100 protein-coding genes, 2 pseudogenes and 1 other annotated feature are annotated in these 95,874 nt (G+C 55.1%); of the genes and pseudogenes, 58 read left to right on the top strand and 44 right to left on the bottom strand.

The genetic code is table 11. From position 1 onward, the window contains the following. Positions 1–123: 123 nt before the first annotated feature. Together LDK53_RS09225 and LDK53_RS09230 are read left to right on the top strand one after the other, a co-directional pair. Complete coding sequence (locus LDK53_RS09225; RefSeq protein WP_225285694.1) at positions 124–471, top strand: DUF1304 domain-containing protein; 348 nt, start codon at positions 124–126, stop codon at positions 469–471. A gap of 74 nt (positions 472–545) precedes the next feature. Next, the gene (locus LDK53_RS09230; protein WP_155031005.1) at positions 546–791 is read left to right on the top strand and encodes a DUF2543 family protein; all 246 of its coding nucleotides are present in this window, start codon (positions 546–548) and stop codon (positions 789–791) included. 70 nt (positions 792–861) lie between these two features. On the opposite strand, the gene LDK53_RS09235 is transcribed toward LDK53_RS09230, so the two are convergent. Then, complete coding sequence (locus tag LDK53_RS09235) at positions 862–2,370, bottom strand: cyclic diguanylate phosphodiesterase (protein ID WP_225285696.1); 1,509 nt, start codon at positions 2,368–2,370, stop codon at positions 862–864. A 236-nt stretch (positions 2,371–2,606) separates the two neighbouring features. On the opposite strand from LDK53_RS09235, the gene LDK53_RS09240 reads away from it, so the two are divergent. The 3 genes from LDK53_RS09240 to LDK53_RS09250 all read left to right on the top strand — a co-directional run bounded on the left by LDK53_RS09240 (position 2,607) and on the right by LDK53_RS09250 (position 5,861). After that, positions 2,607–3,677 carry an EAL domain-containing protein gene (locus LDK53_RS09240; protein ID WP_225285707.1) on the top strand — a complete coding sequence of 357 codons (1,071 nt, stop codon included), beginning with the start codon at positions 2,607–2,609 and terminating at the stop codon, positions 3,675–3,677. Positions 3,678–3,855: 178 nt separating this feature from the next. Beyond that, entirely contained in the window at positions 3,856–5,328 is a 1,473-nt protein-coding gene (locus tag LDK53_RS09245) for a diguanylate cyclase (RefSeq protein WP_412174824.1), read from the top strand. 284 nt (positions 5,329–5,612) lie between these two features. Then, positions 5,613–5,861 (top strand): GlsB/YeaQ/YmgE family stress response membrane protein, encoded by a 249-nt coding sequence (locus tag LDK53_RS09250; RefSeq protein WP_008500746.1) that lies wholly within the window; start codon positions 5,613–5,615, stop codon positions 5,859–5,861. Positions 5,862–5,990: 129 nt separating this feature from the next. Here LDK53_RS09250 and LDK53_RS09255 read toward each other — a convergent pair whose 3' ends face one another. After that, a complete protein-coding gene (locus tag LDK53_RS09255) occupies positions 5,991–6,089 on the bottom strand; it encodes a YoaK family small membrane protein (RefSeq protein WP_049003319.1) in 99 nt (32 codons plus the stop codon). A 45-nt stretch (positions 6,090–6,134) separates the two neighbouring features. Beyond that, positions 6,135–7,163, bottom strand: a complete 1,029-nt coding sequence (locus LDK53_RS09260; RefSeq protein ID WP_225286140.1) for a sensor domain-containing diguanylate cyclase — start codon at positions 7,161–7,163, stop codon at positions 6,135–6,137. Positions 7,164–7,471: 308 nt separating this feature from the next. On the opposite strand from LDK53_RS09260, the gene LDK53_RS09265 reads away from it, so the two are divergent. Together LDK53_RS09265 and LDK53_RS09270 are read left to right on the top strand one after the other, a co-directional pair. Beyond that, on the top strand, positions 7,472–7,726 hold the full coding sequence (locus LDK53_RS09265; protein ID WP_047958296.1) for a DUF333 domain-containing protein: 255 nt from the start codon (positions 7,472–7,474) through the stop codon (positions 7,724–7,726). 80 nt (positions 7,727–7,806) lie between these two features. Further along, positions 7,807–8,112 carry a hypothetical protein gene (locus LDK53_RS09270; protein WP_225285711.1) on the top strand — a complete coding sequence of 102 codons (306 nt, stop codon included), beginning with the start codon at positions 7,807–7,809 and terminating at the stop codon, positions 8,110–8,112. Here LDK53_RS09270 and LDK53_RS09275 read toward each other — a convergent pair whose 3' ends face one another. After that, positions 8,113–8,457, bottom strand: a complete 345-nt coding sequence (locus LDK53_RS09275; protein WP_225285713.1) for a DUF488 domain-containing protein — start codon at positions 8,455–8,457, stop codon at positions 8,113–8,115. It abuts the gene before it with no gap. Positions 8,458–8,558: 101 nt separating this feature from the next. On the opposite strand from LDK53_RS09275, the gene LDK53_RS09280 reads away from it, so the two are divergent. After that, a complete protein-coding gene (locus LDK53_RS09280; RefSeq protein WP_225285716.1) occupies positions 8,559–9,266 on the top strand; it encodes a CTP synthase in 708 nt (235 codons plus the stop codon). Between the two features lie 31 nt (positions 9,267–9,297). Here LDK53_RS09280 and LDK53_RS09285 read toward each other — a convergent pair whose 3' ends face one another. Then, positions 9,298–10,485: a CynX/NimT family MFS transporter gene (locus LDK53_RS09285; protein ID WP_225285719.1), complete on the bottom strand. Its 1,188-nt coding sequence runs from the start codon at positions 10,483–10,485 to the stop codon at positions 9,298–9,300. Positions 10,486–10,584: 99 nt separating this feature from the next. Here LDK53_RS09285 and LDK53_RS09290 point away from each other — a divergent pair, with 99 nt between their 5' ends. Further along, on the top strand, positions 10,585–11,376 hold the full coding sequence (locus LDK53_RS09290; RefSeq protein ID WP_025758201.1) for an AraC family transcriptional regulator: 792 nt from the start codon (positions 10,585–10,587) through the stop codon (positions 11,374–11,376). Here the strand turns inward: LDK53_RS09290 and LDK53_RS09295 are convergent. Next, complete coding sequence (locus LDK53_RS09295) at positions 11,360–11,806, bottom strand: DUF441 domain-containing protein (RefSeq protein WP_008500737.1); 447 nt, start codon at positions 11,804–11,806, stop codon at positions 11,360–11,362. The genes LDK53_RS09290 and LDK53_RS09295 overlap by 17 nt on opposite strands. 144 nt (positions 11,807–11,950) lie before the next feature. On the opposite strand from LDK53_RS09295, the gene yoaI reads away from it, so the two are divergent. After that, entirely contained in the window at positions 11,951–12,055 is a 105-nt protein-coding gene (gene yoaI / locus LDK53_RS09300) for a small membrane protein YoaI (RefSeq protein ID WP_010430055.1), read from the top strand. 21 nt (positions 12,056–12,076) lie between these two features. Here the strand turns inward: yoaI and LDK53_RS09305 are convergent, their stop codons facing one another. Both LDK53_RS09305 and LDK53_RS09310 read right to left on the bottom strand, forming a co-directional pair. Then, positions 12,077–12,577 (bottom strand): YbaK/prolyl-tRNA synthetase associated domain-containing protein, encoded by a 501-nt coding sequence (locus LDK53_RS09305; protein ID WP_025758202.1) that lies wholly within the window; start codon positions 12,575–12,577, stop codon positions 12,077–12,079. A 205-nt stretch (positions 12,578–12,782) separates the two neighbouring features. Continuing rightward, positions 12,783–13,703: a tyrosine-type recombinase/integrase gene (locus tag LDK53_RS09310; protein WP_225285758.1), complete on the bottom strand. Its 921-nt coding sequence runs from the start codon at positions 13,701–13,703 to the stop codon at positions 12,783–12,785. A 47-nt stretch (positions 13,704–13,750) separates the two neighbouring features. Between LDK53_RS09310 and LDK53_RS09315 the strand changes: the two are divergent. From LDK53_RS09315 to LDK53_RS09340, 5 genes and pseudogenes are all read left to right on the top strand, one after another. Continuing rightward, positions 13,751–14,725, top strand: a pseudogene (locus LDK53_RS09315) (phage portal protein); the annotation flags it as partial. 187 nt (positions 14,726–14,912) lie between these two features. Then, positions 14,913–17,268, top strand: a pseudogene (locus LDK53_RS22995) (head maturation protease, ClpP-related); the annotation flags it as partial. A 356-nt stretch (positions 17,269–17,624) separates the two neighbouring features. Further along, positions 17,625–18,263: a hypothetical protein gene (locus LDK53_RS09330; protein ID WP_225285779.1), complete on the top strand. Its 639-nt coding sequence runs from the start codon at positions 17,625–17,627 to the stop codon at positions 18,261–18,263. A gap of 139 nt (positions 18,264–18,402) precedes the next feature. Beyond that, positions 18,403–18,636, top strand: coding sequence for a cor protein (locus LDK53_RS09335; protein ID WP_225285781.1), 234 nt, complete (start codon positions 18,403–18,405; stop codon positions 18,634–18,636). A gap of 90 nt (positions 18,637–18,726) precedes the next feature. Continuing rightward, positions 18,727–19,953, top strand: a complete 1,227-nt coding sequence (locus tag LDK53_RS09340; protein ID WP_225285783.1) for a phage tail protein — start codon at positions 18,727–18,729, stop codon at positions 19,951–19,953. A gap of 108 nt (positions 19,954–20,061) precedes the next feature. Here the strand turns inward: LDK53_RS09340 and LDK53_RS09345 are convergent, their stop codons facing one another. After that, positions 20,062–21,156 carry an acyltransferase family protein gene (locus LDK53_RS09345; protein WP_225285785.1) on the bottom strand — a complete coding sequence of 365 codons (1,095 nt, stop codon included), beginning with the start codon at positions 21,154–21,156 and terminating at the stop codon, positions 20,062–20,064. A gap of 419 nt (positions 21,157–21,575) precedes the next feature. Here LDK53_RS09345 and LDK53_RS09350 point away from each other — a divergent pair, with 419 nt between their 5' ends. Next, complete coding sequence (locus LDK53_RS09350) at positions 21,576–21,815, top strand: hypothetical protein (protein WP_225286143.1); 240 nt, start codon at positions 21,576–21,578, stop codon at positions 21,813–21,815. Beyond that, the gene (locus tag LDK53_RS09355) at positions 21,815–22,138 is read left to right on the top strand and encodes a hypothetical protein (protein WP_225285787.1); all 324 of its coding nucleotides are present in this window, start codon (positions 21,815–21,817) and stop codon (positions 22,136–22,138) included. Before LDK53_RS09350 ends, LDK53_RS09355 begins: the two co-directional genes overlap by 1 nt. Positions 22,139–22,395: 257 nt before the next feature. Here LDK53_RS09355 and LDK53_RS09360 read toward each other — a convergent pair whose 3' ends face one another. Then, a complete protein-coding gene (locus LDK53_RS09360) occupies positions 22,396–23,679 on the bottom strand; it encodes a YeaH/YhbH family protein (RefSeq protein WP_025759340.1) in 1,284 nt (427 codons plus the stop codon). A gap of 74 nt (positions 23,680–23,753) precedes the next feature. Further along, positions 23,754–25,688, bottom strand: coding sequence for a protein kinase YeaG (yeaG, locus tag LDK53_RS09365; protein ID WP_225285798.1), 1,935 nt, complete (start codon positions 25,686–25,688; stop codon positions 23,754–23,756). Between the two features lie 431 nt (positions 25,689–26,119). Between yeaG and LDK53_RS09370 the strand changes: the two genes are divergently transcribed. Next, a complete protein-coding gene (locus LDK53_RS09370) occupies positions 26,120–26,866 on the top strand; it encodes a MipA/OmpV family protein (RefSeq protein WP_225285809.1) in 747 nt (248 codons plus the stop codon). 85 nt (positions 26,867–26,951) lie between these two features. Here LDK53_RS09370 and LDK53_RS09375 read toward each other — a convergent pair whose 3' ends face one another. Both LDK53_RS09375 and gapA read right to left on the bottom strand, forming a co-directional pair. Further along, positions 26,952–27,836: a D-hexose-6-phosphate mutarotase gene (locus LDK53_RS09375; RefSeq protein ID WP_045285250.1), complete on the bottom strand. Its 885-nt coding sequence runs from the start codon at positions 27,834–27,836 to the stop codon at positions 26,952–26,954. A 72-nt stretch (positions 27,837–27,908) separates the two neighbouring features. Further along, positions 27,909–28,904 carry a glyceraldehyde-3-phosphate dehydrogenase gene (gene gapA, locus LDK53_RS09380; RefSeq protein ID WP_014831506.1) on the bottom strand — a complete coding sequence of 332 codons (996 nt, stop codon included), beginning with the start codon at positions 28,902–28,904 and terminating at the stop codon, positions 27,909–27,911. A gap of 341 nt (positions 28,905–29,245) precedes the next feature. Here gapA and msrB point away from each other — a divergent pair, with 341 nt between their 5' ends. After that, complete coding sequence (msrB, locus tag LDK53_RS09385; RefSeq protein ID WP_025759332.1) at positions 29,246–29,659, top strand: peptide-methionine (R)-S-oxide reductase MsrB; 414 nt, start codon at positions 29,246–29,248, stop codon at positions 29,657–29,659. A 41-nt stretch (positions 29,660–29,700) separates the two neighbouring features. Beyond that, positions 29,701–29,973: a YeaC family protein gene (locus LDK53_RS09390; protein WP_025759331.1), complete on the top strand. Its 273-nt coding sequence runs from the start codon at positions 29,701–29,703 to the stop codon at positions 29,971–29,973. 51 nt (positions 29,974–30,024) lie between these two features. Here LDK53_RS09390 and LDK53_RS09395 read toward each other — a convergent pair whose 3' ends face one another. The 4 genes from LDK53_RS09395 to sppA all read right to left on the bottom strand — a co-directional run bounded on the left by LDK53_RS09395 (position 30,025) and on the right by sppA (position 35,038). Further along, a complete protein-coding gene (locus LDK53_RS09395) occupies positions 30,025–31,278 on the bottom strand; it encodes a glycoside hydrolase family 18 protein (protein WP_225285811.1) in 1,254 nt (417 codons plus the stop codon). 172 nt (positions 31,279–31,450) lie between these two features. Then, entirely contained in the window at positions 31,451–32,092 is a 642-nt protein-coding gene (gene pncA / locus LDK53_RS09400; protein WP_025757381.1) for a bifunctional nicotinamidase/pyrazinamidase, read from the bottom strand. Between the two features lie 9 nt (positions 32,093–32,101). After that, a complete protein-coding gene (ansA, locus tag LDK53_RS09405) occupies positions 32,102–33,118 on the bottom strand; it encodes an asparaginase (RefSeq protein WP_008500705.1) in 1,017 nt (338 codons plus the stop codon). A 63-nt stretch (positions 33,119–33,181) separates the two neighbouring features. Beyond that, positions 33,182–35,038 (bottom strand): signal peptide peptidase SppA, encoded by a 1,857-nt coding sequence (sppA, locus tag LDK53_RS09410; RefSeq protein WP_225285820.1) that lies wholly within the window; start codon positions 35,036–35,038, stop codon positions 33,182–33,184. A 167-nt stretch (positions 35,039–35,205) separates the two neighbouring features. On the opposite strand from sppA, the gene LDK53_RS09415 reads away from it, so the two are divergent. From LDK53_RS09415 to LDK53_RS09425, 3 genes are all read left to right on the top strand, one after another. Further along, complete coding sequence (locus LDK53_RS09415) at positions 35,206–35,757, top strand: NAD(P)H nitroreductase (RefSeq protein ID WP_045285253.1); 552 nt, start codon at positions 35,206–35,208, stop codon at positions 35,755–35,757. A 116-nt stretch (positions 35,758–35,873) separates the two neighbouring features. After that, entirely contained in the window at positions 35,874–36,917 is a 1,044-nt protein-coding gene (gene selD, locus LDK53_RS09420; RefSeq protein WP_023616289.1) for a selenide, water dikinase SelD, read from the top strand. A 4-nt stretch (positions 36,918–36,921) separates the two neighbouring features. Then, entirely contained in the window at positions 36,922–38,835 is a 1,914-nt protein-coding gene (locus LDK53_RS09425; protein ID WP_025757378.1) for a DNA topoisomerase III, read from the top strand. A 114-nt stretch (positions 38,836–38,949) separates the two neighbouring features. On the opposite strand, the gene gdhA is transcribed toward LDK53_RS09425, so the two are convergent. Further along, on the bottom strand, positions 38,950–40,293 hold the full coding sequence (gdhA, locus tag LDK53_RS09430) for an NADP-specific glutamate dehydrogenase (protein WP_225285822.1): 1,344 nt from the start codon (positions 40,291–40,293) through the stop codon (positions 38,950–38,952). A 228-nt stretch (positions 40,294–40,521) separates the two neighbouring features. Here gdhA and LDK53_RS09435 point away from each other — a divergent pair, with 228 nt between their 5' ends. Continuing rightward, positions 40,522–40,794, top strand: coding sequence for a YnjH family protein (locus LDK53_RS09435; RefSeq protein WP_025757376.1), 273 nt, complete (start codon positions 40,522–40,524; stop codon positions 40,792–40,794). On the opposite strand, the gene LDK53_RS09440 is transcribed toward LDK53_RS09435, so the two are convergent. Next, a complete protein-coding gene (locus tag LDK53_RS09440) occupies positions 40,754–41,170 on the bottom strand; it encodes a pyrimidine (deoxy)nucleoside triphosphate diphosphatase (protein WP_025757375.1) in 417 nt (138 codons plus the stop codon). The two genes, LDK53_RS09435 and LDK53_RS09440, sit on opposite strands and share 41 nt — an antisense overlap. Before the next feature lie 75 nt (positions 41,171–41,245). Here LDK53_RS09440 and LDK53_RS09445 point away from each other — a divergent pair, with 75 nt between their 5' ends. Together LDK53_RS09445 and LDK53_RS09450 are read left to right on the top strand one after the other, a co-directional pair. After that, positions 41,246–41,815: a carboxymuconolactone decarboxylase family protein gene (locus LDK53_RS09445; protein ID WP_225285825.1), complete on the top strand. Its 570-nt coding sequence runs from the start codon at positions 41,246–41,248 to the stop codon at positions 41,813–41,815. Further along, positions 41,808–42,425: a CDP-alcohol phosphatidyltransferase family protein gene (locus tag LDK53_RS09450; protein WP_094918947.1), complete on the top strand. Its 618-nt coding sequence runs from the start codon at positions 41,808–41,810 to the stop codon at positions 42,423–42,425. The genes LDK53_RS09445 and LDK53_RS09450 overlap by 8 nt, the downstream gene beginning before the upstream one ends. Here LDK53_RS09450 and LDK53_RS09455 read toward each other — a convergent pair. The 6 genes from LDK53_RS09455 to xthA all read right to left on the bottom strand — a co-directional run bounded on the left by LDK53_RS09455 (position 42,422) and on the right by xthA (position 48,597). After that, positions 42,422–43,729 carry a rhodanese-like domain-containing protein gene (locus tag LDK53_RS09455; protein WP_225285827.1) on the bottom strand — a complete coding sequence of 436 codons (1,308 nt, stop codon included), beginning with the start codon at positions 43,727–43,729 and terminating at the stop codon, positions 42,422–42,424. The genes LDK53_RS09450 and LDK53_RS09455 overlap by 4 nt on opposite strands. Before the next feature lie 73 nt (positions 43,730–43,802). Next, positions 43,803–44,423, bottom strand: a complete 621-nt coding sequence (locus LDK53_RS09460; protein ID WP_225285837.1) for an ATP-binding cassette domain-containing protein — start codon at positions 44,421–44,423, stop codon at positions 43,803–43,805. Then, a complete protein-coding gene (locus LDK53_RS09465) occupies positions 44,423–45,952 on the bottom strand; it encodes a thiamine ABC transporter permease (protein WP_225285839.1) in 1,530 nt (509 codons plus the stop codon). Before LDK53_RS09465 ends, LDK53_RS09460 begins: the two co-directional genes overlap by 1 nt. Further along, positions 45,925–47,085, bottom strand: coding sequence for an ABC transporter substrate-binding protein (locus LDK53_RS09470; protein ID WP_412174825.1), 1,161 nt, complete (start codon positions 47,083–47,085; stop codon positions 45,925–45,927). The genes LDK53_RS09465 and LDK53_RS09470 overlap by 28 nt, the downstream gene beginning before the upstream one ends. Before the next feature lie 15 nt (positions 47,086–47,100). Further along, entirely contained in the window at positions 47,101–47,784 is a 684-nt protein-coding gene (locus LDK53_RS09475) for a TVP38/TMEM64 family protein (protein ID WP_225285878.1), read from the bottom strand. A 6-nt stretch (positions 47,785–47,790) separates the two neighbouring features. Further along, positions 47,791–48,597, bottom strand: coding sequence for an exodeoxyribonuclease III (gene xthA, locus LDK53_RS09480; RefSeq protein ID WP_045285263.1), 807 nt, complete (start codon positions 48,595–48,597; stop codon positions 47,791–47,793). Between the two features lie 433 nt (positions 48,598–49,030). Here xthA and LDK53_RS09485 point away from each other — a divergent pair, with 433 nt between their 5' ends. From LDK53_RS09485 to ves, 7 genes are all read left to right on the top strand, one after another. Further along, complete coding sequence (locus LDK53_RS09485; protein WP_225285891.1) at positions 49,031–50,251, top strand: aspartate aminotransferase family protein; 1,221 nt, start codon at positions 49,031–49,033, stop codon at positions 50,249–50,251. Then, positions 50,248–51,282 carry an arginine N-succinyltransferase gene (gene astA, locus LDK53_RS09490; protein WP_025757366.1) on the top strand — a complete coding sequence of 345 codons (1,035 nt, stop codon included), beginning with the start codon at positions 50,248–50,250 and terminating at the stop codon, positions 51,280–51,282. Before LDK53_RS09485 ends, astA begins: the two co-directional genes overlap by 4 nt. Next, on the top strand, positions 51,279–52,766 hold the full coding sequence (gene astD / locus LDK53_RS09495) for a succinylglutamate-semialdehyde dehydrogenase (protein WP_059385754.1): 1,488 nt from the start codon (positions 51,279–51,281) through the stop codon (positions 52,764–52,766). The genes astA and astD overlap by 4 nt, the downstream gene beginning before the upstream one ends. Beyond that, a complete protein-coding gene (gene astB / locus LDK53_RS09500) occupies positions 52,753–54,078 on the top strand; it encodes an N-succinylarginine dihydrolase (protein WP_104556287.1) in 1,326 nt (441 codons plus the stop codon). Before astD ends, astB begins: the two co-directional genes overlap by 14 nt. A 9-nt stretch (positions 54,079–54,087) precedes the next feature. Next, entirely contained in the window at positions 54,088–55,053 is a 966-nt protein-coding gene (gene astE, locus LDK53_RS09505; protein WP_225285902.1) for a succinylglutamate desuccinylase, read from the top strand. Positions 55,054–55,385: 332 nt separating this feature from the next. Continuing rightward, on the top strand, positions 55,386–55,877 hold the full coding sequence (spy, locus tag LDK53_RS09510) for an ATP-independent periplasmic protein-refolding chaperone Spy (RefSeq protein WP_208282931.1): 492 nt from the start codon (positions 55,386–55,388) through the stop codon (positions 55,875–55,877). A gap of 297 nt (positions 55,878–56,174) precedes the next feature. After that, the gene (gene ves, locus LDK53_RS09515) at positions 56,175–56,732 is read left to right on the top strand and encodes an environmental stress-induced protein Ves (protein WP_225285920.1); all 558 of its coding nucleotides are present in this window, start codon (positions 56,175–56,177) and stop codon (positions 56,730–56,732) included. Here ves and cho read toward each other — a convergent pair. Together cho and nadE are read right to left on the bottom strand one after the other, a co-directional pair. Beyond that, positions 56,710–57,588 carry an excinuclease Cho gene (gene cho / locus LDK53_RS09520; protein ID WP_059385758.1) on the bottom strand — a complete coding sequence of 293 codons (879 nt, stop codon included), beginning with the start codon at positions 57,586–57,588 and terminating at the stop codon, positions 56,710–56,712. The genes ves and cho overlap by 23 nt on opposite strands. Before the next feature lie 114 nt (positions 57,589–57,702). Beyond that, positions 57,703–58,530: an ammonia-dependent NAD(+) synthetase gene (gene nadE / locus LDK53_RS09525; protein ID WP_025757359.1), complete on the bottom strand. Its 828-nt coding sequence runs from the start codon at positions 58,528–58,530 to the stop codon at positions 57,703–57,705. Positions 58,531–58,751: 221 nt separating this feature from the next. On the opposite strand from nadE, the gene osmE reads away from it, so the two are divergent. The 7 genes from osmE (at position 58,752) to chbG (ending at position 64,602) form a co-directional block, all read left to right on the top strand. Further along, a complete protein-coding gene (osmE, locus tag LDK53_RS09530) occupies positions 58,752–59,096 on the top strand; it encodes an osmotically-inducible lipoprotein OsmE (protein ID WP_003857836.1) in 345 nt (114 codons plus the stop codon). Between the two features lie 281 nt (positions 59,097–59,377). After that, positions 59,378–59,695, top strand: a complete 318-nt coding sequence (gene chbB, locus LDK53_RS09535; protein WP_008500676.1) for a PTS N,N'-diacetylchitobiose transporter subunit IIB — start codon at positions 59,378–59,380, stop codon at positions 59,693–59,695. Between the two features lie 79 nt (positions 59,696–59,774). After that, complete coding sequence (gene chbC / locus LDK53_RS09540; RefSeq protein WP_025757358.1) at positions 59,775–61,133, top strand: PTS N,N'-diacetylchitobiose transporter subunit IIC; 1,359 nt, start codon at positions 59,775–59,777, stop codon at positions 61,131–61,133. A gap of 47 nt (positions 61,134–61,180) precedes the next feature. After that, positions 61,181–61,528 carry a PTS N,N'-diacetylchitobiose transporter subunit IIA gene (chbA, locus tag LDK53_RS09545; RefSeq protein ID WP_047958323.1) on the top strand — a complete coding sequence of 116 codons (348 nt, stop codon included), beginning with the start codon at positions 61,181–61,183 and terminating at the stop codon, positions 61,526–61,528. 29 nt (positions 61,529–61,557) lie between these two features. After that, positions 61,558–62,376 (top strand): transcriptional regulator ChbR, encoded by an 819-nt coding sequence (chbR, locus tag LDK53_RS09550; RefSeq protein WP_025757356.1) that lies wholly within the window; start codon positions 61,558–61,560, stop codon positions 62,374–62,376. Positions 62,377–62,485: 109 nt separating this feature from the next. Continuing rightward, on the top strand, positions 62,486–63,841 hold the full coding sequence (locus tag LDK53_RS09555; protein ID WP_225285932.1) for a 6-phospho-beta-glucosidase: 1,356 nt from the start codon (positions 62,486–62,488) through the stop codon (positions 63,839–63,841). Positions 63,842–63,852: 11 nt separating this feature from the next. Continuing rightward, positions 63,853–64,602 carry a chitin disaccharide deacetylase gene (gene chbG, locus LDK53_RS09560; protein ID WP_225285947.1) on the top strand — a complete coding sequence of 250 codons (750 nt, stop codon included), beginning with the start codon at positions 63,853–63,855 and terminating at the stop codon, positions 64,600–64,602. An 88-nt stretch (positions 64,603–64,690) separates the two neighbouring features. Here the strand turns inward: chbG and katE are convergent, their stop codons facing one another. Next, positions 64,691–66,940, bottom strand: a complete 2,250-nt coding sequence (gene katE / locus LDK53_RS09565; RefSeq protein ID WP_225285968.1) for a catalase HPII — start codon at positions 66,938–66,940, stop codon at positions 64,691–64,693. Positions 66,941–67,143: 203 nt separating this feature from the next. On the opposite strand from katE, the gene cedA reads away from it, so the two are divergent. After that, on the top strand, positions 67,144–67,383 hold the full coding sequence (cedA, locus tag LDK53_RS09570; RefSeq protein WP_025757352.1) for a cell division activator CedA: 240 nt from the start codon (positions 67,144–67,146) through the stop codon (positions 67,381–67,383). Between the two features lie 48 nt (positions 67,384–67,431). Here cedA and tcyP read toward each other — a convergent pair whose 3' ends face one another. The 3 genes from tcyP to hxpB form a co-directional block, all read right to left on the bottom strand. Continuing rightward, positions 67,432–68,823, bottom strand: a complete 1,392-nt coding sequence (tcyP, locus tag LDK53_RS09575) for a cystine/sulfocysteine:cation symporter (RefSeq protein ID WP_126801664.1) — start codon at positions 68,821–68,823, stop codon at positions 67,432–67,434. Positions 68,824–68,950: 127 nt separating this feature from the next. Further along, on the bottom strand, positions 68,951–69,541 hold the full coding sequence (locus LDK53_RS09580; RefSeq protein ID WP_225285981.1) for a metal-dependent hydrolase: 591 nt from the start codon (positions 69,539–69,541) through the stop codon (positions 68,951–68,953). A 101-nt stretch (positions 69,542–69,642) separates the two neighbouring features. After that, positions 69,643–70,314, bottom strand: a complete 672-nt coding sequence (gene hxpB, locus LDK53_RS09585) for a hexitol phosphatase HxpB (protein WP_225285992.1) — start codon at positions 70,312–70,314, stop codon at positions 69,643–69,645. A 148-nt stretch (positions 70,315–70,462) separates the two neighbouring features. On the opposite strand from hxpB, the gene LDK53_RS09590 reads away from it, so the two are divergent. Further along, positions 70,463–70,999: a YniB family protein gene (locus tag LDK53_RS09590; RefSeq protein WP_025757348.1), complete on the top strand. Its 537-nt coding sequence runs from the start codon at positions 70,463–70,465 to the stop codon at positions 70,997–70,999. 36 nt (positions 71,000–71,035) lie between these two features. Here LDK53_RS09590 and LDK53_RS09595 read toward each other — a convergent pair whose 3' ends face one another. The 3 genes from LDK53_RS09595 to pfkB all read right to left on the bottom strand — a co-directional run bounded on the left by LDK53_RS09595 (position 71,036) and on the right by pfkB (position 73,331). Then, entirely contained in the window at positions 71,036–71,896 is an 861-nt protein-coding gene (locus LDK53_RS09595; RefSeq protein ID WP_225285994.1) for a fructosamine kinase family protein, read from the bottom strand. 105 nt (positions 71,897–72,001) lie between these two features. Beyond that, the gene (gene ghoS / locus LDK53_RS09600) at positions 72,002–72,292 is read right to left on the bottom strand and encodes a type V toxin-antitoxin system endoribonuclease antitoxin GhoS (RefSeq protein ID WP_225286007.1); all 291 of its coding nucleotides are present in this window, start codon (positions 72,290–72,292) and stop codon (positions 72,002–72,004) included. A 106-nt stretch (positions 72,293–72,398) separates the two neighbouring features. Continuing rightward, positions 72,399–73,331, bottom strand: coding sequence for a 6-phosphofructokinase II (pfkB, locus tag LDK53_RS09605; RefSeq protein WP_225286154.1), 933 nt, complete (start codon positions 73,329–73,331; stop codon positions 72,399–72,401). Between the two features lie 295 nt (positions 73,332–73,626). On the opposite strand from pfkB, the gene LDK53_RS09610 reads away from it, so the two are divergent. Next, entirely contained in the window at positions 73,627–74,385 is a 759-nt protein-coding gene (locus LDK53_RS09610; RefSeq protein ID WP_025757344.1) for a YdiY family protein, read from the top strand. Positions 74,386–74,455: 70 nt separating this feature from the next. Here LDK53_RS09610 and yniD read toward each other — a convergent pair whose 3' ends face one another. Both yniD and yncL read right to left on the bottom strand, forming a co-directional pair. Further along, positions 74,456–74,563, bottom strand: coding sequence for a small membrane protein YniD (yniD, locus tag LDK53_RS09615; RefSeq protein WP_008500658.1), 108 nt, complete (start codon positions 74,561–74,563; stop codon positions 74,456–74,458). 98 nt (positions 74,564–74,661) lie between these two features. After that, positions 74,662–74,754, bottom strand: coding sequence for a stress response membrane protein YncL (gene yncL, locus LDK53_RS09620; RefSeq protein WP_021241082.1), 93 nt, complete (start codon positions 74,752–74,754; stop codon positions 74,662–74,664). 322 nt (positions 74,755–75,076) lie between these two features. Here yncL and thrS point away from each other — a divergent pair, with 322 nt between their 5' ends. The 14 genes from thrS to selO all read left to right on the top strand — a co-directional run bounded on the left by thrS (position 75,077) and on the right by selO (position 87,700). Further along, the gene (gene thrS, locus LDK53_RS09625; protein ID WP_025757343.1) at positions 75,077–77,005 is read left to right on the top strand and encodes a threonine--tRNA ligase; all 1,929 of its coding nucleotides are present in this window, start codon (positions 75,077–75,079) and stop codon (positions 77,003–77,005) included. 3 nt (positions 77,006–77,008) lie between these two features. Then, positions 77,009–77,551 carry a translation initiation factor IF-3 gene (infC, locus tag LDK53_RS09630; RefSeq protein ID WP_023616141.1) on the top strand — a complete coding sequence of 181 codons (543 nt, stop codon included), beginning with the start codon at positions 77,009–77,011 and terminating at the stop codon, positions 77,549–77,551. A gap of 96 nt (positions 77,552–77,647) precedes the next feature. Beyond that, the gene (gene rpmI, locus LDK53_RS09635; protein WP_001124225.1) at positions 77,648–77,845 is read left to right on the top strand and encodes a 50S ribosomal protein L35; all 198 of its coding nucleotides are present in this window, start codon (positions 77,648–77,650) and stop codon (positions 77,843–77,845) included. Positions 77,846–77,894: 49 nt separating this feature from the next. Beyond that, positions 77,895–78,251, top strand: a complete 357-nt coding sequence (gene rplT / locus LDK53_RS09640) for a 50S ribosomal protein L20 (RefSeq protein WP_000124850.1) — start codon at positions 77,895–77,897, stop codon at positions 78,249–78,251. 117 nt (positions 78,252–78,368) lie between these two features. Next, positions 78,369–78,492: a sequence feature (Phe leader region), on the top strand. Beyond that, positions 78,374–78,418 carry a pheST operon leader peptide PheM gene (pheM, locus tag LDK53_RS09645; protein WP_001386830.1) on the top strand — a complete coding sequence of 15 codons (45 nt, stop codon included), beginning with the start codon at positions 78,374–78,376 and terminating at the stop codon, positions 78,416–78,418. It overlaps the preceding feature by 45 nt. Before the next feature lie 40 nt (positions 78,493–78,532). Then, complete coding sequence (gene pheS, locus LDK53_RS09650; protein ID WP_003857809.1) at positions 78,533–79,516, top strand: phenylalanine--tRNA ligase subunit alpha; 984 nt, start codon at positions 78,533–78,535, stop codon at positions 79,514–79,516. Between the two features lie 15 nt (positions 79,517–79,531). After that, positions 79,532–81,919: a phenylalanine--tRNA ligase subunit beta gene (gene pheT, locus LDK53_RS09655; RefSeq protein WP_225286018.1), complete on the top strand. Its 2,388-nt coding sequence runs from the start codon at positions 79,532–79,534 to the stop codon at positions 81,917–81,919. Between the two features lie 4 nt (positions 81,920–81,923). Then, on the top strand, positions 81,924–82,223 hold the full coding sequence (gene ihfA, locus LDK53_RS09660; RefSeq protein WP_003857805.1) for an integration host factor subunit alpha: 300 nt from the start codon (positions 81,924–81,926) through the stop codon (positions 82,221–82,223). Positions 82,224–82,326: 103 nt separating this feature from the next. Further along, positions 82,327–83,307: a vitamin B12 ABC transporter permease BtuC gene (gene btuC, locus LDK53_RS09665; protein WP_225286176.1), complete on the top strand. Its 981-nt coding sequence runs from the start codon at positions 82,327–82,329 to the stop codon at positions 83,305–83,307. 35 nt (positions 83,308–83,342) lie between these two features. Then, complete coding sequence (locus LDK53_RS09670) at positions 83,343–83,894, top strand: glutathione peroxidase (RefSeq protein WP_025757339.1); 552 nt, start codon at positions 83,343–83,345, stop codon at positions 83,892–83,894. Continuing rightward, positions 83,894–84,649: a vitamin B12 ABC transporter ATP-binding protein BtuD gene (gene btuD, locus LDK53_RS09675; protein WP_155031032.1), complete on the top strand. Its 756-nt coding sequence runs from the start codon at positions 83,894–83,896 to the stop codon at positions 84,647–84,649. Before LDK53_RS09670 ends, btuD begins: the two co-directional genes overlap by 1 nt. A 73-nt stretch (positions 84,650–84,722) precedes the next feature. Then, the gene (locus tag LDK53_RS09680) at positions 84,723–85,187 is read left to right on the top strand and encodes a C40 family peptidase (RefSeq protein WP_225286031.1); all 465 of its coding nucleotides are present in this window, start codon (positions 84,723–84,725) and stop codon (positions 85,185–85,187) included. 292 nt (positions 85,188–85,479) lie between these two features. Continuing rightward, positions 85,480–86,196, top strand: coding sequence for an EAL domain-containing protein (locus tag LDK53_RS09685; protein WP_047958335.1), 717 nt, complete (start codon positions 85,480–85,482; stop codon positions 86,194–86,196). A 61-nt stretch (positions 86,197–86,257) separates the two neighbouring features. Then, positions 86,258–87,700, top strand: coding sequence for a protein adenylyltransferase SelO (gene selO / locus LDK53_RS09690; protein ID WP_225286052.1), 1,443 nt, complete (start codon positions 86,258–86,260; stop codon positions 87,698–87,700). A gap of 38 nt (positions 87,701–87,738) precedes the next feature. Here selO and LDK53_RS09695 read toward each other — a convergent pair whose 3' ends face one another. From LDK53_RS09695 to LDK53_RS09715, 5 genes are read right to left on the bottom strand one after another with little or no spacing between them, the layout of a single operon-like run. Beyond that, a complete protein-coding gene (locus LDK53_RS09695; protein WP_225286062.1) occupies positions 87,739–88,509 on the bottom strand; it encodes a 3-hydroxybutyrate dehydrogenase in 771 nt (256 codons plus the stop codon). Between the two features lie 10 nt (positions 88,510–88,519). After that, positions 88,520–89,911, bottom strand: coding sequence for a GntP family permease (locus LDK53_RS09700; RefSeq protein WP_025757333.1), 1,392 nt, complete (start codon positions 89,909–89,911; stop codon positions 88,520–88,522). 44 nt (positions 89,912–89,955) lie between these two features. Continuing rightward, positions 89,956–91,137, bottom strand: coding sequence for an acetyl-CoA C-acetyltransferase (locus tag LDK53_RS09705; RefSeq protein ID WP_225286075.1), 1,182 nt, complete (start codon positions 91,135–91,137; stop codon positions 89,956–89,958). 9 nt (positions 91,138–91,146) lie between these two features. Next, entirely contained in the window at positions 91,147–91,803 is a 657-nt protein-coding gene (locus tag LDK53_RS09710; protein WP_095440830.1) for a CoA transferase subunit B, read from the bottom strand. A 2-nt stretch (positions 91,804–91,805) separates the two neighbouring features. Next, the gene (locus LDK53_RS09715) at positions 91,806–92,513 is read right to left on the bottom strand and encodes a CoA transferase subunit A (RefSeq protein ID WP_025757330.1); all 708 of its coding nucleotides are present in this window, start codon (positions 92,511–92,513) and stop codon (positions 91,806–91,808) included. A 140-nt stretch (positions 92,514–92,653) separates the two neighbouring features. Between LDK53_RS09715 and LDK53_RS09720 the strand changes: the two genes are divergently transcribed. Further along, positions 92,654–93,577: a LysR family transcriptional regulator gene (locus tag LDK53_RS09720; RefSeq protein WP_225286102.1), complete on the top strand. Its 924-nt coding sequence runs from the start codon at positions 92,654–92,656 to the stop codon at positions 93,575–93,577. On the opposite strand, the gene LDK53_RS09725 is transcribed toward LDK53_RS09720, so the two are convergent. The 3 genes from LDK53_RS09725 to LDK53_RS09735 form a co-directional block, all read right to left on the bottom strand. Continuing rightward, positions 93,544–94,323, bottom strand: a complete 780-nt coding sequence (locus tag LDK53_RS09725; RefSeq protein ID WP_225286112.1) for a heme ABC transporter ATP-binding protein — start codon at positions 94,321–94,323, stop codon at positions 93,544–93,546. The genes LDK53_RS09720 and LDK53_RS09725 overlap by 34 nt on opposite strands. Further along, positions 94,316–95,308 (bottom strand): FecCD family ABC transporter permease, encoded by a 993-nt coding sequence (locus LDK53_RS09730; protein ID WP_225286118.1) that lies wholly within the window; start codon positions 95,306–95,308, stop codon positions 94,316–94,318. The genes LDK53_RS09725 and LDK53_RS09730 overlap by 8 nt, the downstream gene beginning before the upstream one ends. After that, positions 95,308–95,874 (bottom strand): heme/hemin ABC transporter substrate-binding protein (locus tag LDK53_RS09735; protein WP_225286129.1); only part of this gene is annotated, 567 nt, incomplete at its 5' end. The genes LDK53_RS09735 and LDK53_RS09730, both read right to left, overlap by 1 nt.

Raw genomic sequence — 95,874 nt, forward strand, 5'->3', positions numbered from 1 at the left:
GCTGAAATGTTCAGAGTTTGGCGACGCGATTATCGCGAACATGTAATCCAGATTCTGGGTTAACCTGTAACGGGAGCCTGAGGGTTCCCGTTTTTTTTGCCTCTGCCTGTGGGAGACAACACGATGTTAGCCACCGTCCTTATCACGGTTGTTGCGTTAATTCATCTCTATATTCTGGTGCTGGAGATGTTTCTTTGGAATACCAAAACCGGTCATAAGGCCTTTAATCTGCGTCCCGACTTTGCGCGCGACACCCGCGTGCTGGCCGCAAATCAGGGGCTGTACAACGGTTTTCTGGCGGCGGGGTTGCTCTGGAGCCTCTGGCTTGGCGAAAAAGGTATTCCGGTGGCGATCTTCTTCCTGGTCTGCGTGTTGATTGCCGGACTATTCGGCGCAGTCACCGCCAGCCGAAAAATTCTCTATGTGCAGGCCATGCCCGCGCTCGCAGCGCTGCTTGCGATACTCCTCTGAAGCAAGGCTTTGGTTGCGGGAAGGCGTCCGATATACTGATGCCTTTACCCTTACTGGTTAGAGACGAGACTGTTATGAACAACACTATCCCACTGAAATATTATGACATTGCCGAGGAATACGCGACGGAAGCGGCAGAGCAGGTCGCAGAGTCTGAGCATGATGCGCTGGCACATTATTTTCAGCTGCTGCTCACCCGTTTAGCGAATAATGAGGAGATCAGCGAGGACGCTCAGCAAGAGATGGCCGCAGAGGCCGGGATCCGCGCTACCCGCATTGATGATATTGCGAATTTCCTCAATCAATGGGGAAATGAATAACCTGTCTCAAACACCTTTATGCTGATGCTTTGCCTGACCGCTCGGCATCACGCTATCGGACCACAGTCATTTATTCCGCAGAACATGCGACGCCGGTGAGTCGCTTTGCCAACTCACTGCGGGTGAGTGATTTAGAAAAGTACCATCCCTGGATCAGCGCATCGGGATATCTGTCGGCAATGAAGCGATACTGTATTTCATTTTCCACCCCTTCAAATACCAGGGTTTTATTCAGTTTTGCCAGCGCGTCGCTAAAGATCACAAATATATTTTGCTTATAATGCTCGCTGATGCCATCAACCAGCGACTTATCGATTTTGATCTCATCATATTCGAGCAGCGACAGTCTGGCGAGGTTGGAGTTTTGCACGCCAAAATCATCGATTGATATTTTAACGCCGAGCGCTTTAAGCTCCTGACAAAATCCCTCGAGAATATCGGCGCTGGAAACGGCTTTTTCAGAGAGCTCAATCTTTACCAGGGAGAGGGGAAGGTGATTGGCCAAACAGACTCGCTGCAAAACGTGAATAAACTGGCCGTCTTCAATTTCCTTGCGTCCAACATTAAGTGAGACAATCAGCTGATGTTTATTCGCCAGCGGAGCGATTTCAGAGAGCGATTTTTTGATAATGTTACAATAATATTTTTTATAGAGACCAATCTTCTTAATTAATGGAATGAAAAGCTCCGGGGAGACATCCCCTTGTTTTTGATCGCGCCATCTCGACAGTACTTCTACGCCCACTATTTTTTGATCGTGAATGCGAATAATCGGCTGATAGTTAACGCTGATGGTGTTCGTTAACACGGCTTTAATCAGCGTGCGTTCCAGCGAAAAACGATCTTCATAGAGACGGAAGATAAAGAGCGTTATCGCGACCCAGATAAAATATAAAATGACAGCCAGAAGCGCAAAGATAAACGGGGGTAACGAGGCCAGCCCTGCGTCGTGATGCGTCACAATGACACACAGGTCCCAGAAGGCGCTGCACCGGGTAAGGGTCAGGGTAAACAACGTCGAATGTAGCCAGCTCTGCTGGGTTAACTCAGGGGCGGTGGTAAAAAACGTTCTGCCGAGGTCTTTGGTGGTGGCGCTCAGCGAATAGCTTGCTGTAACCGGGGTGAATTTATCGTAAGCATAGCGGGAGGTGAAAATAATAATATTGTTATAAATTGCCGCATTGCCCGTGAAAAAATCTTTTCTGGAAAACTGCGCCAGCAGAAAGCCTCTCGGCGTTTTATGCAGTTCTGTGGGAAGCGCAACGGGCGTGGCAAGTTTTCCCCAAAACGCGGTACAGACTATTTTTCCATTTTCAATAAAACCGATATCACCGAAATAGAGGCTATCCAGCTTTATTTGTCTGTAGCTATCAAGACTGGATTTATCGCACCCTTGTGTCGTAATACTTTTCAGGGCCAGCGCTACGCTTTGGGAGAGATCTTCTGAATAACGCAAGAGGGTATGGGATATTTCACGCTGTTTGCTCTTCTGTTGACCCACGATAACAGCATTGACCGCATAAAGAGAGAGGAGGACCAGAAGCGTTGAAACGATAGCAACGGCAATCATTTTTTTCATTTTCCAGCGATCCTGTCCACTCCCTGATTGCTCAAATATTAACACAGCCAGGGCAAGGCACAAGCCCGACAGTCGCAGCCTGTGAGCGCTATCAGGCGGATGAACTCATACGAAAGCATCAGTTTTTTAAGATAAATCTCAGCTAAGCTTTTTTTATTGCTATTAAGGTACGCCAGGTTTGCCACAGACTTTTCTTCAGAACTTCCATGCTTGTTTTTTCTAGTAAGGAAAACATCGTGCGCAACGTAACGATCGCTATTGTCAGTACTCTTTTTCTCTTTCTGAGCGGTATTGTGATCGTTAACGGGCAGTTGGCGAAACAGAATAATATTCATACCGCGACAGCCGTCAGTGCGACTCAGGTCTGTACCCGTAGCGGACAACGGGAGTCAGGGACAGAGGCCGCATTAAAACCGCGTCAGCGTGTCGTCATGATCCTGCAGCAGGGATGGCGTCTGATATTGCTCATTCTCGCGCTGTCCGTGACGGTGGGCATTTTAATCCACCGCTACAAGGGAAAAAGCACCTCCATTGAAGACGATCTGCGTAAGGCCATTTTGCAGGGGGAGATTGTTCCCTATTATCAGCCCATCGTAAATGGTGATACCGGCGGATTGTACGGTGTGGAAGTCCTGGCCCGATGGAAACATCCGAAATCAGGCTTTATCCCGCCGGATGTCTTTATCCCGATTGCTGAACGTAGCGGTTTGATTATCCCGCTGACCAAAGGGTTAATGGCGAAAGTGGTTACTCAGCTTAAGCCGCTGTTGTCGAAACTGCCGGACGGCTTTCATATTGGGGTGAACATCAGCGCCAGGCACATCGATGCTCCTTCTTTCATCGGCGATTGCCGCGTGTTCGGCAAAGGGTTTCAGGGGAAAGAAGTCAAACTGGTGCTCGAGGTAACCGAGCGTGAGCCGCTGGTCGATAATCCTCACCTGGTGGAAAACCTCAATCTGCTGCATAAGGCCGGTTTTGTCATTGCCCTGGATGATTTTGGTACGGGCTATTCCGGGCTGTCGTGCCTTAATGCGCTTGCTATTGATTACATTAAAATTGATAAGAGTTTTGTGAACCGGGTGTCAGAAGAGAAGGACTCCACGATCCTGCTGGACTGTGTTATTGATCTCGCGAAAAAACTCTCATTGCGTATTGTGGCAGAAGGTGTAGAAACGAAGGAGCAACTGGAGTATCTCAACCGTAATGAGATTACCCTGTTACAGGGATATTATTTTGGTAAACCCGTCTCCTATATAGACTTTATTAAAATCATTTTATCTAAGCCCAGGGAGGCCGTAAGTCTGTAAAAACCTCGCCCTTTGCAGCGGGCCAGGAATAAGGCGGTCGCCAGGCGGTGAAAAAAGAAATAAAGACGAGCTTCTGTTGTATGCTTAAGTGCAATTCATTTTCCTCTTATCCTGAGCTTTGTTACAGTGACAAGAGTTGTCAGCCAGGGACGTCAGGCGTGATAAGGTGGAATAGCTCGTGCATGTGAAAAATACTTTTTACACAACAACCATTACCGTCATCATTGTCTCCTTGATCATCTCGTTGTCGCTTGCCGTCCAAATTGCCACGTCCAGACAGCAGTCAATCCAGCAAATTAATACCAGCGTCGCTAACCTGAGCCATACCCTTGATGTCTACACTGAGGGGATCATGCGCCAGAGTGAAATGTTAATTACTACCGTTTCCGACATGATCGAAATTTATGGCATGACCGCACAACAGGCGATCAATATTCAGCGGATGATAAACGATCAGGATAATCTTCTTACCCAGATTAATAATGTGGTTGTTTACAATGCCCAGGGCGATATCTTTACCGCATTGCACGAAAGTTTTACCGGGCCGCGTAAAGGCTCGGACAGAAAATTTTTTATCTACCATAAGGAAAATAAAAATCAGCAGATTTTTATTGGTGAGCCGGTGGTAAGCAGAACCAATGGTAAATGGGTGATCACCATCAGTCGGCGCCTTGAAACCCCCTCCGGGGCTTTTAACGGTGTCGTGGTGGTCACGCTGGGTATCGAGAATTTTCTCGCGCTGTACGGACAGATTAATATCGGTCACTCGGGGGTGATTGGCTTAACGACACAATCTGGTGTGCTACTGGTCCGTTATCCTTTTAAAAATACCTATATCGGCACCATTGTTTCTGACTCACCCCTCTTCAGGAAATACCTCAAGGTACAAAATACAGGGATAGCCAGCTCCATCTCGCGGTTTGATAAAATCGAGCGCATTTATGCCTATGAGAAAAACAAACGCTACGGGCTGGTCACCACCGTGGCCGTCAGCATTGATGAAGCTCTCTCTGCCTGGCGCAAACAGGCCATTCAGCTGGCGGTACTGATTTTCGTTTTCGCGGCGATACTCATCGTTGCGTCATGGTTCCTCTATTCCGACTTGTCCCGAAAAGCGCGGGATAACAAAGCGCTAAAAATTATCGCCTCTGAGGATGCGCTGACCGGGCTGTACAACCGCCGCATCTTTGATGAAAGGATCCTCTCGGAAATCGCGCGGTGTGCTGCCCATGACGCGCCGATATCGATGCTCCTTGTGGATGTGGATTACTTTAAAAAATACAACGATAACTACGGTCATCCGGAAGGGGACCGGTGCCTGGCATTGCTGGGTAACAGTCTTCGTGAGAGCCTGACCCGTGATAACCAGACTGTGGCGCGATATGGCGGAGAGGAGTTCGCTCTGATATTACCTGATACGGATATTCAGGAGGCGCTTCGTCTGGCGCAGACCATTATTCGCAATGTCTATTCCCTGCAAATCGATCATGCTTTTAGCCCCTTCAGGCGGGTTACGGTCAGCGTCGGGATTTCCACTGCGCGCGCCGTCGACATCGCAGGCAGCCAGCAGAACCTGATTATTGCCGCTGACCAGGCACTCTACCAGGCAAAACGCGCCGGACGTAATCGTTATGCGTTTGTTGGGCTATGAGCAAAAAAAAAGCCCACTCAGGAGTGGGCAAGAAATACTGGAAGCAATGTGAGCAATGTCGTACTGAATACCTGAGTATTTCTCTCAACTATTCAGTGTTGAGAAAGATAATCTTTCTCAACAAAAGATGCAACCCTACATTTCATGTGGCGCGATCTGGCCGCTGGCTAATCGTTACGCACTCTCTCGTTGTGATGCTTATCACGAATTTCCTTTCTCAGATCCTGTGCTATTCTTTTTTGTGTCGTTGATTTAATGACAAAAACCATACAGAGAGGAACGTTATGGGAATTTTATCCTGGATTATCTTTGGGCTTATTGCGGGTATTCTGGCGAAGTGGATCATGCCGGGCAAAGATGGCGGTGGGTTTATCGTCACCGTAATACTGGGTATTGTCGGCGCGGTAGTCGGCGGCTGGATCAGTACGTTGTTCGGGTTTGGCAAGGTCGATGGCTTTAACTTCGGTAGTTTCGCCGTCGCGGTGATTGGTGCACTGGTTGTTCTGTTTATCTACAGAAAGATCAAAAGCTAAGCCCTGTAAGCGTTAAAAAAGGCTGCCAGATGGCGGCCTTTTTACGTTGCGGGTTTACCACCAGCCAAGCTGCGGGCCGGCGAACGCCGCGAGGGCAACGATCAGCATAATGACGGTTGTTTTGCGCATTTATGCCCCTGGAGCCGCATAACCGCCGACAAAAAACCATGTTAAAAAGACCACCGCCGTTATAAAAATAACGACCGGGAAGAGGATCCCTATTCTCATACCATCACCTGTTTCGGTTTCTATAACGCCGTAGAGTGTACGGGGTTAATCCATAGTGAGAAAGCGTGTTTTGCTTTTTCCTTTCTTATCCTGATACATCGCGACGTCCGCGGCACGTAACGCGCTGTCCGGATCGGTTGCGCCTGGGTCAACTTCGATAACGCCGAGGCTGGCTCCCGGATAGATAATGTGAACACTGCCCAGCCAGTATTCACCGGCAATACAGGCGCTGAGACGCGTTTTGAGCAGGGTGACCTGCGTGATATCGCCTTCACTGTGGGGCTGGCACAGCGACGCCACCAGAAACTCATCACCACCCAGCCGGCCAATGATGTCGTCCTGCTGCTTTCCTTCCGTCAGACGCTTGCCCACTTCAACCAGGAACTGGTCACCGGCTTCGTGTCCATAACGGTCGTTAATCAGTTTGAAATCATCCAGATCGATAAACGCGATGATGGCGTTACGCTTCAGGTGCCGGGCCAGCGAGAACAGGGTGGTCAGATCCTCAAACAGGGCACGACGGTTGGGTAAACCGGTCAGGGCATCGGTATAAGAGTGCGCAATGAGGGCCGCGTTGGCTTCGCGAAGCTGAGTGACCAGCGACTCCTTCTGGATGTACTGGCCAATCAAACCCGCGAATAATCTCAGCACCTGCTCACCGCGCTCGCTGAGGGGTTTCTTCGCCGTGCTGGTGGCGCAGAGCGTTCCGTACAATGAACCATCGGCAAGATGGACGGGAATGCTCATATAGGTAGTAATGCCAAGCGCTTTTGCCGCTTCACATTCAGGCCAGCGTTCGGGGACGTCGTTACTGAACAGGGTATCGCTATCCAGCGCGCGCTTGCACAGCGTTTCATCCCAGGGAACGCTCAACCCTTCGGGGATCGTCATCTGCTTGCTGTTGCGGGCGTAGAGGATATGCTGCAGCCGGGCCTGGATATCAACTTTAGTGAGGTAAGTTGACTCCATGTCGGTCACGATCTCCAGCATCTCCAGTAACTGACGAACGAGGCTTTCAAGGGATTGTTCAGTGGCGAGGGTTTCTGAAACACGGGCAAGGATAATATCCGACATGACGTAGAATGACTCCCAGGCAGAAGACGTCTGCATCTGCATGTTATGCTGAATTTTTAGGCTTCAGCCATAGTAAAACATGAATATAAAAAATTTAATATATGCGCGGGTTGGGGGAGAGGGCGAAAAAAGCCCCGGCGTTGAGGACCGGGGCAAAGACATCTTGATTACGGAATGATGTTCTCTGGTCATATCGAGAACATTCCGCACTATAGGCTGGAAAAGTGCAGTTAAAATGGAGAAATCATGGAGAACGCGGCGCTGGCCCGTTACCCTTAGCCTGTCATGATGTCAAAAGGATCAATAAGATGAGATTTCTGCTTCTGGCCCTTGCGCTACCGCTGGCGGCCTGCACCACAAAAACTCCCCCACCGGATGCGCCTCAGCCACCGCATGCTATCGGGATGGCTAACCCGGCTTCCGTCTACTGTCTGGAAAAAGGGGGGGAACAGATCCCGATCCAGAGCCCACAGGGCGTGCGCACGGAGTGCAAATTACCCGATGGTAAAGTGATCGATGAATGGGACCTCTACCGTCGCGATCACCCGCAGCCCGCCAGGTGACAGCGGGCCCGGGATTGCGATACACTTCTCTTTAGGATTATTCTTAGCCAGTTTCTGGCCATCGTTATCGTGAGAGAAGTATGTTTCAGCTTAAACCGGGCAGCATGGCGTTGATCGTGGGTGCCCGCACGGTGTCAGGCCGTCGTAATATTGGTAAATCTGTTGAGTTATTTGGCCTTTGCCAGCCCGGCCTGCGCTTCGTTAACCCGGTTAACGGTGTGATGACACAATTACCCGCCACGGCAGATCGCGCACTTTGGCTGGTGACGGGTGATATCTACGCCTTTGACAATCAGCATGGCTTTGCGTTTGTTCGCGCCGAACATCTGATGCCGCTCAACCCGGATGAAGCACCGCAGATTCTCGGTGAACTCACCGTCAGCTGATTACAGATGGCGCAGCCAGTCAGCTAAGACCTGTGCGTGATTTTGTTCCGTGTTTTTGGCAGCAAACAGCAGCGTGACGGCCTGCTTTTTGGCCCGCACCGCCAGACGCATGCCGTCGTCCACATGCTGCGCCAGCTCTTCCCTATAGGCCTGACTGAAGGCCGCGAAATCAAGAGTTTCGCTGTGAAAGGCCTTGCGTAATTCATTCGACGGCGCGAGCGCTTTACACCATTCATCATAGGCGAGGTCCGTTTTTTTAACCCCGCGTGGCCACAGTCGGTCCACCAGCACCCGGTAGCCGTCCTCCGGGCTAGCCTGTTCGTATACCCGTTTGCATTGAATCATGATCCCACCCTCCTAATTTAATGTATTGTGATAACTGCAAAAGATCGGTAGTCTGAGGTTCCTTATGTTATCTGATAATTCTCTGGCATAAGGAACCTTTCATGGAACACCTCCCGGTTAAAACGACGCTGCGCATTGCGCTGGTTGGCGACTACAATCCCGCTGTTATTGCGCATCAGGCGATCCCGTTGGCCATTGACGATGCCGCTGCCGTCCTTGACCTCACCGCCGATTACGACTGGCTTGCCTCCACGGAGCTCACCAGCCCGGAAGATCTGGTGGGCTACGATGCCATCTGGCTGGTTCCTGCAAGCCCCTATAAAAACACGGAAGCTGCTTTTATCGCCGCGCGCTACGCCCGTGAAAACGGCATTCCGTTCCTGGGCACCTGCGGTGGGTTCCAGCATGCGTTGATCGAGTATGCCCGTAATGTATTGGGCTGGAGCGATGCGGCACACGCTGAGACGGATACCGAAGGCACTATGGTGATTGCGCCGCTCACCTGCTCGCTGGTGGAAAAAACCGATGCCATTGAACTGCGTAATAATACGCTGATTGCGAAAGCGTACGGCAAGCCGGAAATTGAAGAGGGATATCACTGTAATTATGGCGTGTCGCCGGCGTTTGCCCAGGCGCTGGAGAGCGGTGATATGCATGTCACAGGCTGGGACGATCAGGGAGAAATTCGTGCCGCGGAACTGGTTACCCACCCGTTCTTTGTGATCACCTTATTCCAGCATGAGCGGGCTGCGCTGGAAGGCCGTCCGGTGGTGCTGGTACAGGCGATGCTGCGCGCGGCCCGCGGATAAAAAAGGCAGACCCGAGGGTCTGCCACCCTGTTTAACGGGGCGCGATCTCCCGGTCTCGCCCGGCCAGCATGCCGCAGACGGCCATGATCACAGCGGCCAGCGCGCAGCCCAGAAGCGGGAGACGCCAGTCTCCCGTGGTATCATGAATTTTCCCCATTACCGGCGGGCCGCAGGCCGCGAGCAGATAACCAATCGACTGTGCCATGCCGGACAGCGCCGCCGCCTGATGCGCAGAGCTGGCGCGCAGACCGATGAACGTCAGACCGAGGATCATCGTTGCCCCCGTACCAAAGCCAAACACCAGCGTCCACATTACCGCCAGCTCAGGCATAAACCACAGGCCCGCCGCACTCACCGCGCACATCAGCGCCACCACGCCGGCGATGCCCCGCTGATCCTTCAGACGGTGGAGGATCAGCGGAACGGCAAGACCCGGTACCGCCGTGGCCAGCTGTAAAAGTCCATGCACCGAGCCGGCCTGCGCTTCGCTGTAGCCGTGGCTGAGCAGTATCGCCGGCAGCCAGCCGATGATGACGTAGTAAATCAGCGAGTTGAACCCCAAAAAGAGCGTCACCTGCCAGGCGAGAGCCGAGCGCCAGATGGCGCGGTTATGCAGCGCGCCAGCGCCCGTGACCGTCGCGGCGTGTTCCTGACGCCACTGCGGCAGCCACAGCAGCAGCGCGAGCAGTGGAAATACCATCAGCATCAGCAGCGCGCCATGCCAGCCCGCCGCCCCCTGCGCCAGGGGAACAATCAGTGCCGAGCCGAACGCCGCCGACACGCCCATCGTCAGGGAATAGGCACCGGTGAGTTTCGCCACCTGGCCGGGAAAGTCACGTTTAATTAACCCGGGTAACAGTACATTGCCGAGCGCAATGCCGCAGCCTATCACCGCCGTTCCAGCGAAAAGCGCAGCGGCGGAGGGCAGGGAGCGCACGGCAATCCCGGCGCAAATCAACAGCAGGGCGATAAACAGGCTGCGCTCCATGCCGATGCGCCGGGCCACACCGGCTGCAAGCGGCGAGACCAGAGCGAAGGCCAGCAGCGGCAGGGTGGTCAGCAGACCGGTTTGCGCCGTGCTTAAGCCATAATCAAGACGAATAGTATCGAGCAGCGGGGCTGCCCCGGTAAAGGTGACGCGAAGCGTCGTGGCAATCATCAGGATGCCTGCGATCAGCAGCACGCCGTGTTTTCCTGAGGTGCGAAGTGCAGTAGTCATTTTGTTCTCATACGTTCAAGCGAGTGCACACCATACCGATTTTCGCGGCGGTTGAAATCAGGCTAAAATGACAGTTTATCGCTAAAATCGGACAACCTGATGATTGGTCTGGGACTGGACGGCTACGATCCTGATAGCCAGCACGATGCGGCCGTCGCATTTCGCATTCGCGTGGTGGCAGAGGAACAATATATTCCGCTTCATCACCACCGCAAGGGACAGCTAATTCTGGCACTTGGCGGGGCGATCACCTGCGAAGTGGAAAATGCCATGCTGATGGTGCCGCCTCAGTATGCCGTCTGGATCCCCGGCCAGATGCCACACAGCAACAGAGCCACGCCGGGGGCACAACTCTGCTTTCTGTTCATTGAACCGGGGACCGCGCGGTTGCCCGACCGCTGCTGCACCCTGAAAATCTCTCCGCTGGTACGGGAATTGATTTTATCGCTGGCAGAAAAATCACGTGAACAGCTGCACCTTGCGGCCACCTCGCGGCTGGTGAATGTCCTGTTTGATGAGCTGCCGCTCCAGCGCCAGGAGCATCTGCAACTGCCCGTCTCACCCCATCCCAAAATCCGGCTGATGAGCGAGAAGATGGCGGAAGAGCCGGCGGCCTGGCAGACGCTGGCGCAGTGGGCAAGCCACTTTGCCATGAGCGAACGCAACCTGGCACGGCTGGTGGTGAAGGAGACCGGCTTGAGCTTTCGCCGCTGGCGTCACCAGCTGCAGTTGATTGTGGCGTTACAACATTTGATTAGCGGCAAATCAGTGCAGCAGGTGGCTCAGTCACTGGGCTATGACTCGACCACCGCGTTTATCACCATGTTTAAAAAGGGGCTGGGTCAGACGCCGGCGCGTTATATGGCCAGCCTGACTACGACTTCCCGATAAACAGCGAGACAAGACCCGCCGCAATCAGCGGGCCCACCGGAACGCCGCGAAAGAGCGCCACACCCAGCACGGTGCCCACCAGCAGGCCCGCTACCAGCGAGGGCTGGCTGCTCATCAGCGTGACGCCGCGTCCCCCCAGCCACGAAACAAAAATCCCCACCGCGATCGCCACCAGCGATTTCCAGTTGACGAACGAGTGCAGCAGCGTTGAGGCGGGAAGGGTACCGCTGGCGATGGGCGCCATCACCCCAATGGTTAAAATGATGATCCCGATGGTCAGCCCTTGTTTTTCTATCCACGGGAAAAAGGTATTGAGCGGCGTTACGCGCACAATGATAAGCACCAGAATCGAGATGGCGACGGTAGTGTTATGGCTGATAAAGCCGAGCGCGGCGAGCGCCAGCAGAATGAGCAGAGTCGGGTCAAACATAGGGGAATCCTTGCCAGAAAAATGATCCTGCTTACTGTACGCGGAAAAACGGTGGACAGGTTTAAAAAGATTTTTATCGCTGTCATAACCTTGTCATTTACGCGGATTAAAACGAAGGGAGATATCGCAAAAGGGGTCGCCATCATGAACGATCACATGTTTGTCGAAACGCTGATTATCTCCTCATCGTTTTTCGCCATCGCCGTTATTCTGGTCGCTTCCGTGCTGTTTCTGGAAAGAAAAGGCTGACAGGAGCGCCAGCCAGCGCGGTCAGGCTCTGTGGAACGTCACCAGTTCTGGACGGGCGATGCGCAGGTAATCCTGGGTGTCCATAATCACGGATTTCTCCAGCAGACCGGCGTTAAACGCGATTTCGTCAACGCGCTCGAACAGCAGCGGGTCGGCTACCAGCGCCAGATCAGGATGGAAGCTAAAGGGCGGGATGGCACCAAACACGCAGGCGGTGAGAGCATCGACCTCGGCCGGGCTGGCGAGAGAGGCTTTCAGCCCACCAAAATGGCTGGCAAGCTGGCTCAGGTCGGCTTGCAGATCGGCGGCCAGGATCGCCAGAACGTGTTTTTTTACGCCGTTTCCCTTCACTTTGCACACCAGCGCTTTTGCCCCCTGGCGCAGTTCGGTCCCGCGAATTTCACTTACCGCTTCGCATTTTCCGACCGCCTCATGCTCCATGACGCGAAACCGTGCGCCCTGCTCGGTGAGTAAAGTAATCAGTTGCTGATGGGTTCCTGCCCCAATAACGTCGTCAGTCATAACGCTTTCCCGGTGAAAATCCAGTAGGTAGCTTTCTACATTAGCACGGGATGTACGGGGTCGAAAGAAAACAGCCAGCGGGTTCGCTGGCTGCTGAATTATGCGTTGCTGGTGGCGGACTGCTTATGGAGCAATTCGCTAAAATCTAACTCACTGAATTTAATTCATAAAACTCTTTCCCCAAAACATCCCCAAAACTCCCTGTTTAAATCACAACTTTTTTCCATTCCAGACCACGATCATCTCCAGACATTACGCTCATTGCTTCGGTTTTATGCCCTAAAAGAGTTTTGACATTTATATCCTGAGCTTTGTAGGTTCTTGATGAAAGCGAGCGCTGTTCATGAAACGGAGAGAGGGCAGTGCAATCCTTAGGCCAGGTAATATTTGCTTTATCTCTTGCCTCCTTAAAATATCTTGATATTGTTTTTTCGGGAACGTGAGATCCCGCTTTACCGTAAGCGTGATGCTTAACATGGTGGATCAGATAAGGGCTCACTACTCTATCGCGACACTTACTAATAACATCAGCCAGAGTCAACCCGATTGTATCGCACCTTAAATTTAAAGGGATAGCTAACTTCATCCCGGTTTTATTTTGGGTAACATGAAGGTGATTATCCCAAATGTCACTAAACTTCATCTCGACTATGTCACCTATCCTTTGCCCGGTTACTAAAGCCAAAAGCATAGAATTTTGAGCGCAAGGCGGCAAAGAGCCTGCGCTTTCAAAAATCAACTTCCATTGTTCAATGCTAAGTCTGCTTCGTTTCACTTTGGCTATTGGATTTTTTACAGCCAACGCTGGGTTGTAGCCAGGATCAACCTCGCCAGCATGCTGCGCCTCTTTGAACACCTCGTTTAGTACACTTCTTATCAGTTGGCCCATTCTGTGCTTTCCCTCTGCCTTATATTCATCAATAATTTTTGCAATGAGTCTTGTATCAACATCCTTCAGGCGAAGGTTTGGCACTCTGTCTGCGAGAATCTGAGAACATAATCGTCTGGATTTTACAGTAGGTTTTTTTATCTCACCGTCACGAAACCTTTCCATCTGAATTTCGATGTATTTTTTAATCCACTCAGAAACACGTATACCTTGATCCTTTTTCCCTGAGCTCTTCATTGCCATATCAATCAGAGCATAAGACTGCTGTGTTTCTTGTTCTGCGGTTAGCCAGTATTTGTCTTCGCGGGAATGCCTTCATTGAGAAGAAATTCATCGCAAACCGCCTGGTTTCGCGGGTGCCTTTGCTGCCGCAGAACATGGTGGTTAAACGTCTCACTACTGGGGTGCTGGAATACAAATACACTGAAAACGGTAACGAGCGCGTCATTCCCGTCAAAAATATCATGCACATTCGCGGATTCGGGCTGGACGGAGTTTGTGGGATGATGCCAACTATGGCGGGCGTTGATGTATTTGGCGCTGCTATATCGGTGGATGAAGCGGCCGCAAAAATTTTCGAGAATGGCCTTCAAAGCACCGGATTTTTGTCCTCTGAAAATGCACTGACGAAGGAGCAGCGCGATCGACTGCGCCAGAACCTTCAGTCATTTATTGGTTCAAAAAATGCCGGAAAGCTGATGGTTCTGGAAAATAAATTAACTTACCAGAACGTTACAATGAACCCGGAGGCTGCGCAGCTTCTTGAAAGCCGTTCATTCAGCATTGAGGAAATCTGCCGCTGGTTCCGCGTTCCGCCCTATATGCTTGGGCATACGACAAAGCAGAGCAGCAGGGCTTCGAGTCTTGAGGGTATGAACCTTCTTTTCCTGACGCACACCCTGCGACCCCTGCTGGTGAACATCGAACAGGAAATAGGACGGTGCCTGCTGGACAGCGATGATGAGGTGTTCGCGGAGTTCTCTGTAGAAGGACTGCTGCGCGCCGACAGCGCGGGCCGTGCTGCGTACTATACCAGCGCGCTCCAGAATGGGGGGATGTCCCGTAATGACGTGCGCCGTCTTGAAAATATGCCACTGATTGAAGGGGGTGACATTTACACCGTTCAGCTCAACCTGACGTAACTGAAAAATCTCGAAAGCAGCAATCCTGCTGTTCAGGCTCTGGCCCTGAGAAAACTGCATAACCACGTATTCCCCGATATTTCCTTTGAACAATCTCCGCTGAAACAGGCCGCTTAGGAGCACTTTCCTGATGAGCAAAAAACAACTTCCGGCAGCACCGGCGGGTCGCCCCTGCGCGCGGGTCACCTGTGAAACTTTACCCTTCGCCCTAGATCGCTGGGATGGCGGGATCAAAGCGGCGGCCACCGACGACAACAGTATTTCTGTTTTTGATGTGATCGGGCAGGACTACTGGGGTGAAGGCGTAACAGCCAAACGTATCGCCGGTGCGCTACGGGCGATGAATGGCGCCGACGTCACGGTCAATATCAACTCCCCTGGCGGTGACATGTTTGAAGGCCTGGCAATCTACAACCTTCTGCGTGAATACGAAGGCCGTGTGACGGTGAAGGTGCTCGGAATTGCCGCCAGCGCCGCCTCAGTCATTGCGATGGCCGGGGATGAGATTCAGATCGGTCGTGGTGCCTTCCTGATGATCCACAATTGCTGGGTCTACGCGATGGGTAACGATGATGGCACTTTCACCATTACCGGTGCATGGCACGATCCGGATAAATATGCCCGAATCGATACCGGAGCCATTATTGACCAGCGGCCGGTGAGCGTGATTCCGCCGGGCAATCAGTCACCGCCAGACAACATCGTAATCAGCTCGTTTTCAGTGGTGCAGCAGAACATCAGCGTGGAAACCATGCGCGTGAGCTGGGACCAGGCGCAGAACGCTATCGCCTATGAAGCGCAATGGCACCGCAACGACGGGAACTGGGTTAACGTGCCGCGCAGCTCCACCACGTCATTCGACGTGCCGGGGATATATGCCGGGCGCTACCTGGTACGTGTACGCGCCATCAATGCCGCAGAAATTTCTTCCGGGTGGGGCTATTCGGAAGAGAAAACGCTGACGGGTAAAGTGGGCAATCCGCCGAAACCGGTCGGCTTCATCGCTTCCGATAATATGGTATTCGGTATCGAGCTGAGCTGGGGATTCCCGGCGAACACCGACGACACGCTGAAGACGGAAATTCAGTACAGCCTGACCGGTACCGAAGACGATGCTGCTGGCCGATGTGCCTTATCCGCAGCGCAAGTATCAGCAGATGGGCCTTAAGGCTGGGCAAATTTTCTGGTATCGCGCGCAACAGGTGGACCGCAGCGGAAACGAATCAGGATATACAGACTTTGTGCGCGGGCAGGCCAGCATCGATGTATCCGATATCACCGATGCAATCCTGGAGGACATGAAAAGCTCCGATACGTTCAAAGACCTGATCGAGAACGCGGTGGACAGCAGCGGAAAACTGGCAGAACTGGCTGATGCAATCAAAGGGAACGCAGACGGCCATGCTGCTGCGGTTGGCTCGAACAAGCAGACTGCTGAAGCAATCATCGGCAACGCGCTGGCTATTGCCGATGTTGTCGTGCGCCAGACAGCCCAACAGGGCGCTAACTCTGCGACATTCGAACAGCTCCGGGAGGTGATCGCTACTGTGACGGAGGCACGCGTCACGGATGTTACCCGTCTTGAGGCAAAAACAGCACGGAACGAGGCGGGAATTACCGAGGTAAGGCAGGCTCTGTCAGATGAAGCGCAGGCAAGGGCTACTGCTGTTGACCAGCTCACTGCGAGTACTAAGGTCATCTCCGATAAAGCTGATTCGGCTTCGGGTAAAGCTGACGCTGCCTCGGGTAAGGCAGATGCAGCTGAACAAGCCAGCTCGAAAAATACTGCTGATATAACCACGTTGCGACAGGTTGTCACCGACACGACTTCATCAATGGCATCCCGCCTGGAGGAGCTGGGAGCAAGAACCGATACTGCCAGCGGCGGCATCCAGAATAACGCTATCGCGCTAATAACGAGTACGCTGGCGCAGGTTGATCTGCGGGTGAGACTCAGCGCGCAGTACGGTGACAGCAAGGCCGGCATCGATCGTATTGATAACGTCATAGCAAGCGACAGGGAGGCAACAGCACGTTCGCTGCTGAGCTTGCAGGCTGACGTGAACGGCAATAAAGCATCCATCAACAGCCTGAACCAGACGTTCTCCGATTACCAGCAGGCCACAGCCACGCAGATAAACGGCATCACGGCGACCATCAACGGGCACACTTCAGCGATCACCACCAACGCGCAGGCCATTGCGAACGTCAATGGCGACCTGAAGGCGATGTACAGCATCAAGGTCGGGTTATCCAGCAATGGTCAGTATTACGCGGCAGGGATGGGGATCGGTGTAGAGAATACGCCGTCCGGCATGCAGTCGCAGGTCATCTTCCTGGCTGACCGCTTTGCCGTCACTCGCCAGGCCGGAGCCACGGTGACCTTACCGTTCGTTATCCAGAACGGGCAGGTAATGATCAGGGATACGGTAATAGGTGATGCCACTATCACCCGAGCGAAACTGGCTGAAACAATCAGCTCGGTTAATTACGTTCAGAACCAGGCTGGCCTGTCCATAAACTTTAGAACGGGCACGCTTGAGAACTATGGTTCAACCGCGGGGGAAGGGGCCATGAAGCAGACTAATCAAACGATCAGCGTCAAGGATGCCAATAACGTGTTGAGGGTGCAGATCGGGAGAATCACGGGAACATGGTAACGGGAGGCCTCTTACGGGGCCTCTTTTTTTCAGGAGGACTGGATGGCGGAATATGGTGTTCAGACATGGGACGCCTCAGGCAATGTAAACAACTATGGCGTTAAGCCTGTCAGCGTTTGTGCTATCTCCAGCTGGCCCAAAACCAGAAAACAGGCTCTTACTCCGTAGCGCTTCCACCGGGTTGCAGGCTGACCTATTTTCAGAGTATGAACGGTGATCATTTTGGTACGAGTCGGAGGAAGATCACCATTTCGGGGGGAACCGCAACAGTGTCAGCAGTAGGCGATACCGACTACTCAGCAGGGACTGAGCCTGCGGCCGCGGCTTATCTCATTTTCCAGATCGAGAGGGCATAAATGGCGGAGTATGGCGTTTTACTGACGACCACGAGCGGGGAAGTATGGGTGACCGCGAACAGCTCGCTAATCGCACTACAGGCGCGAAAGACAGCGGCACTTCAGGGAACATCGGGGTTCAATACCAAAGTGACGCACACATTCCCCGCAGGTCAGCCTGTTGTAGCCTTCGTTCATTGCACGGTTGAGGTCGAAATCACCCAGACGATAAGGGGGAACACCATCACGATTGATTTTCTCAGACCATATGCAACCGGCACAGCGTACGTTTATTTTTTCTCTATTTTCCCGCAGACAAAGCCAGACTACGGGCTGGCCGTGTGGGATGCTTCAGGGACGCTGATTTTAACAAACGAAACGCGCACGCTGAGCGATGTTGTCACCCTCGGTACCGCCGGGGTGGATGCCAGCTCAGGATACAACATCAATACAACTCTGGCAGGGAAATGGGCCTGCAAGCCTGCCATGCTGGGGCTAATTACCGGGGTTATATCGGCTGGCGGTCAACCGCAGCCCTACTCGGCAATATACAAGAGCATGGCAAGACTTGAGGGAAGCAATACGCGGATATTCGCCAGGCCGCAGACAACCCCGGCGGCAACCTTCAGAACGTTATGTATTCGAATCTTAGGAACGTGATTATGGCCATCAACTGCGCTAACTCCGATTGATCGTTTTGAGCGATCAATTTCGAATAATTGATCTACCAAATCAATTATATCCCGTTGATTCGTATTGTCATTGTGTAGCCTCATGAATGCCCTGGGATATAACCACTATGAAAAATATGATTCTTTGGCTGGCGGTAGCGGTATTGCTATCCGCTTGCGCTGGAGTTATTGAGAAGCAGCAACCCGTATGCACCGGAACAGCGCTGGTCGGCGGACAGGAAAGCAGCGTTCAGATCTACGGAGTCCGTAAACAAAACAATCAGACGCAGTACCGTGCCGGTTATCCCTTTAACTGGTCATGGGTGAGCGCCAACACGTTCACCAGCACCACCTGCCAATAACTCATTCTGTCTCAAAACAAACCCCGCTCCGGCGGGGTTTTTTATTGTCTGGAAAAAATATGCTTTATAACACTGGCACCATCGCCATCAATGGAAATACCCTTACAGGTACCGGCACAAACTTCACTGCTGCTGGTTCTCTTATTCGTAACGGCTGTACCGTTATTTATTGCAATGACCAGCCCTGTGCAGGTATTTCAGATTACCTCCGTCGGCAGCGCAACAAGTCTCACCGTAACGCCAGCGGCCATCCCTGCCATTCCAGCCGGAACCCGGTTTGCCATTCTTCTGAGTGACAGCCTCAGCGTTGACGGCCTGGCGCAGGATATCGCTGAAACCTTTACGATTTACCAGCGCTACATGAGCGGGTTCGCTGATGTAATGAACGGGACATCTGATGTCACCATCACTATCAACGGCACTGCCGTTACCGTGCCGGGTCAAAAATCTATGGCGAAGAAAGGGGCTAACAGCGACATTACTAGCCTTTCTGGGCTGAAAACAGCTCTCAGCATTGAGCAGGGAGGGACCGGGGCAAAGAATGCCGCTGACGCTCGCACAAACCTCGGTTTGGGAAATAGCGCCACTAAGGATGTCGGAACGGCTTCCGGAAAAGTGATGCAGGTAGGGGCTTTTGGGCTAGGTGATGTAGGCGCTTCTATAGGCTGGGGCACCGCTATTACGTCGTCCTTTAGGGTGTCTAATGATGACGGACCCAGTCCTGGAACCGTTTTCATGGGGGTTAATTGCGCTCATACAACAGCTGCGTATTGCATTCAGATAGTAGCTAGAGAAGGTTATGGACTGAACTGGAGATGTAGGGAAAATAGTGTTTTCGCTCCCTGGGCAAGGGTTTTTGACACAAGAAATACTACAAAGGCAAGCGATGGTACGTTGAAAGCTGCATCTCCTGTAGCACGAATTGTCCAGTCGAAAGAACTAAATCAGAGAACTGATATTGCTGAAGAGCGTTTCTCATGGTGTGGCTGCGGAAAAGCTAATGAGGAGGCTGAGGAAGTTCAAATCAGCCGCCTTGATGTTGGAGTCTATGTGCTGACTGGTTCGTCAGGTCTGGCATCTGAGGGATGGCAGCTGCTGCTGCCAATGGATCCTGGCGGCATGGGAGAATTAGGTGTAGTTGAAGCGGAGCAAACTGAAAGCGGTGGCCTGACTATACGCTTGTTTAAACGGAAATACATGCTGAGCGATGACGGCGAGATCATCAAAATGAAAGGGGAACCGATGGACGTGCCGGTTAGCAGTTGGATCGATGTTCGTCGTGATATGACAAAAAAAGTTTCGGAAAATAAAATTTGAAGAAGCATTTCTCTTGAAAAATACGATTAATATCGATTTATAAGCTGATATCACAACCAGCATTATTTCTTGCTGGCTGTGGTTTACTAATTAATCAGACATAGCTATTCATGTTAAAGCATTAAACCGAGGCCGATACGAGAGAAGTTTCCTGCAAAGTTTTGTTGACGGTTTTTCGATTACATTGTAAGCCAAGTAAGATATAATTAAAGAGGAAGAAACAAGAATAAACATTTTGCTAAACCCGTGTGACAATGAATAAAACTCGCCCCCATAATTATTCAGGATGCTTAATACTATAAGATGACTCAAATACAAAGAGTATGATATATCACCTAGAAACGCGAGGGGTTTATTTTCAGATACGCCAATTTTCATTTCATATAATATTGCGAATGTGATGGCAGGGAGGATGAATAAAACAGAGTTTGTTATTCCATGCCAGGAATTAAACCCAGTTAAAAAACAATATATAAAGAAAGATATCCCGCTATAAAAAAGTATCCTTATTGCCCACTCGCTGAAGTGCAATGATACAAAGCGCAGGATAGGAATCGCTTCATAAATAGCTATTCCTGCTATAAACGTTAACATCATAGGTGATGTAAGGATGTTTAAATAAAGCAATATTTCAAACTTACTTTGAGATATTGGATTTAACGATATTGTGCCGCTTTCTAACAACTGAGGAATGAAAACTAATGCAGCAATCATACCTGAACATATAAGTCCCCTGTATTTATGTGATATAATCATTGATAGCATATATATTAGATAGAAAGATATCTCATAAAACAAACTCCATGCGACTGTTAAGTAAGAGTAGCCAAAGAATGGTCCACCTTTTGAGTAATCAAGTGGTAAAATCAGAATTGCGTTGATTATATCTGTCATGGATGCTGGGGATGTTTTATAAGCTACGCATATGCTGAATGCTACAAATAAAATATAAGCCGGGTAAATTCTGAAAAATCTTTTTAGCACAAACTCTTTTGCTGGTGTTTTATTTTTTGTTGAAAGGCAAATAATAAATCCGCTTATAATAAAGAACGCATCAACTCCTATCTCTCCCCATCTAAATAGTATGTTACCTAAATCTTTTTGAGCATAAACATCATTTAACACGCCGCGAAAATGGAACAATACTACCATTAGGGCTGATATACCTCTAATATAATGTATGGATAAAATATTTTTTTTCATTATATAGGCTCTGATATTAACTGGAGATGGAATATTTTTTACAATAGTAACATTTTAAGAGGACATATGAAAGCTAATGCACGAAAATTTCAATGCTAAATCATGAGGTTAGAAAGATTATCTGACTCAAGTGTAAGAGATGAGTCAATTTAATGTTAGTTATAGGGGCAAAAAGGGAATGAGACAGCTATATATGATATATCATATTGCGCGCATCAGAACATTTCTTGTATCAATCTTGGTTAAAATATGTTCATTCAGCTTTATGGGTAGATGATTTACAACAGCGATAAACCGATTTGAAATAGGAACTTAGAAGCAAAGTGGCGAACTGCTAAACATTCCCTGCTGCTGAGGTATCTTACGCGTAAACATAAATGAAAGTACTGTATATAAACTCAGCTTTTTGTGAGGTAATGATGCCACGCACAGCAGACATAAATGCCGCATTTATAGCGGCTATTGAGCTTAACCCAAAAGGTTATCGCTATCTGAGGACAGATAGTTTCATTCAGTACTTGAGGGGCTTTAACTGGCACTTTACCAGGGCCGATGCAAATTCGTGGATAGAGCGGAACCAGCCTGGCTTCGCCGACAAGACGACAGACGGCAGCGACAACCGTTATTGGTTCCTGCGCAACATGGGGAGAGTTCTATAATGGGATTTCCTTCACCAGCAACAGACTACGTAGAGCGCCGACTAACTCCAGCAATTCTGTGCAATATGGGTGCTGATAGCAGGGTGCTTGAAACGGATGTGGGGTTTACGGTCATAGAGCCAGCAACGAAAAAAACACCTGGAGATGTATTGTTAATTCTGTGTGACGGCCACTCACAATTTGCAAAACTCATGGGCAAGGCGCTCATTACGGATGATGGTGAAGCGATTGAGGGAGCTGCGCTTCAAGAAATAGAAGTGCTGGGTAGGGTGACGTTCTTCATGAATCGTGCATTAGATGATGATTGCCCGCAATATAGATAAAGTTCCCCATGCGTCACTGAAAAATAACCAGCCATATGCGGCTGGTTTTTTGTGTGGCTTTGGTCGGTACGAGAGGACTTGAACCTCCATCGCCATAACGGCCAGCCTAAGGTCAAAAGAAGTTTTGCGTAATCCTTTCTTAAAAATCACATTCCCCAAAATAAAATTTAAGTGAATGAAAAACATGGTAAAAGTTAAGAATGAAAATGCAATAAAATCAGCCAGAAAAACATAGTTAACTGGCTGATTAATAACATCTAATTGGAGGTTGTAGAGCTTTGCTTGTGGAACAGCTCCCTGAACACGGGATAAATATCATCCTGGTCACGGATGTGCTGCATGGCAAAATTATCAAACATCGACTGCAGATGTTCATACTCCCGCCACAGGGTCTGGTGTGCGCGACGGGTGATTTCGATATAGCTGTAGTAACGCACCACCGGCAGAATCTTTTTCGCCAGAATTTCGTGACACAGCGGTGAGTCATCTGCCCAGTTATCGCCGTCCGACGCCTGCGCGGCATAGATGTTCCACTGCGCCGGGTCGTAACGCTCTTTCACCACTTCATCCATCAGCTTCAGCGCGCTCGAGACGATGGTGCCCCCGGTCTCCTGAGAGTAGAAGAACTCGTGTTCATCCACCTCTTTGGCCTGGGTATGGTGGCGAATATAGACCACTTCCACGTTCTTATACGTTCGGCTCAGGAAGAGATAGAGCAGAATATAAAAACGCTTCGCCATGTCTTTGGTGGCCTGGTCCATGGAACCGGAAACGTCCATCAGACAGAACATCACCGCCTGGCTGGAGGGTTCCGGACGCTTTTCGTAGTTCTTGTAGCGCAGGTCGAAGGTGTCGATAAACGGTACCCGGTCGATCTTCGCTCTCAGCTCGGCAATCTCTTTACGCAGGCGTTCTTCTTCCAGCAGTTGCGCCGGCTCGCTGTTTTCAACCACCTTCAGGCTGCTCTCCAGTTCGCGCAGCTCACGACGTTTTCCTGCCGTCATGGCCGTGCGTCGCGCCAGCGAGTTCTGCAGCGAACGCACGACGCTGATATTGGCGGGCACGCCGTTGGCGGTATAACCCGCGCGATGGGTTTTGTATTCATTGAGCTGACGGTGCTGATTCTTTTTCAGATTCGGCAGCGCCAGGTCTTCGAACAGCAGGTCGAGATATTCATCTTTTGAGATCTGGAAGACAAATTCGTCCTGACCTTCACCGTCCTGGCTGGCCTGTCCCTGACCGCTTCCTGAACCACCGCCGCCGCCCTGAGGACGCTCAATTCTGTCGTTCTGAACGAAGTGGTCATTACCTGGGTGTACGCGATGGCGCAGACCGCCTCGCCCCTGATGAAACATCGGTTCGCTGATGTCATCGGTGGGGATGGAGACAGACTCGCCGCTGTCGACGTCGGTCACCGAGCGTTTGTTGATGGCCTCGGAGATAGACTGTTTAATTTGCGCTTTATAACGACGCAAGAAGCGCTGGCGGTTCACCGTGCTCTTGTTTTTGCCGTTAAGACGCCGGTCAATAAACCAGGTCATATACCTCCCGTACTGCATTTGCCAACTTGCATTTTGTAGGCCCGGCAGGCGTTAAACGCCACCGGGCACTTGTTTTAAGACGATTTACGCACGCGCAGGTACCATTCGCAGAGCAGGCGAACCTGTTTGCGGGTGTAGCCTTTCTCCATCATACGGTCGACAAAATCGTCGTGCTTTTTCTGTTCATCGGTTGAGGTTTTGGTGTTAAACGAGATCACCGGCAACAGCTCTTCGGTATTAGAGAACATTTTCTTCTCAATGACCGTGCGCAGCTTCTCGTAGCTGGTCCAGTTCGGATTGCGGCCGTTGTTGTGCGCTCTGGCGCGCAGGACAAAGTTCACAATCTCGTTACGGAAGTCTTTCGGGTTGCTGATCCCGGCCGGCTTCTCGATTTTTTCCAGCTCCGCGTTCAGGGATTCACGGTCAAACAGCTGGCCGGTATCCGGGTCGCGGTACTCCTGATCCTGGATCCAGAAGTCAGCGTAGGTGACATAACGGTCGAAAATGTTCTGCCCGTATTCTGAATAGGACTCCAGGTAGGCCGTCTGGATCTCTTTGCCAATGAACTCGGCGTATTTTGGAATAAGGTAACCTTTCAGGAACTCCAGGTAGCGTTCAGCCTGCTCCTGTGGGAACTGCTCGCGTTCGATTTGCTGCTCCAGCACGTAGAACAGATGAACCGGGTTAGCCGCCACTTCCGCATGGTCGAAGTTAAAGACGCGGGAGAGGATCTTAAACGCAAAACGCGTGGACAGACCGTTCATCCCTTCATCAACCCCGGCGTAATCGCGGTATTCCTGATAGGACTTCGCTTTCGGGTCGGTATCTTTCAGGCTTTCACCGTCATACACGCGCATTTTTGAGTAGATGCTGGAGTTTTCCGGCTCTTTCAGACGCGACAGAATGGAGAAGCGTGACAGCGTTTCCAGGGTGCCGGGTGCGCACGGGGCATGCGCCAGCTCACTGTGGTTAAGCAATTTCTCGTAAATTTTGATCTCTTCGGAGATCCGCAGGCAATAAGGCACTTTGACGATGTAAACGCGGTCAAGGAACGCCTCATTGTTTTTGTTATTACGGAAAGTCACCCATTCAGATTCGTTCGAGTGGGCGAGAATGATCCCGTTAAACGGCAGGGCGGAGATACCTTCCGTCCCGTTGTAGTTCCCTTCCTGGGTCGCCGTCAGCAGGGGGTGCAGCACTTTGATCGGTGCTTTAAACATCTCGACGAACTCCATAATCCCCTGGTTTGCTCGGCACAGCGCGCCGGAGTAACCGTAGGCATCCGGGTCATTCTGCGCGAAGTTTTCCAGCTTACGGATGTCGACTTTACCCACCAGAGCGGAGATGTCCTGGTTGTTCTCATCCCCCGGTTCTGTTTTCGCGATGGCAATCTGTTCCAGGATAGACGGCCAGACTTTCACCACGCGGAATTTGGTGATGTCGCCGCCAAACTCGTGCAGGCGTTTCGCCGCCCACGGCGACATGATGGTGCCGAGATAGCGACGCGGGATGCCATACTCTTTGTCCAGAATTTGCGCATCTTCCTGCGGGTTAAACAGGCACAGCGGATGGTCGTTGACCGGGCTGCGCTCGCCGTTCGCGCTCAGCACACAGATAGGCACGCGCTGCATCAGCGACTTCAGGCGTTCTGCCAGCGAGGACTTACCGCCCCCCACCGGGCCGAGTAAATAGAGGATCTGTTTCTTCTCTTCCAGGCCCTGAGCAGCATGCTTCAGGTAAGAGACGATTTGTTCAATGGCATCTTCCATACCATAGAACTCTTCAAACGCCGGGTAGCGGGCGACCACCCGATTCGAAAAGAGACGGGAAAGCCGGGGTTCCAGGGCAGTATCAACCATGTTTGGCTCACCAATAGCCATCAATAGCCGTTCTGCCGCATTGGCATAAGCACTGCGATCTTGCCGACAGATGGTAAGAAACTCCTGCAGTGTGAACTCTTCGTCCTTGGCAGCTTCATAACGCTGGCGATAGTGATCGAATATATTCATGGCATGCCGTCCTTTCGTTTTTTAGCACAGGATAAGAGCCGTTCGTATGAGTAGTGGAGGCTCCCGGAAGAGGATCTCTCGCACCTCACTGCCAGAGCAGCAACCTGTGTGCCAGGTCGGACGCTAAGCACCGCGGGGTGTTCAGGAAAACTCTTCTTAAATTAAAGCGTAGATGGCATTTGCAAAACTTGCATGCCGATAAAATCTAATTTCAATGACATATCAATAACTCATCCAAAAATTTCCACTGTGGTGATAAGGCAAATGCCCCTTTTTCATACAGTGGTCATATAAATGAAAGCGGGTTGTCATCTGAAAAGTTAAAAATAATGGGTTAATCAGACTGATTAGCAGGCAAAAAATTTTGGGATGTACGGGAATGGCGGTTACACTTCACCCGCTGATTATTTGACTACAGGAAAGAATGGATTGTGACCAAACTCAAACTTCTGGCATTGGGCATCCTTGCCGCGACCGCAGTAAGTACCGCACAGGCGGAAAGTCAGTGGACGGTTGGCGCGGGCGTTGGCGTCATTAACAGCCCGTACAAACAGTATGACCGTGATCTTTATCCCGTTCCCGTTGTCACCTATGAAGGCGATAACGTCTGGTTCCATGGGCTCGGCGGTGGCTACTATCTGTGGAACGATACGGCCGATAAGCTCTCCATTATGGCTTACTACGACCCAACGCACTTCAAGCCGGGCGACAGCGACAGCCACGCGCTTCGTCAGCTCGACAAGCGTAAAGGCACCCTGATGGCTGGGCTTTCCTATGTGCATAACACCCAGTACGGTTTCCTGCGTACTGCCCTCGCGGGCGATACGCTGGATAACAGCAACGGCTTTATCTGGGATCTGGCGTGGTTATACCGCTACACCAACGGTGCGCTGACCCTGACGCCAGGTATCGGTGTGCAGTACAACAGCGAGAACTACAACGACTACTATTACGGCGTCTCTAAAAATGAGTCCCGTCGCAGTGGTCTGAAAAGCTACAGCGCTAATGATGGCTGGAATCCCTACCTGGAGCTGACCGCTAGCTATAACTTCCTCGGGGACTGGAGCGTATACGGTACTGGCCGTTACGAACGTCTGAGCGATGAGGTGAAAGACAGCCCGATGGTCGACAAGTCCTGGGCAGGCATTTTCTCAGTCGGTGTGACCTACAAGTTCTGATTGCACTGCTAACGTGCAGTTCGTGCATTAAAACGGGGCGCTTGCGCCCCGTTTGCTTTTATATGGTGCAGAGAAGCGGAATCCCCTAGCGCTTCACAATCTTAATTGTCTGTCCTAAGCGAGAGGGTTTTTCATCGCTCGCTTTCTGCGGCGTGCTCACGCAAGCGGTTTCCACACAGACAAACGTTTTATACCCCTCATCCGTCATGTCGGCCATGCTGACAGAAAGCGCCGGGCCCGGGTTCCAGCCCACCACGTCGCTGTGATGATGATGAACCACTTCGATGCCACGGTTCAGGGCGCCGTCGTGGATCACGCTGCAGGCTTCCGGATGCAGATAGACGCGGTCGGTACGGTCAGGGAAAGTCTGTACCCCGTCGCTCAGTTTACCTTCTTTCGCGTTGTCGACTTTGTCGATATACGTATCGCCAAGGCCGCTCACCTTCACCGCGCCGATGTCACCCACGTGGAAGTAGGTATGCAGGGCAGAGGTGGTTTCGAACTCACCGTGGGCTTCCAGTTCAATTTCACAGGTCTTACCCAGCTTAAAGCGGGCGTACAGGGTGAAATCATGCGGCCAGAGGGCACGCGTTTGATCATTCGCCTGAAGTTCAAAGGTCAGCACAGCGCCGTTGTCATCTTCATTATGCGCTTTCAGGGTCCACTGCTGGTTACGGGCAAAACCGTGGGAAGGCAGACCCGGCTGTGCGGAAGGGCCAAACCATGGCCAGCAGATCGGTACGCCACCGCGGATGGCTGCCCCTTTTTTAAAAGAGGTCGCATCGCTCAGCCATAAAGCTTCGGCTTCACCTTCCGGTTTCCAGGAGAGCAGATGAGCGCCGTTCAGTGCCACGGAGGCTTTAACGCGCGGATGGTCAACGACGATGACATCGGCACCGTCAATCTGACGGCGGGAAAGCACAGGGGTAAGCTGTTCGACTACCGGAAGTGCAAAAATTTTATTAATCATTAAGCAATCCTCTGTCTTGGCAATAAAAAAGGCGACCGAAGTCGCCTTTTTGGATCAAACACTCATCTCAACTTATTTGGAGATGTGAGCGATCAGGTCCAGTACTTTGTTAGAGTAGCCGGTTTCGTTGTCGTACCAGGATACCAGTTTAACGAAGTTGTCGTTCAGTGCGATACCTGCTTTAGCATCGAACACGGAAGTGCACACTTCGCCGTTGAAATCGGTAGATACAACGTCGTCTTCGGTGTAACCCAGAACGCCTTTCATTGCGCCTTCGGAAGCAGCTTTGATTGCTTTCTTAATTTCTTCATAAGAAGCAGCTTTTTCCAGACGAACGGTCAGGTCAACAACGGATACGTTAGGAGTTGGAACGCGGAACGCCATACCAGTCAGTTTGCCGTTCAGTTCTGGCAGTACTTTACCTACTGCTTTAGCAGCACCGGTAGAGGATGGGATGATGTTCTGAGCCGCGCCACGGCCGCCGCGCCAGTCTTTGTGAGACGGGCCGTCAACGGTTTTCTGAGTAGCGGTGGTTGCGTGAACGGTAGTCATCAGACCTTCGATGATGCCGAAGTTGTCGTTGATAACTTTAGCCAGCGGTGCCAGGCAGTTGGTGGTGCAGGATGCGTTAGAAACGATGTCCTGGCCAGCGTAAGTCTCGAAGTTTGCACCACGAACGAACATTGGGGTGTTGTCTTTGGAAGGACCGGTCAGAACAACTTTTTTCGCACCCGCAGTGATGTGTTTACGTGCAGTTTCGTCGGTCAGGAAGATACCGGTAGCTTCAGCTACAACGTCAACACCGATTTCGTTCCATTTCAGGTTAGCTGGGTCTTTCTCAGCAGTAACGCGGATGGTTTTGCCGTTAACAACCAGGTGGCCGTCTTTCACTTCAACGGTGCCGTCGAAACGACCGTGAGTTGAGTCGTACTTCAGCATGTACGCCATGTATTCAGCGTCCAGGAGATCGTTGATACCAACGATTTCGATGTCAGAACGTTTCTGAGCAGCACGGAAAACAATACGGCCGATACGGCCAAAACCGTTGATACCTACTTTGATAGTCATATATTCCACCAGCTATTTGTTAGTGAATAAAAGGTTGCCTGTAAAATTACAAAAACCTTACGCAGCGTCAAGCGGAATCGTGTCAATCATTGCGACAAATCAATCCTGTGACTAACGTTTGTGCGACTGACTCGCCTCACTTTCCCTTTGAGCTTGCAACCACATGGGGGCTGCGCCCGGGATTTTAAAGTCCTCTCAGGATAAAAATGTGAACATGATCACAATTGCCTGACCGCCTTTTCGCGACACATAAGTTTAGATCAAAAGTGCACGCAAGGGTGTTAATGTTTTGTTAGAATCCGGGTTAAAAGATGTCTGTTTCTACAGCGAGATGTAAGCCTATGTCGAACCAACGTAACCCTGACGATTTGAAAAAAAACCTCACAGAAATGCAGTTTTACGTGACGCAGAATCACGGCACGGAGCCGCCGTTCACCGGACGTTTACTGCATAACAAACGCGATGGCGTTTACCACTGTCTGGTCTGTGATGCGCCGTTGTTCAATTCCCAGACGAAATACGATTCTGGCTGCGGCTGGCCGAGCTTTTACGAGCCGGTGAGCGACGAGGCAATCCGCTACCTGACTGACTCGTCCCATGGCATGGTGCGCACGGAAATACGTTGCGGCAACTGTGATGCACACCTGGGTCACGTCTTCCCGGATGGACCACAGCCAACGGGCGAGCGTTTCTGCGTCAATTCAGCCTCCCTGAGCTTCAGCGACGATGAAAACGGCGACCAGATCAAAGGTTGAAAAAACGATTCAGCAAATTATTCCTGCTAAAGGGAGCGATTGTGAATATTGAAGAGATGATTAGCGGCATGACGCCGGAGATTTATCAGCGTCTGGTCACCGCCGTTGAGCTCGGAAAATGGCCTGACGGCGTCGCGCTGACGCCGGAGCAAAAAGAGAACAGCCTGCAACTGGTCATGCTGTGGCAGGCGCGCAATAACACCGACGCGCAGCACATGACCATCGACACCAACGGCCAGATGGTGATGAAGAGCAAGCGTGAGCTGAAAGAAGAGTTCGGCATCACGCCGAAGCCGATTGCCACTTTCAAATAATGATCTCAATGTAGGCCGGGTAAGCGTTAGCGCCACCCGGCACAATGCAGCTTAGTGCGGGATCCCCAGCGACGCCGCCAGCTGCTTCGCTAACTGGTTTTCGTCATCCGCGCCATACTCCCAGAACATCGCCCCGGCGAGGCCTTTCGCTTTGATATAGTCCGCTTTGATGGCAACGGAACGTGGGTTCTCATACGAAATCGCAAACAGCGCGTTGCCATCGGCACCCTTCACCGAGAGCCACGGCACTTTCGCCTGGTCGTCCCAGTGCTCTGTAAAGCGCTTCTGCGGATCGTTCAACAGCTTTTTCACGATATCGTTGTACTTCACGTAGGTATCTTTGGTCAGGTCATAGCCGAGTGACCTGAACAACCCGATCTCCTGTGGCCCGAAGTAGGGCTGGGTAACTGGATTTTTTTGTGCGTCGGGTTTGCTCCAGTCAATGCCCGGCTCCACGGCGCGTTTCGGCACGCGGCCATAGAAACCGATCCCAAGGTTCATCTGCTGCGGCTTCAGCCCGGCGGCCAGATAATTGTTCACCACAAAATCGACGCTGTATTTATCTGCAGCGGCCACCGTCGGCCACGTGCTGGAGTCATACAAATTGGCGTTGAAATATTGCGTTCCGTACGCCATGTCGTAGGTCATCAGGTTGATGTAGTCGAGCAGGGGAGCGATGGCGGTGATATCCACCCAGCTTTTCGGACTTTCCGCGTTGGCGCCCACCGCAATGGTTACCAGCTTTTTGTCTCCGAAGGCAGCGCGCATCTCTTTTAGCAGGGCGGTGAAGTTATCCCGGTCGGCGGGCTGGCTTGCAACCAGACCCCATGCGCCATTCACCGGGTACTCCCAGTCGAGATCGATCCCGTCCAGACCGTACTTGTCGACAATCTCCTGCGCGGAGCGGATAAACACCGCGCGACTCTCTTTGGTTGCCGCTGCGCCAGAGAAACCGCGTGCGCCCCAGCCGCCGACGGAGAGCAGGACCTTAAGGTTCGGGTTTTGTTTGCGCAGGGTCGGGATGAATGCGAGGTCGGAGGCGACTTTGGGTGATAACCAGATCTGGTGCAGCCTGGTCGAGTCTTTCAGCGCGGCGTTGGTTTCGTCTTTTTCGTCGTTATAGATCAGACCAAATGAGTAGTTGAGATGCGTAATCTGGCGGACGTCTAATTTGTTGATGTCGCCACCCGGTCCGGCAGTGACGTCACCTCCGCCGTTAAAGTAGCCTACGGACATCAGGTTACTGGCAGAAGCAACGGAAGCGCACAGCAGGGGCAAAGCTGCCAGCAAAGGCATACGTTTCATACAAGTTCCTCTTTGACATAATAAAATTAACCACGCCACGGAAAAGGCGTGGCGAAAAAACAACCTGATGAGAATAGCATTGCCGCTTCGCTGAGGATGCGAGGGAGTTCACTTTATGGGAGATCGGAGAGGGGTTGCCGGGTAAGGCGAAGCCGCCACCCGGCATAAAAGACTACGCCTGCGTTTCCAGCCAGTCTTCGAGCGTATACAGCGTCGCACCTTCCGCGGCCATGTCCATAAACGCCTGGGCACTGTCCTGCGGCTGAATATTCACCCCACGGCAACCATCGGTGATGACGCTGACGGTATAGCCTAACTGGAGCGCGTCCAGCACGGTAAACTTCACGCAGTAATCGGTTGCCAGCCCCAGCACAATCAACTCCGTGATTTCATGGTGACGTAACCACGCGTCCAGCGCCGTTTTCTGGCGATGCCCGTTATCAAAAAACGCGCTGTAGCTGTCGATAGCCGGGTTTTCCCCTTTATGGAACACCGCATCGATGGCTTTCTGTTTCAGGAGCGGATGCAGCTCCGCGCCTTGTGTCTGCTGTACGCAGTGATCCGGCCAGAAGGTTTGTGGCAACCCGTCGAGTTCTCCCTGAGTGAATGGCTCGACGTGATGCTGGCTGGCAAAGCTGCCGTGATTCGCCGGGTGCCAGTCCTGGCTTGCGACAACGGCTTCACCGCGGGCTTTGCACCAGTCAATCAGCGTGTTGGCCACGTCAACGGTGCTGTCACCTTCGGCGACGGCCAGCGCACCGCCCGCGCAGAAATCATTTTGCAAATCGACCAGTAGCAGGGCGCGTTGCTTCATGAGACCTCCTTATTCGTCAGGCGTCAGTTCGCCGCGCAGGTTTTGCATCATCGCGCTGCGAATGGACTGAATATCCAGATCCTGGCTCAGTAAATAGTGAAGTTTAGTCAGCGTTGCCTCAACGGTCATGTCGAAGCCGCTGATCACCCCCGCATGCGCCAGCGCGTTGCCGGTGGCATAGCCGCCCATATTGACTTTACCGGACATGCACTGCGTCAGGTTCACCACTACAATTCCGCGCTCGCTGGCCTCCTGAAGCTCTTTCAGGAATTCGCCGTTCTGCGGCGCATTGCCCACGCCATAGGAGCGCAGAATCAGCGCTTTCACCGGCTGACGCAGGAAGTTACGCACCACGTCCGCAGAGATCCCCGGGTAGATGGTGACCACGCCAATCGGTTGCGGCGTGATCGGATGCACAATCAGCTCGCCTGCGGTGTTTGGCGCAGGCGGGGTTCCCAGACGACGAATATGAATACCGGCTTCCAGCAGCGGCTGAAGGTTGGGTGAAGCGAATGCGTCAAACCCGTCGGCATGGGCTTTGGTGGTGCGGTTGCCGCGATACAGGCGGTTGTTAAAGAACAACGACACTTCGTTAATTGGGTAATTCGCCGCTACGTACAGGGAGTTCAGCAGGTTGATCTGACCGTCGGAGCGCAGCTCCGCAAGCGGAATTTGCGAGCCTGTCACGATAACCGGCTTGCTCAGATTCTCCAGCATGAAGGAGAGCGCCGAGGCGGTAAAAGCCATGGTGTCGGTACCGTGGAGGATCACGAAACCGTCATACTGGTCGTAATGGGCTTTGATGTCATCCGCGATGTGCTGCCAGTCTTCTGGCGTCATATCGGAGGAGTCCATCAGCGGCTCATACTCGTGGATAGTGAAGTCAGGCATTTCCGGACGGTGGAATTCTGGCATCAGCGCAAGCTGACGCTGAAGGTGACCGGAGACGGGGATATAGCCGTTTTCAGAGCGTTGCATACCGATGGTACCGCCAGTGTAGGCTACATAAATCGATTTCTTCTGCATGGTAGTGAGTTCTTGTTCTTCAAAAGAAAAAAATCCCCTCTTCGCGAGAAGAGGGGACGGTTTTTAACGGACGTTCGCGCAGGTCAGGCAAAACGCGTAACGACTTTGTGGATCATTAAAGGCCGCGAGCTTATCGCTTTCCGCTTTCATCGCTTTTGCCGCCGTGGCGACGGGCGCAGGCAGATAGGCCTGCAGCGCCTCCGGCAGCATGGCGCGCACGGAGCCGGACATGCTGTCCATGACCATATCGAAGAACGACGGCTCGTCCTGATAGTATTCAACATGCCACTGTTTCAGCTTCGCCAGTTCAGCGGCCTTCTTCACCGCGTCATCGAAGTCGCCCAGGCTGTCGACCAGACCGTTGCTCTTCGCATCCTGGCCGGTCCAGACGTGGCCCTGGGCAATCTGGTCGATCTGCTCAGGCGTCTTTTTACGCGAATCCGCCACCAGGGTGATAAAGCGTTTATAGCCGTTCTCAATGCTGAGCTGCATCATCTCAGAGACTTCCGGCGGCAGAGATTTTGTCACAGACACATCCGCCAGCGGGGAGGTCGCCACGCCGTCGGTATGCACGCCCAGAGAATCCAGGCTGTTTTCCACGGTGTTGATCACCCCGAAGATGCCAATTGATCCGGTCAATGTGCTTGGGTTAGCCACGATGTAGTTAGCGGGAGTGGAGATCCAGTACCCCCCGGAGGCGGCCATTCCGCCCATTGAGACGACGACCGGCTTGCCGGCGGCACGCGCGGCAGCCAGTTCAGCGCGGATCACCTCGGAGGCGCTGACGCTGCCGCCAGGGCTGTTCACCCGTAGCACAATCGCTTTCACTTTCGGATCCAGGCGCGCATCGCGGATTTGTGATGCCGTGGTATCACCGCCCACGTTCCCCGGCGTCTCCTCACCGTCCATGATGGCACCGTTGGCAAAGACCACCGCGACGCTGTCACCGTTCTCATCCGGTTTTTTCGCCGAGTAATCGTACATGCTGATGGCGCTGTAATTTTTGTCCTCTTTGCTCCAGCCAAACTGTTTGCTCAGGGATTTTTCAATCTCGGCGCTGGTGCCCAGGGCATCAACCAGTTTGTTGTCGAGCGCATATTTCGCGGTATCACCGTCCACTTTACGCAGACCGTCCAGCACGCCCTGTGCGCCAGGGAACACCTGTTCCGGCGTAATCTGGCGGTTAGCGGCAACGGTGCCCAGATAGTTCTGCCACAGTTCGCCAATCCAGCGGCTGTCCGCTTCACGGGCGGCAGGGGACATATCATCGCGGATGAACGGCTCAACGGCAGATTTATAAGTCCCGACGCGGAAGACGTGGGTGGTGACCTTCAGCTTGTCGAGCAGCGATTTGTAATACAGCCCGTTGGTGGCAAAACCGTGCAGATCGACCGTGCCCTGCGGGGAGAGCCAGATCTTATTGGCAAAGCTCGCCAGATAATATTGCCCCTGGCTGTAGCTGTCGCCCACGGCAATCACCGGCTTGCCGCTGTCGCGGAATTCGCGCAGCGCTTTACCGATGTACTGCATGGAAGGCTGATCGCCGCCGGCAAAATCTTTCAGATCCAGCACGATCCCGGTGATGTTTCGGTCGTCTTTGGCCTGACGAATGGTATCGACAATATCAAACAGGGAATTTTCCTGCAGACGGTCTGATGTCGCGCCAAACAGCTGGCGGCTGATTACCCCCAGACGGCTGCTGGCGGACGGTTTATCAACAATAACGCCGGTGATATCGAGTAACAGCGCCCCGCGAGTCGAATGCTGCGCCTGATTCGCGTTACTGATGTGCATCCAGATGCCCGCGCAAACCAGAACCAGGAAAATGAAGAAGATGTTCATCACCAGGTTGCGGACGAAGTTGAGCAGTCGCCACGTCCATTTAAAGAAACCGGCAAAGATTCGCCAAAGGGTTCGCATGTATTCTCCCTAACCAGAAAATGACTGTTTCCGTCGCCACTGGACGGTAATGTTGGGTTATCGTAATGACCCAACCGCCACTTGTCAGCAGGAATCGCCTGCCAGGCTGTAACAAAATCTGCCGTCGTGTTAATTTTGTGAGTAAATTTCAAGAAAGGAGTTAACCAATGGATGCACTCGAACTGCTTGTTAACCGCCGTAGCGCTTCACGTCTGGCCGAACCGGCCCCGGCGGGCGAACAGCTGGAGAACATTCTGCGTGCCGGTATGCGTGCGCCCGATCATGGCACTCTGCAGCCGTGGCACTTCTTTGTGATTGAAGGCGAAGGCCGCGATCGTTTCAGCCAACTGCTGGAGCAGGGCGCGGTGGCCGCAGGGCAGGATGAGAAAGGTATCGACAAGGCGCGTAATGCTCCGTTCCGCGCCCCGATGATCATCGCTGTCGTGGCAAAATGCCAGGCTGATCATAAGGTGCCGGTCTGGGAACAGGAAATGTCTGCCGGCTGCGCCGTGATGGCGATGCAAATGGCCGCTGTCGCGCAAGGCTTCAACGGCATCTGGCGCACCGGTCCGCTGACCGAAAGCCCGGCGGTCCGTGACGGTTTTGGCTGCGGCGAGCATGACAAAATTGTCGGTTTCCTCTATCTCGGTACCCCGCAGCTCAAAGCCTCCAGCACTATCAGCGTGCCGGACACCACGCCTTTCGTCAGCCGTTTCTGATAACGCACGCTAAACTGTCTGGATTCTGAGCATCTGCCGCAGAATTCAGACAGTCATACTTACCTCTTTATGGAATGAGCGCTACCATAGCGCGATTGAGATGACAGGAGACGTCCATGAGCGAGCAAACCATTCGTTTAACGCAGTACAGCCACGGAGCCGGTTGCGGTTGTAAAATTTCCCCGAAAGTGCTGGAGACCATCCTGCACAGCGAACAGGCGAAGTTTGTCGACCCGAACCTGCTTGTCGGCAACGAAACGCGTGACGATGCAGCGGTTTATGACCTGGGTAACGGCACCAGCATTATCAGCACCACCGACTTCTTTATGCCGATCGTCGACAACCCGTTCGACTTCGGGCGTATTGCGGCCACCAACGCAATCAGCGATATCTTCGCCATGGGCGGCAAACCGATTATGGCGATCGCTATTCTGGGCTGGCCGATCAACACCATCCCGCCAGAAGTTGCCCGCGAGGTGATAGATGGCGGGCGTTTCGCCTGTCAGCAGGCGGGGATTGCGCTGGCCGGTGGTCACTCGATTGATGCGCCGGAGCCTATCTTCGGGCTGGCCGTCACCGGTGTGGTGCCGACCGAGCGCGTGAAGCGTAACAGCACCGCGCAGGCGGGCTGCAAGCTGTTCCTCACCAAGCCGCTGGGCATTGGCGTGCTGACTACTGCCGAGAAAAAATCCCTGCTGAAACCAGAGCACCAGGGGCTGGCGACAGAAGTCATGTGCCAGATGAACCTCGCGGGTGCCGCTTTCGCCAATATTGACGGCGTGAAGGCGATGACCGACGTGACCGGTTTTGGTCTGCTGGGACACCTCTCCGAAGTGTGTCAGGGGGCGGGCGTGCAGGCGCAGGTCTGGTATCAGGACGTGCCGAAACTGCCAGGCGTGGAAGAGTACATTGCTCAGGGCGCAGTCCCGGGCGGTACCCAGCGCAACTTCGCCAGCTACGGTCATCTGATGGGAGAAATGCCTGAAGAATGGCGCAACCTGCTGTGCGATCCGCAAACTTCCGGCGGTCTGCTGCTGGCGGTTACGCCGGAGTCCGAAGCCGAAGTTCAGGCGACGGCAGCCGAGTTTGGCATTACCCTGACGGCGATCGGCGAGCTGGTGACCGCACGCGGTGGCCGACCGATGATTGAGATTCGTTAATTCGATGCGGTTGTTTATTGCCGAAAAGCCGAGTCTGGCACGAGCCATCGCCGATGTGCTGCCTAAACCGCATCGCAAAGGCGACGGCTTTATTGAATGCGGTAACGGGCAGGTGGTCACCTGGTGTATTGGTCACCTGCTTGAGCAGGCGCAGCCGGATGTCTATGACAGCCGCTACGCCCGCTGGAATCTGAATGATTTGCCCATCGTGCCCGAAAAATGGCGCCTGCAGCCCCGACCTTCGGTCACCAAACAGCTCAACGTGATCAAGCGCTTCCTGCATGAAGCGGCTGAGATCGTGCACGCGGGTGACCCGGACAGGGAAGGGCAACTGCTGGTGGATGAAGTGCTGGACTACCTGGAGCTGGCACCGGAAAAGCGCCAGCAGGTACAACGCTGCCTGATTAACGACCTCAACCCGCAGGCCGTTGAGCGTGCGATCTCGCGTCTGCGCGCCAACAGCGAGTTTATCCCGCTGTGCGTCTCCGCGCTGGCCCGCGCGCGTGCGGACTGGCTGTACGGCATCAACATGACCCGCGCCTACACCATCCTTGGGCGTAACGCTGGCTATCAGGGCGTGCTCTCCGTGGGCCGCGTGCAGACGCCGGTGCTGGGGCTGGTGGTGCGTCGCGACGAAGAGATTGAGAATTTCGTCGCCAAAGATTTCTTTGAAGTGAAAGCGCATATCGTCACCCCGAAAGAGGAGCGCTTTACCGCTGTCTGGCAGCCGAGCGATGCCTGCGAATCGTATCAGGATGAAGAGGGGCGTTTGCTGCATCGTCCGCTGGCGGAGCATGTGGTTAACCGCATCACCGGGCAACCGGCCATCGTGACCAGCTATAACGATAAACGGGAATCAGAACCCGCTCCGCTGCCGTTTTCACTTTCTGCCCTGCAGATTGAGGCCGCGAAGCGCTTTGGACTTAGCGCGCAGAACGTGCTGGACATCTGCCAGAAGCTGTATGAAACCCACAAGCTCATCACCTATCCGCGTTCGGACAGCCGTTACCTCCCGGAAGAGCATTTTGCCGGACGCCACGCGGTGATGAACGCCATTAGCGTCCACGCGCCGGATCTGCTGCCGCAGCCAGCGGTGAACCCGGACACTCACAACCGCTGCTGGGATGATAAGAAGGTGGATGCCCACCACGCGATTATCCCGACGGCCCGCGCCAGCAGCGTTAACCTGACGGATAACGAAGCGAAGGTCTATAACCTGATCGCCCGTCAGTACCTGATGCAGTTCTGCCCGGATGCGGTGTTCCGCAAATGCGTTATCGAACTGGACATTGCCAAAGGCAAGTTTGTCGCCAAAGCGCGCTTCCTCGCGGAAGCGGGCTGGCGCACCCTGCTTGGCAGTAAAGAGCGCGACGAAGAGAACGACGGCACGCCGCTGCCGGTGGTGGCTAAAGACGACGAGCTGCTGTGCGAGAAAGGGGAAGTGGTTGAGCGCCAGACGCAGCCGCCGCGCCATTTCACCGATGCGACGCTGCTGTCGGCGATGACCGGGATCGCCCGGTTTGTGCAGGATAAAGATCTGAAGAAGATCCTGCGCGCCACCGACGGTCTGGGCACCGAAGCGACCCGTGCCGGAATCATCGAGCTGCTGTTTAAACGCGGTTTCCTGGAGAAAAAAGGACGCTATATCCATTCGACTGAGCCGGGACGCGCCCTGATTCATTCCCTGCCGGAGCTGGCCGCAAGGCCGGACATGACCGCGCACTGGGAATCGGTGCTGACGCAGATCAGCGAAAAGCAGTGTCGTTATCAGGACTTTATGCAGCCGCTGGTGGGGACGCTTTATCAGCTGATCGATCAGGCGCGCAGCACGCCGGTGAAGCGGTTCAGAGGAATGGTGGCACCGGGGAGCGGTGCGAAGAAACCGTTTAAAAAGAAAAAGAGCGCGCCAGCCTCTTAAACCGTAGGCCGGGTAAGGCGTAGCCGCCACCCGGCGAAAACAGTTCTGCGGCCTGAAAAAAGCCCGGTGGCGCTAACGCTTACCGGGCCTACAGGTTGAAAACGCAGCGATTGCTTAAATCACACCCTGCCCAATCATCGCATCCGCCACCTTGACGAACCCGGCGATATTCGCGCCGCGCACGTAGTTGGTTTGCGACGCCTCTCCGCCGTATTCCACGCAGGCGTGGTGAATATCCAGCATGATATGGTGCAGACGCGCATCCACTTTCTCCGCTTTCCAGCCGAGACGCGCGGCGTTTTGCGCCATCTCCAGACCGGAGGTCGCCACGCCGCCTGCGTTGGCGGCTTTGCCCGGCGCAAACAGCACGCCCGCTTCCAGGAACAGATCGGTCGCCTCGATGGTGGTTGGCATATTGGCCCCTTCGGCCACCGCCTTCACGCCATTGCTAATTAATGTCCGCGCGGCGTCCACATCCAGTTCGTTCTGCGTGGCGCACGGCAGGGCGATATCCACCGGCACGCTCCACGGCTGTTTGCCTTCCAGCCAGGTCAGGCCAAACTCTGCGGCATAGTCGGCGAGACGGCCATCGCGGCTGGCTTTGATTGCGCACAGGCGTGCCAGCTTTTCCGCCGTAAAACCGGCTTCATCCACCACCGTGCCTCGGGAGTCTGATGCCGTCACCACGCGGGCGCCAAACTGCATCGCTTTTTCGATAGCATACTGCGCCACGTTACCGGAGCCGGACACCGCCACGCGCATCCCTTCAAAGCCCAGGCCGTGGCGCTTGAGCATCGCCTCAGTGAAATAGACCAGGCCGTAGCCCGTGGCCTCCGGGCGGATCAGGCTGCCGCCGAAGGACAACCCTTTGCCGGTGAAGACGCAGGCGCTGTTGTTAGAGAGCTTTTTCATCATCCCTGCCATAAAGCCCACTTCGCGGGCTCCGACGCCGATATCTCCCGCTGGCACGTCGGTATCCGGGCCAAGGTGGCGGTAGAGTTCGGTCATCAGCGCCTGACAGAAACGCATCACTTCGCCTTCGCTTTTGCCTTTGGGATCGAAATCACTTCCGCCTTTACCGCCACCCATCGGCAGGGTGGTCAGCGCATTTTTAAAGGTTTGCTCGAAGCCGAGGAATTTGAGAATCGACAGGTTAACGGAGGGGTGGAAACGCATCCCGCCCTTAAACGGCCCGATGGCGGAGTTAAACTGCACGCGCCACGCGCGGTTAACCTGAACCTGATTACGATCGTCCACCCAGGTCACGCGAAACTGGATAACGCGCTCTGGTTCAACCAGGCGCTCAAGCAGAGACAGCTGACGATAACGTGGATTTTCTTCAAGGAAGGGCCACAGGGTGGTCATCACTTCACGAACGGCCTGGGCGAACTCGCTTTGATGCGGGTCGCGCTGCTGAACATGGGCAAGGAAACTTTCCAGAGAGCGTGTCTGATCCATAGATATAAGAACCTCTTATAGTTATTTGTGTCTATTGCTTATGCAATTTGTGTTGTTTTTTTGACTATACCACCCGCACCGCTTTGTGAAGCAAGCAGAAATTCATGCCGAAAGGGAAATTAATGACCCGGGCCGGGTCATAACAAAAAGCGATGGTGAGATAAATTAAAGGTTCCGCGTGGATTAACCGTTATAGTCTTTATCAGGACACGACAGGAAGATAAGTCTATGAACCGTTATGTATTCACCGCGTTATGTTTGATGTTCTCGGCCGGCGCGCAGGCTGACCGTATTCGCCCGGATGTGGAAGTGAATGTCCCGCCTGAGGTCTTTAGTTCCAGCGGCCAGAGAGCGCAGCCCTGTAACCAGTGCTGCATCTATCAGGATCAGAACTATTCCGAAGGGGCGGTGGTGAAGGCGGACGGCGTGCTGCTGCAGTGCCAGCGCGATGAGCGCGCCATCAGCACGAACCCGCTGGTCTGGCGTCGCGTAAAACAATAAACGCTTCCAGCAGCGGAATATCGGCCGGGGCTAAGGGGTAGCTGAACGCCTCTTCTGGCGTACACCACACCAGCGCGCTGTGGTAGTGCGCCGTGAGCTCGCCGCTAAAAGCGGGCACGTGCCAGGCATGCAGGTGGATCAACCGCTGCGAGACCTCCCGCTGGTGGCTGGCGACATACTGGCCCGGAAGGGCCACAATACCGAGTTCTTCCTGCAGTTCGCGGATAAGCGCCTCCGGTTGTGTTTCGCCAGCTTCCACCTTTCCGCCGGCGAATTCCCACATCCCTGGTTGGTCAGCGTGAGCAGGGCGCTGTGCCAGTAAAATGTTGCCGTTTTTTTCGATGATGGCCGCAACGACATCGACTGTTTTTAGCATGGGCGTCAATACTTAATAACGAAAAACACCATATTATCGTGCCCTTTGTCAGAGTCCAGCCATCAGGAGAATCCGGTGAAAGAGACGTACACCTGGGTCGACCCCATCCCAACCCTTCCGGCGAGTTTAAAACCGATTGCCGCCATGCAGAAAAAACATTTTGGCGCCGTGCTAAACCCCACGCGCTGGTGGGGACGTATGCCGCGTCTTTTCTGGCTGGTGGCGCTGTTTGTCGGTTTTCTGGAGCGTCGTCACGCGCGCCTGACGCCCGTGCTGCGCTCGCTGCTCATGACGCGGGTATCGCAACTTTGCCACTGCGCTTTCTGTATCGATGCCAATAGCCTGCGGCTGGCCGAACGCTGTGGGGCGCTGGATAAAGTTCAGGCCGTGAGCAACTGGCAAGACTCCGCGCTGTTCACGAGCCAGGAGCGTGCGGCGCTGGCCTACGCCGAGGCGGTGACCGCCACGCCGCCTCGGGCGGATGAGGCCATCCGAACGGCGCTGAAACATTACTTCACGGACGACGCGATTACCGAGATGACGGCGCTCATTGCGTTTCAGAATCTCTCTGCCCGCTTCAATGCCGCCCTGGATATTCCGGCTCAGGGCCTGTGTGCCACGTTTAACGAGACGCCTCATGCTTGATCGCCACCTGCACCCGCGGATAAAACCGACACTGAATCGACTGGTGTCCGTACTGGATAAGCCGGGCATCACCCCCGACGGATTAACCCTGACCGGGTTTGCCATCGGCGTGCTGGCGCTGCCGTTTCTGGCCCTTGGCTGGTACCCGGCGGCGCTGGTCGCTATTGCTCTCAACCGCCTGCTGGATGGTCTGGACGGCGCGCTGGCGCGTCGGAGAGGGCTGACGGACGCAGGGGGATTTCTCGATATCGCGCTCGATTTTCTGTTCTACGCCCTGGTGCCGTTTGGTTTTGCGCTGGCGGCACCCGCTGAGAATGCGCTGCCTGCCGCCTGGCTGCTTTTTGCGTTTATCGGCACCGGCAGCACTTTTCTGGCGTTTGCGGCGCTGGCCGCGAAGCACGACATTGACAACCCCGGCTATGCGCATAAGTCGTTTTATTACCTCGGCGGGTTAACGGAAGGGACAGAGACCATCGCGCTGTTTGTGCTGTGCTGCCTGTTTCCGGCGCACTTTGCGTTGTTGGCGTGGGTATTTGGCGCGCTGTGCTGGCTGACCACCACAACGCGCATCTGGAGCGGGTACGTGACGCTTAAATCACGTCACGCTTAGCGGGCGCTGTCGGGCCCGCGCTCGCCGGTGGAGACCGGGTTCTGCGGGTGACTGCTCCATTCGTACCAGCCGCCGTCATAGACCGCGGCTTTCTTCCAGCCCATCGCCCGGGCGTACATGAAGGCTTCAGACGCTCGCCAGCCTGTGCCGCAGTAAAACGCGACCTGTTGTTCCGGCAGAATGTTCCAGCGTTTCCACATGGCGGCAATATCGTCAGCTGTGCGCATGGTGCCATCCGGGTTATGAAAATCTTCCATGTGGGTGGCATCGCTGCCGGCGTGGCCCCAGCGGGCACCGGCAATGTCACCTTTGGGCTTGATGTAGCTGTAGCCGCTGGTTTCGCCGATGAACTCCGGCCACGAACGAATGCTGACCAGGGAGGCATCCTGACGGTGCAGCATCCCGCGTGCCTGCGCCATATCAACCATCAGCTGCGGCTGACCGGGGATCGGCGCGCCAAAATCAGGGGCCGGCGTCACCTTCGCTGGCGTACCGCGCTCAACCGGAAGGTTGGCATCTGACCACGCCTTCCAGCCGCCATCGAGAAGGCGCACATCTTTCACCCCCGCATAGAGCATAATCTGCGCCACGCGCGCGGCGGCGTAGACGTCACGGCCATACAAAATGACGGTGGTGTCGTGACGGATCCCGTGCTTCGCCAGCATCGCTTTCAGCTTATCGTCGGAGACTTTATTCCATAGGGGCTCGCTCTCCACTTCGTTGGTGTCGATATAGCCCGCGCCGGGAATGTGATTCAGCAGATAAAACTTCGGCACGCCCCAGGCGGCCTCAATCACTTTCCAGTCACCCTCCGGTGCGGCAACCACTGGTTTACCCTGCTGAAGCTGATGGATCCACTGCGGGTAGACGAGCTGTTCGAAATGGGGCAGGCGCTGAAGGCGCTCGGGCGTCTGCAGGGCATCGCTGAGCAGCGAAACAGAATGGAATCCAGCTTTCTCCAGACGGGCTCTCACCGCCTGGTTATCGCGCGCGTCCCCGTACAGCGCGATAGTCGTCGTGGGGGTAAGCTGATGCTGTTTGGCCCACAGCGCAATCTCCTCGTCGCTCATCGCGTCCAGCCAGGCGGCTGACAGATTAAGTGCGGAGGGTTCATGCCCGGAGGGACCGCTGAGCGTTTGCGGCCAGCCGTTATAGAAGGCGCTGGCGCGGGTGTCGACAGGCGTGCCGTGCTGTGCCTGAAGCTGGGACAGAGTCATCGCGTTGGGCATATCAGCGGCCAGAGAGGAAAAAGAGGCGAGGCCGCAGAGCAGGGCCAGCGCGGTCAGTTGAGAAACACGTTTCATCGAATAACCTGACGTCAGTAAAAGAGGGGGGCATTGTCGTCTCTCCCGTCATGGAAAACATTGCGTTAGCACATTATTGCCAGCGAGAAATCTCAATCAGCTCGCCGCCGGGCGGAATATCGTCCTCATCGTGGGTGACCAGCACCACCGGAATATCGCGTGCGCGAATGGCGTCAAATACCCATTGCCGAAATGAGGCCCGTAGCGTTTTATCGAGGCGGCTGAACGGTTCATCCAGCAGCAGCGCCTGCGGCTCCGCGAGCAGGGCCCGCAACAGGCTGACCCGGGCGCGCTCCCCGCCGGAGAGGGTTGCCGGATCGCTGGCGTAACGGCCGCCCAGACCGGCGGAGTCCAGCGCCTGCTCGACCGCTTCCCGACGCGCGCCTCCGACGATCCGCTCAGGCAACGCCAGCAGCAGATTTTGCCCGACGCTGAATGTCTCGAACAATAGCGCGTCCTGAAAGAGAATACCCAGCCCGCGGGATTCCACGGGAAGGGCGTCGCAGCGACGCGCGTCGAGCCACAGTTCGCCACGCGCCTGAAAATCGTCTGACAACGCGCCGACCATCCAGGCAAAGAGGGTCGATTTTCCGCTGCCGGAGGGACCCATCAGGGTGACTATCTCCCCGCGGGGCACGCAAAAATTGACCTCACGGAACAGCGGTTCGATGGTGAGATTTTTTACCTGCAACATTAACGTAATCCCTGGCGGTAGTGGCCCACGAACCGGGATAGCAGGGCGGCAAGACCAAACACGGCCCCCGTAACCAGCAGTAACCCCAGCGCCCGGTTTGCCAGAACCGGAATGCTGCCCCCGCTGCTGAGCGCGACGGTTTCGGTGGTCAGCGTGGCGAAACGCCCTGCGCCCAGCCACAGCGTTGGCATGTACTGCGCCATGCTGACGGAAAAACCGGTGGCAAAGGCCAGCAGCGCAGGGCGTATCAGCAGCGGACATTTCAGCAGGCAGAAGATTTTTGTCCGTCGCCAGCCCAGCGTTCTGGCGGTAAGGATAAGCCGGGGATCGATCCGGCGCCAGGCAGGTTGCAGCACCAGCAGCATCCACGGTAACACCCACAGCAGATGGCTCCAGAGCACGGCGGCATACTGCCCGTCGAGCCCCAGCTGCAACGCAATCGTATACTGGCCGGTGACGAGCGGCAGCGCCGGAAGGGCAAGCGGAGACCATACCCACACTGTGCCGCGCTGCGGTCCCCATTCCAGCCAGAGCGCGCTGACGACCAGACCGAGCAGGCTCGACAGCAGGCCGAAGGAGAGGCTGTTCCCCACAGGGCCCACGTCGTCCCGCTGCGCCAGCATCAGCAGCACCGCAGCGCACAGGACGCCGCATGCGGGCAGAAACCCGCTTACTGCACGTTCAGGCAGAATGCGCTGAGATCGGCGGCGCGTCCCGGTGAGGTCGGCAACCGTGCGGCGCCATGCCTTCCAGAAGCCGTACCCCAGGGCGGCCAGCGCAGCCAGCAGCAAAAGCAGAACCAGACACAGCAGCATCCCTTTCACCTGCTGCCCGGCATCGCCCTGGCTCAGCCACTGCCAGGCCAGCACGGCCAGGGTAGGCGGATTTCCGGGGCCGAGAACGATCGCCACATCCACAACCGACAGCGACCACGCCAGTACCGCCAGCATCACCGCGCCGAGGAGAGGGGCGATCGCCGGGAGGATCAGCCAGTTAAGTATCTGAAACCGCCCGTACCCGAAGGTTCGCAGGACGATCTTCTGCTGTGCCAGCCGTTTTTCCGGCAGTACGGCGTAAATTGCCCACAGCACAAACGCGCTCTCTTTTACGGCGAGCGTCAGCCCCAGCCCAACGCCATAGCGGTCAAAGGGAGCCGTACAGACGGTACAGAGCTGATAGAACAGCCCGCCCTCGGCAAACAGCAGTAACGCGCTGGTGGCAAACGCCACGTGCGGGATCGCCAGCAGCCACGGCAGGCGCGTGGTGAGACGTCGCCAGCGTTTGCCGGGCCAGAAAAGACTGACGAAAATCAGGGCAATCAGCAACGCGCCCAGCGTGGCGATGAGCGTTGAGACCAGCGTGGCGAGGGCCGCCTGTGGAAGCTGCGGGTCGTCCAGCAGCCTCTGCCAGTTTGCCGCAGAAAACGCCGGGGCTAACAGCATGGCGCCAGCGGGCAGGATCGGCAGATAGATAACCGCCATCGCCAGCCAGACCAGCCCGCTTAGCGGGTGCCGTAACGACGCAGCCATTCCTGCTCCAGCGCGTTCACCCAGCCGGACTGCGGCTCTGCAAGCACCTTCGGTAGCCCCTGAGGCGTATAGGCCTGCAAGCGCGTTGCTTCATTGTCAGGCAGCGCCCTGGCATCCAGCACGCTTGGGTCGCCCCAGACGGCGGGGTCAGCTTTGCGGATCTGCGCCTGCGGCGAGAGCAGGAAATTGGCGACCACCTTCGCGCCTGCGCTGGCGCGGGCGTTGGCCGGAATCGCCACAAAATGGACGTTACCGATCGTTCCGCCGTGGAAACCAAAGCTGTAGCTGTCGGCGGGCAGTTCGCCGCGGGCGACTTTTTGCTGCGCATGGGCCGGGTTAAATGTCAGCGACAGGTTCAGACTGCCGCTGGCAAGCAGGGCATCCATCCGGGCAGGTGAGGGCGGGAAATCTTTTCCTTCGCGCCACAGCAGGGGATGGAGTGTGTCGAGATAATCCCACAGCGGCGCGGTCACCTGGGCAAAGGTATCATCGGGCGCTTTTTGCAGCGCCTGTGGACGAGCGGTGAGCGCCAGCAGCAGCTGCTCAAGGAATGCCGTGCCGGTAAAATCGGGTGGGCGAGGGTAGCTCATCTTACCCGGATGCTGCTGTGCGTAAGCCAGCAGCGCCTGCGGATCCGCCGGTGGCGCTGGCATGCTGCCTTTGCGGGCGATAAAGGTCAGCTGTGCGCCGCCCCACGGCGATTCCGCCCCGTCGGTGGGCACCGCAAAGTCTTCGGTAACGGGTTTGCGGGTATCGACATAGCGCCAGTTCGGCAGCGTCTGTGCCCATCCGCTCAGCAGCAGGTTAGCCTCTTTTAACGTGCGGAAATTTTCACCGTTGACCCACAACAGATCGACGGAGCCGTTGCTCTTACGCCCTGCTGCGGCTTCCGTCTGAATGCGTTTTACCGCGTCGGCAGCGTCCGCCAGCGGGACGATCTTAAGGGTAATGGCATAGTGCGTTTGTATCTCACCGCTGACCCACTCCAGATAGCGGTTGACCGCCGGGTCGCCGCCCCAGGCGTTAAACCAGACGGTCTGGCCTTTGGCCTGTTGTTGGGTTGCCTGCCAGCTGTCGGCAGCACAGAGGGGGGCTGCCAGCAGCAGGCCGGTCAGAAACGCGCAAAAACGCACACGGCGCATAATGCCTCACTTTTTAGACAAGGGGGTGTAACGGGAAAAGAGCTGGCGCGTGACCAGCGGTAATAACCCCAGTAGTGTAAAGGCGAATACCATGCCCGGCGACAAAATATCGCGAAGCGATGCCACTTTTCCCAGTTCGCGCCCGGCGTTCAGAAAGACAACCGTCGCGGGCAGCATCGCCACCTGGCTCACCCACCAGTAGCGGAATACCCCCATGCGGGTCAGCCCCATCAGCAAATTCACCAGAAAAAACGGAAACAGCGGCATCAGGCGCAGGGCAAAAAGATAGCCCGCACCGTCATGCGTCATGCCAGCGTTAACCGTTTTCATCTGCTGAGCAAATCGCTGTTGGACCCACTCACGCAGCAGATAACGGCTGGCGAGCATCGCAAGCGTCGCCCCGAGCGTCGAGGCAAATGAGACCAGCACGATGCCTTCTCCCAGGGGAAACAGCGTCCCACCCAGCAGGGTCAGTATCGCTGCACCCGGTATCGACAGGGCGGAAACCAGCACATAGAGCGCAAAAAAGATCATGGCGCTCTGCAGCGGCGCGTGGTCGACGTGGGCGAGTAACGCCTGCTGATGCGTTTTAATCTCTTCCAGAGAGAGTGTACCCGGCGGAAGCAGAACAAACGTCAGAATAAATGCGCCCAGAAGGGCGCACAGGAGAAGGATTTTTCGACTGTTCACGCGTCATTACAGCTTGAAGGTCGCCCACACTGGCGCATGATCGGACGGCTTTTCCATGCTGCGGATATCGTAGTCGATCCCGGTTTCGATGCAGCGTTCTGCCAGCGGTGCACTGGCCAGCAGAAGATCGATGCGCAGGCCACGGTTGTCGTCAAAGCCTTTTGAGCGATAGTCGAACCAGGAGAAGCGGTCCTGCGTTTCCGGGTTGGCATTGCGGAAGGTATCCACCAGGCCCCAGCCCAGCAGGCGCTCCATCCACTCACGCTCTTCCGGCAGGAAAGAGCATTTGCCGGTACGCAACCAGCGCTTGCGGTTCTCTTCGCCAATACCGATATCGAGATCCGTCGGGCTGATATTCATGTCGCCCATGATCAGCACCGGATTCTCTTTTTTGAGTTCGGTTGTCAGGAAGTCCTGCAGATCCTGATAAAACTTCGCTTTGGCCGGGAATTTTGTCTCGTGGTCACGGCTCTCACCCTGCGGGAAATAGCCGTTAATGACCGTGATATTGCCGAGTGCAGAAGGCACTTCCGCCATGATGATGCGGCGCTGGGCTTCTTCACCGTCACCGGGGAAGCCGCGGCGTACGGAAACCGGCGGCGCTTTGGTCAGCAGCGCGACGCCATAGTGACCTTTCTGACCGTGGTAAAAGACGTTATAACCGAGTTTCGCCACCTCTTCGAGAGGGAACATGTCGTCGTGGACCTTGGTCTCCTGCAGGCCGATCACATCCGGCTGATGTTGCTCAACGATAGCTTCAAGCTGATGAGGGCGGGCACGCAGGCCGTTGATATTAAAAGAGACAAATTTCATAGTCGCTGCCAGTGCAAGGTGAATAGTGCAAGGATGGTAGCAGAATTTGCGTCAACTGTTACCGGCTTCGACCAATAACTGCGACAGATAATGCCGGTGGTGCAATATTTGCACCATTCTGACGCGCATCGCCCTCAAACAGGGCGTAAATGGCCGATAAATTTCGCGAGCGATCACAATTCCAGAATTATATTTGGCTTGTGCATACTCTTTCTGATTTTCATGCGGCAAAGCGCCGCTTGTCGTAAAAATATTCACTTTTTATGCATTAACAGTGAATAACTCCATATTGTAACTCATTGATATTCTGTTCATCCAACCCGTTTATGCATTTTTATCGCTGGCTGGCACGAAGGCTGCAATCTACATTCACAGTGCAAACACTCAATTATTTAACATTCAAATAACCTTTTATTTACCGGATGAGGTCGCTATGTCTCTGTCAATTACGCGTGAAAATTTCGATGAATGGATGATGCCGGTTTACGCTCCGGCGGCTTTTATTCCGGTTCGTGGGGAAGGCTCGCGCCTGTGGGATCAGCAGGGTAAAGAGTATATCGACTTTGCGGGTGGGATTGCGGTGAACGCGCTGGGCCATGCGCACCCGGCGCTGCGTCAGGCGCTGAATGACCAGGCGGCGAAGTTCTGGCATACCGGCAACGGCTTTACCAACGAGCCCGCGCTGCGCCTGGCGAAAAAGCTGATCGACGCGACGTTTGCCGAAAAAGTCTTTTTCTGTAACTCAGGGGCGGAAGCCAACGAAGCGGCGCTGAAGCTGGCTCGCAAATATGCCCACGACAAGTTTGGTGCCCACAAGAGCGGTATCGTGGCGTTTAAAAATGCCTTCCACGGGCGCACGCTCTTTACCGTCAGCGCGGGCGGCCAGCCTGCTTACTCGCAGGATTTCGCACCGCTGCCGCCGGATATCCGTCACGGTATTTATAACGATCTGCAGTCCGCCAGCGAACTGATCAACGACACCACCTGTGCGGTAATTGTCGAGCCGATGCAGGGTGAGGGCGGCGTTCTTCCGGCACAAAAAGCGTTCCTGCAGGGGCTGCGTGAGCTGTGCGATCGTCACAATGCGGTACTGATTTTCGATGAAGTGCAGACCGGCGTGGGCCGTACCGGTGAGCTGTATGCCTATATGCACTACGGCGTTACGCCTGACGTGATTTCTACTGCCAAAGCGCTGGGCGGCGGCTTCCCGATTGGGGCGATGCTGACCACCGATAAATTCGCCAGCGTGATGACCGTGGGCACCCATGGCACCACTTACGGCGGCAACCCGCTGGCCACCGCCGTCGCCGGGCAGGTTCTCGACATTATTAATACCCCAGAGGTGTTGAAAGGCGTTAAGCAGCGTCACGACTGGTTTGTTGAGCGTCTGAATGCCATCAACAGCAAAACGGGGCTGTTTAAAGAAATTCGCGGTCTGGGGCTGTTAATTGGCTGTGAGCTCACCGCTGAGTTTGCCGGAAAAGCTAAACTTATTTCACAGGAAGCGGCAAAAATGGGCGTGATGGTCCTGATTGCCGGTGCCAACGTGGTGCGTTTTGCTCCTGCGCTGATTGTCAGCGAGGAAGAGGTGCAAACCGGTCTGGACCGTTTTGCGCTGGCGTGTGAACAGGTGAAGTCCGGGGTGTCATCATGATGGTCATCCGTCCCGTTGAGCGCGGCGATCTCGCCGGGCTCATGCAGCTTGCCGGTAAGACGGGAGGCGGGCTGACCTCGCTTCCTGCCGATGAAAAAACGCTGTCGGCGCGCATTGAGCGCGCCCTGCAAACCTGGCAGGGGACGTTGCCAAAAAGCGAACAGGGATATGTGTTCGTGCTGGAAGACACCACCACGGGAACCGTGGCCGGGATCTGCGCCATTGAAGTGGCCGTGGGGCTTAACGACCCGTGGTACAACTACCGCGTTGGCACCATGGTACATGCCTCGAAAGAGCTGAACGTCTATAACGCGCTGCCGACGCTGTTTCTTTGTAATGACCACACGGGCGCCAGCGAGCTCTGCACGCTGTTCCTCGACCCGGCGTGGCGCAAAGAGGGCAACGGCTATCTGCTCTCCAAATCGCGCTTTCTGTTTATGGCCGCCTTCCGCGATCGCTTCAACGAAAAAGTGGTTGCGGAGATGCGCGGCGTGATCGACGACAAAGGCTACTCGCCGTTCTGGGAGAGCCTGGGCGAGCGCTTCTTCTCGATGGAGTTCAGCCGGGCGGACTACCTGTGTGGCACCGGTCAGAAAGCCTTTATCGCTGAGCTGATGCCGAAGCATCCTATTTACACCCATTTCTTAACGCCGGAAGCGCAGGCGGTGATCGGCGAAGTCCATCCGCAAACCGCGCCTGCCCGCGCGGTGCTGGAGAAAGAGGGCTTCCGCTACCGTAACTATGTGGACATCTTTGACGGTGGGCCAACGCTTGAGTGCGATATCGACCGCGTCCGTGCGATCCGTAAAAGCCGGCTGGTTGAAGTTGCCGAAGGTCAGCCCGCGCCGGGTGACTGGCCGGCGTGCCTGGTGGCGAACGAAAATTACACCAACTTCCGCGCCATGCTGGTGCGGACCAACCCGAAATGTGAACGTCTGGTACTGACGGCTGCAGAACTGGATGCCCTGAAATGTAACGCCGGCGATACGGTTCGCCTGGTGCGTCTCTGCCCTGAGGAGAAAACAGCATGACATTATGGATTAACGGTGACTGGGTCACGGGCGAAGGCGAACAGCGCGTAAAAACCAATCCGGTAGGTAAAGAGGTGCTCTGGAAGGGGAACGACGCCAGCGCCGCGCAGGTGGAACAAGCCTGCCATGCCGCCCGTCGCGCGTTTCCGGCGTGGGCAAAACAGCCTTTCGCCGTGCGCCAGGCGCTTGTTGAAAAGTTCGCCGGGCTGCTGGAGGCGAACAAAGCCGAGCTGACGCGCATTATTGCCTCTGAAACCAGTAAACCGCGCTGGGAAGCGGCTACGGAAGTGACGGCGATGATCAATAAAATCGCCATTTCAGTGAAGGCCTACCACACCCGCACCGGCGAGCAGCATACCGAGATGCCGGACGGCGCGGCCACGCTGCGCCACCGTCCGCACGGCGTGCTGGCGGTGTTTGGTCCGTACAACTTCCCGGGGCATCTGCCGAATGGCCACATCGTGCCGGCGCTGCTGGCGGGCAACACCGTTATTTTCAAGCCGAGTGAGTTAACGCCGTTCACCGGCGAGGCGGTGGTTAAGCTGTGGGAACAGGCGGGCCTGCCGCCGGGCGTGCTGAATCTGGTGCAGGGCGGGCGTGAAACCGGTCAGGCGCTGAGCGCGCTGAGCGATATCGACGGCCTGCTGTTTACCGGCAGCGCCGGGACGGGCTATCAACTGCATCGCCAGCTGGCGGGGCAGCCGGAAAAAATCCTCGCCCTCGAGATGGGCGGCAACAACCCGCTGATCGTGGAAGATCCTGATGATATCGATGCCGCGGTGCACCTGACGATTCAGTCTGCTTTTATTACCGCCGGACAGCGCTGCACCTGTGCCCGCCGTCTGCTGGTGAAACGGGGCGCGCAGGGGGATGCGTTCCTTAAACGTCTGGTTGAGGTGAGTGCGCGTCTGGTGCCCGCCGCGTGGGATGCCGACCCGCAGCCGTTTATCGGTGGGCTGATTTCCGAGCAGGCCGCGCAAAACGTGCTGAAGGCCTGGCAGGACCACGTCGCTCGCGGGGCGAAAACCCTGCTCGAACCGAAGCAGGTTCAGCCGGGTACCTCGCTGCTGACGCCGGGCATCGTTGAGATGAGCGGGGCGAGCAACGTGCCGGATGAAGAGGTCTTTGGTCCGCTGCTCTGCGTCTGGCGTTATGACGATTTTGACAGCGCCATCGCAATGGCCAACAACACCCGCTACGGTCTGTCGAGCGGACTGATTTCGCCGCAGCGTGAGAAGTTTGAACAGCTGCTGCTGGAAGCGCGTGCGGGGATTGTGAACTGGAACAAACCGCTGACCGGTGCCGCGAGCACCGCACCGTTCGGCGGCGTGGGCGCGTCGGGCAACCATCGCGCCAGTGCGTGGTATGCCGCGGATTACTGCGCATGGCCGATGGCGAGCCTGGAAAGCCCGGCGCTGACGCTGCCGGAAACGCTTAATCCGGGGCTGGACTTTACCGGAGGGGAACGTCATGAAAGCGCGTGAAGTCAACTTTGACGGGCTGGTGGGGCTGACGCACCACTACGCCGGTCTCTCTTTTGGTAATGAAGCCTCGACGAAGCACCGCTTTCAGGTCTCCAACCCGAAGCTGGCGGCGAAGCAGGGGCTGTTGAAAATGAAAGCGCTGGCGGATGCCGGTTTCCCGCAGGCGGTTATTCCGCCGCAGGAACGCCCGAACGTGGCGGTGTTGCGTCAGCTCGGTTTCACTGGCAGCGATGAGCAGGTCGTTGAAAAAGCGGGAACGCAAACGCCGCACCTGCTCTCTGCGGCAAGTTCGGCCTCTTCGATGTGGGTCGCCAACGCGGCCACCGTCGCCCCGTCAGCCGACACGCTGGATGGCAAAGTCCATCTGACGGTGGCGAACCTGAATAACAAATTCCACCGCGCCACCGAAGCAGAAACCACCGAGCGCGTGCTGCGCGCCATATTCAACCATGACGCCCATTTTGCGGTGCATCCGGCTCTGCCGCAGGTGGCAATGTTTGGCGACGAAGGTGCGGCCAACCATAACCGGCTGGGGGGCGATTACGGTGAACCCGGCGTGCAGCTGTTTATCTACGGGCGCGAGGAGGGCGGTCATTCTGCCCCTGTTCGCTATCCTGCGCGCCAGACGCTGGCCGCCAGCCAGGCGGTCGCCCGCCTGAACCAGGTCAATCCTTCGCAGGTGATTTTTGCCCAGCAAAACCCGCAGGTGATCGACCAGGGCGTGTTCCATAACGACGTGATCGCCGTTTCGAACCGTCAGGTCCTTTTCTGCCACGAGCAGGCGTTTGCCCATCAGGAGAAGCTGCTCGCCACGCTGCATGAACGCGTACCCGGTTTTATGCCGATTCAGGTGCCTACCCGGGCGGTGAGCGTCCAGGATGCGGTCGAAACGTATCTGTTCAACAGCCAGCTGCTAAGCCGTGATGACGGCAGCATGATGCTGGTGCTGCCGCAGGAGTCGCGAGATCATAGCGGGGTGTGGCGTTACCTGACCGAGCTGGTGAAGGCCGATAACCCGATTGACGAGCTGCGGGTGTTTGACCTGCGCGAAAGTATGGCCAACGGCGGCGGACCGGCCTGTCTGCGCCTGCGCGTGGTGTTGACGCAGTCAGAAATGCAGGCCGTTAACCCGGCAGTGATGATGAATGAGACGCTGTTTACTACCCTGAACGACTGGGTGGACCGCTACTATCGCGACCGGTTAACGCAGGCTGACCTCGTTGACCCGCAGCTGTTACGCGAAGGTCGCGAGGCGCTTGACGCGTTAACATCAATCCTGCAGCTGGGATCGGTTTATCCGTTCCAGCGCTAAGGAGTGGGTATGGAAAATTTACTGGCGCTGACCCTGGCTGATGAAACGCCGGAACAGAGTGAGGGGGAGGGCCCCTCATTCCACTGGCGGTGGCTGGGGCGTGGTGTGCTTGAACTGACGCCGGTTGTAGAGAGCGATCTCTCGCTACTGCTTTCGACCGGTATTCACGGGAATGAAACGGCGCCCGTGGAGATTGTTGACCTGCTGCTGTGCGCGTTGTATCGCAAAGAGATTACGCTTCAGTGCCGCGTGCTGGTGGTGCTTGGGAACCCACCCGCGCTGGCGCAAAACAAACGCTATCTGGTGAGTGACATTAACCGCATGTTCGGCGGGCGCTGGTCGCAGTTCCCGCAGAGTGATGAGACGGCGCGGGCGCAGTGGCTGGAGAACGTGGTGAGCGCGTTTTTTGCGGCGGCGGGGCCAGTGCGCTGGCATCTGGATCTGCACACGGCCATTCGCGCGTCTTACCATGTCCGCTTCGGCGTGCTGCCGCAGCGCAATCAGCCGTGGGATGAAGCGTTCCTCGACTGGCTGGGTGATGCCGGGCTGGAGGCGCTGGTGTTCCACCAGTCACCAGGCGGAACCTTTACGCACTTTACCTGCGAACACTTCGGCGCGCTGGCCTGTACGCTGGAGCTGGGGAAAGCGTTGCCGTTTGGGCAAAACGATCTCACTCGCTTTGCGCCAACGCATCTTGCCCTGCGGGCATTGCTGGGTGGGGCGGCGCCCGAGCACACGCATCAACCCGTCGAGCGGTATCGGGTTGTACAGCAGATCACGCGCCGCAGCGATGCTTTCCAGCTTCATATGGCCGCGCACACCCTGAACTTCACGCCGTTTCGTAAAGGGGCGCTGCTGGCTGAAGATGGCGAAGAGCGTTACGAGGTGCAGAAAACCACCGAGTATGTGTTATTTCCCAACCCCACCGTGGCATTTGGCCTGCGTGCCGGGCTGATGCTGGAAAAAATATCCTGACCTTTTCCCCTCTCATCACTCGGGAGGGGAAAAACATTTCTTAGCAATTAAAGCGCTCATACTTCTTTTGCGGATTATTCCTGGTGAATTGCTTTTTTATTAATCCGCTCTCCGCTATACTTCTGCTCATTCTCTTTAAAATCATCGTTTTAAATATTATTTGTTGCAGCTCTCCACGCTTTATCCTTATTTCCTCCACATTTGACGAAAATTTGTTTTTCACACTTTCATTGTTTTACCGTTGCTCTGACTAATTGACGATAAACCCCGTAAAGTTAATCTCGTCAACACGGCATAGCGCCGAAGAATAACTGAAAGAAAGGAAATAAATTATGCGTAAGTTTACTGCACTGTTTGTTGCTTCTACCCTGGCTCTGGGCGCTACCAGCATGGCGTTCGCCGCAGATACCGCAACCACCTCTGGCGCGCCTGCCGAAGGCAAAATGATGATGCATCATAAAGGCAAGCCGGGTATGCACGAGATGATGATGTTTAAGGACCTGAACCTGACAGATGCGCAGAAGCAGCAGATCCGCGACATCATGAAAAGTCAGCGCGATCAGATGAAACGTCCACCGCTTGAAGAGCGTCGTGCGATGCATGACATCATCGCCAGCGACAGCTTCGATAAGGCGAAAGCTGAAGCGCAGATCGACAAAATGGCCGAGCAGCATAAAGCCCGCATGCTGGCTCACATGGAAACCCAGAACAAGATCTACAACATTCTGACACCGGAACAGAAAAAACAATTTAATGCGAATTTTGAGAAGCGTCTGACAGAACGTCCGGCGATGGAAGGTAAAATGCCAGCACCAACCGAATAATCGGTTCACGCTCTTAAGACCGCCGGGATCCTGTCCACAAAAGCGCAATCGCTGTGGACAGGACCGGCGGTTTTTCTTTCCTGCCCTCTTGCCTGCCGCCGCCAGCGCGGTATTCTCCTGTAGTCGCTTCAGAGAATGTTTGTAGAGTCATGACGTTAGTAAATTTATTGACGTTGCGCTAAGGCTTGCCCGCTCTGCTGCCGATACTGTGTCTGTGAATACCCAACGATAACAAACAAGACAGCAACGATAGCAATATCTTTGCCCTGGCACGGGGTGTGCCATTCAGGAGTGGTGATGGAGTTCTTTGATATCCGTAAGATGCCGGTCAGCCTCTGGCGCAATGGTGCTGGGGAAACGCGTGAGATTTGTTGTTTCCCACCCGCAACGCGCGATTTTCACTGGCGTGCCAGTATCGCGACTATCGCCAGCAACGGCGAATTCTCCTCATTCCCCGGTGTCGATCGGGTGATTACCTTGCTGGAAGGAGGGGAGGTGACGCTCGATGCCGGTCAGGCGTTCTTCCATACCCTCAAGCACCATCAGCCTTACAGTTTTGCCGGCGATCTGCCGGTCAAGGCGCTGCTGTCCGATGGGCGGATGGCGATGGACTTCAACATTATGACCCGTCGCGACTGTTGTCGGGCGAAGGTGCGCGTGGCCGACCGGACCTTTACCACCTTTGGCACACGCGGGGGCGTGGTCTTTGTCTTAAGCGGGGCGTGGCAGTTGGGGGATAAATTGCTGACGGCCGATCAGGGCGCCAGCTGGGAGGAGGGTACCCATACTCTGCGTCTGCTGGAGCCTCAGGGCACCCTGTTATTCAGTGAAATTACGTGGCTGCTAGGCCATTGAGCTCAATGACTTCAAACTTACCGGCTAAGACGGGTTTACAGAGAATTTTATAGCCATCGTGGTCAAATCCGGCGGGTGTGCGCAACAGGGTTGCCGCGTCGTTGATATCGTCGACGGCGCCCAGCCAGAACCAGTTGTTGACGATGTGGTACTGGGTCATCGCTTCACCCACCTCTTTTAGCGCAACGGCGCCTTCCCAGGGCCAGCAGTTAACGCTGATGGTCGACAGGCCTGCGAGGAGCCGGGCGTGATGCGCGTCGACACTCTCTTTCCCGCAGCAGGCGCCTGCGCAGCGCTTAAGTGCCGACCGGAAACAGGCCCGTCCGCGGGTGGTCGCCTCGAGACCCAAAAGGCTGTAACAAAGCTGCAGTTCATCCGCCAGGGTTTGCAGCGCCTGGAGCGCGGCACGTTTATTCGCAAACAGGCCGTAAAGATTCGGGGCATGAGAAAAATCGACCTCGCGCGCGTAGACAACCTGCGGCTTGCCGGCGGTTATTTGCAGGGAGCAGAGCTGACGATTGCGGCGCAGGCGCTTGTTAAACAGCGGCTGTTGTTCTTTGATAAGTCTGGCTTCCAGTAACAGCGCGCCCATTTCTCCCGCCGTCTCGAACCAGGATATGCGACGCGACTGGCGCAGCATGGCGGCCTCGTCCGGCGTACGCAGATGGGATAACACCCGGCTGCGAATATTCACGCTTTTGCCGATATAGAGCGGCAGGGTGTCGCTTTCACCGTGAAAGATATACACGCCCGGCAGCTTAGGCAGCGCTTCAAGCCAGGGACGAAGGTGCTCGGGATATTCGTAGATAGCCGCCGCTTCAAATTCAAGACGCGGGGCGGATTGACGCCTGCTCACATACCACTCCATATACTGTTCAGGTATACAGTGTAACAGAGGCGGTTTGGTTAAAAAAGAGCCGGGTGGCGGCTGCGCCTTACCCGGCTTACAAAACTGGGTTACCGTTTTGCTTTATTTTTTCCAGAAATCGTCAAACACCGTAATCGGTGGGCGACGCTTGTGTTCGGTTTTCAGATACCAACCTTCGATGATTTTGGCGGTACCTTCATCCAGCGTTTTGCCTTCAAGATAATCATCGATATTGTCATAGGTCACGCCCAGGGCTGCTTCATCCGGCAGGGAAGGACGATCGTCCTCCAGATCCGCTGTCGGCGCTTTCTTGTACAGATGCTCCGGGCAGCCCAGCGCGGCAAGCAGCTGCTTACCCTGACGCTTATTCAGACGGAAGATCGGGTTAATGTCGGTGCCGCCGTCGCCGTATTTGGTGAAGAAACCGGTGATCGCTTCGGCTGCATGGTCGGTGCCGACCACGACGCCTTTGGTCATCCCGGCGATGCTGTACTGCGCTTTCATACGCTCACGGGCTTTTTCGTTGCCGCGAACAAAATCGCTCAGCTCAATGCCCGCTTCGCGCAGGGCCTGCTCGCTCGCCAGCACCGATCCTTTGATATTCACCGTCAGTACGCGGTCAGGCTGAATAAAGGCGATGGCATCCTGACAATCCTGTTCGTCCGCCTGTACGCCATACGGAAGGCGCACGGCGATAAACTGCAGGCTTTCATCTCCCGTCTCCTCGCGCAGCTCTGAAATCGCCATCTGGCAGAGCTTACCGGTCAGCGTGGAATCCTGGCCGCCGCTGATGCCCAGCACCAGAGATTTCAGGAAAGAGTTGGTCTTTAAATACGCTTTTAAAAAATCCACGCTGCGGCGGATCTCTTCATTTGCATCTATCGCGGGCTTCGCGCCCAGCGCCTGGATAATCTCTTGTTGCAGAGTCATCACGCTCTCCATAAACAGAATGTGTTAACTGTTAAAACTAACCCTTTGGACGGAAAACGACAAGGATCACAGTTTCGAGTGCGCTAATTTGCGCCGTTTTAGCAGGTTATCGTTGTTTTATTAGAATTTTCCGAAATTCGTCTGGCGTAACTCACAAAGTTGAACAATAGTACTTTTTATCCCATGCTTAGATAACACGCTGATAAACAAGAGGACGGAATATGAACAAGAACGTAGCAGGAATTCTTAGCGCAGCGGCGGTACTGACTATGCTGGCAGGGTGTACGGCGTACGATCGCACTAAAGATCAGTTCACACAGCCCGTGGTGAAAGATGTCAAAAAAGGCATGACGCGTTCGCAGGTGGCTGCGATTGCCGGTAAGCCGTCTTCAGAAGTGACGATGATCCACGCGCGTGGTACCTGTCAGACCTATATCCTGGGTCAACGTGATGGTAAGGCAGAAACCTACTTTGTCGCGCTGGACGATACCGGTCATGTCATCAACTCCGGGTATCAGACCTGTGCAGAATATGACACCGATCCGCAGGCACCTAAGGCGCAGTAACCTTGCTGCTCTGAGGATGTTAACAAACCGGCCCATCGGCCGGTTTTTTTATCCATACGTAAATCTTATTTCTTTGCGCGAATTATTTGCCCGAAATGTGAAGGTAGTCAACAAGCCAGGTCAATGAGAGACAATTTAGGCCTGTCCAGAATTATCCCCCCTCTGTACCATTACGTATACTCACTCCAACGATAAACAACAGTCAGCACACTACCTGTCAGCCAGGAGAGCGAGTCGAGTGATAGCGAGACGGCAGGTAGTCATACAAGAGGGAAATTACGATGGAAAAGAAACATATCTACCTGTTCTGCTCAGCGGGCATGTCAACCTCGCTTCTGGTGTCAAAGATGCGTGCGCAGGCTGAAAAGTATGAAGTGCCTGTGGTGATCGAAGCGTTCCCGGAAACGCTGGCGGGTGAAAAGGGGCAGACTGCGGATGTTGTTTTACTCGGGCCGCAAATTGCCTACATGCTGCCAGAAATACAGCGTCTGTTACCCAATAAACCGGTCGAAGTGATCGACTCGGGGCTGTACGGCAAGATTGATGGTTTAGGTGTACTTAAAGCTGCTGTGGCAGCCATTAAAAAAGCGGCTAATTAATTTTTATTTTTCCCGTCAAAGAGTTATTTCACACACAATACGCCGTAACAGTCGTTGCGGCATTTAAGGGTATTTTCCTATGAGTAAAGTCATCGCTTCACTTGAAAAGGTACTCCTTCCTTTTGCTGTTAAAATAGGAAAGCAGCCTCACGTTAACGCCATCAAAAACGGCTTTATTAAATTAATGCCATTGACGCTGGCCGGGGCAATGTTCGTTTTAATTAACAACGTTTTTCTGAGCTTTGGTGAAGGTTCCTTCTTTTATTCATTAGGAATTCGCTTAGACGCATCGACAATTGAAACCCTTAATGGTTTTAAAGCCATCGGCGGTAACGTATACAACGGTACGTTGGGTATTATGTCGCTGATGGCGCCTTTCTTTATCGGGATGGCACTGGCAGAAGAGCGGAAAGTGGATCCGCTGGCCGCCGGGTTATTATCCGTTGCCGCCTTTATGACCGTAACCCCCTACAGCGTCGGTGAAGCCTATGCGGTGGGCGCCAACTGGCTGGGTGGGGCCAACATCATCTCCGGTATTGTTATCGGTCTGGTGGTGGCAGAGATGTTTACCTTTATTATCCGTCGCAACTGGGTGATTCGCCTGCCGGATAGCGTGCCGGCGTCCGTTTCCCGTTCATTTTCCGCGTTGATTCCAGGCTTCATTATTCTCTCCATCATGGGGATTATTGCCTGGGCGCTCTCTCACTGGGGCACAAACTTCCACCAGATCATCATGGACTCTATCTCTACGCCGCTGGCGTCGATGGGTGGTGTGGTCGGTTGGGCGTACGTGATTTTCACCTCCCTGCTGTGGTTCTTCGGCGTGCATGGTTCACTGGCACTGGCCGCGCTGGACAGCGGTATCATGACCCCATGGGCACTGGAAAACGTTGCACTTTATCAGCAGTACGGCTCCGTTGACGCGGCGCTGGCGGCCGGTAAAACCTTCCATGTTTGGGCGAAGCCGATGCTGGACTCCTATATCTTCCTGGGGGGTACCGGGGCGACGCTGGGTCTGATCATCGCGGTCTTTATTGTTTCTCGTCGCGCAGACCATCGTCAGGTGGCGAAGCTGGCACTGCCGTCAGGTATCTTCCAGATTAACGAACCGATCCTGTTTGGTCTGCCAATCATCATGAACCCGGTTATGTTCATTCCCTTCATCCTGGTTCAGCCGCTGCTGGCGGGGATCACCCTGACCGCGTATTACCTGGGCATTATCCCACCAATTACCAACATTGCGCCGTGGACCATGCCGGCGGGTCTGGGGGCGTTCTTCAACACCAACGGTAGCGTCGCCGCCTTCCTGCTGGCGATATTCAACCTCGGGATTGCAACGCTGCTCTACATGCCGTTCGTGGCCATCGCCAACAAAGCCGCAACCGTTATTGATGAAGAAGAGAGCGAAGAGGATATCGCCCTCGCACTGAAATTCTAAAATTGCACGGCGCGGGGCAACCCGCGCCAGCGAAAAGGAGCTTAAAGATGTTAGATTTGGACAGTATCGTTGCAGAAGAAAGCGCAGAGAATGACCTCGAAGAAGTGGTGATGGGCCTTATCATCAACTCCGGTCAGGCACGCAGCCTGGCGTATGCCGCGCTCAAGCAGGCTAAGCAGGGGGATTTCGCCGCCGCGAAAACCATGATGGAACAGTCCCGTACCGCGCTCAATGAAGCACACCTGGTGCAGACGAAGCTGATTGAAGGCGACCAGGGCGAAGGGAAGATGAAGGTCAGTCTGGTGCTGGTACACGCCCAGGATCACCTGATGACCTCGATGCTGGCGCGCGAGCTGGTGGCGGAGTTAATTGAGCTTCACGAGAAGATGCAGTAAGTCAGACTGAGTAGCAGGGGGTCAGCACGATGGAAATTAAAACCGCACTTGAGCAGCAACTGTTTAATGGCAAGAATTTTCACGTGGTTATCTACAACAAGACGGAGAGCGCGAGTGGTCTGCACCAGCATGACTACTACGAGTTCACGATTGTTCTGACCGGCCGCTACTATCAGGAGATCAACGGTAAGCGCGTTCTGCTTGAGCGCGGAGATTTTGTCTTTCTGCCGATGGGCTCCCATCACCAGAGCTTTTACGAATTTGGCGCCACCCGCATTCTGAACGTGGGCGTCAGCAGGCGCTTCTTTGAGAAGCACTATCTGCCGCTGGTGCCGTTCTGTTTTGTGGCATCACAGGTCTATCGCGTCAAAAACGAATTCATGACCTGGATTGAAACGGTGATTGCCTCGCTCAACTTTCGCGACAATGAGTTCGATGAATTTATTGAAACGGTGACCTTCTACGTGATGAACCGGCTGCGCCATCACCGTGAAGAGCAGCAGGTGACGGATGATATTCCACAGTGGCTGCGCAGCACCGTTGAGCTGATGCACGATAAAGGCCAGTTCAGCGAAAATGCGCTGGAAAATATGGTTTCACTGTCGGGGAAATCCCAGGAATATCTGACCCGTGCGACCCAGCGTTATTATCGTAAAACGCCGGTGCAAATTATTAATGAAATCCGCATTAACTTTGCCAAAAAACAGCTGGAAATTACCAACTATTCTGTCACGGATATTGCCTATGAGTCCGGGTACAGCAGTCCCAGCCTGTTTATTAAAACGTTTAAGAAATTGACCTCATTCACACCAAACAGTTACCGGAAGAACCTGACGGTAATTAATTAACGTTCGGCGGTTTGCCCGCCACAAATATTGCTTTAATGGCTTGCCCAAATAGCGGGAAGAGTACGCTATACCTTGCAGGCGATTAACCTGATACGCTAAGGGAGATATTATGCAGAAGAAATTGAAAGTCGTAACCATTGGTGGCGGCAGCAGCTATACCCCGGAATTACTTGAAGGTTTCCTGAAACGGTATCACGAATTACCGGTCAGCGAATTATGGCTGGTTGACGTTGCGGAAGGGCAGGAAAAACTGGATATCATTTTTGACCTGTGTCAGCGCATGGTGGCGAAAGCCGGTGTGCCTTTAACCGTACACAAAACGCTCGATCGCCGTCTGGCGCTGAAAGATGCGGATTTCGTTACCACCCAGCTGCGCGTGGGCCAGCTGAAAGCGCGCGAGCTGGACGAGCGTATTCCCCTGAGCCACGGTTATCTGGGACAAGAGACCAATGGCGCGGGCGGCCTGTTTAAAGGTCTGCGTACCATCCCGGTCATTTTCGACATCGTCAAAGACGTGCAGGAGATCTGCCCGAACGCGTGGGTGATTAACTTCACCAATCCGGCCGGTATGGTGACCGAGGCGGTCTATCGGCATACGAATTTCAAACGCTTTATCGGCGTCTGTAACATTCCGATTGGCATGAAGATGTTTATCCGCGACGTGCTGGGGCTGACCGACAGCGACGATCTCTCCATCGATCTGTTCGGCCTGAATCACATGGTGTTCATCAAAGATGTCATCGTGAACGGAAAATCGCGCTTTGCCGAACTGCTCGACGGCGTGGCGTCGGGACGTCTGACCGCCGCATCCGTGAAAAATATCTTCGACCTGCCGTTCAGTGAAGGGCTGATCCGTTCCCTGAATCTGCTGCCGTGCTCCTACCTGCTCTACTACTTCAAGCAGAAAGAGATGCTGGCCATTGAAATGGGCGAGTACTATAAGGGCGGCGCACGGGCTCAGATCGTGCAGAAAGTTGAGAAACAGCTGTTTGATTTGTATAAAGATCCGAACCTGAACGTCAAACCAAAAGAGCTGGAGCAGCGCGGAGGGGCTTACTACTCCGATGCGGCGTGTGAAGTGATCAACGCCATTTACAACGACAAGCAGGCCGAGCACTACGTCAATGTGCCGCACCATGGCCATATCGACAATATCCCGGCAGACTGGGCCGTGGAGATGACCTGCATCCTCGGCCGTGATGGCGCGAAACCGCATCCGCGTATTACCCACTTTGATGAGAAGGTGATGGGCCTCATTCACACCATCAAAGGGTTCGAGGTGGCAGCCAGCAACGCGGCGCTGAGCGGTGAGCTGAACGACGTGCTTCTGGCGCTGAACCTCAGCCCGCTGGTGCATTCCGACCGCGACGCAGAAGTGCTGGCGACGGAGATGATCCTGGCCCACGAAAAATGGCTGCCAAACTTTGCCGCCACGGTAGAGAAGCTCAAGTTCCAACACCGTTAAGAGGATGTGCGATGGAAAACCTGCTGATCGTCAATGCTGATGATTTTGGCCTGTCGAAAGGGCAGAACTACGGCATTGTTGAAGCCTGCCGTCGGGGGGTAGTCACCTCGACGACGGCGCTGGTTAATGGAGAAGCGATTGAGCATGCGGCGCAGCTGAGCCGCGAGGTGCCTGACCTGGGCGTGGGCATGCACTTTGTGCTGACTCTGGGCATGCCGCTTTCAGCGATGCCGGGCCTGACGCGCGACGGACAGTTGGGGAAATGGATTTGGGAGATGGCGGAACAGGACGCGCTGCCGCTTGAAGAGATTGCCCGCGAGCTGGACTGTCAGTTCAACCGTTTTGTGGACCTCTTTGGTCGTGAACCGACGCATATCGACAGCCATCACCATGTGCATATGATCCCGGCGATTTTCCCTCTGGTTGCGGAATTTGCGCAGCGTAAAGGCGTCGCCATGCGCGTGGATCGCGACGTGCGAGGGCTGCCGGCATACGCCGTGGCCACAACCGAGGGGTTCAGCAGCGCGTTCTACGGCGATGCGATCGACGAGGCGCTGTTCCTGAAGGTGCTGGATGATTCCGCCGCACGGGGTGAACGGTCGCTGGAGGTGATGGCGCATCCCGCCTTTGTCGATAACACCGTGCGTAAGAGCGCCTACTGCTGGCCGCGTCTGGCGGAGCTGGATGTGTTGACGTCGCCATCGCTCAAGTACGGGATTGCTGAGCGCGGATATCGGTTGGGAACGTTCGGGGATCTTTGAAATAAAGCCCGGCGGCGGCTTCGCCTTACCGGGCCTACAAAACCAATCGAATGTAGGCCGGGTAAGCGCAAGCGCCACCCGGCTTTTTTTACGCCGGAATCTGATCGATCTTGCTGCTTCGCGACCAGACGCGGTGCGCGGCGAGCAGATCAAACAGCTTCGTCATAAACGCATCGTCAACGTTATCTCCCTCCACTATGCCGTCCTCACCTTGCTCGGCCACCTTCAACGGCGCTTTAAACTGTCGCGTATCGCCGGAAAGGGCGATCGGTTTCAGGTGCTTATAGGCTTCGAGCAGATAATAGATGGCGTCACCGTTAGTCAGCAGGCTGGTTATATCCCCGCCCGGCACAATCACCGCGTCCACCGTCAGCGACGGTGCACCGGCAAAGGTTGCCGCTACCGGCAGCACGGAGCCGTCATCAGCGGTCACTTCACCCATGCGTGAATAAAGCAGTTTGGCGTGTACGCCTTTGGTTTTCAGCGCCTGCATGATCCCCAGCACGTCGCTGGCGCGGGTTTTGTCGTTCAGCAGGATCGCCACCACGCGGCCTTTGATCGACCCTCCCGGCACCGCGTACAGGCTCAGCGACGGATCTTTCTTGATGCCGTTAACCTCTTTCGGCGGCGCAAGATTGCGCTGTTCATCGGTCAGCGTGATACCCAGGTTATCCGCCACGCTCTGGGCAAGCTGAATATCAATATGCGCCAGCTGGTCGACTACGCGCTCGCGGATATACGTGCGCACCACTTTGCTCAGTTCGAAGCTGAAGCCGCCGATAATATGCTGCTGTTCAATCGGCGTCTGGCTGTTCCAGAACAGGCGAGGGTGGGCGTAATACTCGCCGAACGACGGGCTGCGCTCGCGAATTTTGTTGCCATCGATCCGCTCCTGATACGATTCGAATCCACCACGTTTTGGGGCCGGAGGGGTTTCACGCGGCCAGTTATCGTTGATGGAGTTCGGCTCATAGTTGGCCGGGTTGGTATCAATATCCTGACGGTGCATCCCGTCGCGCTGGAAGTTGTGATACGGGCAGGTGGGGCGGTTGATCGGGATCTCGTGGAAGTTCGGCCCGCCAAGACGGCTGATCTGCGTATCGGTATACGAGAACAGGCGCCCCTGTAACAGCGGATCGTTGGTGAAGTCCAGCCCCGGCACGATATGCCCGGGATGGAAGGCGGCCTGTTCGTTTTCGGCAAAGAAGTTATCCGGGTTGCGGTTGAGCACCATTTTACCCACCAGCTGAACCGGCACCAGCTCCTCCGGGATCAGTTTGGTCGGGTCCAGGAGATCGAAATCGAACTTAAATTCGTCCTCTTCCGGGATCAGCTGCAGGCCCAGTTCATATTCCGGGAAGTCACCGGCTTCAATGGCCTCCCACAGCTCCCGGCGATGGAAGTCCGGGTCGCGCCCGGTCAGCTTCTGCGCCTCATCCCACACCAGCGAGGCTTTACCCGCCACCGGTTTCCAGTGGAAACGGACAAACGTGGCTTTCCCCTCGGCGTTGATCATCCGGAAGGTGTGAATGCCAAACCCCTCCATGGTGCGGTAACTGCGGGGGATCCCGCGGTCTGACATCGCCCACATCACGTTGTGCAAGGTTTCAGGCTGCAGAGAGACATAGTCCCAGAAGGTGTCGTGCGCACTTTGTCCCTGCGGTATGGCCCAGTGGGGCTCCGGTTTTACCGCATGGACAAAGTCAGGAAATTTATGCGCATCCTGAATGAAAAACACCGGGGTGTTATTACCCACCAGATCGAAAATACCCTCTTCGGTATAAAACTTGGTGGCGAAGCCGCGGATATCACGCACTGTATCCGCCGAGCCCGCACCGCCCTGAACGGTGGAGAAACGCACAAACACCGGCGTTATCTTGTCCGGATCGGAGAGGAAGTCCGCTTTGGTGATCGCTTTCAGGCTCTTGTAGGGCTGGAAGTAGCCGTGCGCAGCGGAGCCGCGCGCGTGGACGATGCGCTCCGGTATGCGTTCGTGGTCAAAGTGGGTAATTTTTTCCCGCAGGATAAAATCTTCCAGCAGGGTTGGCCCGCGGGACCCGGCGCGCAGGGAGTTCTGGTCGTCAGCGATGCGCACCCCCTGGTTGGTGGTCAGCGCATAGCCTTCTCCGCCTTTGCGATGAGGATCGAGGGATTTGAGCTTCTCATTGCCGGTGTCCGGTGATTTCAGACTGCCCGGCGCGGTAGGCTGCTCGCCTGGAGCGGACGGGCCAGGGGAAGGGCGATGAGAGCCATCTTCAGGGGCAAGGGAGTCCATCCCAGGTTGCGATTCTTCGGTGCCATGAATGGGTGATTGATGTGTTTTATCTTTGTTCGACATTGCACGCTTCTCCTTTATTCATTCCTAAAAAACCCTGTTAACTATAGAACAATGTAGGGAAAGGGCAGGTGAACTAAGAGTTTTCAGATACTGACTGCGTAAAAGGCACGCTCAACCACACGCAAGGCGCGACGCGTGGGGGCAGGATCGGCTATCATAGAATTTTCCTGCTTCAAGAATTTGTTTTAGTGAATCCGTCGCTTATGAAACCTCTTCGTCAACAAAACCGCCAGGTTATTAGCTATGTGCCCCGCGTTGAGCCCGCGCCGCCTGACCATGCACTGAAAGTGGAGGGGTTTCGCGATGTCTGGCAACTGCGGGGTAAATACGTGGCCTTTGTGCTGATCGGCGAACACTTCCGTCGGTCCCCCGTGTTTACGGTGCCGGAGTCCGCGCAGCGGTGGGCGATGCAGATACGCCAGGATGAAGAGGTTGAAGAATAACAGTCATAAAAAAACCGCCATCAGGCGGTTTTTTTATTTCTACAGTGATTAACGGTGCGCCAGCTCGGCGTCGTCTTCACTTTCCAGAATCGCTTTGTCAGTTTGCTTCAGCCACTGGCTGGTCAGCGTACCGGCGGTCATCGAGCCGCTGACATTCAGCGCGGTACGGCCCATGTCGATCAGCGGTTCAACGGAGATCAGCAGGGCGACCAGCGTAACCGGCAGGCCCAGCGCTGGCAGAACAATCAGCGCGGCGAAAGTTGCGCCACCGCCAACGCCCGCAACGCCTGCGGAGCTCACGGTCACAATCCCGACCAGCGTGGCGATCCAGACCGGATCCAGCGGGTTAATCCCCACCGTTGGCGCGACCATCACCGCCAGCATTGCCGGGTAGAGGCCTGCGCAACCGTTCTGACCAATGGTTGCACCAAACGAGGCCGAGAAACTGGCGATAGACTCAGGCACGCCCAGACGACGGGTCTGCGCTTCCACGTTCAGTGGAATAGACGCGGCGCTGGAACGGCTGGTGAAGGCAAAGGTCAGCACTGGCCAGACTTTACGGAAGTATTTCAGCGGGCTGACGCCGTTTACACCCAGCAGGATACCGTGCACCACGAACATGATGCCCAGACCCAGGTAAGAGGCGACGACGAAACTTCCCAGCTTAATGATGTCCTGCAGGTTAGAGCCAGCGACCACTTTGGTCATCAGCGCCAGCACGCCATACGGGGTTAACTGCATCACCAGACGTACCAGCTTCATCACCCAGCTTTGCAGGGTATCGATGGCAGTCAGCACGCGCTCGCCTTTTGGCGCGTCGTCTTTCAGCAGCTTCAGCGCCGCCACTCCCAGGAACGCGGCGAAAATCACCACGCTGATGATGGAGGTTGGATTTGCACCGGTCAGGTCAGCAAACGGGTTCTTCGGAATGAAGGAAAGCACCATCTGCGGCACGGTCAGGTCAGCCACTTTACCTACGTAGTTGGTCTGAATCGCGGTCAGACGCGCCGTTTCAGCACTGCCCTGAACCAGACCTTCGGCCGTCAGGCCAAACAGGTTGGTCACCAGCACACCCACCAGCGCGGCAATCAGCGTGGTAAACAGCAGCGTACCGATGGTCAGGAAACTGATTTTGCCCAGTTGAGTGGCGTTATGCAGGCGCGCAACGGCGCTCAGAATAGAGGCGAACACCAGCGGCATAACGATCATCTGCAGCAGCTGAACATAGCCGTTACCGACAATGTTGAACCACTGAATAGAATCTTTCAGAACTGGATTATCGGAGCCATAAATCGCCTGTAATGCCAGACCAAATACGACACCCATGGCCAGACCGACCAGCACTTTCTTCGCCAGGCTCCACTGTTTGTGGCGCGTCTGCGCGAGAAGCAATAGCAATACAACGAACACAACGACGTTCGCGATGAGTGGAAAATTCATCCCCGTTCTCCTGATTTATAATCGGGCCGGTTTTTACCCATCCTGTTGGCGGAAGGTTAGCAGAAGTGTGATGTAGCGCTTATATCCAAATGGAATGGGTTATGACAAATGGGATGATTTTGTCGGTTTACTGTTCAATCTGGTGATGAATAAAACGATTGAACTGAAATTGCAGTGAATTAATCATCTGGGACGACCAGCGGACTGCACTGTTTTCGGGCATTGTTTGCGGCATCCAGACGGCGTAAGCAAACAGGGCCATGCACAATGCGCGCTCAAGCTGGTTACCTTTCTGGGGAACAAGGATGGGAAAACGGAAACGCCAGCGGCAGGGCCACAGCAGCGGCACGCCCGCAGGCGTCAGCATATCGGCGAGAATATGGCTCAGATAACCCAGCACCATGCCCTGAATGGCATCCGCAGGCACTATCCAGCTTTCGGGCACTTTTAAATAGAACAGCGTCAGCAGGCCAAATACGGCCAGCAGACTGTGGGTAAATCCCCGGTGGCCGAACGCGCGGGCGATGGGTTTTGACACCCACTTCAGACGTTGTCCGAGGAAGGATTTCGGGTGGTCGATGTCGGGCAGCAGACAGGTTAATACGGCGGAAGGGACAATATGCCACCAGTCCCCCTGTGCCAGCACGGGGGTGAGTTCAGCATTTTTGGCAAATACTGCACACGCAATAGAAAAAAGCAGGTGGCCTTCCGCCGTCATGATAAAACCCACGAAACTGTCAATTCATACAGTATAGGGTTTTTATACAGTAGGCGGAAGAGGTGACGGTGTAACTGTTTGTCACAAACCGGCGATAAGGGTTAACCGCCCAGCAGGTGTCGTGCCGTGAGCTCTGTCAGTGACGTGAGCTTAACATCGGCCAGGGCAAACCGGGGATCGTGACGGCCCTCTGCAGCGGGCACCACAATGGAGCGCATCCGCGCGGCTTTGGACGCCACCATACCGTTAACGGAATCTTCCAGTGCCACACAGTTAAGGGGATCCAGGCCCAGTTTCGCGGCGCAGTCCAGATAGACCTGAGGATGCGGCTTGCTGTAAGGCAATTTTTCAGCGGACGCCAGGGCGTCGAAACTGTCGCGCAGCTCAAACATGGTGAGCACTTTTTCCAGCATGTGCAGCGGGGAGGCGGAGGCCAGGCCGACTTTCAGCCCCTGAGCTTTGCACAGCGCGACGGCGTCACGTACGCCGGGCAGCAGCGGCCTGTTCTCTTCCACCAGGGAAATCGCGCGGCTGATAATACGGGCGGTTACTTCATCACGGTCGGGGCCCACCCACGGCTGTTGGGCAAACCACAGGTCCACCACCATGTCGATGCGCAGACCCAGCGTATCAGGAAGTTCATTACGGCGGTTGATATCTACGCCCAGACTGGCCATGACGTCCAGTTCAGCGCGATCCCACAACGGCTCGGAATCGATCAGTAATCCATCCATGTCAAAAATTGCGGCAAGAATTTGGCGCGGTGTCGACATCACAACGTCTCCTTATCCAGGGTGTTCGACAGACGATACGTGCTAAGCACACTCTGCAATTTAGCATATTGCTTTTAAAGAGCGGGCGAAATTGATGACCAGAAGGTAGACTTAGGCACAAATAACGCGTCTTTATGAAGAGGAACTGATGACGTATCAACAAGCTGGACGCATTGCGGTCTTAAAACGGGTTGCTGGCTGGGTGATTTTTATTCCCGCCGTTATTTCTACGCTGATTTCTGTGCTCAAGTTCATGTACGATCACAGCGAAAAACAGCCGGGTATTAATGCGGTCATGCTTGATTTTGCGCATGTCATGATTGAGATGATGCGTTTTAACACGCCATTTTTGAATGTCTTCTGGTTCAACTCCCCCACGCCGGACTTTCATCAGCAGCTCAATATTGGGTTCTGGATTATCTATGCGCTGATCTTTATCGCCATGGCGTTGCAGGCCTCCGGCGCACGGATGAGCCGTCAGACGCGTTTTCTTCGTGAAGGGGTTGAAGATCAGATGATTCTCGAGCAGGCCAAAGGCCCGGAAGGGATGACCCGGGAACAGATTGAGTCCAGGATTGTGGTTCCGCGTCACTCCATTTTTCTGCAGATCTTCCCGCTCTATATCCTTCCTGCGATCGTCATTGTGGCGGGGTATTTCTTCTTCTCACTGCTTGGTTTTCTGTAAGCGATAAGGGTGGCGTTCAGGCCACCCGTTTTGTTGTCAGGCAGCAAGCATGCGTTCGAGCGCCCGCTGGGCGTTCACAAGGTGTTCGCCACCAAAGAGGATGGCGCGGTTCATCAGCGTATACAGCTGATACACCGGTTGACGATCGAGGAAACCGTGCGGCAGGGGGGAAACGGACTGGTACCCGTCGTATATTTGCGGCGGCTGCTCAGGATGCAGCGGCAGCATGGCCAGATCGCACTCTCTGTCACCCCAGTAACAGGCCGGGTCGTAGATATAGGGGCCGTTGGGCCCCAGTGCGCAGTTATCGGACCATAAATCACCGTGCAGCAGAGACGCCTGCGGCTGGTGGGAGGCCAGACGCTGCTGAACGTGTTCGACGATGGCATCAATATTGCCAAATTCCAGCCCTTTCTCAGCAGCCAGCTCAAGCTGCCAGCCAATGCGTTGCTCGGCAAAAAACGTCGACCAGCGGCGCTGCCAGGCATTGGGCTGAGGGGTGGTGGAGAGATCGTTGTCGAAATCGAGACCAAACTGCGGCTGGTCGCTCCATTGATGGAGTCGCGCTAATTGCTGGCCGAGAATAAAGGCGTTATGGGCATCCAGCGGACGGGCAGGAAGATATTCCATCACCAGAAAGCTGTAGTCGCGGTCGCTACCCATGGCCAGGACCTGCGGAACCGTCACCGTTTTGCTGCGGGACAACAGCTCCAGCTGGTCAGCTTCGGCGGTAAATATTGGAAGAAGCTCACGTTCATCGCATTTTACGAAGAGATCTCGGTCTGCGTAGCGTAAATGCCACGCGGCGTGGATCTCTCCGCCTGGCAGTTCGTTACGCAGTTCGATTTCACCTTCACCCAGTTGCTCACTTAAAAGATGACTGATAGCCTGCCACATGATGTCTCTCCCATGTTGTCTGCCAGATCATAAAGTTAGCGCATTATTGCGGTAAAAAAATACGAACTAACGCACACCTGAGCGGTTTAAATTCATGCAGGGCACTTATTGTTCTTTTTTCTGCCAGCTTTCCCAGGTATCGACGTCAATCTCGGTAGGTTTGTCGGTCACACTTTCCACCAGACTGGCGGCCAGCGCATGCACTTCTTCTTTAGTCAGCGCAGAAATGAGACCAAATGTCAGGGTGCCTAAATCGTGAATATTGCCCTCGTCATCCGTGAGCGTGAGGAGAAACTTAGCCCGGGTGAAGGCGTTGTTGAGCTCATTCAGCTCCGTCAGCGAGGCTTCATGAAGGTTGACGGTTACGACGTAGCGGGTGATGTCACCACTGCTCATAATTCACCTCATTGTTATCATGGAAGTTTTCTTAGCATAGTCGATAGTTTGCGTTTGGCGACTAAGAGATGACATTCCCCTCCATAACGATGAAGGGGAACGGGCGTTAATCTCGGGACAGGTAATCGACGATTTTTTGCGTATCGGCCAGCGAACACAGACGCGTGCCCTGGTTGATGGTTGCGGCGCTACCCGCCGCCACACCGTAACGCGCCATTTCCAGCAAAGACGCGCCCTGCGCCAGTTTCATCGTCATCGCGCCAACCATGCTATCCCCGGCGCCAACCGTACTCTGACTTTTCATGGGCGGTGGGACAACCTGAACGGCTGACGTTTCATCGACGGCCAGTGCCCCCTGAGGCCCCAGAGAGACCACGACGCGTCGTGCTTTGCCGCTGCATACCAGTTCCTGTGCGGCGGTGCGAACATCATCCGGTTGCGTCAACTCTCGGTTGACCAGCGCGCTGAGCTCTTTCTGGTTCGGTTTGACCAGCTCCAGATTGCCCGGCACGAGTGCCGCCTGAAGGGCCTCGCCGCTGCTGTCGACAATGCAGCGGATGCCGCGCTGCTGCGCCGCCTGAATAAGCGCGGTTAATTTATCTGTACTCACTCCGGGGGGCAGGCTGCCGCTTATCACCAGCAGTGCGCCGCTCTCTATGGTCAGTACTTTCTCTTCAAGCTGACGAAACTCGTCATCACTGAGCTTCGCGCCGGGCATCACAAAGCGATACTGCTCGCCGCTGGATTCCACGTGCACATGCAGGTTCTGCCGCGTCCAGTCTTTGGCCTCCACGGTCTCTACGGCGACCTGTTCATCTGCCAGCAAAGAGACCAGGTGTTCGCCAGTGGCGCCGCCGACGGGAAAAATTGCCGTGGCGTGGCCGCCAAGGTGCGTAATGGCGCGCGCCACATTGATACCGCCGCCGCCGGGCTCAAAAACAGGGGCGCTACAGCGCAACTTACCTTCCGGGTAAATCTGCGGCGTCAGGGTTGCGGAATCAAGGGAAGGGGAGAGCGTCAGGGTGTAGATAGAAACCATCATTACCTCCTTTTAGCGTGGGTTCCTATTAGTCTGGCACCCTTTGTCTGGAACGCAATGTAAATAACAGTATGATTTTAAATATGAATACAGACGTAAAGTGAGGCGCGGGATATATAAAATAAAACGCTTTTTGGGATCGTTCTTATTCAAAAAATGAAATAAGAAAACATTGCTATGTTATTTGCGGCTTTTTATAATTTGTTACCTTTCTCTGGACGCCTTGTCATTGATCCTCAAGAAAGATTCCGGGACCGTGTGGTCTCTTTTTTTGTTGTACGGACTCCTTAATAAAATGAAGCTTTTAAAGACAGTTCCCGCTGCACTGATGCTGGCGGGTGGCGTGTTTGCAGCTATGAACGCAGCCGCCGATGATACCGTTTTTACTGTCATGGACGATCCCACCACCGCGAAAAAACCTTTTGAAGGTAACCTGAACGCTGGGTATCTGGCACAATCCGGTAACACCAAAAGCTCCTCTCTGACAGCGGACAGTACGCTCACCTGGTACGGTAACACGACCGCCTGGTCGCTGTGGGGAAATGCCAGCAACACGTCCGCGAATGACGAACGCTCTTCCGAGAAATATGCGGTAGGCGGACGTAGCCGTTACAACATGACCGACTATGACTACCTGTTTGGTCAGGCAAGCTGGTTAACCGACCGCTACAACGGTTATCGCCAGCGCGATGTGTTTACCGCCGGTTATGGTCGCCAGTTCCTGAACGGCCCGGTACACAGCTTCCGTTTTGAATTCGGTCCAGGTGTGCGCTATGACGAGTACACCGATGGCGATACCAAAACCCAACCGCTCGGTTACGCGTCCGGGACCTATGCCTGGCAGATGACTGACAACACCAAATTCACGCAGGGTGTTTCTGTATTTGGTGCCGACGATACGACGCTGAACTCTGAGACGGCGCTGAACGTGGCCATCAACGAACACTTTGGGCTGAAAGTGGCCTACAACGTCACCTGGAACTCGTCACCGCCAGAAACGGCACCGGATCATACCGACCGCAGAACCACGGTTTCACTGGGTTATAAAATGTAATTATGGCGGGCCGATGAAAATGTCGGCCCGTTTCTCATCTCAGGCCAGTTGGCTTTCCTTCTGTTGACGTTTAGCCCCAAATCATCGCCGCCCAGCGAAGTAGCAGCATTGCGCCGCAGATGGCAATCAGCACCAGTACCATTTTCCAGTGTTTTACGGCAAATCGTTTTGTTGGCATAACCTGATCCTTGTTTGCTAACACCCACAGTCTATCAAACAGGGCTGATACATGCCCCTTCACAGGATCGATCAGGTTATGCCAGCGTAGGGTTGGGCTTAGAACCAGTGGAATCGTTCGGCGAGAATCAACAATAAACCTGTCGCTGAAAGGATGTTCAATATCACAACCGTTCTACTGGATACGTTCATGGTATGCACCTTTGGGTTTAAAGATCTGTTCAAGAGTAGCCCAGCATTTCAGGAATGCGAACACCGGGAACTGGCCACCTGCAAATTCATGCAAAAGTGCCAGCGCATCAATCTGCCAGCAGAGGATGCATACGCCCTGTGATTAGTGTTAACATTACGAAGCCTGCCGTAAATCCGAATTATTCTGATTCTGGCAGGTGAATGATGACGAACCAATTTGACGATTGTTGGTCAGATGGTCTCGTAATCTATTGTCAAATCACGATTATTTTCTTTGTATATGCTCTTATGTGTGGGGCATCACTGCAAATAAGGATATAAAATGCCTGTAATTACTCTTCCTGATGGCAGCCAACGCCATTTCGATCACGCTGTAAGCCCAATGGATGTTGCCCTGGATATCGGTCCGGGTCTCGCGAAAGCGACTATCGCTGGCCGTGTTAACGGTGAACTGGTGGACGCCTCCGATCTCATCGAAAACGATGCGACGCTTGCCATCATCACCGCGAAAGACGAAGAAGGTCTGGAGATCATTCGTCACTCCTGCGCGCATCTGTTAGGTCATGCCATCAAACAGCTGTGGCCCAACACCAAAATGGCGATCGGTCCGGTGATCGACAACGGTTTCTACTACGACGTTGACCTTGACCACACCCTGACTCAGGAAGATATCGACGCGCTCGAAAAACGTATGCACGAGCTCGCCGAAACCAACTATGACGTCATCAAGAAGAAAGTCAGCTGGCACGAAGCGCGTGAAACCTTCGTGAAGCGCGGCGAGAGCTATAAAGTCTCTATTCTTGACGAAAATATCTCCCATGATGACAAGCCTGGCTTGTACCATCACGAAGAATACGTCGACATGTGCCGTGGACCGCACGTGCCGAACATGCGCTTCTGCCATCACTTCAAACTGATGAAGATCGCAGGCGCTTACTGGCGTGGCGACAGCAACAACAAGATGTTGCAGCGTATTTATGGTACCGCGTGGGCCGACAAAAAAGCCCTGAACGCGTACCTGCTGCGCCTGGAAGAGGCTGCGAAGCGTGACCACCGTAAAATCGGTAAGCAGCTTGACCTGTACCACATGCAGGAAGAAGCGCCGGGTATGGTGTTCTGGCATAACGATGGCTGGACCATTTTCCGTGAACTGGAAACCTTCGTACGCTCCAAGCTGAAAGAGTACCAGTATCAGGAAGTGAAAGGTCCGTTCATGATGGACCGTGTGCTGTGGGAAAAAACCGGCCACTGGGACAACTACAAAGATGCGATGTTCACCACCTCGTCTGAGAACCGTGAATACTGCATTAAGCCAATGAACTGCCCGGGCCACGTTCAGATCTTCAACCAGGGTCTGAAATCCTACCGCGACCTGCCGCTGCGTATGGCGGAGTTCGGTAGCTGCCACCGTAACGAACCATCAGGTGCACTGCACGGTCTGATGCGCGTGCGTGGCTTTACTCAGGATGATGCGCATATCTTCTGTACTGAAGACCAGGTCCGTGATGAAGTTAACGCCTGTATTCGTATGGTCTACGATATGTACAGCACCTTTGGCTTCGAGAAGATCGTGGTCAAACTCTCAACGCGTCCGGAAAAACGTATCGGTAGCGATGAGACCTGGGATCGCGCAGAAGCGGATCTCGCCGTGGCACTGGAAGAGAACGGGATTCCGTTCGAATATCAGCTGGGCGAGGGCGCATTCTACGGTCCGAAAATTGAATTTACCCTGTATGACTGCCTCGATCGTGCATGGCAGTGCGGAACGGTACAGCTGGACTTCTCCCTGCCGCAGCGTTTAAGCGCCTCTTATGTTGGCGAAGACAACGAGCGTCAGGTACCGGTTATGATTCACCGTGCAATTCTCGGTTCTCTGGAGCGCTTCATCGGCATCCTGACCGAAGAGTTTGCTGGCTTCTTCCCAACCTGGCTTGCGCCGGTGCAGGTGGTGGTGATGAACATTACCGATTCTCAGGCGGATTACGTTAAAGAATTGACGCAGAAACTACAAAATGCGGGCATTCGCGTAAAAGCAGACTTGAGAAATGAGAAGATTGGCTTTAAAATCCGCGAGCACACTTTACGTCGTGTCCCGTATATGTTGGTCTGTGGTGATAAAGAGGTGGAAGCAGGCAAAGTTGCCGTTCGCACCCGCCGTGGTAAAGACCTGGGCAGCCTGGACGTAAGTGAAGTGATTGAGAAGCTGCAACAAGAGATTCGCAGCCGCAGTCTTCAACAACTGGAGGAATAAGGTATTAAAGGCGGAAAACGAGTTCAAACGGCACGTCCGAATCGTATCAATGGCGAGATTCGCGCCCAGGAAGTTCGCTTAACAGGTCTGGAAGGCGAGCAGCTGGGGATTGTGAGTCTGAGAGAAGCAATCGAAAAGGCTGAAGAAGCTGGAGTAGATTTAGTTGAAATCAGCCCTAACGCCGAACCGCCAGTTTGTCGTATCATGGACTACGGCAAGTTCCTTTATGAAAAGAGTAAGTCTTCTAAGGAACAGAAGAAAAAGCAAAAAGTTATCCAGGTTAAGGAAATCAAGTTCCGTCCTGGTACCGACGATGGCGATTATCAGGTAAAACTCCGCAGCCTGATTCGCTTTCTGGAAGATGGCGATAAGGCCAAGATCACACTGCGTTTCCGCGGTCGTGAGATGGCCCACCAACAGATCGGTATGGAAGTGCTTAACCGCGTCCGTGACGATCTGAGTGAACTGGCAGTAGTCGAATCCTTCCCTACGAAGATCGAAGGCCGCCAGATGATCATGGTGCTCGCTCCTAAGAAGAAACAGTAGGCCTTCAAGTAGCAATTCCTGTGGAGCCTTTGTGCTTCACAGGTTTTGTTCGCCTGGGTTTCGTTTATTTAACAATGCGAAGTGGAAGTTATTAAAATGCCAAAAATTAAGACCGTACGCGGTGCTGCTAAGCGCTTCAAAAAAACCGGTAAAGGTGGTTTTAAGCACAAGCACGCTAACCTGCGTCACATTCTGACTAAGAAAGCTACCAAGCGTAAACGTCACCTGCGTCCAAAAGCCATGGTTTCTAAAGGCGATCTGGGCCTGGTTATCGCGTGCCTGCCGTACGCATAAGTCGTTTCGTTTAACTTTTTTAACTTAGAATAGATACAGGAGAGCACACATGGCTCGCGTAAAACGTGGTGTAATTGCACGTGCACGTCACAAGAAAATTTTGAAACAAGCTAAAGGCTACTACGGTGCGCGTTCACGCGTATACCGCGTTGCCTTCCAGGCTGTTATCAAAGCAGGTCAGTACGCTTACCGTGACCGTCGTCAACGTAAGCGTCAGTTCCGTCAACTGTGGATTGCGCGTATCAACGCAGCAGCACGTCAGAACGGTATTTCTTACAGCAAATTCATCAACGGCCTGAAAAAAGCCTCTGTTGAAATCGACCGTAAGATCCTGGCTGACATCGCAGTATTCGACAAAGTAGCGTTCACCGCTCTGGTCGAAAAAGCGAAAGCAGCACTGGCATAAGCCAGTTGAGAGAGGGGGCCTGGCTCCCTCTTTTCGTTTCAACAGCATCAAAACGTTGACAATTTTGGGGCTACCCTTTTCAATAAGGCGTTAGGTTCCTTACCACACAAGGTAACGCAAGCATGAATGCTGCTATTTTCCGCTTCTTCTTTTACTTTAGCACCTGACATCAGGAGGCTAGCGCGTGAGAGATGAAACGGAAAACAGCGCCAGAAAGCCTCCTGATGGAGGCTTTTTTTGTATCTGCCGCTGGTAAATATCGCTACATAACGAGGAAAATCATGTCACATCTCGCAGAGCTGGTTGCCAGTGCAACAGCCGCCATTAATCAGGCCTCAGATGTTGCCGCGTTAGACAATGTCCGCGTCGAATATCTTGGTAAAAAAGGGCACCTGACCCTTCAGATGACAACCCTGCGTGAACTGCCGGCAGAAGAACGCCCGGCAGCAGGTGCGGTAATTAACGAAGCCAAAGAGCAGGTACAGCAGGCTCTGAACGCGCGTAAGGCTGAGCTGGAAAGCGCGGTGTTGAATGCGCGTCTGGCCGCAGAGACGATCGACGTTTCTCTGCCGGGTCGCCGAATTGAAAACGGTGGTCTGCATCCGGTTACCCGCACCATCGATCGTATTGAAAGTTTCTTCGGTGAGCTCGGCTTTACCGTGGCGACTGGCCCGGAAATTGAAGATGATTACCATAACTTCGATGCCCTGAACATTCCTGGCCATCATCCGGCACGTGCTGACCACGACACTTTCTGGTTCGACGCGACCCGTCTTCTGCGTACCCAGACCTCCGGCGTTCAGATCCGTACCATGAAGGAGCAGGAACCGCCCATTCGCATTATCGCGCCGGGCCGTGTCTATCGTAACGACTACGACCAAACTCACACCCCAATGTTCCACCAGATGGAAGGCCTGATTGTTGATAAAAACATCAGCTTCACCAACCTGAAGGGCACGCTGCATGATTTCCTCAACAACTTCTTTGAGGAAGATCTGCAGGTTCGTTTCCGTCCATCCTATTTCCCGTTCACTGAACCGTCTGCGGAAGTGGACGTGATGGGTAAAAACGGTAAATGGCTGGAAGTGCTGGGCTGCGGTATGGTGCATCCAAACGTGCTGCGCAACGTGGGCATCGATCCGGAAGTTTACTCTGGCTTTGCGTTCGGTATGGGCATGGAACGTCTGACCATGCTGCGCTACGGCGTGACCGATTTACGTGCATTCTTCGAAAACGATCTGCGTTTCCTCAAACAGTTTAAATAAGGGCAGGACAGAACAATGAAATTCAGTGAACTGTGGTTACGCGAATGGGTTAACACCACGCTGGACAGCGACGCGCTTTCTAACCAGATCACCATGGCGGGTCTGGAAGTGGACGGCGTTGAGCCGGTTTCGGGCGCGTTCAATGGCGTGGTCGTGGGTGAAGTGGTGGAGTGCGGTCAGCACCCTAACGCGGACAAACTGCGCGTAACAAAAGTCAACGTGGGCGGTGACCGTCTGCTGGATATCGTCTGCGGTGCACCAAACTGCCGTCAGGGGCTGAAAGTGGCCGTGGCGACCGTCGGTGCTGTGCTGCCGGGTGATTTCAAAATCAAAGCTGCCAAACTGCGCGGCGAACCGTCCGAAGGTATGCTGTGCTCGTTCTCTGAGCTGGGGATTTCCGACGATCACAACGGCATCATCGAACTGCCGCTGGATGCGCCGATCGGTACCGATATCCGCGAATACCTGAAGCTTGATGACAACACCATCGAAATCAGCGTCACGCCAAACCGTGCTGATTGCTTAGGGATTATCGGCGTTGCGCGCGACGTTGCCGTGCTGAACCAGACCGAACTGAACGCGCCGGAGATCGTCCCGGTTGAAGCGACCATCAGTGACGTTCTGCCTATTCAGGTTGATGCCGCGGATGCCTGCCCACGCTACCTTGGTCGTGTGGTGAAAGGCATCAATGTTAAAGCGCCAACCCCGCTGTGGATGAAAGAGAAACTGCGTCGCTGTGGTATTCGTTCTATCGATGCGGTGGTTGACGTGACCAACTACGTACTGCTGGAGCTGGGTCAGCCGATGCACGCGTTCGATAAAGATCGTATCGAAGGCGGTATTGTTGTACGCATGGCGAAAGAGGGTGAAACCCTGGTTCTGCTCGATGGCAGCGAAGCGAAACTCAACGCCGACACGCTGGTGATTGCTGACCACAGCAAAGCGCTGGCGATGGGCGGTATCTTCGGTGGCGAACACTCTGGCGTGAACGATGAGACGCAAAACGTGCTGCTGGAATGTGCATTCTTCAGCCCGCTCTCTATCACCGGTCGCGCACGCCGTCACGGTCTGCACACCGATGCCTCTCACCGTTACGAGCGCGGTGTTGACCCGGCGCTGCAGTACAAAGCGATGGAACGTGCCACCCGTCTGCTGATCGACATCTGCGGCGGTGAAGCGGGCCCGGTGATTGATGTCACCCACGAAGCCACGCTGCCGAAGCGCGCGACCATCACCCTGCGTCGCAGCAAGCTGGATCGTCTGATTGGTCACCACGTACCCGATGCGCAGGTGACCGATATCCTGAAGCGTCTGGGCTGTGAAGTGACCGAAGGCCAGGACCAGTGGCAAGCCGTTGCGCCATCCTGGCGTTTCGACATGGAAATTGAAGAAGATCTGGTGGAAGAAGTGGCCCGCGTGTACGGCTACAACAACATCCCTGACGAGCCTGTGCAGGCGGGTCTGGTGATGGGGTCCCACCGTGAAGCCGACCTGTCCCTGAAGCGTGTGAAAACCATGCTGAACGACAAAGGCTACCAGGAAGTGATCACCTACAGCTTTGTTGATCCAAAACTGCAGCAGCTGATCCACCCAGGTCAGGAAGCCCTGATCCTGCCAAGCCCAATCTCCAGCGAAATGTCGGCTATGCGTCTTTCTCTGTGGACCGGCCTGCTGGGCACTGTCGTTTATAACCAGAATCGCCAGCAAAACCGCGTGCGAATTTTCGAAAGCGGTTTGCGCTTTGTGCCGGATAATCAGGCAAATTTAGGCATCCGTCAGGATCTTATGCTGGCTGGTGCGATTAGCGGTAACCGCTATGAAGAGCACTGGGACCTGGCAAAAGGCACGGTTGATTTCTACGATATGAAGGGCGATCTGGAAGCGATTCTCGATCTGACCGGTAAATTATCTGAAATTGAATTCCGCGCAGAAGCCATTCCGGCCCTGCATCCGGGTCAGAGTGCAGCCATCTATTTAGACGGCAAACGTGTTGGTTTTATTGGCGTTGTTCACCCTGAGCTGGAACGTAAACTGGACCTGAACGGCCGTACCATCGTGTTTGAGCTGGAGTGGAACCTGGTGGCAGACCGCGTGATCCCTCAGGCTCAGGACATCTCCCGCTTCCCGGCAAACCGCCGTGATATCGCGGTTGTGGTCGCCGAAAATGTGCCTGCAGCAGATATTTTGGCCGAATGTAAGAAAGTTGGCGTAAATCAGGTAGTTGGCGTAAACTTATTTGACGTGTACCGCGGCAAGGGCGTAGCAGAAGGTTTCAAGAGCCTCGCTATCAGCCTTATCCTTCAGGATACCAGCCGTACACTCGAAGAAGAGGAGATTGCCGCTACCGTCGCCAAATGTGTAGAGGCATTAAAAGAGCGATTCCAGGCATCATTGAGGGATTGAACCTATGGCGCTTACAAAAGCTGAAATGTCAGAATATCTGTTTGATAAGCTTGGGCTTAGCAAACGGGATGCCAAAGAGCTGGTAGAGCTGTTTTTCGAAGAGATCCGTCGTGCTCTGGAAAATGGTGAGCAGGTAAAACTCTCCGGCTTTGGCAATTTTGATTTGCGAGACAAAAACCAACGTCCGGGTCGTAACCCGAAGACGGGGGAAGATATTCCCATTACAGCCCGCCGCGTGGTGACCTTCAGACCCGGCCAGAAGTTAAAAAGCCGTGTCGAAAACGCAACGCCCAAAGCAGAGTAATATGAACTAACTAAAAAGGCCGCCCATGCGGCCTTTTTTCTTTGCGCTCCCTGGCAAACCCGCCGTAAAATCAATGATATCTCTCGCAAATAAAACCGAATACATGCTTGATTACGCCCATCGCCAGCACCGTTCCGATCAACGTCGCCTGCTTTTACTGGTGCTGCTGCTCATTGTCGCCGCAGGGGTTAGCCTCTGCGCCGGTGACAGGTGGATAGGGCCTGAGAGCTGGTGGGGGCCAGACGGGCAACTCTTTGTCTGGCAAATTCGTCTGCCGCGCACCGTCGCGGTGATGCTGGTGGGGGCCGCGCTGGCGCTGGGCGGCACCATTATGCAGGCGTTATTTGATAACCCGCTGGCGGAACCGGGGCTGCTCGGTGTCTCGAACGGGGCTGGCGTGGGGCTGATTGCGGCAGTGATGCTGGGTGGGGGAGAACTCTCCGGGTGGAGTATTAGCCTGAGCGCCATTCTCGGCGCATTACTGATCACGGTCATCCTGCTTCGCTTCGCCAGGCGGCACTTATCAATCAGCCGTCTGCTGCTTGCCGGCGTGGCGCTCGGGATCATCTGCAGCGCGCTGATGACCTGGGCCGTCTACTTCTCAACCTCCTTTGACCTGCGACAGCTCATGTACTGGATGATGGGCGGCTTTGGCGGCGTTGACTGGCACCAGGGCTGGCTTATGGCGCTGCTGGTCCCGGTTATTGTGTGGGTTGCCCTGCAGGCGCAGCCGCTGAATATGCTCGCGCTGGGTGAAACCTCAGCCCGCCAGCTCGGTATGCCGATTGGGTTCTGGCGTAATGTGCTGGTCATTGCCATTGGCTGGCTGGTCGGCGTCAGCGTCGCCCTCGCGGGGGCAATTGGTTTTATTGGGCTGGTGATCCCGCACATGCTGCGCCTGTGTGGCCTCACTGACCATCGAACCTTGCTTCCGGCCTCGGCTGTTGCCGGGGCCGTTACGCTGCTGGTGGCCGATATCATCGCCCGGCTTGCCCTGACAGCCGCAGAGTTGCCCATTGGCGTGGTGACCGCCACGCTGGGCGCGCCGGTCTTTATCTGGCTACTATTAAAAGCTGGACGTTAAATCACGATACCCGTAAGACAACCTGAGGGAATGCTATGCAGTCAGATATCCTGAATACTGAAGTGACCACCATTGATGGCGATAACACCACGCTGGAAGGCTACAAAGGCAACGTGTTGCTTATCGTCAACGTGGCATCCAAATGTGGCCTGACGCCGCAGTACGAGCAGCTGGAGAACATTCAGAAGGCCTGGGAGAAGGACGGTTTCACCGTGCTGGGGTTCCCGTGCAACCAGTTCCTGGGCCAGGAGCCGGGCAGCGAAGAGGAGATCAAGACGTTTTGTAGCACCACCTACGGCGTCACGTTCCCGCTGTTCAGCAAAATTGATGTTAACGGTGAGCATCGTCATCCGCTGTACGCGAAGCTGATCGCTGCCGCACCGAAAGCCGTTGCGCCGGAAGGAAGCGGTTTTTATGAACGTATGGCCAGCAAAGGCCGCGCGCCGCTCTACCCGGATGACATTCTGTGGAACTTCGAAAAATTCCTGATTGGTCGTGATGGCCAGGTGGTGCAACGTTTTTCACCGGATATGACGCCTGAGGATCCGATTGTGATGGAATCTATCAAGCTGGCGCTGGCGAAATAATGTCACTGCTGATGCAGCTCACGGACGTTGCCGAAAAGGGACGTCTGGCGCCGATAACCGGTGCCGTCAATGCGGGTGAAATTCTGCATCTTGTCGGGCCGAACGGCGCGGGAAAGAGCACGTTGCTGGCGCGGATGGCAGGCCTGGTCGGTGGTGAAGGGCAGGTAACGCTGCTGGGGCATCCCCTTACCGACTGGACGCCAGTCTCGCTGGCGCACCGGCGCAGTTATCTTGTGCAGCAGCAGACACCGCCCTTTGCGATGCCTGTCTGGCACTACCTGACGCTGCATCTGCATGATAAACACCATACGGCGCTGCTGACGGACGTGGCTGCCGCCCTGGGGCTGGAAGATAAACTGGCTCGTCATGCCAGCCAGCTTTCGGGCGGAGAGTGGCAGCGGGTGCGTCTGGCGGCCGCAATCGTGCAGATCCACCCGGCCGGTAATCCTCACGGGCGGCTGCTGCTGCTTGATGAACCGATGAGCGGTCTGGATGTGGCGCAGCAGGCGGCACTGGATACGCTGCTAAGCACCCTGAGCCGAAAAGGCATCGCCGTGGTAATGAGCAGTCATGACCTCAACCATACCCTGCGTCATGCCCACCGGGTATGGTTGCTGTCGAAGGGAAACCTGATCGCCAGCGGTACGCGGGATCAGGTTCTCACGCCACCTAATCTTGCCCGCGCGTACAATATGGCGTTCCGCAGGCTGGACATAGAGGGACATAAGATGCTGATTTCTACCGGGCAGGAGTAACCGTTTCTTGCCTGTTCACACACTTGCACGCTAAATTACGAAAAGAACAAAAAAAGCAGAGGATTCGTCTGAAATGCGATTCTGGTTTATCCTGATGGCTGTACTCTTTCTTGCGGGATGCAGTAGCCATCGTGCTCCGCCGCCTAACCCACGGCTTTCAGATTCGATCACCGTCATTGCCAGCCTTAACGATCAGCTGCGCAACTGGCGCGGCACGCCTTATCGCTACGGCGGCATGAGCCGTGGCGGGGTGGATTGTTCCGGCTTTGTGCTGATGACGTTTCGCGATAAGTTTGATTTACAGCTGCCGCGCGAAACGCGTAAACAGGCTGAAATCGGTACGGAAATTGATAAAGACGATCTTCTGCCGGGGGATCTGGTTTTCTTCAAAACCGGGTCGGGTGAAAGCGGTCTCCATGTGGGGATATATGATACAGACAATCAGTTTATTCACGCGTCGACCAGTCGCGGGGTGATGCGTTCTTCCCTGGATAATGTTTACTGGCGTAAAAGTTTTTGGCAGGCTCGACGTATTTAGTCGCCGCCGGACGCTTCTTATGACGGCAGGGTAACTAATAAATCATGCCGTTTTTTCTCAAATAAGATGATTAAAGTTAAATTTACCTAAAATTAGCTTAGCCCGCATGTGTCTGTTTTATCTAAAACTGGCTATTATTCTACAACCAGGATAAGATTATTTTAGATTCAGGGATAAATCTGAAAATTAATACGGAACTAATGAAATTAATCTTATTAAAATCAAGACAGTGGAATTGTGTCAGCAATTGCTCCAGGATGTCCTCTCTCATCTTTAATGCGGGGCGAGTGCAATGATTATTACGCTAGATAATGCTTACCAGTCTGAACTGTTGCTTCAGCCTGCCCGTAATAGCGCAGGTGAGTTGAAAGGTTTAGACATTTTGGTTAACTTTACTGGCGTCGGCAGCGAAGTGAGGATCCCTACTGAACTCGTTATCCCGCGGCTTTCCGAGGCGGAAGAGTTAGCGCTGTTTAACGAAAAACTGCAATTGCTTGATACCTGTAAACTGTTTTTTATTCAGCATCAGTTAATTGCATGGATCAATATTACACCTGTAATTGTTGAGTTTTTATTAAGTAATGGAAACGCTGTTTCAATTCTTGAGCGCTATCCGTTTTTGGAGTTTACTGTTAATGAGAATTATCCAGGTTTAAATAACGGAAAGGACGATCTGCAGCTGGCAAGAATGGCGATCCATTTCCCGCTGGTCCTGGCAAACTTTGGCGCAGGCGCAGCATCGCTCAAAGCGGTCTATGATGGATTATTCAAACGGGTCATTCTCGATAAAGGATTCATTCAGCAGCGTGCTCAGGAACTCTCCTTTGAGCCCTTTATGCGCGCAATCCTCTGGCAAATCACGCCGCACTGCCAGTCGGTGATCGTCTCGGGCATTGACGATCACGCCCTGTTGCAGCGCGTCCTGTCCTTCAATTTTGGTGCCATGCAGGGGGCGCTGTGGCCTGCCGTCTCTGCTGAACACGTCACCACGCTGGTTCAGCAGCGATAACCCTTGCTTTCGCCCGTGTTTAAGACCGGGTAAACCCTCTACACTAAAAGCAGGAGGACTTATGACCCTGTCTTTTACTGCTCACTGGCATGACGAGTTGCCTGGTTTTTACACCGCACTCAAACCTACACCGCTACAAAATTCCCGTCTCATCTGGCATAACGATCGGCTGGCAGACGAGCTGGCTATTCCACCAGCGCTGTTTCAGCGTTCAGACGGCGCTGGCGTCTGGGGCGGCGAAACGCTACTCCCCGGGATGCAACCCCTGGCTCAGGTCTACAGCGGGCATCAGTTTGGCGTCTGGGCGGGTCAACTGGGCGACGGCAGGGGGATCCTGCTCGGCGAACAACAGCTTCCCAACGGGGAGACGGTTGACTGGCACCTGAAAGGCGCAGGGCTGACTCCCTATTCACGTATGGGCGACGGGCGCGCGGTACTGCGTTCAACGATTCGTGAATGCCTGGCATCTGAAGCGATGCATGCGCTGGGTATTCCAACAACCCGTGCGCTGTCGATCGTCACCAGCGATACGCCGGTCGCGCGCGAAACGATGGAAAAAGGGGCCATGCTAATGCGCATTGCGCAAAGCCATCTGCGCTTCGGTCATTTTGAGCACTTTTACTATCGTCGCGAGCCGGACAAGGTTCGCCAGCTTGCGGATTTTGCCATCCGTCACCACTGGCCGCATTTGCAGGACGAGGCGGATAAATACGTTCTCTGGTTCAGGGATGTGGTGGCCCGCACGGCCACGATGATCGCACGCTGGCAAACGGTGGGCTTTGCCCATGGTGTTATGAATACGGACAACATGTCGATCCTCGGGCTGACCTTCGATTACGGTCCGTTTGGTTTCCTCGATGATTATCAGCCGGGGTATATCTGCAACCACTCCGACTACCAGGGGCGCTACAGCTTTGACAACCAACCGGCGGTGGGACTGTGGAATCTGCAGCGTCTTGCGCAATCCCTGTCACCGTTTATCGACGTCGATGCCCTCAATGATGCGCTCGATGGCTATCAGGAGACGTTGCTACGCGACTACGGCACGCTGATGCGCAACAAGCTGGGGCTGATGACCCAGGAGAAAGGCGATAACGATATCCTGAATGGCCTGTTTACGCTCATGGCGCGTGAGGGCAGCGATTATACGCGTACCTTCCGCATGCTGGGCCAGACGGAGCAGCACAGTCCTGGCTCGCCGCTGCGCGATGAATTTATCGACCGACAGGCGTTTGACGACTGGTTTACTCAGTACCGCACGCGGCTACAGCAGGAGCAGGTGGATGATGCTACCCGCCAGAAGCAGATGAACGCGGCGAACCCGGCGATGGTGTTGCGCAACTGGCTGGCGCAGCGGGCGATTGAGCAGGCAGAGCAGGGGGAATACGCTGAGTTACACCGTCTGCATATGGCGTTGCGCACGCCGTTTGCCGACCGGGATGATGACTACGTCAGCCGCCCGCCTGACTGGGGCAAGCGGCTGGAGGTCAGCTGCTCAAGCTAGTCTTTTGCCGGTTAGCGCTACGCTACCCGGCCAGGACATCACTGAGCGACCCAGCCGCCATCCATATTCCACGCTGCGCCGCGAACGTTGACGGCGCTGTCGCTACATAAAAACAGCGTCAACTCGCCCAGCTGTTCCGGGGTAACAAACTCCCCGGAAGGCTGTTTCTCGCTCAGAAGCTGGTCCTGGGCCAGATCCGGCGCGACGCCCTGTGCAATACGTTTGTCGATCTGCTGTTGCACCAGCGGGGTCAGTACCCAACCGGGGCAGAGCGCATTTGCGGTAATACCGGTGCGGGCGGTTTCCAGCGCCAGCGACTTCGTAAAACCCACCACCCCGTGCTTGGCAGCAACGTAGGCTGACTTCTCTTTTGAGGCCACCAGGCCGTGAACGGAGGCGATATTAATGATGCGCCCCCAGTTTTTCTCCCGCATGGCAGGCAGCGCCAGCCGGCTGGTGTGGAACACAGCGGAAAGATTAATGGCGATAATGTCATTCCATTTTTCAACCGGAAACGCCTCAACCGGAGCCACATGCTGAATCCCGGCGTTATTGACCAGAATATCCACCCCGCCAAACTGCGTTTCGGCGTAGCGCATCATGGCTTCAATCTGCAGGACATCACGCAGGTCCGCATCGTGATAGCCCGGTTTTTTGCCCAGTTGCGCGATCTCTGCGCGCGCCGCTTCGCTGTCACCGAAACCGTTAAGAATTAATTGTGCCCCGGCTTTCGCCAGTACCCGGGCGATCCCCAGGCCAATGCCGCTGGTTGAGCCGGTCACCAGGGCGGTTTTACCGTTCAGATTCATCTTTTTCTCCTTACACAATGCCGGTCAGATAGAACACGGCAATGACAAAAAGCACTGCCAGACTTTTAATGATAGTGATAGCGAAAATGCCGCCGTAGGCCTGACGATGGCTCAGACCGGTGATTGCCAGCAAGGTGATCACCGCGCCGTTATGGGGAAGGGTATCCATCCCGCCGCTGGCCATGGAGGCCACGCGATGCAGCACCTCAAGGGGGATATTGGCCGCGTGGGCGGCGGCAACAAACGTGTCGGCCATGGCCGCGAGGGCAATGCTCATCCCGCCGGACGCCGAACCGGTGATCCCTGCAAGAACGGTCACGCTGATGGCCTCATTGAGTAACGGATTTGGAATGGCCGCCAGCGCGTGGGATAACACCAGAAAACCGGGCAGGGCGGCGATCACCGCGCCAAAACCGTATTCCGAGGCTGTATTCATCGCGGCCAGAATGGCCCCGCTGACCGCCGTGCGGCTGCCTTCCGCCAGACGTCCGCGGATATTGCGAAAGCCAAAAGCCAGCACCAGCACGATACCGGCGATCAGCGCCGCTTCCACGGCCCAGATGGCGGTGATCTTGCTGACCTCGATCACAATCGGCTTTGCCAGTCCGGGAAGGGTCAGCTCGTGGCTGGTGCCGTACCAGCCGGGGATCCAGCGGGTAAGCAGCAGATTGAGGATCCCTACCAGCAGCAGAGGAGAGAGGGCAATCAGCGGGTGAGGGAGGTTAATGTCGTCCGGCGTTTCCGGTTCATTTTTCAGATCCGTGCCGTACCCCTCGTTGTTCTGCAGCGCTTTGCGGCGCTGGCGCTCCAGCCAGAGCAGACCAAAACAGATAATAAACAGCGAACCAATCAGCCCCAGCCACGGCGCGGCCCAGGCGTTTGTGCCAAAGAAGCTGGTGGGGATAATGTTCTGGATCTGCGGCGTGCCGGGCAGGGCATCCATGGTAAACGAGAATGCCCCGAGCGCCACTGTGGCCGGGATCAGCCGTTTCGGGATGCCGCTCTGGCGGAACAGTTCGGCGGCAAAGGGGTAAACCGCAAACGCCACCACAAACAGCGAAACGCCGCCGTAGGTTAACAGCGCACACACCAGGACAATCACCGGGATGGCGTGACGCCGCCCGAGGATCCGAATCGCTGCGGCGACGATAGCGCGCGAGAAGCCGGAGAGTTCAATCAGCTTGCCAAACACGGCACCCAGCAGGAACACCGGGAAGTAGAGCTTGACGAAGCCGACCATTTTTTCCATAAACAGCCCGGTAAACGTCGGGCCGACGGCGCCAGGATCGGTCAGCAGCACGGCGCCGAGCGCCGCAATCGGGGCAAACAAAATCACGCTGTATCCGCGATAGGCCGCCAGCATCAGCAGTGCCAGCGCCGCCAGGGCAATTAACACACTCATTACGACTCCTCACTTTAATTATTATTCGGGTACCAACGAGAGGCTTAACGCTCGACGGTCAGGGCGATGCCTTGTCCGCCGCCAATGCACAGGGTGACGAGCCCTTTTTTAACGTCGCGGCGCTGCATTTCGTACAGCAGCGTCACGAGGATGCGGCAGCCGGAGGCGCCAATCGGATGACCAAGGGCAATCGCGCCGCCGTTTACATTCACCTTGCGCGCATCCCAGCCGAGCTGCTTGCCCACCGCCAGCGCCTGAGCGGCAAAGGCTTCATTGGCTTCAATGAGATCCACCTCATCGAGCGTCCAGCCCGCCCGCGCCAGCGCCGTCTGGCAGGCGCTCACCGGACCGATGCCCATCACCGACGGGTCAACCCCCGTTACGGCGTAACTCACAATGCGACCGAGGATCGGCAGTCCGCTCTGCCGCGCATTTTCTTCACTCATCAGCAGTACCGCAGCGGCACCGTCATTGAGCGTCGAAGCATTTCCCGCCGTGACCGTGCCTTCATCGCGTAAAAATGCGGGGCGCAGTTGCGCAAGCTGCTCAGCGGTGGTCTCTGGTCGGGGCTGTTCATCACAACGAATAACCCGCGGTGGCTTTTTGCCCTCTTTCACCGTGACCGGCGCTATCTCGGCGTCAAACCGACCGGACGCAATGGCGGCCGCCGCTTTTTGCTGCGACCGGGCGGCGAAATCATCCTGCTGTTCGCGGGAAATACCGTACTGCCGGGCAACGTTTTCAGCGGTGATACCCATGTGGTAATCGTTGAATGCGTCCCACAAACCATCGGTAATCATGCTGTCCTGCAGACCCGTATGGCCAAACCGCAAACCAGACCGCGCCCCGTCCAGCAGATAGGGGGCGTTGCTCATGCTCTCCTGACCGCCTGCGATAACCACCCCGGCGTCGCCGCTGCGGATCGCCTGCGCAGCGAGTTGCACCGCTTTCAGGCCCGCGCCGCACACCAGATTGACCGTTGTCGCTGGCGTGCTGACGGGTAACCCGGCGGCGATGGCCGTCTGACGCGCCGGGTTTTGTCCACATCCCGCCGTCAGCACCTGACCGAGAATCACGTCGTCAATCTTCTCTTTATCAAGACCGCTGCTCTCAAGCAGGTGACGTACCGCGACAGCCCCCAACTCAACCGCAGAGAGGGAGGCGAGCGATCCGCGAAAACTGCCGACAGGGGTACGCGTTGCCCCGACAATCATGACCTGTTTCATCCGAAGCCCTCAGCTAAAGCGCATCTCGCGCACGTCGTCCGCCACAATGATTTTCCCGGCCGTTTTCGCCACGATCTCGTCAATGCTGACGCCGGGAGCATACTCCCGCAGGATGAACGCGCCGTCCTCAATTTCCAGCAGCGCGAGGTCGGTTAACACCCGACGGATGCAGCCCACGCCCGTGAGCGGCAGCGTGCAGCGCGGCAGCAGCTTTGACTCACCGCTTTTTGAGGCGTGGGTCATCACCACAATGATGTTCTGCGCCCCGGCGACGAGATCCATCGCGCCGCCCATCCCCTTCACCATTTTTCCGGGGATCATCCACGAGGCGATATTGCCTTCGACGTCCACCTCAAAGGCACCCAGCACGGTCAGGTCGACATGACCGCCGCGGATCATGGCAAACGACTGCGCTGAGTCAAAAATGGCGGCCCCTGTCCGTGCGGTGACGGTCTGTTTACCGGCGTTGATCATGTCGGCGTCGAGGCTCTGCTCATCGGGGAAGGCGCCCATCCCCAGCAGACCGTTTTCCGACTGGAGCATCACGTCCATCCCGGCGGGAATGTAGTTCGCCACCAGCGTCGGAATGCCGATCCCCAGGTTGACGTAGTAACCGTCGCGCAGCTCGCGGGCCACGCGCATGGCCATCTGTTCACGGGTCAACATCGTCACACTCCTTGCGCGCGCAGCGTGCGCTGCTCAATGCGTTTTTCAAACTGGCCGACAATCAGCCTGTCGACGTAAATGCCCGGGGTATGAATAGCAGACGGAGGCAGTTCACCTGGCGGAACAATCTCTTCCACCTCCACCACCGTTATCCGGCCCGCGGTTGCCATCAGCGGATTAAAGTTTTGCGCGGTATGGCGATAGATAACGTTGCCGTACCAGTCCGCCTTCCAGCCTTTGATGAGCGCGAAATCCCCGGTGATGGCCTCTTCGAGGATGTAATGTTTACCCGCAAACTGGCGCACCTCTTTGCCTGCAGCCACAGGCGTGCCATAGCCGGTCGCGGTGTAAAACGCGGGGATCCCGGCGCCACCTGCGCGCACCTTTTCGGCCAGCGTCCCCTGCGGCGTGAGTTCCACCTCCAGCTCGCCGCTCAGCACCTGCTGCTCGAACAACGCGTTTTCGCCGACGTAAGAGGCCACTACCTTGCGAACCTGCCGCGTCTCAAGCAGGATCCCGAGACCGAAGCCATCCACGCCGCAGTTGTTCGAGACCACCGTCAGCCCCTGTACCTGCCGGCGTCTGACTTCGGCAATCAGGTTCTCCGGAATGCCGCACAGGCCGAAGCCGCCCGCCAGCAAGGTCATCCCGTCCGTCAACCCATCCAGCGCCTGCGCATAGCTGCCGACGCGCTTATCCAGTCCTGCCATACTCATCCCTCCCGTTAACCGTGCCGGTATCATTAGGGGCGACGACTCATTTGTTAATTTTGAATTTGTGACCCACTCATTTGGTTTTTTTATTAATTTCCTGTTAACTAAATTTTTTCAATTAGTTAACAGGGTGAAAAATGAGAATGAGTGTCAAACAGTTACGCGCGTTTTTAGCGGTAGCTCACACTCTGAATTTCGCACACGCCAGCGAACGGCTGAATCTCTCTCAGCCAGCCCTGAGCCTGACGATAAAAGGGCTGGAGGATGCGCTCGGTGGACCGCTTTTACAGCGCAGTACGCGCAAGGTGGCTCTGACGCAGGAAGGGGAGACCTTTTTGCCGATGGCTCGGCAGCTGCTGGCGGACTGGGATAACGTTGAAGAGGCCATGCACCAGTGCTTTACCCTGCAGCGCGGTAAAATCTCGGTCGCGGCCATGCCGTCGTTTGCGGCGAATGTCTTACCCGAGGTGCTAAAAGCGTTTCGCGACCGCCACGCCGGGATCAACGTCACCGTGCATGATGTGATTAACGAGCAGGTGATAGAAATGGTCCGGGAAGGGCGCGTGGAGATGGGGATCGCATTCGAGCCTGCGCCAACGCACAACCTGCTGTTTACCCCGCTGGGCCTCGACCGGTTTATTGCCATTGTGCCGAAAGATTCTGCGCTTGCAGGCAAAAAGCGCCTGACATGGGACGCGCTGCTGATGCTGGATTTCATTACCCTGCAGCGTCCCTCTGCGGTGCGTCTGATGATGGAAGAGGAGCTGGCGCGAAGCGGCAGGAAACTGGAGGTCGCCCTGGAGAGCCATCAACTGGTGACGGTTGGGCGCATGGTCGCGAGCGGGCTGGGCGGCAGTGCCGTACCGGCGCTGTGCGAGACCCAGATGGCCTCATTAGGCGCGGTCTGTATTCCGCTGGACAGCCCGCCCATTGAAAAGTGTATCGGGGTGATCCATCCCGGGCACACGCAGCTTTCTAAAGCAGCGCATGCTCTGCTGGAAACCCTGAAAGATTTTTATCAGCCGGGTCAGGGGGCGAGAAACACCTGCGGCACGGCGTGAGCCGGGTGCCGGCCAACGTGAACCTGCGCACCGTACCACTTTGCCAGCGCATTGGCCTGCAAAACGGTTTCCGGTTTCCCCTCAGACACGATTTTTCCGCCGTGCAGCAGCAGGATGCGATCCGCCCACAGCGCCGCCAGATTAAGGTCATGCAGCACCACGCACACGTGCAGATGTCCCCGACGGGTCAGGGATTTCAGCAGGCGCAGCAGATGCTGCTGGTGGTAGAGATCCAGCGCAGACGTGGGTTCATCCAGAAACAGCCAGCCGCGTGGCGCACCGTCGCACCAGAGCTGAGCCAGCGCGCGGGCGAGCTGGATGCGCTGCTGCTCGCCGCCGGAGAGTGCGGCAAACTGCCTGCCCGCCAGCGGTAAACACCCGGTAACGGCCATCACTGCTTCTACTACCGAGGCTTCAGGCGTGCGGGTCCAGGGCGCGCGACCCATGCCGATTACTGCTTCAACCGGCCAGTCAAATCCAATCTGCGTGTTCTGGCGCATCACCGCCCGGTAGCGGGAGAGCGTCTCCGGCTGCCAGGCGGCGATCGGCGTGCCCGCCAGGCTGCATTGTCCGCCCGCCGGTTTAAGATAGCCGGTAAGCAGCCGCAATAGCGTGGATTTCCCGGCGCCGTTGGGGCCAATCAACGCCACCATCTCGCCCTGAGATAAGGTCAGCGACACGTCGTTAATCAGCGTCCGTTGCCCGACGCGAAAAACAAGGTTTTCGCCACAATAGCGTTCAGCCATGCGCACCTCCATGACGAAAGATAAGCCACAGAAACCCCGGCGCGCCGAGAAGGCTGGTCAATAGACCGACCGGCATTTCCGCCGGGGCGACCACGCTGCGCGCCAGCGTATCGGCAACCAGCAACAGCAACGCACCGGCCAGCACCGAACCAGGGAGTACGGCGCGGTGGTCGGCTCCCAGCCACATGCGCACCAGGTGCGGCACCACCAGGCCGACAAAGCCGATAACGCCGCTGACCGCAACGGCGGCAGCCACCAGCAGGGCACTGCACAGCAGCAGGATCCGCTGCACGCGGGCGACGTCCACGCCGAGGTAGTGCGCCTCTTCGTCACCCAGTTGCAGCAAATTAAGGGCGCCTGCCAGACGCCAGATAACCAGCACGGTGGGTATCATCAGCGACGAGACGGCCAGCAGCGTCGACCACTGCGCCTGGCCGAGGCTGCCCATTCCCCAGAGCGAAAGCTGGCGAAGCTGGGCATCATTGCTGAGCCATGACAGCACGCCGACGGCCGCGCCGCACAGGGCGTTGATGGCAATGCCTACCAGCAGCAGGCGCGACAGAGAACCGTCACGCTGTCGGCTGAGGAGAAAAATCACCAGGGTGGCGGCCAGCGCACCGAGAAACGCCGCCAGCATCGGGGCATACAGCATCACCAGGGCAGGTAGCGAGAGGGGAAGCACCACCCACAGCGCGACGGCAAGTGCCGCGCCGCTGCTGATGCCGAGCAGGCCCGGGTCTGCCAGCGGGTTGCGAAACAGCCCCTGCATCACGCAGCCCGCCACTGCCAGTGAACCGCCGATCGCCAGCGCCAGCAGCACGCGAGGCAGGCGGATCGTCAGCCAGATCTGACGCAGCGCCTCGTCTGTGCCGTTCCACAGCAGGCTGACCGGCAGGTGTAACGCCCCGACCCCGGTTGCCGCGAGGGTGATGATGATCAGGATCGCGGTCAGCATCCATAACGATGAAGTGATCCGCCGGGACATCAGGGCAGCTGCTCCGCTTTGCTGCGCAGCTGCTGGATGGCCTCAGGCGTTCGCAGGCTGAAGCCCAGCAGCGCCATATCGTCAATCGCCAGCACCTGCTTGTTTCGTCCTGCCGGGGTTTGCGCCAGGCCGGGCAGCGTCCACAGGTTCGCTTCACCGCCCAGGGCGGTGATTCCGTCCGAGGAAATCACCACCAGATCGGGCCGGCTGGCGATGATGCCTTCCTGAGACAGCGGCTGATAGCGGCTGAACCCCTGCATCGCGTTCTGCAGTCCCGCCGCGCGGATAGCGGCATCGGCGGCGGTCTGTTGTCCGGCAGCCATGGCGGTCATCCCACCGTGGTTGAGAATAAACAGCACCCGTTTGTTGAGCGGCGATGCGGGAAGTGTCGACAGCGCCTGACGCAGCCTGTTGCGCAGGGCTTCCCCCTCGGCCTCGCGGTGCGTTGCTTCCGCCACGATCCGCACCTTTTCATCAATGACGCTCAGGTCGTTACTGGCGGGAATTTCGATCACCCTGACGTGGCTTTGCTCAACCTGCTTTAGCGCCAGAGACGGCTGCGCCTG

Source organism: Enterobacter sp. K16B, assembly GCF_020216105.1.
In the GTDB taxonomy this organism is placed as follows: Bacteria; Pseudomonadota; Gammaproteobacteria; order Enterobacterales; family Enterobacteriaceae; genus Enterobacter; species Enterobacter sichuanensis.

Excerpts from the sequence above, each read along its gene's own strand:
- LDK53_RS09225 (WP_225285694.1), top strand. The coding sequence starts at position 124 with ATGTTAGCCACCGTCCTTATCACGGTTGTTGCGTTAATTCATCTCTAT.
- LDK53_RS09230 (WP_155031005.1), top strand. The coding sequence starts at position 546 with ATGAACAACACTATCCCACTGAAATATTATGACATTGCCGAGGAATAC.
- LDK53_RS09235 (WP_225285696.1), bottom strand. The coding sequence starts at position 2,370 with ATGAAAAAAATGATTGCCGTTGCTATCGTTTCAACGCTTCTGGTCCTC.
- LDK53_RS09250 (WP_008500746.1), top strand. The coding sequence starts at position 5,613 with ATGGGAATTTTATCCTGGATTATCTTTGGGCTTATTGCGGGTATTCTG.
- LDK53_RS09255 (WP_049003319.1), bottom strand. The coding sequence starts at position 6,089 with ATGAGAATAGGGATCCTCTTCCCGGTCGTTATTTTTATAACGGCGGTG.
- LDK53_RS09260 (WP_225286140.1), bottom strand. The coding sequence starts at position 7,163 with ATGTCGGATATTATCCTTGCCCGTGTTTCAGAAACCCTCGCCACTGAA.
- LDK53_RS09265 (WP_047958296.1), top strand. The coding sequence starts at position 7,472 with ATGAGATTTCTGCTTCTGGCCCTTGCGCTACCGCTGGCGGCCTGCACC.
- LDK53_RS09270 (WP_225285711.1), top strand. The coding sequence starts at position 7,807 with ATGTTTCAGCTTAAACCGGGCAGCATGGCGTTGATCGTGGGTGCCCGC.
- LDK53_RS09275 (WP_225285713.1), bottom strand. The coding sequence starts at position 8,457 with ATGATTCAATGCAAACGGGTATACGAACAGGCTAGCCCGGAGGACGGC.
- LDK53_RS09280 (WP_225285716.1), top strand. The coding sequence starts at position 8,559 with ATGGAACACCTCCCGGTTAAAACGACGCTGCGCATTGCGCTGGTTGGC.
- LDK53_RS09285 (WP_225285719.1), bottom strand. The coding sequence starts at position 10,485 with ATGACTACTGCACTTCGCACCTCAGGAAAACACGGCGTGCTGCTGATC.
- LDK53_RS09290 (WP_025758201.1), top strand. The coding sequence starts at position 10,585 with ATGATTGGTCTGGGACTGGACGGCTACGATCCTGATAGCCAGCACGAT.
- LDK53_RS09295 (WP_008500737.1), bottom strand. The coding sequence starts at position 11,806 with ATGTTTGACCCGACTCTGCTCATTCTGCTGGCGCTCGCCGCGCTCGGC.
- yoaI (WP_010430055.1), top strand. The coding sequence starts at position 11,951 with ATGAACGATCACATGTTTGTCGAAACGCTGATTATCTCCTCATCGTTT.
- LDK53_RS09305 (WP_025758202.1), bottom strand. The coding sequence starts at position 12,577 with ATGACTGACGACGTTATTGGGGCAGGAACCCATCAGCAACTGATTACT.
- LDK53_RS09310 (WP_225285758.1), bottom strand. The coding sequence starts at position 13,703 with ATGAAGAGCTCAGGGAAAAAGGATCAAGGTATACGTGTTTCTGAGTGG.
- LDK53_RS09330 (WP_225285779.1), top strand. The coding sequence starts at position 17,625 with ATGGCGGAGTATGGCGTTTTACTGACGACCACGAGCGGGGAAGTATGG.
- LDK53_RS09335 (WP_225285781.1), top strand. The coding sequence starts at position 18,403 with ATGAAAAATATGATTCTTTGGCTGGCGGTAGCGGTATTGCTATCCGCT.
- LDK53_RS09340 (WP_225285783.1), top strand. The coding sequence starts at position 18,727 with ATGGAAATACCCTTACAGGTACCGGCACAAACTTCACTGCTGCTGGTT.
- LDK53_RS09345 (WP_225285785.1), bottom strand. The coding sequence starts at position 21,156 with ATGAAAAAAAATATTTTATCCATACATTATATTAGAGGTATATCAGCC.
- LDK53_RS09350 (WP_225286143.1), top strand. The coding sequence starts at position 21,576 with ATGCCACGCACAGCAGACATAAATGCCGCATTTATAGCGGCTATTGAG.
- LDK53_RS09355 (WP_225285787.1), top strand. The coding sequence starts at position 21,815 with ATGGGATTTCCTTCACCAGCAACAGACTACGTAGAGCGCCGACTAACT.
- LDK53_RS09360 (WP_025759340.1), bottom strand. The coding sequence starts at position 23,679 with ATGACCTGGTTTATTGACCGGCGTCTTAACGGCAAAAACAAGAGCACG.
- yeaG (WP_225285798.1), bottom strand. The coding sequence starts at position 25,688 with ATGAATATATTCGATCACTATCGCCAGCGTTATGAAGCTGCCAAGGAC.
- LDK53_RS09375 (WP_045285250.1), bottom strand. The coding sequence starts at position 27,836 with ATGATTAATAAAATTTTTGCACTTCCGGTAGTCGAACAGCTTACCCCT.
- gapA (WP_014831506.1), bottom strand. The coding sequence starts at position 28,904 with ATGACTATCAAAGTAGGTATCAACGGTTTTGGCCGTATCGGCCGTATT.
- msrB (WP_025759332.1), top strand. The coding sequence starts at position 29,246 with ATGTCGAACCAACGTAACCCTGACGATTTGAAAAAAAACCTCACAGAA.
- LDK53_RS09395 (WP_225285811.1), bottom strand. The coding sequence starts at position 31,278 with ATGAAACGTATGCCTTTGCTGGCAGCTTTGCCCCTGCTGTGCGCTTCC.
- pncA (WP_025757381.1), bottom strand. The coding sequence starts at position 32,092 with ATGAAGCAACGCGCCCTGCTACTGGTCGATTTGCAAAATGATTTCTGC.
- ansA (WP_008500705.1), bottom strand. The coding sequence starts at position 33,118 with ATGCAGAAGAAATCGATTTATGTAGCCTACACTGGCGGTACCATCGGT.
- sppA (WP_225285820.1), bottom strand. The coding sequence starts at position 35,038 with ATGCGAACCCTTTGGCGAATCTTTGCCGGTTTCTTTAAATGGACGTGG.
- LDK53_RS09415 (WP_045285253.1), top strand. The coding sequence starts at position 35,206 with ATGGATGCACTCGAACTGCTTGTTAACCGCCGTAGCGCTTCACGTCTG.
- selD (WP_023616289.1), top strand. The coding sequence starts at position 35,874 with ATGAGCGAGCAAACCATTCGTTTAACGCAGTACAGCCACGGAGCCGGT.
- LDK53_RS09425 (WP_025757378.1), top strand. The coding sequence starts at position 36,922 with ATGCGGTTGTTTATTGCCGAAAAGCCGAGTCTGGCACGAGCCATCGCC.
- gdhA (WP_225285822.1), bottom strand. The coding sequence starts at position 40,293 with ATGGATCAGACACGCTCTCTGGAAAGTTTCCTTGCCCATGTTCAGCAG.
- LDK53_RS09435 (WP_025757376.1), top strand. The coding sequence starts at position 40,522 with ATGAACCGTTATGTATTCACCGCGTTATGTTTGATGTTCTCGGCCGGC.
- LDK53_RS09440 (WP_025757375.1), bottom strand. The coding sequence starts at position 41,170 with ATGCTAAAAACAGTCGATGTCGTTGCGGCCATCATCGAAAAAAACGGC.
- LDK53_RS09450 (WP_094918947.1), top strand. The coding sequence starts at position 41,808 with ATGCTTGATCGCCACCTGCACCCGCGGATAAAACCGACACTGAATCGA.
- LDK53_RS09455 (WP_225285827.1), bottom strand. The coding sequence starts at position 43,729 with ATGAAACGTGTTTCTCAACTGACCGCGCTGGCCCTGCTCTGCGGCCTC.
- LDK53_RS09460 (WP_225285837.1), bottom strand. The coding sequence starts at position 44,423 with ATGTTGCAGGTAAAAAATCTCACCATCGAACCGCTGTTCCGTGAGGTC.
- LDK53_RS09465 (WP_225285839.1), bottom strand. The coding sequence starts at position 45,952 with ATGGCTGCGTCGTTACGGCACCCGCTAAGCGGGCTGGTCTGGCTGGCG.
- xthA (WP_045285263.1), bottom strand. The coding sequence starts at position 48,597 with ATGAAATTTGTCTCTTTTAATATCAACGGCCTGCGTGCCCGCCCTCAT.
- LDK53_RS09485 (WP_225285891.1), top strand. The coding sequence starts at position 49,031 with ATGTCTCTGTCAATTACGCGTGAAAATTTCGATGAATGGATGATGCCG.
- astA (WP_025757366.1), top strand. The coding sequence starts at position 50,248 with ATGATGGTCATCCGTCCCGTTGAGCGCGGCGATCTCGCCGGGCTCATG.
- astD (WP_059385754.1), top strand. The coding sequence starts at position 51,279 with ATGACATTATGGATTAACGGTGACTGGGTCACGGGCGAAGGCGAACAG.
- astB (WP_104556287.1), top strand. The coding sequence starts at position 52,753 with ATGAAAGCGCGTGAAGTCAACTTTGACGGGCTGGTGGGGCTGACGCAC.
- astE (WP_225285902.1), top strand. The coding sequence starts at position 54,088 with ATGGAAAATTTACTGGCGCTGACCCTGGCTGATGAAACGCCGGAACAG.
- spy (WP_208282931.1), top strand. The coding sequence starts at position 55,386 with ATGCGTAAGTTTACTGCACTGTTTGTTGCTTCTACCCTGGCTCTGGGC.
- ves (WP_225285920.1), top strand. The coding sequence starts at position 56,175 with ATGGAGTTCTTTGATATCCGTAAGATGCCGGTCAGCCTCTGGCGCAAT.
- nadE (WP_025757359.1), bottom strand. The coding sequence starts at position 58,530 with ATGACTCTGCAACAAGAGATTATCCAGGCGCTGGGCGCGAAGCCCGCG.
- osmE (WP_003857836.1), top strand. The coding sequence starts at position 58,752 with ATGAACAAGAACGTAGCAGGAATTCTTAGCGCAGCGGCGGTACTGACT.
- chbB (WP_008500676.1), top strand. The coding sequence starts at position 59,378 with ATGGAAAAGAAACATATCTACCTGTTCTGCTCAGCGGGCATGTCAACC.
- chbC (WP_025757358.1), top strand. The coding sequence starts at position 59,775 with ATGAGTAAAGTCATCGCTTCACTTGAAAAGGTACTCCTTCCTTTTGCT.
- chbA (WP_047958323.1), top strand. The coding sequence starts at position 61,181 with ATGTTAGATTTGGACAGTATCGTTGCAGAAGAAAGCGCAGAGAATGAC.
- chbR (WP_025757356.1), top strand. The coding sequence starts at position 61,558 with ATGGAAATTAAAACCGCACTTGAGCAGCAACTGTTTAATGGCAAGAAT.
- LDK53_RS09555 (WP_225285932.1), top strand. The coding sequence starts at position 62,486 with ATGCAGAAGAAATTGAAAGTCGTAACCATTGGTGGCGGCAGCAGCTAT.
- chbG (WP_225285947.1), top strand. The coding sequence starts at position 63,853 with ATGGAAAACCTGCTGATCGTCAATGCTGATGATTTTGGCCTGTCGAAA.
- katE (WP_225285968.1), bottom strand. The coding sequence starts at position 66,940 with ATGTCGAACAAAGATAAAACACATCAATCACCCATTCATGGCACCGAA.
- cedA (WP_025757352.1), top strand. The coding sequence starts at position 67,144 with ATGAAACCTCTTCGTCAACAAAACCGCCAGGTTATTAGCTATGTGCCC.
- tcyP (WP_126801664.1), bottom strand. The coding sequence starts at position 68,823 with ATGAATTTTCCACTCATCGCGAACGTCGTTGTGTTCGTTGTATTGCTA.
- LDK53_RS09580 (WP_225285981.1), bottom strand. The coding sequence starts at position 69,541 with ATGACGGCGGAAGGCCACCTGCTTTTTTCTATTGCGTGTGCAGTATTT.
- hxpB (WP_225285992.1), bottom strand. The coding sequence starts at position 70,314 with ATGTCGACACCGCGCCAAATTCTTGCCGCAATTTTTGACATGGATGGA.
- LDK53_RS09590 (WP_025757348.1), top strand. The coding sequence starts at position 70,463 with ATGACGTATCAACAAGCTGGACGCATTGCGGTCTTAAAACGGGTTGCT.
- LDK53_RS09595 (WP_225285994.1), bottom strand. The coding sequence starts at position 71,896 with ATGTGGCAGGCTATCAGTCATCTTTTAAGTGAGCAACTGGGTGAAGGT.
- ghoS (WP_225286007.1), bottom strand. The coding sequence starts at position 72,292 with ATGAGCAGTGGTGACATCACCCGCTACGTCGTAACCGTCAACCTTCAT.
- pfkB (WP_225286154.1), bottom strand. The coding sequence starts at position 73,331 with ATGGTTTCTATCTACACCCTGACGCTCTCCCCTTCCCTTGATTCCGCA.
- LDK53_RS09610 (WP_025757344.1), top strand. The coding sequence starts at position 73,627 with ATGAAGCTTTTAAAGACAGTTCCCGCTGCACTGATGCTGGCGGGTGGC.
- yniD (WP_008500658.1), bottom strand. The coding sequence starts at position 74,563 with ATGCCAACAAAACGATTTGCCGTAAAACACTGGAAAATGGTACTGGTG.
- yncL (WP_021241082.1), bottom strand. The coding sequence starts at position 74,754 with ATGAACGTATCCAGTAGAACGGTTGTGATATTGAACATCCTTTCAGCG.
- thrS (WP_025757343.1), top strand. The coding sequence starts at position 75,077 with ATGCCTGTAATTACTCTTCCTGATGGCAGCCAACGCCATTTCGATCAC.
- rpmI (WP_001124225.1), top strand. The coding sequence starts at position 77,648 with ATGCCAAAAATTAAGACCGTACGCGGTGCTGCTAAGCGCTTCAAAAAA.
- rplT (WP_000124850.1), top strand. The coding sequence starts at position 77,895 with ATGGCTCGCGTAAAACGTGGTGTAATTGCACGTGCACGTCACAAGAAA.
- pheS (WP_003857809.1), top strand. The coding sequence starts at position 78,533 with ATGTCACATCTCGCAGAGCTGGTTGCCAGTGCAACAGCCGCCATTAAT.
- pheT (WP_225286018.1), top strand. The coding sequence starts at position 79,532 with ATGAAATTCAGTGAACTGTGGTTACGCGAATGGGTTAACACCACGCTG.
- ihfA (WP_003857805.1), top strand. The coding sequence starts at position 81,924 with ATGGCGCTTACAAAAGCTGAAATGTCAGAATATCTGTTTGATAAGCTT.
- btuC (WP_225286176.1), top strand. The coding sequence starts at position 82,327 with ATGCTTGATTACGCCCATCGCCAGCACCGTTCCGATCAACGTCGCCTG.
- LDK53_RS09670 (WP_025757339.1), top strand. The coding sequence starts at position 83,343 with ATGCAGTCAGATATCCTGAATACTGAAGTGACCACCATTGATGGCGAT.
- btuD (WP_155031032.1), top strand. The coding sequence starts at position 83,894 with ATGTCACTGCTGATGCAGCTCACGGACGTTGCCGAAAAGGGACGTCTG.
- LDK53_RS09680 (WP_225286031.1), top strand. The coding sequence starts at position 84,723 with ATGCGATTCTGGTTTATCCTGATGGCTGTACTCTTTCTTGCGGGATGC.
- LDK53_RS09685 (WP_047958335.1), top strand. The coding sequence starts at position 85,480 with ATGATTATTACGCTAGATAATGCTTACCAGTCTGAACTGTTGCTTCAG.
- selO (WP_225286052.1), top strand. The coding sequence starts at position 86,258 with ATGACCCTGTCTTTTACTGCTCACTGGCATGACGAGTTGCCTGGTTTT.
- LDK53_RS09695 (WP_225286062.1), bottom strand. The coding sequence starts at position 88,509 with ATGAATCTGAACGGTAAAACCGCCCTGGTGACCGGCTCAACCAGCGGC.
- LDK53_RS09700 (WP_025757333.1), bottom strand. The coding sequence starts at position 89,911 with ATGAGTGTGTTAATTGCCCTGGCGGCGCTGGCACTGCTGATGCTGGCG.
- LDK53_RS09705 (WP_225286075.1), bottom strand. The coding sequence starts at position 91,137 with ATGAAACAGGTCATGATTGTCGGGGCAACGCGTACCCCTGTCGGCAGT.
- LDK53_RS09710 (WP_095440830.1), bottom strand. The coding sequence starts at position 91,803 with ATGTTGACCCGTGAACAGATGGCCATGCGCGTGGCCCGCGAGCTGCGC.
- LDK53_RS09715 (WP_025757330.1), bottom strand. The coding sequence starts at position 92,513 with ATGGCAGGACTGGATAAGCGCGTCGGCAGCTATGCGCAGGCGCTGGAT.
- LDK53_RS09720 (WP_225286102.1), top strand. The coding sequence starts at position 92,654 with ATGAGAATGAGTGTCAAACAGTTACGCGCGTTTTTAGCGGTAGCTCAC.
- LDK53_RS09725 (WP_225286112.1), bottom strand. The coding sequence starts at position 94,323 with ATGGCTGAACGCTATTGTGGCGAAAACCTTGTTTTTCGCGTCGGGCAA.
- LDK53_RS09730 (WP_225286118.1), bottom strand. The coding sequence starts at position 95,308 with ATGTCCCGGCGGATCACTTCATCGTTATGGATGCTGACCGCGATCCTG.